The 98,265-nt window shown below is 45.9% G+C and carries 102 protein-coding genes (1 of these 102 cut by a window edge); 56 read left to right on the forward strand and 46 right to left on the reverse strand.

Going from position 1 to position 98,265, the window contains the following annotated elements:
• Positions 1-783, forward strand: partial view of an autotransporter outer membrane beta-barrel domain-containing protein gene (locus ICN42_RS08780; protein ID WP_216253474.1) — the 3' end only. Its footprint begins 2,253 nt before the window's first position; only the last 783 of its 3,036 coding nucleotides appear in the window; its start codon lies beyond the left edge, outside the window; it ends in the stop codon at positions 781-783.
• Between the two features lie 8 nt (positions 784-791).
• Here the strand turns inward: ICN42_RS08780 and ICN42_RS08785 are convergent, their stop codons facing one another.
• From ICN42_RS08785 to ICN42_RS08830, 10 genes are all read right to left on the reverse strand, one after another.
• Positions 792-1,349 (reverse strand): C40 family peptidase, encoded by a 558-nt coding sequence (locus ICN42_RS08785; protein WP_370626023.1) that lies wholly within the window; start codon positions 1,347-1,349, stop codon positions 792-794.
• A complete protein-coding gene (locus ICN42_RS08790) occupies positions 1,306-2,982 on the reverse strand; it encodes a PhoH family protein (RefSeq protein ID WP_216253475.1) in 1,677 nt (558 codons plus the stop codon). The genes ICN42_RS08785 and ICN42_RS08790 overlap by 44 nt, the downstream gene beginning before the upstream one ends.
• Positions 2,983-3,216: 234 nt before the next feature.
• The gene (locus tag ICN42_RS08795) at positions 3,217-3,684 is read right to left on the reverse strand and encodes a peroxiredoxin (protein WP_216253477.1); all 468 of its coding nucleotides are present in this window, start codon (positions 3,682-3,684) and stop codon (positions 3,217-3,219) included.
• Between the two features lie 48 nt (positions 3,685-3,732).
• Entirely contained in the window at positions 3,733-4,650 is a 918-nt protein-coding gene (locus ICN42_RS08800; protein ID WP_216253478.1) for a polysaccharide deacetylase family protein, read from the reverse strand.
• A 22-nt stretch (positions 4,651-4,672) separates the two neighbouring features.
• Positions 4,673-5,719, reverse strand: coding sequence for a bifunctional UDP-4-keto-pentose/UDP-xylose synthase (locus ICN42_RS08805; protein ID WP_216253480.1), 1,047 nt, complete (start codon positions 5,717-5,719; stop codon positions 4,673-4,675).
• Between the two features lie 61 nt (positions 5,720-5,780).
• A complete protein-coding gene (locus tag ICN42_RS08810) occupies positions 5,781-6,650 on the reverse strand; it encodes a formyltransferase (RefSeq protein WP_216253482.1) in 870 nt (289 codons plus the stop codon).
• Positions 6,651-7,622, reverse strand: coding sequence for a glycosyltransferase (locus ICN42_RS08815; protein WP_216253484.1), 972 nt, complete (start codon positions 7,620-7,622; stop codon positions 6,651-6,653).
• Between the two features lie 31 nt (positions 7,623-7,653).
• Positions 7,654-8,826, reverse strand: coding sequence for a DegT/DnrJ/EryC1/StrS aminotransferase family protein (locus ICN42_RS08820; protein ID WP_216253485.1), 1,173 nt, complete (start codon positions 8,824-8,826; stop codon positions 7,654-7,656).
• 15 nt (positions 8,827-8,841) lie between these two features.
• A complete protein-coding gene (locus tag ICN42_RS08825) occupies positions 8,842-10,536 on the reverse strand; it encodes a glycosyltransferase family 39 protein (protein ID WP_216253486.1) in 1,695 nt (564 codons plus the stop codon).
• Positions 10,536-10,913, reverse strand: coding sequence for an MTH938/NDUFAF3 family protein (locus tag ICN42_RS08830; protein WP_216253487.1), 378 nt, complete (start codon positions 10,911-10,913; stop codon positions 10,536-10,538). The genes ICN42_RS08825 and ICN42_RS08830 overlap by 1 nt, the downstream gene beginning before the upstream one ends.
• 79 nt (positions 10,914-10,992) lie before the next feature.
• Between ICN42_RS08830 and ICN42_RS08835 the strand changes: the two genes are divergently transcribed.
• Genes ICN42_RS08835 through ICN42_RS08865 form a run of 7 tightly spaced genes read left to right on the forward strand, consistent with a single transcriptional unit; the run spans position 10,993 to position 18,748 of the window.
• Positions 10,993-12,252, forward strand: coding sequence for an aminotransferase class I/II-fold pyridoxal phosphate-dependent enzyme (locus tag ICN42_RS08835; protein WP_216253488.1), 1,260 nt, complete (start codon positions 10,993-10,995; stop codon positions 12,250-12,252).
• Complete coding sequence (locus ICN42_RS08840; RefSeq protein WP_216253489.1) at positions 12,249-13,559, forward strand: homoserine dehydrogenase; 1,311 nt, start codon at positions 12,249-12,251, stop codon at positions 13,557-13,559. Before ICN42_RS08835 ends, ICN42_RS08840 begins: the two co-directional genes overlap by 4 nt.
• 9 nt (positions 13,560-13,568) lie before the next feature.
• Entirely contained in the window at positions 13,569-15,011 is a 1,443-nt protein-coding gene (gene thrC, locus ICN42_RS08845; protein ID WP_216253492.1) for a threonine synthase, read from the forward strand.
• A gap of 32 nt (positions 15,012-15,043) precedes the next feature.
• Positions 15,044-16,282, forward strand: a complete 1,239-nt coding sequence (gene glp / locus ICN42_RS08850) for a gephyrin-like molybdotransferase Glp (protein WP_216253722.1) — start codon at positions 15,044-15,046, stop codon at positions 16,280-16,282.
• Positions 16,283-16,316: 34 nt separating this feature from the next.
• Positions 16,317-16,574, forward strand: coding sequence for a molybdopterin converting factor subunit 1 (moaD, locus tag ICN42_RS08855; RefSeq protein WP_216253495.1), 258 nt, complete (start codon positions 16,317-16,319; stop codon positions 16,572-16,574).
• A gap of 1 nt (position 16,575) precedes the next feature.
• Entirely contained in the window at positions 16,576-17,040 is a 465-nt protein-coding gene (gene moaE / locus ICN42_RS08860) for a molybdopterin synthase catalytic subunit MoaE (RefSeq protein ID WP_216253498.1), read from the forward strand.
• 52 nt (positions 17,041-17,092) lie between these two features.
• Positions 17,093-18,748 (forward strand): carboxylesterase/lipase family protein, encoded by a 1,656-nt coding sequence (locus ICN42_RS08865; RefSeq protein ID WP_216253501.1) that lies wholly within the window; start codon positions 17,093-17,095, stop codon positions 18,746-18,748.
• A gap of 49 nt (positions 18,749-18,797) precedes the next feature.
• Here the strand turns inward: ICN42_RS08865 and ICN42_RS08870 are convergent, their stop codons facing one another.
• Together ICN42_RS08870 and ICN42_RS08875 are read right to left on the reverse strand one after the other, a co-directional pair.
• Entirely contained in the window at positions 18,798-19,787 is a 990-nt protein-coding gene (locus ICN42_RS08870) for an NAD(P)/FAD-dependent oxidoreductase (RefSeq protein ID WP_216253504.1), read from the reverse strand.
• Complete coding sequence (locus tag ICN42_RS08875) at positions 19,784-20,407, reverse strand: alpha-ketoglutarate-dependent dioxygenase AlkB (RefSeq protein ID WP_216253506.1); 624 nt, start codon at positions 20,405-20,407, stop codon at positions 19,784-19,786. The genes ICN42_RS08870 and ICN42_RS08875 overlap by 4 nt, the downstream gene beginning before the upstream one ends.
• 89 nt (positions 20,408-20,496) lie before the next feature.
• Here ICN42_RS08875 and ICN42_RS08880 point away from each other — a divergent pair, with 89 nt between their 5' ends.
• A complete protein-coding gene (locus ICN42_RS08880; RefSeq protein ID WP_216253509.1) occupies positions 20,497-20,676 on the forward strand; it encodes a hypothetical protein in 180 nt (59 codons plus the stop codon).
• Here the strand turns inward: ICN42_RS08880 and ICN42_RS08885 are convergent.
• Genes ICN42_RS08885 through ICN42_RS08900 form a run of 4 tightly spaced genes read right to left on the reverse strand, consistent with a single transcriptional unit; the run spans position 20,660 to position 22,898 of the window.
• Positions 20,660-20,980 (reverse strand): hypothetical protein, encoded by a 321-nt coding sequence (locus tag ICN42_RS08885; protein WP_216253511.1) that lies wholly within the window; start codon positions 20,978-20,980, stop codon positions 20,660-20,662. The two genes, ICN42_RS08880 and ICN42_RS08885, sit on opposite strands and share 17 nt — an antisense overlap.
• Before the next feature lie 8 nt (positions 20,981-20,988).
• Entirely contained in the window at positions 20,989-21,366 is a 378-nt protein-coding gene (locus tag ICN42_RS08890; RefSeq protein ID WP_216253514.1) for a DUF4149 domain-containing protein, read from the reverse strand.
• A gap of 10 nt (positions 21,367-21,376) precedes the next feature.
• Entirely contained in the window at positions 21,377-22,246 is an 870-nt protein-coding gene (locus ICN42_RS08895; RefSeq protein ID WP_216253517.1) for an oxygenase MpaB family protein, read from the reverse strand.
• 4 nt (positions 22,247-22,250) lie between these two features.
• Positions 22,251-22,898, reverse strand: a complete 648-nt coding sequence (locus ICN42_RS08900; RefSeq protein WP_216253519.1) for an LON peptidase substrate-binding domain-containing protein — start codon at positions 22,896-22,898, stop codon at positions 22,251-22,253.
• 112 nt (positions 22,899-23,010) lie between these two features.
• On the opposite strand from ICN42_RS08900, the gene ICN42_RS08905 reads away from it, so the two are divergent.
• The 5 genes from ICN42_RS08905 (at position 23,011) to ICN42_RS08925 (ending at position 26,197) form a co-directional block, all read left to right on the forward strand.
• Positions 23,011-23,163: a hypothetical protein gene (locus tag ICN42_RS08905; RefSeq protein WP_216253522.1), complete on the forward strand. Its 153-nt coding sequence runs from the start codon at positions 23,011-23,013 to the stop codon at positions 23,161-23,163.
• A 42-nt stretch (positions 23,164-23,205) separates the two neighbouring features.
• Positions 23,206-23,619, forward strand: a complete 414-nt coding sequence (locus ICN42_RS08910; RefSeq protein WP_255539328.1) for a DUF2244 domain-containing protein — start codon at positions 23,206-23,208, stop codon at positions 23,617-23,619.
• A gap of 99 nt (positions 23,620-23,718) precedes the next feature.
• The gene (locus ICN42_RS08915) at positions 23,719-24,285 is read left to right on the forward strand and encodes an Rrf2 family transcriptional regulator (RefSeq protein ID WP_216253528.1); all 567 of its coding nucleotides are present in this window, start codon (positions 23,719-23,721) and stop codon (positions 24,283-24,285) included.
• Positions 24,286-24,312: 27 nt separating this feature from the next.
• A complete protein-coding gene (locus ICN42_RS08920) occupies positions 24,313-24,774 on the forward strand; it encodes a tetratricopeptide repeat protein (protein ID WP_255539329.1) in 462 nt (153 codons plus the stop codon).
• Positions 24,775-24,787: 13 nt separating this feature from the next.
• On the forward strand, positions 24,788-26,197 hold the full coding sequence (locus tag ICN42_RS08925; RefSeq protein WP_216253531.1) for a 3'-5' exonuclease family protein: 1,410 nt from the start codon (positions 24,788-24,790) through the stop codon (positions 26,195-26,197).
• Positions 26,198-26,212: 15 nt separating this feature from the next.
• On the opposite strand, the gene ICN42_RS08930 is transcribed toward ICN42_RS08925, so the two are convergent.
• Complete coding sequence (locus ICN42_RS08930; protein ID WP_255539330.1) at positions 26,213-26,476, reverse strand: GIY-YIG nuclease family protein; 264 nt, start codon at positions 26,474-26,476, stop codon at positions 26,213-26,215.
• Between the two features lie 93 nt (positions 26,477-26,569).
• On the opposite strand from ICN42_RS08930, the gene clpB reads away from it, so the two are divergent.
• The 4 genes from clpB (at position 26,570) to ICN42_RS08950 (ending at position 32,607) form a co-directional block, all read left to right on the forward strand.
• Positions 26,570-29,164 (forward strand): ATP-dependent chaperone ClpB, encoded by a 2,595-nt coding sequence (clpB, locus tag ICN42_RS08935; RefSeq protein WP_216253534.1) that lies wholly within the window; start codon positions 26,570-26,572, stop codon positions 29,162-29,164.
• A 61-nt stretch (positions 29,165-29,225) separates the two neighbouring features.
• Positions 29,226-30,464: an MFS transporter gene (locus tag ICN42_RS08940; protein ID WP_216253537.1), complete on the forward strand. Its 1,239-nt coding sequence runs from the start codon at positions 29,226-29,228 to the stop codon at positions 30,462-30,464.
• A 289-nt stretch (positions 30,465-30,753) separates the two neighbouring features.
• The gene (gene aceA, locus ICN42_RS08945; protein WP_215354246.1) at positions 30,754-32,052 is read left to right on the forward strand and encodes an isocitrate lyase; all 1,299 of its coding nucleotides are present in this window, start codon (positions 30,754-30,756) and stop codon (positions 32,050-32,052) included.
• A 114-nt stretch (positions 32,053-32,166) separates the two neighbouring features.
• Positions 32,167-32,607 carry an HIT family protein gene (locus ICN42_RS08950; RefSeq protein WP_216253538.1) on the forward strand — a complete coding sequence of 147 codons (441 nt, stop codon included), beginning with the start codon at positions 32,167-32,169 and terminating at the stop codon, positions 32,605-32,607.
• A gap of 18 nt (positions 32,608-32,625) precedes the next feature.
• Here the strand turns inward: ICN42_RS08950 and ICN42_RS08955 are convergent, their stop codons facing one another.
• Together ICN42_RS08955 and ICN42_RS08960 are read right to left on the reverse strand one after the other, a co-directional pair.
• Complete coding sequence (locus ICN42_RS08955; protein ID WP_216253540.1) at positions 32,626-32,964, reverse strand: hypothetical protein; 339 nt, start codon at positions 32,962-32,964, stop codon at positions 32,626-32,628.
• A 1-nt stretch (position 32,965) separates the two neighbouring features.
• Positions 32,966-33,556: a TetR/AcrR family transcriptional regulator gene (locus ICN42_RS08960; protein WP_216253542.1), complete on the reverse strand. Its 591-nt coding sequence runs from the start codon at positions 33,554-33,556 to the stop codon at positions 32,966-32,968.
• 70 nt (positions 33,557-33,626) lie between these two features.
• Here ICN42_RS08960 and ICN42_RS08965 point away from each other — a divergent pair, with 70 nt between their 5' ends.
• From ICN42_RS08965 to ICN42_RS08975, 3 genes are read left to right on the forward strand one after another with little or no spacing between them, the layout of a single operon-like run.
• Positions 33,627-33,998 carry a hypothetical protein gene (locus ICN42_RS08965; RefSeq protein WP_216253543.1) on the forward strand — a complete coding sequence of 124 codons (372 nt, stop codon included), beginning with the start codon at positions 33,627-33,629 and terminating at the stop codon, positions 33,996-33,998.
• 49 nt (positions 33,999-34,047) lie between these two features.
• Positions 34,048-36,009 carry a YadA family autotransporter adhesin gene (locus ICN42_RS08970; RefSeq protein WP_216253545.1) on the forward strand — a complete coding sequence of 654 codons (1,962 nt, stop codon included), beginning with the start codon at positions 34,048-34,050 and terminating at the stop codon, positions 36,007-36,009.
• Positions 36,010-36,022: 13 nt separating this feature from the next.
• Positions 36,023-36,337 (forward strand): hypothetical protein, encoded by a 315-nt coding sequence (locus tag ICN42_RS08975; RefSeq protein WP_216253547.1) that lies wholly within the window; start codon positions 36,023-36,025, stop codon positions 36,335-36,337.
• A 57-nt stretch (positions 36,338-36,394) separates the two neighbouring features.
• Here ICN42_RS08975 and ICN42_RS08980 read toward each other — a convergent pair whose 3' ends face one another.
• From ICN42_RS08980 to ICN42_RS09000, 5 genes are read right to left on the reverse strand one after another with little or no spacing between them, the layout of a single operon-like run.
• A complete protein-coding gene (locus ICN42_RS08980) occupies positions 36,395-36,820 on the reverse strand; it encodes a DUF1841 family protein (RefSeq protein ID WP_216253730.1) in 426 nt (141 codons plus the stop codon).
• Positions 36,813-37,469 carry an endonuclease III gene (gene nth, locus ICN42_RS08985; protein WP_216253548.1) on the reverse strand — a complete coding sequence of 219 codons (657 nt, stop codon included), beginning with the start codon at positions 37,467-37,469 and terminating at the stop codon, positions 36,813-36,815. Before nth ends, ICN42_RS08980 begins: the two co-directional genes overlap by 8 nt.
• Positions 37,469-38,161, reverse strand: a complete 693-nt coding sequence (gene rsxB / locus ICN42_RS08990; protein WP_216253549.1) for an electron transport complex subunit RsxB — start codon at positions 38,159-38,161, stop codon at positions 37,469-37,471. The genes nth and rsxB overlap by 1 nt, the downstream gene beginning before the upstream one ends.
• Positions 38,162-38,215: 54 nt before the next feature.
• A complete protein-coding gene (locus ICN42_RS08995) occupies positions 38,216-39,514 on the reverse strand; it encodes a polyhydroxyalkanoate depolymerase (RefSeq protein ID WP_216253552.1) in 1,299 nt (432 codons plus the stop codon).
• 42 nt (positions 39,515-39,556) lie between these two features.
• The gene (locus tag ICN42_RS09000; protein ID WP_216253555.1) at positions 39,557-40,756 is read right to left on the reverse strand and encodes an amino acid aminotransferase; all 1,200 of its coding nucleotides are present in this window, start codon (positions 40,754-40,756) and stop codon (positions 39,557-39,559) included.
• Positions 40,757-40,938: 182 nt separating this feature from the next.
• Between ICN42_RS09000 and uvrB the strand changes: the two genes are divergently transcribed.
• From uvrB to fdx, 8 genes are all read left to right on the forward strand, one after another.
• Positions 40,939-43,092, forward strand: coding sequence for an excinuclease ABC subunit UvrB (gene uvrB, locus ICN42_RS09005; protein WP_255539341.1), 2,154 nt, complete (start codon positions 40,939-40,941; stop codon positions 43,090-43,092).
• 103 nt (positions 43,093-43,195) lie between these two features.
• Positions 43,196-43,765, forward strand: coding sequence for a Fe-S cluster assembly transcription factor (locus ICN42_RS09010; protein ID WP_216253558.1), 570 nt, complete (start codon positions 43,196-43,198; stop codon positions 43,763-43,765).
• A 43-nt stretch (positions 43,766-43,808) separates the two neighbouring features.
• Positions 43,809-45,068: an IscS subfamily cysteine desulfurase gene (locus ICN42_RS09015; RefSeq protein WP_370626024.1), complete on the forward strand. Its 1,260-nt coding sequence runs from the start codon at positions 43,809-43,811 to the stop codon at positions 45,066-45,068.
• Positions 45,069-45,125: 57 nt separating this feature from the next.
• Positions 45,126-45,512: a Fe-S cluster assembly scaffold IscU gene (iscU, locus tag ICN42_RS09020; RefSeq protein WP_215333536.1), complete on the forward strand. Its 387-nt coding sequence runs from the start codon at positions 45,126-45,128 to the stop codon at positions 45,510-45,512.
• Positions 45,513-45,531: 19 nt separating this feature from the next.
• Positions 45,532-45,855 (forward strand): iron-sulfur cluster assembly protein IscA, encoded by a 324-nt coding sequence (iscA, locus tag ICN42_RS09025; protein WP_046330505.1) that lies wholly within the window; start codon positions 45,532-45,534, stop codon positions 45,853-45,855.
• Positions 45,833-46,360 (forward strand): Fe-S protein assembly co-chaperone HscB, encoded by a 528-nt coding sequence (gene hscB / locus ICN42_RS09030; protein ID WP_370626025.1) that lies wholly within the window; start codon positions 45,833-45,835, stop codon positions 46,358-46,360. Before iscA ends, hscB begins: the two co-directional genes overlap by 23 nt.
• A 17-nt stretch (positions 46,361-46,377) precedes the next feature.
• Positions 46,378-48,243: a Fe-S protein assembly chaperone HscA gene (gene hscA / locus ICN42_RS09035; protein WP_216253563.1), complete on the forward strand. Its 1,866-nt coding sequence runs from the start codon at positions 46,378-46,380 to the stop codon at positions 48,241-48,243.
• An 18-nt stretch (positions 48,244-48,261) separates the two neighbouring features.
• Positions 48,262-48,600 carry an ISC system 2Fe-2S type ferredoxin gene (gene fdx, locus ICN42_RS09040; protein ID WP_216253566.1) on the forward strand — a complete coding sequence of 113 codons (339 nt, stop codon included), beginning with the start codon at positions 48,262-48,264 and terminating at the stop codon, positions 48,598-48,600.
• Between the two features lie 110 nt (positions 48,601-48,710).
• On the opposite strand, the gene ICN42_RS09045 is transcribed toward fdx, so the two are convergent.
• The 5 genes from ICN42_RS09045 to ICN42_RS09065 form a co-directional block, all read right to left on the reverse strand.
• A complete protein-coding gene (locus ICN42_RS09045; RefSeq protein ID WP_216253569.1) occupies positions 48,711-49,052 on the reverse strand; it encodes a Rap1a/Tai family immunity protein in 342 nt (113 codons plus the stop codon).
• A gap of 52 nt (positions 49,053-49,104) precedes the next feature.
• On the reverse strand, positions 49,105-50,328 hold the full coding sequence (locus ICN42_RS09050; RefSeq protein ID WP_216253572.1) for a DUF3300 domain-containing protein: 1,224 nt from the start codon (positions 50,326-50,328) through the stop codon (positions 49,105-49,107).
• Positions 50,329-50,585: 257 nt separating this feature from the next.
• Complete coding sequence (locus tag ICN42_RS09055) at positions 50,586-51,569, reverse strand: tripartite tricarboxylate transporter substrate binding protein (protein ID WP_216253575.1); 984 nt, start codon at positions 51,567-51,569, stop codon at positions 50,586-50,588.
• 41 nt (positions 51,570-51,610) lie between these two features.
• Positions 51,611-53,341, reverse strand: coding sequence for a hypothetical protein (locus ICN42_RS09060; protein ID WP_216253578.1), 1,731 nt, complete (start codon positions 53,339-53,341; stop codon positions 51,611-51,613).
• 17 nt (positions 53,342-53,358) lie between these two features.
• Entirely contained in the window at positions 53,359-54,324 is a 966-nt protein-coding gene (locus ICN42_RS09065; protein WP_216253581.1) for a MoxR family ATPase, read from the reverse strand.
• A gap of 142 nt (positions 54,325-54,466) precedes the next feature.
• Between ICN42_RS09065 and xsc the strand changes: the two genes are divergently transcribed.
• Positions 54,467-56,275: a sulfoacetaldehyde acetyltransferase gene (gene xsc / locus ICN42_RS09070; RefSeq protein ID WP_255539331.1), complete on the forward strand. Its 1,809-nt coding sequence runs from the start codon at positions 54,467-54,469 to the stop codon at positions 56,273-56,275.
• A gap of 36 nt (positions 56,276-56,311) precedes the next feature.
• On the opposite strand, the gene ICN42_RS09075 is transcribed toward xsc, so the two are convergent.
• A complete protein-coding gene (locus ICN42_RS09075; protein WP_216253584.1) occupies positions 56,312-57,244 on the reverse strand; it encodes a LysR substrate-binding domain-containing protein in 933 nt (310 codons plus the stop codon).
• Positions 57,245-57,401: 157 nt separating this feature from the next.
• On the opposite strand from ICN42_RS09075, the gene ICN42_RS09080 reads away from it, so the two are divergent.
• From ICN42_RS09080 to ICN42_RS09090, 3 genes are read left to right on the forward strand one after another with little or no spacing between them, the layout of a single operon-like run.
• The gene (locus ICN42_RS09080; protein ID WP_255539332.1) at positions 57,402-58,319 is read left to right on the forward strand and encodes a tripartite tricarboxylate transporter substrate binding protein; all 918 of its coding nucleotides are present in this window, start codon (positions 57,402-57,404) and stop codon (positions 58,317-58,319) included.
• Positions 58,320-58,339: 20 nt separating this feature from the next.
• Entirely contained in the window at positions 58,340-59,572 is a 1,233-nt protein-coding gene (locus tag ICN42_RS09085; protein WP_216253589.1) for an aconitase X catalytic domain-containing protein, read from the forward strand.
• Positions 59,569-59,976: an aconitase X swivel domain-containing protein gene (locus ICN42_RS09090; protein ID WP_216253592.1), complete on the forward strand. Its 408-nt coding sequence runs from the start codon at positions 59,569-59,571 to the stop codon at positions 59,974-59,976. Before ICN42_RS09085 ends, ICN42_RS09090 begins: the two co-directional genes overlap by 4 nt.
• An 11-nt stretch (positions 59,977-59,987) precedes the next feature.
• Here ICN42_RS09090 and ICN42_RS09095 read toward each other — a convergent pair whose 3' ends face one another.
• Genes ICN42_RS09095 through ICN42_RS09120 form a run of 6 tightly spaced genes read right to left on the reverse strand, consistent with a single transcriptional unit; the run spans position 59,988 to position 66,814 of the window.
• A complete protein-coding gene (locus ICN42_RS09095; RefSeq protein ID WP_216253595.1) occupies positions 59,988-60,557 on the reverse strand; it encodes a nitroreductase family protein in 570 nt (189 codons plus the stop codon).
• A gap of 17 nt (positions 60,558-60,574) precedes the next feature.
• Positions 60,575-61,510: a DmsC/YnfH family molybdoenzyme membrane anchor subunit gene (locus ICN42_RS09100; protein WP_216253596.1), complete on the reverse strand. Its 936-nt coding sequence runs from the start codon at positions 61,508-61,510 to the stop codon at positions 60,575-60,577.
• Positions 61,510-62,166 carry a 4Fe-4S dicluster domain-containing protein gene (locus ICN42_RS09105; RefSeq protein WP_216253598.1) on the reverse strand — a complete coding sequence of 219 codons (657 nt, stop codon included), beginning with the start codon at positions 62,164-62,166 and terminating at the stop codon, positions 61,510-61,512. The genes ICN42_RS09100 and ICN42_RS09105 overlap by 1 nt, the downstream gene beginning before the upstream one ends.
• The gene (locus ICN42_RS09110; RefSeq protein WP_216253600.1) at positions 62,163-65,051 is read right to left on the reverse strand and encodes a molybdopterin oxidoreductase family protein; all 2,889 of its coding nucleotides are present in this window, start codon (positions 65,049-65,051) and stop codon (positions 62,163-62,165) included. The genes ICN42_RS09105 and ICN42_RS09110 overlap by 4 nt, the downstream gene beginning before the upstream one ends.
• A gap of 12 nt (positions 65,052-65,063) precedes the next feature.
• Entirely contained in the window at positions 65,064-65,972 is a 909-nt protein-coding gene (locus ICN42_RS09115) for a bifunctional enoyl-CoA hydratase/phosphate acetyltransferase (protein WP_216253602.1), read from the reverse strand.
• A 41-nt stretch (positions 65,973-66,013) separates the two neighbouring features.
• Entirely contained in the window at positions 66,014-66,814 is an 801-nt protein-coding gene (locus tag ICN42_RS09120; RefSeq protein ID WP_255539333.1) for an IclR family transcriptional regulator, read from the reverse strand.
• Positions 66,815-67,007: 193 nt separating this feature from the next.
• Between ICN42_RS09120 and ICN42_RS09125 the strand changes: the two genes are divergently transcribed.
• The 3 genes from ICN42_RS09125 to ICN42_RS09135 are packed head-to-tail and all read left to right on the forward strand — an operon-like array spanning position 67,008 to position 71,017.
• On the forward strand, positions 67,008-67,994 hold the full coding sequence (locus tag ICN42_RS09125) for a tripartite tricarboxylate transporter substrate binding protein (protein ID WP_216253604.1): 987 nt from the start codon (positions 67,008-67,010) through the stop codon (positions 67,992-67,994).
• A gap of 43 nt (positions 67,995-68,037) precedes the next feature.
• The gene (locus tag ICN42_RS09130) at positions 68,038-69,441 is read left to right on the forward strand and encodes an aldehyde dehydrogenase family protein (RefSeq protein WP_216253606.1); all 1,404 of its coding nucleotides are present in this window, start codon (positions 68,038-68,040) and stop codon (positions 69,439-69,441) included.
• Positions 69,442-69,490: 49 nt separating this feature from the next.
• Positions 69,491-71,017: an AMP-binding protein gene (locus ICN42_RS09135; protein WP_216253608.1), complete on the forward strand. Its 1,527-nt coding sequence runs from the start codon at positions 69,491-69,493 to the stop codon at positions 71,015-71,017.
• 6 nt (positions 71,018-71,023) lie between these two features.
• Here the strand turns inward: ICN42_RS09135 and ICN42_RS09140 are convergent, their stop codons facing one another.
• From ICN42_RS09140 to ICN42_RS09155, 4 genes are read right to left on the reverse strand one after another with little or no spacing between them, the layout of a single operon-like run.
• Positions 71,024-71,827 carry a sulfite exporter TauE/SafE family protein gene (locus ICN42_RS09140; RefSeq protein WP_216253610.1) on the reverse strand — a complete coding sequence of 268 codons (804 nt, stop codon included), beginning with the start codon at positions 71,825-71,827 and terminating at the stop codon, positions 71,024-71,026.
• A 7-nt stretch (positions 71,828-71,834) separates the two neighbouring features.
• Positions 71,835-73,436: a GMC family oxidoreductase gene (locus ICN42_RS09145; RefSeq protein WP_216253613.1), complete on the reverse strand. Its 1,602-nt coding sequence runs from the start codon at positions 73,434-73,436 to the stop codon at positions 71,835-71,837.
• 6 nt (positions 73,437-73,442) lie between these two features.
• Complete coding sequence (locus ICN42_RS09150; RefSeq protein ID WP_216253616.1) at positions 73,443-74,273, reverse strand: 3-keto-5-aminohexanoate cleavage protein; 831 nt, start codon at positions 74,271-74,273, stop codon at positions 73,443-73,445.
• 19 nt (positions 74,274-74,292) lie between these two features.
• Entirely contained in the window at positions 74,293-75,105 is an 813-nt protein-coding gene (locus tag ICN42_RS09155; protein ID WP_216253618.1) for an IclR family transcriptional regulator, read from the reverse strand.
• Between the two features lie 113 nt (positions 75,106-75,218).
• Here ICN42_RS09155 and accB point away from each other — a divergent pair, with 113 nt between their 5' ends.
• From accB to ICN42_RS09190, 7 genes are all read left to right on the forward strand, one after another.
• Positions 75,219-75,869, forward strand: a complete 651-nt coding sequence (gene accB, locus ICN42_RS09160; RefSeq protein WP_216253621.1) for an acetyl-CoA carboxylase biotin carboxyl carrier protein — start codon at positions 75,219-75,221, stop codon at positions 75,867-75,869.
• Positions 75,869-77,326, forward strand: a complete 1,458-nt coding sequence (locus ICN42_RS09165) for a pyruvate carboxylase subunit B (RefSeq protein WP_216253624.1) — start codon at positions 75,869-75,871, stop codon at positions 77,324-77,326. The genes accB and ICN42_RS09165 overlap by 1 nt, the downstream gene beginning before the upstream one ends.
• A 61-nt stretch (positions 77,327-77,387) precedes the next feature.
• Positions 77,388-78,671, forward strand: a complete 1,284-nt coding sequence (locus tag ICN42_RS09170) for an ABC transporter substrate-binding protein (protein WP_216253626.1) — start codon at positions 77,388-77,390, stop codon at positions 78,669-78,671.
• A 6-nt stretch (positions 78,672-78,677) separates the two neighbouring features.
• Positions 78,678-79,451, forward strand: coding sequence for an ABC transporter permease (locus ICN42_RS09175; protein ID WP_216253629.1), 774 nt, complete (start codon positions 78,678-78,680; stop codon positions 79,449-79,451).
• 42 nt (positions 79,452-79,493) lie between these two features.
• On the forward strand, positions 79,494-80,270 hold the full coding sequence (locus tag ICN42_RS09180; RefSeq protein ID WP_216253632.1) for an ABC transporter ATP-binding protein: 777 nt from the start codon (positions 79,494-79,496) through the stop codon (positions 80,268-80,270).
• Complete coding sequence (locus tag ICN42_RS09185) at positions 80,267-81,025, forward strand: sulfite exporter TauE/SafE family protein (protein ID WP_216253636.1); 759 nt, start codon at positions 80,267-80,269, stop codon at positions 81,023-81,025. The genes ICN42_RS09180 and ICN42_RS09185 overlap by 4 nt, the downstream gene beginning before the upstream one ends.
• Before the next feature lie 99 nt (positions 81,026-81,124).
• Positions 81,125-81,280, forward strand: coding sequence for a hypothetical protein (locus tag ICN42_RS09190; protein ID WP_216253639.1), 156 nt, complete (start codon positions 81,125-81,127; stop codon positions 81,278-81,280).
• A gap of 111 nt (positions 81,281-81,391) precedes the next feature.
• On the opposite strand, the gene ICN42_RS09195 is transcribed toward ICN42_RS09190, so the two are convergent.
• A complete protein-coding gene (locus ICN42_RS09195) occupies positions 81,392-81,556 on the reverse strand; it encodes a hypothetical protein (protein ID WP_216253642.1) in 165 nt (54 codons plus the stop codon).
• Between the two features lie 109 nt (positions 81,557-81,665).
• The gene (locus ICN42_RS09200; RefSeq protein WP_216253645.1) at positions 81,666-82,442 is read right to left on the reverse strand and encodes a ferredoxin--NADP reductase; all 777 of its coding nucleotides are present in this window, start codon (positions 82,440-82,442) and stop codon (positions 81,666-81,668) included.
• Between the two features lie 162 nt (positions 82,443-82,604).
• Here ICN42_RS09200 and ICN42_RS09205 point away from each other — a divergent pair, with 162 nt between their 5' ends.
• The 4 genes from ICN42_RS09205 (at position 82,605) to ICN42_RS09220 (ending at position 85,316) form a co-directional block, all read left to right on the forward strand.
• On the forward strand, positions 82,605-83,087 hold the full coding sequence (locus tag ICN42_RS09205) for a disulfide bond formation protein B (RefSeq protein WP_216253648.1): 483 nt from the start codon (positions 82,605-82,607) through the stop codon (positions 83,085-83,087).
• Between the two features lie 63 nt (positions 83,088-83,150).
• A complete protein-coding gene (locus tag ICN42_RS09210; RefSeq protein ID WP_216253652.1) occupies positions 83,151-84,335 on the forward strand; it encodes an acetate/propionate family kinase in 1,185 nt (394 codons plus the stop codon).
• A 13-nt stretch (positions 84,336-84,348) separates the two neighbouring features.
• Complete coding sequence (locus tag ICN42_RS09215) at positions 84,349-84,834, forward strand: isoprenylcysteine carboxylmethyltransferase family protein (protein WP_216253655.1); 486 nt, start codon at positions 84,349-84,351, stop codon at positions 84,832-84,834.
• Between the two features lie 29 nt (positions 84,835-84,863).
• Positions 84,864-85,316 carry an OsmC family protein gene (locus ICN42_RS09220; RefSeq protein WP_216253657.1) on the forward strand — a complete coding sequence of 151 codons (453 nt, stop codon included), beginning with the start codon at positions 84,864-84,866 and terminating at the stop codon, positions 85,314-85,316.
• A 76-nt stretch (positions 85,317-85,392) separates the two neighbouring features.
• Here the strand turns inward: ICN42_RS09220 and lysS are convergent, their stop codons facing one another.
• The 4 genes from lysS to ICN42_RS09240 all read right to left on the reverse strand — a co-directional run bounded on the left by lysS (position 85,393) and on the right by ICN42_RS09240 (position 90,839).
• The gene (lysS, locus tag ICN42_RS09225; RefSeq protein ID WP_216253660.1) at positions 85,393-86,949 is read right to left on the reverse strand and encodes a lysine--tRNA ligase; all 1,557 of its coding nucleotides are present in this window, start codon (positions 86,947-86,949) and stop codon (positions 85,393-85,395) included.
• A 34-nt stretch (positions 86,950-86,983) separates the two neighbouring features.
• Positions 86,984-88,088 (reverse strand): peptide chain release factor 2 gene (gene prfB / locus ICN42_RS09230; protein ID WP_216253663.1). Its coding sequence is split into 2 segments (ribosomal slippage): positions 86,984-88,006 and positions 88,008-88,088, totalling 1,104 coding nucleotides; the frame shifts between segments, so codons are not numbered across the junction.
• Positions 88,089-88,116: 28 nt separating this feature from the next.
• Complete coding sequence (recJ, locus tag ICN42_RS09235; protein WP_216253666.1) at positions 88,117-89,862, reverse strand: single-stranded-DNA-specific exonuclease RecJ; 1,746 nt, start codon at positions 89,860-89,862, stop codon at positions 88,117-88,119.
• A complete protein-coding gene (locus tag ICN42_RS09240; protein ID WP_216253669.1) occupies positions 89,859-90,839 on the reverse strand; it encodes a hypothetical protein in 981 nt (326 codons plus the stop codon). The genes recJ and ICN42_RS09240 overlap by 4 nt, the downstream gene beginning before the upstream one ends.
• A gap of 49 nt (positions 90,840-90,888) precedes the next feature.
• Here ICN42_RS09240 and ICN42_RS09245 point away from each other — a divergent pair, with 49 nt between their 5' ends.
• The 9 genes from ICN42_RS09245 (at position 90,889) to arsH (ending at position 98,093) form a co-directional block, all read left to right on the forward strand.
• Positions 90,889-92,148, forward strand: coding sequence for a lipoprotein-releasing ABC transporter permease subunit (locus tag ICN42_RS09245; RefSeq protein WP_216253744.1), 1,260 nt, complete (start codon positions 90,889-90,891; stop codon positions 92,146-92,148).
• Positions 92,141-92,836, forward strand: a complete 696-nt coding sequence (locus tag ICN42_RS09250; RefSeq protein WP_216253672.1) for an ABC transporter ATP-binding protein — start codon at positions 92,141-92,143, stop codon at positions 92,834-92,836. The genes ICN42_RS09245 and ICN42_RS09250 overlap by 8 nt, the downstream gene beginning before the upstream one ends.
• Entirely contained in the window at positions 92,833-93,693 is an 861-nt protein-coding gene (locus ICN42_RS09255) for a TatD family hydrolase (protein WP_216253675.1), read from the forward strand. The genes ICN42_RS09250 and ICN42_RS09255 overlap by 4 nt, the downstream gene beginning before the upstream one ends.
• Before the next feature lie 4 nt (positions 93,694-93,697).
• Positions 93,698-94,501 carry a ComEC/Rec2 family competence protein gene (locus ICN42_RS09260; protein ID WP_255539334.1) on the forward strand — a complete coding sequence of 268 codons (804 nt, stop codon included), beginning with the start codon at positions 93,698-93,700 and terminating at the stop codon, positions 94,499-94,501.
• A 164-nt stretch (positions 94,502-94,665) separates the two neighbouring features.
• Positions 94,666-95,451: a hypothetical protein gene (locus ICN42_RS09265; RefSeq protein ID WP_216253678.1), complete on the forward strand. Its 786-nt coding sequence runs from the start codon at positions 94,666-94,668 to the stop codon at positions 95,449-95,451.
• A 67-nt stretch (positions 95,452-95,518) separates the two neighbouring features.
• Entirely contained in the window at positions 95,519-95,845 is a 327-nt protein-coding gene (locus ICN42_RS09270; protein WP_216253682.1) for a helix-turn-helix transcriptional regulator, read from the forward strand.
• The gene (locus ICN42_RS09275) at positions 95,845-96,324 is read left to right on the forward strand and encodes an arsenate reductase ArsC (protein WP_216253685.1); all 480 of its coding nucleotides are present in this window, start codon (positions 95,845-95,847) and stop codon (positions 96,322-96,324) included. The genes ICN42_RS09270 and ICN42_RS09275 overlap by 1 nt, the downstream gene beginning before the upstream one ends.
• The gene (arsB, locus tag ICN42_RS09280; RefSeq protein ID WP_216253688.1) at positions 96,321-97,373 is read left to right on the forward strand and encodes an ACR3 family arsenite efflux transporter; all 1,053 of its coding nucleotides are present in this window, start codon (positions 96,321-96,323) and stop codon (positions 97,371-97,373) included. The genes ICN42_RS09275 and arsB overlap by 4 nt, the downstream gene beginning before the upstream one ends.
• Before the next feature lie 30 nt (positions 97,374-97,403).
• A complete protein-coding gene (gene arsH, locus ICN42_RS09285; protein WP_216253750.1) occupies positions 97,404-98,093 on the forward strand; it encodes an arsenical resistance protein ArsH in 690 nt (229 codons plus the stop codon).
• Positions 98,094-98,265 lie beyond the last annotated feature (172 nt).

A 98,265-nucleotide genomic window follows, 5' to 3' on the forward strand; every position in this document is an offset into this window, starting at 1 on the left:
ATTAATGATGGGCCTAAATTGAACTTTAATGCATACGCCTTACAGTTCGGTGTTGATCTGTATAAGAATGAAGAGCTCGCTGGATCACGTTCATACATAGGTCCATATGTCACGATTGGTGGTGCTAACGGAAATACTTCCAACCAAGCAGGCACGACATCAACTGGTAATCTTAATGGCATGCAGGCGTATTCATTGGGCTTATATGGAACTCATTTTGCGGAAAATGGTTTATATGTTGATGCATTGGCACAGGGCTCCAGGTACCTGAACGCGAGCGCAAGCTCGGTTCAAGGTGCTGGATTAAAAACACAGGGTTCTGGTTTTACGGGATCACTTGAGACGGGCGGACGCTGGAATTTAACGGAGAAGTTTTTAATCTCTCCTCAAGCTCAAATTGTTTATGATGCTATCGGCATGAATAACGCCAGCGATGCATATGGCCAAATAAACTTTAACAAGAGTGAGATTAGTCGCGGACGCGTGGGAATATTAGGTGGTCATAAGGATACCGTTGGAAATACTCCTATCTTTGCTTATCTACGCGCAAACTACTGGTCTGTATTTAATGCTGGAACCAGTACCACCTTCCAATCACTTTATGGCGTCAATCCCCTCACCTTCCAATCTCAAACTGGATCTCGTTGGTTGGCTTTGGATGCTGAGGTAAATGCAAGGATTACTAAGTCAACGAATCTCTTCTTGAACCTTGGCTGGGAAAATTCTCTAGTGGGAACTTACCAGGCGATATCAGGCAGAGTGGGCTTACAAACACGTTTCTAATGTAGTGTTTACTGGGCTGCAAGTCTTCTAGCCTCAGTAAACCTAGCTGCCCAGTAGGGCGTAGTAATGAACTCCAAGCGCACAGTTCCACCCGCGCTTGGGGCATGCACAAATCTACCTTGCCCAACATAAATCCCTGCATGTGAATACTTTTCACCAGTAGTGTTGAAGAAAATCAGATCACCTGGAGCTGGTGGTTGATTCTCTACGCTTTGACCTTTGGTACTCATTTCTTGAATGGTGCGCGGCAGCTTAATATTGGCTGACTTGTTGTAGACATAGGCAATCAATCCACTACAGTCAAATCCACCCTTGGGATTATTACCACCATAGCGATAGGGCACCCCAACTAAGCCTACCGCAGCAATCGAAATATCTTCGGTGCCCACGCTAGTATCTTGTTTGAATTGGGCAACTTTGGCTGCATTATTTTTTGCGCTAAAGGTGCTGCACCCCGATAGTGTTAGCAGGGCGCAAATAAAAATGCCGCACCCCATTAGAGTGCGGCATGACAAGGTTTCCTTAGAGTGCGTCAGCAGCATGATCCGCAAGGCGTGAACGCTCACCGCGAGCTAGTGTCACGTGTCCGCCATGACGCCAGCCTTTAAAGCGATCCACCACATAAGTAAGGCCCGAAGAGCCTTCAGTTAAGTAAGGTGTGTCGATCTGGGCAATATTGCCTAAACAAACAATCTTGGTTCCTGGGCCTGCGCGAGTTACCAAAGTCTTCATTTGTTTAGGTGTTAAGTTTTGTGCCTCGTCAATTATCACAAACTTACTGACAAAGGTTCTGCCACGCATGAAGTTCATGCTCTTCACTTTGATGCGTGAGCGAATCAGTTCCTGGGTTGCAGCACGCCCCCATTCGCCGGCGCTTCCATCTTCATTGCGTTGTAGTACCTCAAGATTGTCATCAAATGCACCCATCCAAGGCTGCATCTTTTCTTCTTCTGTACCTGGCAGAAATCCAATATCTTCACCAACGGGAACAGTAGCTCGAGTAATAATGATTTCGTTATAGCGTTTGCTGTCTAAAACCTGCTCAAGCCCCGCTGCTAAGGCCAGCAAGGTTTTACCAGTACCTGCTTGACCCAATAAGGTGATGAAATCCACATCTGGGTTCATCAGCAGGTTCATGGCAAAGTTCTGCTCTCGATTGCGAGCGGTCACACTCCACACATTATTTTTCTGATGCGAGAAGTCCCTCAAGGTTTGGAGGAGAGCGGTCTTGCCGTTGATTTCTTTTACTTGAGCGTAGAACGGGGTAGAGCCATCTGGATTTTCTTGGTAGACGAATTCATTTACCAGCATGCTCGGAACTGAGGGGCCGGTTACACGATAAAACATCGTGCCGGATTTGCCATCAGCCCAACTTTCCATATCTTTGCCATGCTTTGGCCAAAAGTCCGCTGGTAAGGCCATCACTCCGGAATACATGAGGTCACGATCTTCTAAGACTTGATCGTTAAAATAATCTTCCGCAGGTAGACCTAATGCGCGAGCCTTGATACGCATGTTGATATCTTTAGATACCAAAACTACTTCCTGGCCTTTGCGCGTCTTTTGCAATTCACTCACAACAGCAAGGATCAGGTTGTCACCTTTGCCTTCAGGCAATCCCTCTGGTAATGCTTGAGTTGTTAGTTTGGTTTGGAAAAAGAGTCGACCAGATACATCTTGATTGCCAAGCTTATTCAGTGGGATTCCATCATCAAGTGTGCCGCTAGTACCAGCCACCAATTGATCTAAGGAGCGACTAACCGTACGAGCATTACGTGCAACCTCAGTCATCCCCTTTTTATGGTTATCTAATTCCTCTAGGGTGGTCATCGGCAGGAAAAGGTCATGTTCAGAGAAGCGGAACAAGGAACTTGGATCATGCATCAATACATTGGTGTCGAGTACAAATAAGCTGGGTGGGCCAGTGCGAATAATGCGTTTCGGTTTATCTGGAATGCTCGCTATCTTCTTATCGCTACGTTCATGAGGCACTGCTACTGGTCTACGATCCCCTTTGATTTTTTCCAGGGCTACTTCAGCCGCAGATAAATCCTCTTCTGCGTCTGTCGCCCAATCTGGCGCATGACTCTCCATCACAACAGTTTTTGCTGGGGCGGGGCGCTTTTTTAGATTGGGCGTGTCTTTACTGCTAATTTTTACTTGGCCAGCAATTTGAGTTGGGATTGGGGGCAATGGCATGCAGACTCTCCTAAAAGAAAAAACCGTCAAGCGGATTGCATTGACGGTTTATAACGAAACTGGGTGTAAAACGATCTGTAAAACGGCGGGGGTTGTTTACCGAGCCTGTTCTTAAATATTCAGGCTGATGAGTCAAACGGATTGTTAGACTTTCCCGTCGTTTACGGTGCATAGGAACAACTTTACCCCAAATTTTGGGCTTTGCAAGTACCCAAGATTAAATTAATTTAAAAATTAGTTGGCGGCTTGGGCGGCTTGTAATACCTCTGTCACATGTCCCGGAACCTTAAGGCCACGCCATTCTTTAACGAGTTTGCCTGAGGAGTCAAAGAGGAAGGTGCTGCGCTCAACGCCACGCACCTGTTTGCCATACATATTTTTTAACTTCATTACGCCAAAGAGTTGGCAAAGAGTTTCTTCGGTATCGGCAACAAGTTCAAATGGCAGCTCAAGTTTGCTGCGGAAATTGTCATGGGATTTGAGGCTATCTCGGGATACGCCAACGATCAGGGTATTGGCTTTGGTAAAAGCCTCAATGTTGTCCCGAAATTCACCAGACTCGGCTGTGCAACCAGGAGTCATATCTTTTGGATAAAAGTAAATGACCAGTTTTTTGCCTTTGGCTGAATCTGGCGTAAAGGTTAATCCCGAGGTTGCTGGGATGGCGCACTGGGGCATTGATTTACCAATTTCTACTGTCATGATGGTCTCTCTCGTTTAGCTTTATATGCTGAATATATGGGGCGCTACTTAGGTTGCTTGCAAAATCAATTCGCCGCTACGGTTGGGGATTTCACCCCAGGTAACTGGCTGTATAGCTATTTTATCGAGTTGTTTGGTGGCTTCCCAGGATTGGTGTAGTTGACCCATGGTGACTAGATCGTGGCCTTGGTTGAGCCAGCCTGCAAGCAGTTGCTCAAAGGCAGGGAGCAGCTTTTGGCCTTCTAGCTCAGCATGTAGTGTAAATACCTGATCATTGGGATTGCTCTGGGTAATCTCGAGTAACTTCTTTACGGCGCCAAATTCATCAGCACCATCTATACCGATCAACTCATCAAAAGTTGGTAATGTAGTTGGGTATTGCACATGCTTTGCTTTTCCAGAGTGCAGCTCAAAACGATAAGGCATGAGATTAGGTTCGGCCCTGCCATCGGAAGAGTATTTAATACCCCATTGATCGAGTTGCTCAAAAGCAGCTTCATTCATTTGCCAGCCAGCAGCACCATAGGTGGCTGGTGCGTGACCAAATATTTCCACAAAGCGATCCCAACTTTTCTGCATCTGCGCTTTAGTCCACTGCGCATCGCGATTGCGAACGGCATCTTGCCAGGCAACGTGATCCCAAGTATGAATACCAGTTTCATGGCCAGCCAAATCAATTGCACGCATTTCAGCGGCAGCTTGTTTACCAATATCAGGCCCAGGTAGGAGGACGCCGTAGAGTAGAGTTTTAATGCCGTAATGCTCAACAACGGAGGTGCGGCTCACCTTCTTCAGGAAGCCTGGCTTAAAAACCCGCTTGAGAGCCCAGCCAGTATGGTCAGGGCCTAAGCTAAATAAGAAGGTGGCTTTGAGGCCAAAGCGTTCAAGCGTTCGCGCTAAATTGGGAACGCCTTCTTTGGTGCCGCGTAAGGTATCAACGTCTACCTTGAGAGCAATCTTAGCCATGAACCCTTAAATTTACTTTCGCTTATTCTTTATCAACTAAATGACGTGCGTTATCTACATCAAGGCGATACGCTTCAAAAATATTCTTCAGCGCGTCGCTCATATTGGTAGTTGGCTTCCAGCCCAATTCACTCATCGTGTTGTCAATTGCGGGAACGCGGTTTTGAACGTCTTGATACCCTTCACCGTAGTAAGCACCTGAAGTAGTTTCTACAATCTTCACTTCATTGGCTGTCTTGGCGTACTCCGGAATGCTACGAGCAATCTCCAGCATCTGATTAGCGAGTTCGCGAATAGAGTGATTGTTCTTTGGATTGCCGATGTTGTAGATCTTGCCGTTAGCAATACCATCTTTGTTATCGATAATTCGCATTAAAGCATCGATGCCGTCATCCACATAAGTAAACGCACGTTTCTGCGCGCCGCCATCAACGACATTAATAGGTTCGCCACGAACAATGTGACCCAAGAACTGAGTTACTACGCGGGAAGAGCCTTCTTTTGGTGTATAGATGCTATCCAGGCCAGGACCAATCCAGTTAAATGGACGAAAGAGAGTAAAGCGCAAACCTTCCATGCCATAACCCCAGATTACGCGATCCATTAACTGCTTGGAACAAGCGTAGATCCAGCGTGGCTTGTTGATTGGGCCGTACACCATATTGGATTGAGCGGGATCAAATTCACCGTCTTCGCACATGCCATAGACTTCAGATGTGGATGGAAACACCAAATGCTTTTTGTACTTAACAGCAGAGCGCACGATAGGTAGGTTTGCTTCGAAGTCGAGTTCAAAAACCTTTAATGGCTGCTGAACATAAGTCGCTGGTGTGGCAATCGCTACTAAAGGCAGGATGACATCGCATTTGCGGATGTGATATTCAACCCATTCTTTATTAATGGTGATATCACCCTCAAAGAAGTGCATCCGGGGATGGTTCACCAAATCGCCTAGGCGATCACTTTGTATATCCATGCCATAGACATCCCAATCGGTTGTCTCAAGGATGCGCTTTGAAAGGTGGTGACCAATAAAACCGTTTACACCAAGAATGAGTACTTTTTTCATCTTTACTGCCTCGTTATTAATCGAATATATTTTGCTACGCTAATTTATTGCTTTTCGTTTGTTAGCTATTTGCTGGTAACCAGTCCAGTATCGCTACCGCTCTTTGGTCGCCACAAACGCCGAATACCTGATTATCAACCACTTGGATGCCTGGAGCTTGAAGATCCAGCTGCTCCGGAAATGGCCCCTCTAAGCTCGTGCGAGCCACGATCATGCGCTGACCTTGCCAGTCTGTAAAAGCCCCTGGATATGGGGGTGCAACGGCTCTGACGAGGTTATGAACCTGCTGGGCCGTCTGAAGCCAGTGAATTTGCCCATCGGCGGGCTTGCGGCCCCCAAAATAGCTTCCCTGAGCCAGATTATTGGGTTTTTGAGGAACGTGACCCTGAACAAGCTCGGGTAGCACCTTGTTCATTACGGCTGCAGCTGCTTGGCTAACCTTGCCAAAGACTTCTGTAGCGGTTTCATTGGGGCCAATAGAGACTGCGGATTGCCCCACGATATCGCCTGCATCTGGCTTGACTTCCATGATGTGCAACGTGGCGCCGGTTTCAGTTTCACCCTGGAGAATGGCCCAATTGACTGGCGCACGGCCACGGAATTTTGGTAGAAGTGATCCATGCATATTTAGTGCGGCAATCTTGGCGCAGGCCAAGAGCTCAGCTGGAATCATATGGCGGTAATAAAAAGAGAAGAGGTAATCAGGTGCCAGCTTTTGAATCTGTGGCACGAGATCCATCAACTGATTGGCATTTGGGGTGATGTAAGGAATGCGCCTCTCCTCACAGAGCTTAGCGACGCTTCCAAACCAAACATTCTCATTAGGATCATCTTGATGGGTTACTACTAAGTCAACCTGAATGCCTGCACTCAGCAATGCTTTGAGGCAGTTGACGCCAACATCGTGATAAGCAAAGACGACTGCGTGCAATTATTTTTTCTCTAAAACAGTTTGCACAACGTAGCGTGGACGCTCGCGGACCTGTTGGTAGATGCGACCAATATATTCACCGAGCAGGCCAAGGCCAAACAGCATCACGCCAATCAAGAAGAAGGTGAGGGCAAATAAAGTAAACACACCTTCAACTTCGGCACCCAACACAAAGCGGCGAACCAGAAGGTATATGAACAGGCTACCTGCAGCCATTGCCAGGAGCATTCCTAGGATCGAGAAAATCTGCAAGGGCATTACAGAGAAGCCAGTTACTAAATCAAAGTTCAGGCGAATGAGTTGATACAAACTGTACTTGGATTCACCCGCAAAACGCTCTTCGTGTTTGACGTTTATTTCAGTAGGGTTGGATGCGAAGGTATAAGCCAGTGCCGGAATAAAAGTATTGCTTTCATCGCACTGACGAACAAGATCGACGATACGACGACTATAGCCACGTAGCATGCAGCCTTGGTCTGTCATTGTGATGCGAGTAATTTTCTGGCGCAAATGATTCATAGCGCGTGAGGCAAATTTTCTAAAGAAGCTGTCGCGACGATTCGCGCGAATAGTGCCAACGTAGTCATGACCCTTGAGTAACTCATTAGTCAGGGCATCAATTTCTTCTGGAGGATTCTGCAAGTCAGCATCGAGGGTGATGATGTATTCACCGCGGGAGTATTCAAAACCGGCCATGATAGCCATGTGCTGACCAAAGTTACTATGAAATAACACGGCACGGGTGACATCAGGGCGTAACTCAACTTGCTTGGCCAAGATGCCGGCTGAGCGATCTTTGCTGCCATCATTCACAAACACCACTTCATAGCCAATATTGCGCTTACTAGCGATCGCATCCAGTGCTGGGTATAGGCGGTCAAAGAGAGCTTGGAGACCATCTTCCTCGTTGTAGACGGGGATGACAATGCTGAGCGTGGGATTGCAGGCTTGGGTAGCTAAATTTGCAGTCATGCTGCAATTTTGCCTGAATCTTCCTACGGGCCTACTTTTTGCTATGTTTCTTCAGAATTCCAACCAAAGCACTCGCTATACGGCCAATATCCTCGTCTGCCATTCCTGGGAAGAGGGGGAGGGTCAAAATGGAGCGGCCAATGCGTTGCGCAATTGGAGTGGCTTCAGTTTTGTAGCCTAGTTTTTGGTAGAGCGTAAATCCAGTAATGGTCGGGTAATGAACGCCCGTACCAATACCCAAATCTTTTAACTCAGTCATCACTTGCGCACGATCGACATTTAATTGCTCGAGAGGCAGAACGACTTGGAACATGTGCCAGTTGCTATCAGTAAAGTTCTCTACTGGTAACTCTAGGTTGAGGCTGTCTAAACCAGCAGACTTTATTTCATTCCGAATAGCATCAAAGTACTGTCTCGCTAAAGCGCTTCTACGTGCCTGAAATGCTGGTAATTGCTTCAGTTGATGCAGGCCAATGACTGCGTTCACATCAGTCAAATTATCTTTGCCGCCTAGAACATCAACGTCCATGCCATCGATGCCTTGGCGTGTGAGACCTTGGAGACGAAACTTCTCTGCAAGCTTAGCTTCATCTGCATTATTTAGAACAAGACAGCCACCTTCAACAGTCGATAAATTTTTATTTGCTTGAAAACTAAAGCTCACGAGATCACCAATGCTGCCAATCTTCTGACCCTGCCACTGTGAGCCAAAAGCCTGAGCTGCATCTTCAATCACGCGGAGTTTGTGCTGCTTTGCCAATTCATACAGTTGATCCATATTGACGGGCAGACCGGCCAAATAGACCGGCATGATGGCGCGCGTCTTTGGTGTAATGGCTGCATCCACTTTACTTAAATCGATGTTGCGAGTCGCAGGATCAATATCTACAAAAATGGGTGTTGCGCCTACACCTAGGATGACATTGGATGTTGCTACCCAAGAGATTGGTGTGGTGATAACCTCGTCACCCGGCCCAATACCTGCAACTTGTAGGGCGATTTTCATAGTAGCGGTGCCGTTAGCAAAACAACGGACAGGGCGGCCGCCAAAATATTCGCTCAAGCTAGCTTCAAATTCAGCTAACTTTGGTCCCGAAGTCACCCAGCCAGAACGCAATACCTCCGCCACCGCATCAATCGTTTCTTGATTGAAGTGTGGACGCGTAAAAGGAATAAACGGGAGCGTGTTTTCAGCTGTCGACATAGGGAGTTAGAGACCTTATTGTGGTGTAGTACTTGCAGGGTCTGGATGCTTAACAATCACGCGCCTAGAATCTCTGCCAACTTCTTGCATCGGGATATTGAGTTTCTGTAATTCAATATATTGCTCTGGAACCATCAATGCATAAGCTGCTTGATCATCTTTCCAACGTTCGATAAAGGCATCTAAGGTCGGAAGCCATAACTGGGGTTCTTGTTTTACGCCAAACTCAAGCTCATCCGGAAACTCCACCATTGTCATGGTTCTACCGAGATAGAAAGGCACCGTGTGATCAAGAATTCTGACAGAGTAAAAATTTATCTTTACAGGGATATCGGCTTTTACTTTTTCGACTAAGTCGATGCCAGAGACTGCGCGACCAAGAGTTTCATGGCCCGTGCCTGCGATGATCGCGCAAAGAAAAAATCCTCCAGCAAAGCTCGTGATGCTGCTCAAGCCGTTACGTTTGCTTTGTATCAATGCCAATAGGCTAAATGAAATTAATGCAATCAGTGCCGCAATAATCCAATACGTGTATTGCGCATAGGATTCAATTTCATCAGGCCTCGCTTGCTTACCAATCTCTCCCAGGAAGAAAAATCCAAAGCCACCAAGGATTGCAAAGCAGAGAGCTTGTAATTTCCAAGGTAATCCTAGGGAATTGCTAAAACCTAGATTGCGATCTAAGCGATGCCCGACAAGCATTGCTAATGCTGGAAAGACAGGGATGATGTAGCCAGGTAATTTAGATTGAGAGAGGCTGAAGAATCCCATAATTACGGCAAACCAACAGGTCAGCAGCCAGCCGCTTGAGAATTCGCGATTACGCTCTCGCCAAGACTGAATCAGTGCCGCAGGGGTTTGTGCGAGCCACGGCAAAAAGCCCAGTAGCAGTAGTGGGATGAAGTAATACATTGGCCCAGTTCTACTGTGGGCTGTTTGTGTGAATCGTTGTAAATGTTCATGAATAAAAAAGAACTCTAGAAATTCTGGATTGCGTTGCGCAACCAAGACAAACCAAGGCGCAGTAATTGCTAAAAATAAAATCGTGCCACTAATAATGTGTAGCCGCTTCCAAATCTTCCAGTCCCATGTGGTGATGGAGTAAATACTAAATACCATGCCAGGAATAGCTACCCCAATCACACCTTTGGATAGTGTTGCTAGAGCCATAAAGGCCCAACAGGCCCACATCCACACTTTGGTATTGCCAGGATTTCGAGAGTTTTGCGCCAACAAAAGACTGCATAGTGCAGCCACTAAAAATGCTGACAGCCCCATATCAAGGGAGTTGATATGCCCACCAATTACCCACATTGGACTTGATGCCAAAGCGATAGCGGCTAACCAGCCAGCGCGTGCGCTGTATATACGGGCACCAGTAAACCCAACAAATACAATTGTCAGAAATCCAGTCAATGCAGTCCATAGGCGCGCCTGCCAATCACCGATCCCAAAAATATTGAACGCAGTAGCAGTGGCCCAAATTTGTAATGGAGGCTTTTCAAAATACTTGTAACCGTTATATCGAGGAGTTACCCAATCTCCCGTAACCAACATCTCGCGGGCGATCTCGGCATAACGACCTTCATCAGATGGAATGAGGTGACGGTAGTTAAGGGTGCCAAACCACAGTAAGGCGTAGACCAGAACCAGAATCAAAATGGTCGCTGGGTTCAGGGCGCTTGACTGCCGAATTTGGCCAAACTGCATTAGATGGCTTCCACGATGAGGGCAAGTAAGACCTGGCGACCCTCGCCAACCAGAATGTTGTAGGTGCGACAAGCCGCCTGAGAATCCATGACTTCAAAGCCAATCTTGGCCTCAATGAGGGTTTTCAGTAACTCAGGCTTTGGAAAGCGCTGGCGCTTGCCGGTACCAACAATGATCAATTCAGGCTTAAGAGCCGCCATTTGACTGAAATCTGCTGGACTAAGCTCATCAAAGGACTTCACGGCCCATTCCAAGATTTCACCGTCAGAGCTCAATAAAACCGCGTGACTGTAGGGGATCTTATTGATCTCAATGTAGCCATCGCCGTAACCGGTGATCGTATTGGCTCCGGAATGGGGGTCAGATTGAAGCTTCACATGGACTCTCTGTCATAATTATGAGGATTATAGCCAGCTGTTTTTTCCTAGATTTCAAGAACTTACCCTTTAATTTATTGTGAAACCGATCCTAAAGTCCGAAAAACTCAATCACGTCTGTTACGACATTCGTGGACCCGTGCTGGAGCTCGCTCAGCGCATGGAGGAAGAGGGTCACAAAATCATCAAATTAAACATCGGTAATGTGGGTGTTTTTGGTTTTGATCCTCCAGAAGAGATTCAGTTGGATATGATTCGCAATTTGGGTAATGCCTCAGCGTACTCCGATTCCAAAGGAATCTTCGCGGCTCGTAAAGCAATCATGCAGTATTGCCAAGAAAAAGGCATCCAGGGCGTTACTTTGGATGACATCTATACCGGCAATGGTGTTTCGGAATTGATCGTATTGGCAATGAATGCATTGCTCAATAATGGCGATGAAGTCTTGGTACCAGCCCCAGATTATCCTTTGTGGACAGCTGCAGTGAGTTTGTCTGGTGGTACACCAGTTCATTACTTATGTGATGAGTCTAAAGAGTGGGCTCCCGATCTGGCGGATTTGCGTAAAAAGATTACGCCACGCACCAAAGCCATTGTGGTGATTAATCCTAATAATCCGACTGGCGCAATTTATTCCAAAGAAGTGCTAACAGAACTAACGTTAATCGCACGTGAGAATGATTTGATTCTGTTTGCCGATGAGATTTACGACAAGATGCTGTATGACCAAGAGAAGCATCTCTCTTTGGCGTCCTTATCTACCGATGTAGTCACGATTACCCTTAATGGTTTGTCCAAGAACTATCGCTCTTGTGGCTACCGTGCTGGCTGGATGGTGGTTTCCGGAGATAAAGAGATGATTCGGGATTACATCGAAGGCCTCAATATGCTGTCCTCCATGCGCTTGTGCGCTAACGTGCCAGGGCAGTACGCCATTCAAACGGCCTTGGGCGGTTATCAAAGTATTAATGATTTAGTCAATGAGGGTGGGCGCTTGGCTAAGCAGCGAGACCTTGCCTGGAAACTCATTACCGAAATCCCTGGCGTGACTTGCGTTAAACCAAAGTCTGCTTTGTACCTCTTTCCTAAGCTCGATCCAGTGATGTACCCGATCGAAGATGATCAGCAATTTGTAGCTGATCTTTTGAAGGAAGAAAAAGTGTTACTGGTGCAAGGCTCCGGTTTTAACTGGGGCAAGCCAGATCACTTCCGTGTAGTGTTCTTACCTCATGAAGATGTGCTCAAGGAGGCGATTGGTCGTCTTGCGCGCTTTCTAGAGCGTTATCGTCAAAAACATAGCCGTAAAGCGGCTAATTCAACAGCAACAAAGGCATCATGAAACCGATTCAAGTTGGTCTATTAGGTATTGGCACTGTAGGTGGCGGCGTATTTACTGTTCTCGAGCGTAATCAGGATGAGATTCAGCGTCGCGCTGGACGTGGTATTCGAATTAATACGGTTGCTGACCTCAATGTAGAGCGTGCCAAAGAGTTGGTAAAAGATCATGCCCAGGTAGTGAGTGATGCTCGTGCGGTGATTAACAATCCTGAGATTGATATTGTTGTTGAATTGATCGGTGGTTATGGCATTGCTAAAGACTTAGTGCTAGAGGCCATCGCTGCTGGTAAGCATGTGGTTACAGCCAATAAGGCTCTGATCGCTGTGCATGGTAATGAGATTTTTAAGGCCGCCCATGAAAAGGGTGTGATGGTTGCGTTTGAGGCTGCTGTTGCTGGTGGCATTCCCATCATTAAAGCGCTTCGCGAAGGCCTCACTGCAAACCGCATTGAGTGGATCGCCGGCATTATTAACGGTACAACTAACTTTATTCTTTCTGAGATGCGCGACAAGGGTTTGGACTTTGCGACTGTCTTGAAAGAAGCGCAGCGTTTAGGTTACGCAGAAGCGGATCCTACATTTGACATTGAAGGTGTAGATGCCGCTCATAAGGCAACCATCATGAGCGCTATTGCATTTGGTATTCCAATGCAATTTGAGAAGGCGCACGTTGAAGGCATTACGAAGCTTGATGCTATTGATATTAAATATGCCGAGCAGCTAGGCTATCGAATCAAGTTACTGGGTATTGCTAAGAAGACAACAACTGGTGTTGAATTACGTGTGCACCCAACCCTGATTCCTACTAAGCGTCTCATTGCAAACGTTGAAGGCGCTATGAACGCCGTCCAGGTGTTTGGTGACGCTGTTGGTACTACGCTTTACTACGGCAAAGGCGCAGGCTCTGAGCCAACCGCTTCTGCTGTGATTGCTGACTTAGTCGATATCACTCGTTTATTAGGTGCTAGTCCCGAGAACCGTGTCCCTTACTTAGCGTTCCAGCCTGAATCAGTACGCGACATCACTGTATTACCAATGGGTGAAATTACTACCAGCTATTACTTGCGTTTGCGCGTAGCGGATCAAGCTGGCGTGTTAGCAGACATCACTAAGATTTTGGCCGCTCATGGCATCTCGATTGATGCACTCTTACAAAAAGAGGCGGACGAAGGTGAAAGTCAAACTGATTTAGTAGCACTGACCCATGAGACCAAAGAAAAGCACATGCTGGCAGCGATTCAGGAAATTCAGAATCTGAAAACTGTCGCTGGCGAAGTGGTGAAGATCCGTTTAGAAAATCTTTCCTAAGATAAATACATGCGTTACCAATCTACTCGGGGCAATAGCCCACAGCAATCCTTCCTAGAAATTCTGCTCGGCGGGTTGGCGCCAGATGGCGGCTTATACCTGCCAACTGAGTATCCGCAAGTAACTAAGGAGCAGTTGGATTCCTGGCGCGGCCTGTCTTATGCTGATCTCGCCTATGAAGTCTTGAGTTTGTATTGCGACGATATCCCTGAGGCGGATTTACGCGCCTTGCTGCGTAAAACATATACAGAGCAGGTCTATTGCAACGGGCGTGCTGAAGATAACGCCAAGGACATTACGCCATTACATTGGTTAGGCGAAGAGCAGGGCACACGCATTGGTTTGCTCAGTCTGTCCAATGGACCCACATTGGCATTTAAAGATATGGCTATGCAGTTACTCGGCAATCTCTTCGAGTACGCACTAAAGAAAAAAGGTCAAAAGCTCAATATTTTGGGTGCAACATCGGGCGACACTGGTAGCGCTGCCGAATATGCCATGCGCGGCAAAGAGGGTGTGAAGGTATTCATGCTTTCGCCACGCGGAAAGATGAGCGCTTTCCAATCTGCTCAAATGTATTCTTTGCAAGATCCTAATATTTTTAACTTGGCGGTTGATGGTGTATTTGATGACTGTCAGGATATTGTGAAAGCGGTCAGTAACGACCACACCTTTAAAGCCAATCATCAAATTGGTACGGTGAACTCCATTAACTGGGGTCGCGTAGTTGCTCAGGTTGTCTACTACTTCCAAGGTTATTTGCTGGCGACAAAATCTAGCTCTGAGAAAGTATCTTTCACAGTACCCTCTGGCAACTTTGGCAATATCTGCGCTGGCCACATAGCCCGCATGATGGGCTTGCCAATCGAGCATTTGATTGCCGCTACTAATGAGAATGATGTTCTCGATGAGTTCTTCCGCACTGGTGTCTACCGTGCACGTAAGTCTGCTGAAACTTTACATACTTCCAGTCCTTCTATGGATATCTCAAAGGCAAGCAACTTTGAGCGTTTTGTATTTGACCTGATGGGTAAAGATGGCAAAGTCACTGCCAGCATGTTTAAGCAGGTGGATGAAGCGGGTGGCTTTGATATTTCTAAAGACGCCGTCTTTAAAGAAATGGCGCAGTATGGATTCCAGTCTGGTCGGAGCACACATGAGAACCGCCTCGAAACGATTCGTAATATTGATGCGCAGTATGGCGTGATGATTGATACTCATACGGCTGATGGGGTGAAGGTGGCTCGTGAGCACCTGCAAGCAGGCATCCCGATGATTGTTTTAGAGACTGCTTTACCAATTAAGTTTGAAGAAACGATTGAAGTGGCATTGGGTCGTCCTGCAGAGTGTCCAGCCGCCTTTAAAGACATCAAGTCAAAGCCGCAGAAAGTTGAAAACATTGATGCCGATGTCAATCAAGTTAAGAACTTCATTACTGCTCACATCAACTAACTCAGAAATAAAGCGCTATGACTAAGCCTCCGATGTTGACTGCTCAACAGGCTTTAGATCACCTGCTGTCGAATGCAAAATCCGTCAGTGAGAGTGAGACAGTCGCCATGCAGGCTGCCTTAGGGCGTGTACTTGCCGAGAGCGTGAATAGCTTAGTGGACGTACCGCCACTCGATAACACCTCCATGGATGGTTATGCGGTGCGTACTGCCGATACCCACACCCCAGGAAGTACTCTCAAGATTGCCCAACGTATTCCAGCTGGTTCTGTTGGAGCTCAGCTTGAGCCAGGCACTGCAGCCAGAATCTTTACTGGAGCCCCGGTACCACCTGGCGCCGATGCGGTAGTAATGCAAGAAGACTGCGCTATTCAAGAGGGATCTGCTGATCAGGTCCAGGTGAATATCGTACCAACTTCGGGTCAATGGATCCGGAGACGGGGAGAGGATTTGACGGCTGGCAAGACTGCATTAACTGCGGGCACTTTTCTACGCCCACAAGAATTGGGTGTTGCTGCCTCTGCAGGCCTCACGCATTTAAATGTAAAACGTAGAGTCAAGATTGCCGCTTTTTTCACTGGCGATGAGCTTTCTCTACCTGGTGAGCCACTTAAACCCGGCGGCATTTACAACTCCAATCGCGACACTTTGCTGGCGTGTATTAAATCTTTAGGTTGTGATGCTACTGACTTTGGAATTGTTCCTGATAGCCTGGATGCCACAAGAGAAACTTTGCGCAAAGCGAGTAAAGACCATGACTTGATCATTACCTCTGGCGGAGTGTCTGTTGGCGAAGAGGATCACATCAAGCCCGCAGTGACAGCTGAGGGTAGATTGGATCTCTGGCAGATTGCGATTAAGCCTGGTAAGCCTTTGGCTTTCGGTGCTGTACGCAAATCAGATGCCTCCAAGAATGCTGACGCTGAATCAGAAACTTGGTTTATCGGCTTACCTGGCAACCCAGTATCCAGCTTCGTTACATTTTTATTATTTGTGCGGCCATTTATTTTGAAGCTCCAAGGGCGAGAGGCGGGCATACCCCAGTCTTATCCTATGCGCGCTGACTTTGATTGGCTCAAAGGGGATCGTCGCAATGAGTTTCTGCGCGTCAAGATCAATGCGCAGGGTGGTTTAGATTTATTCCCCAACCAAAGCTCTGGAGTGCTTACAAGCGCTTCTTGGGGGGATGGTTTGGTGGATTGCCCTCCAGGGCAAACCTTCAAGGCGGGCGAGCTGGTGAAGTACATTCCTTTTAATGCCTTGCTCAGCTAAAGCAAGCCTGAAGAAATCAGATTACGATCTTTATATGAAACTCGAATTACGATTCTTTGCCTCCTTAAGGGAGGGTCTTGGACTCTCTGGTGAGAGCATTACTACGCCATTAGAAGTAAAGACAATTGCAGATTTAAGAAATTATCTTGTTCAACGAGGAAATCCTTGGGCTGAAGTATTGGCTGGCAGCAAAGTTATTCGTTGCGCCTTAAATCAAGAAATGATGAGCGACTCTACTGCACTAATAGAGGGTGCTGAAGTCGCATTCTTCCCTCCGGTTACTGGCGGCTAAGATGCAGAATGATTTCATTCGCATTCAAGAGGGCGACTTTGATCTTACGAGTGAGGTTAAATCACTTCGTCAGAATGATCCCCGCGTAGGGGCGATAGTGACTTTTGTTGGTACGGTTCGAGATATGAATGACGGTAGTCAAGTCAAAGGCATGACGCTGGAGCACTATCCTGGTATGACTGAAAAATCCCTAGAGGAAATCATTAGGCAAGCCAGAGGCCGTTGGGATCTTTACAAGACACTAGTCATTCATCGAGTAGGCCCGCTATTGCCTGAGGATCAAATTGTGTTAGTGGCAGTCACTAGCGCCCACAGAGGTGAAGCTTTCGCTGCCTGTGAGTTCATCATGGACTACCTAAAAACAGCAGCGCCATTTTGGAAAAAAGAAGAAACTCCAGAAGGTAGCAAGTGGGTGGATGCCCGCGTGACTGATGATGTTGCGATAGCGCGCTGGAATAAGAACTAACTTTCGTATTGCCAATTTTTTATTAAGCCAAACCTCCATTAGGAAGAGTTAGATGAAAAAGATATTTGCCGTCCTGCTGAGCGGTATCGCTTTGACCGTCTGTGCTGCCGAGCGCCCAATCATACAAGTTGAAAATGGGCGCGTTCAAGGCACGATTGAATACAAGATGCAGGCCTTTAAGAACATTCCGTATGCCGCTCCACCAGTAGGCGAGCTTAGATGGAGACCGCCGCAGCCAGCATTAGCTTGGAGTGGAGTGCGAGACGCTAGCAAATTTGGCGCCTCTTGTCCCCAGATTTTCATTAAGAATTTAAGTAAGGGCCTGGTGCTTCCTGGTAGTGAAGATTGCCTGAAGCTGAATGTCTACGCACCTGAAAAAACTAGCAAGAGCATGCCAGTGATGGTCTGGTTTCATGGGGGCGGTTTATTGGTTGATGGAGCAAGTGATCCGCAGTTCACCCCGATTAATTTGGTGAAGAATGGCGTGATTGTTGTGACGGTAGATTACCGCTTAGGTTCGCTTGGCTTTTTTGCTCCTCAAGAGTTAATTGAGGAAGCTAAAGCTAAAGGCGAGCCAGTTGGCAACTACGGCACCATGGATCAAATTGCTTCACTCAAATGGGTTAAAAATAATATCGCCGCGTTTGGTGGGGATCCAAATAATGTAACGATCTTTGGACAGTCTGCTGGAGGCCGTAGTGTGACTTGGCTCATGGTGTCTGATGCAGCTAAAGGATTGTTTCACAAGGCAATTGCGCAGAGTGCCCAACAAAGTCCGTTACGGAGCATGACTGAAAAACGACTGGGGTTGACACCTGAGACGGAAATTGATGCGAAATACATGGCTGGGCTTGGCGTTAAATCACTGGCAGAGCTAAGGAAATTGCCTCTAGATAAGGTAGTTCTCAATGGAGAGGCATATTACGCCGGAGAGTTTGGCGGCCCATTTATTGATGGTCACATCATTAAGGGGGATCCAATCCCTTTATTCGCCGCAGGGAAGCAGGCGAAGGTGCCATTCATGATCGGCACAAACTCGTTTGACTCTGACTTTATGTTGCCTGGCGAGCCTGCATTAGATGTGTTTCTAAAGAATGTTCACGAAGACCCAAAAATCATTGAGCGACTCTATTCCAATGTCAAAGACAAATGCATTTTGAATTCATTTGTCATTCAAGACTTGATGTATCGAGCTAGTACTAAATTATTAGCCGACAGCATGAATGGTGTAGCTCCAGGTTATGCCTATTACTATGACTATCTGACAAAAAATATTCGCCCTGTCTTCCCAGGGTCGCCACATACTTTTGAAATCACTTATGTATTTGGAAGTTTAGAATTAATGCCTCAGGCTCCAAAGCAAGTTGAATCAGGGAATCAATGCGCCAGAATTGAAAAGGATATTGCTGACTTCAAGAAAACCCATGCTTGGCCAAAAGATTGGTATCCAATCGTAGACAAGAATAGCTCTCAAGACCAAGCCATCACCAAGAGAATGTCCGATAGTTGGGCTGCATTCGCCAAAACCGGTAATCCCAATGTGGGCGGTCAAGCAAATTGGCCAATCTATAACCTGAACGCGGATGTGATGAGAAATTACTCTGACGGCCAAGAAACGATCACTGGTTTATTCAAAGACCGCGTGGCCTATCAAATGCTGCATTTGAGAGAAATCTATGCGCTAGAGCGACTCAAAAACGCTTTTTAATTTCTGCTAAGAATTCAATAAATCACCCCACGGGGTGGTTTATCTTTATCTATTCACCATGAATAACTGCAGCCAGTCGAAAGCCGCTTAACCAAGCGCCTTCAACCCTACCGCCATTAAGCCAGTCCCCACAGAGCCCTAAGCCGACATCGGATAGTGAAAGAAAGCCAGTTGCATTTTCTAGGCCTCCGCTTGCATAGCGCCAGCGGTGCATCGAGATCTCTGGGTTACGACAATCAAATCCAAGATGTGCAAGACATTCCATCATTTGATTTTGAGCATCCTCTTTGCTGAGCTCTACATTCTCCTGACTCCAATCTGGACTTCCATGAATGGTCCATCGACTACCTTGACGCATGGGCTTTGATTCATTTTGGCAAATCCAACTAATGATTTCCTGATTGATAAATGCGGCATCAAAGTCGGTGGTCGGCTGATTAGGAAAATGCGCCATCATTGTCCAGCAGGCTTTCATCTGGGCTGAGTCAGCGATATCAGAGGCTCGAGAGTCAAGATCCTTGACTAAGATACTTGCCTGAGGAGCGGGTATAGCCAACACCACATAATCATATAGCGCTGAGATTGCGCCACTTTCATTGCATTGAAGAGCCCATTGACCACCTCTGCGCTCTAGCCTGGAGATGGTTGTTTCATATTGAATCGTTAGATCTTCAGCTAAATATTTTCCTGGCGAATTCATACTTGGGATGCCAACGTAGCGAGTTTCTCTTGAGTTGCTCTTATGCCATACCCCATCTGTAAATACTTTCAGGGTAGGTGACCAGATGTCGGCGATACCCGCCTGCACCCATCTTTGTACTTCCTGGTGAAAGCGAGGATCTCGGGCGGTAAAGTACTGCGCTCCATGATCTGCCGCCCACTCTTGTGTGCGTCGTGTGCTCATGCGTCCGCTGGCTCCCCGACTTTTTTCAAAGACATCTACGGCTACGCCATGGGACTGCAATTCCTTTGCACAGGAAAGGCCCGCAATCCCTGCGCCAATAATTGCCACCTTCTGAATTGAGTTAGGAGGGCTCATATTCTGGGAACTATTTTCCGAAAGGTGAGGTTGATTCTGGGATTTGTGATGGACTTAGTTTTGAGAAGGCTGTGATGCCAGAAATCCTGAATAGGTGGATGCATGATAAGTAGGCTGCCATGCTCAAGAAATATCGGCACCGTGGTTTTGTCCTGCTTGTGTCGAAACGCAAACTTCCGTCGAGCGCCAAGACTAATTGAGGCAATAGGGGTTGCCCTATCTAATTCCTTTTCATTATCACTATGCCAGCCCATCCCTTCATCACCGTTGTGATACAGGTTGAGCAAACAGGAGTTGTAGGTGTGGCCAGTTACCTGTTCCAGCTTGCACTTGATTTGTAGCAACTCATGGGTCCAGACCTGAGGTATTTTTTGCATCCCAGAGTAGGTATACAGACACTCGGGATCACCGACCCAAGCAACTTTTCTTGAGGTAATTATCGACTTACCAAACATAGTGATCTGATCGGATGTCCAGGGAAGAGAGTTCAGCAGACCTTCAAACAGATGATCGGATTCATCCGCATCATAAAAATGATTGAAATATTCGGCACGACCATCTTTTTCCAATAGGAAAGTTGGGTCTGAGAAGTCTTTCTCACTGAATAACTGGTTTTGCATATTTGTTGAATGAGGCGGGGCGTACGCTATTTCAATAAAAACCCTAGAATAGGCCTCATTATGGATTGTTCAGGATTAATAGGTGAATCATGAAAGCACCCGATAAACGTTGCTGTGGCTCAGGCGTCTGCATTATCAATGAGGCTGGGGAGTGTTGGTGTGGACAAGTCTGGGATGGTGAGAAGATGAGTGCGCCACCGCTAATGCCGGCAAAAAACCATTCCACTGACCCGGATCTTGGATCTGACAACGCTAGATCTGAGTCTTAGGACCTTCTTTAAGGCAGACTTTGCTAGCAGATTGTTCGGCTGACTTTAGCCAAGCAGGGCTATCACCGCTGTGATTCAGCCCCTTCAGTTGGGCTGAGCTGAGATTAGTCATGAGTTGCTGCGAAGTGCAATCGCAATACTCACTAAATGCATCAGCTGACATGTCTTTTAATTTCGCATGCAGTTGAACTTGCTGTTTTGTACAAGACTCTTTGTAGCTCTGTGCGATCTTGCCTTTATTAATCTCTTGGGCTGTTAAAGATGAGACTGCTGTTGTTAAGATCCCAGCAAAAATCAGCCTCACGAATGTCTTCATAGTGTTTTGGTCAGTAGGTAGATAAAAATACACAGTTGAGTGATATTAATTACAACACTTAAGCCATGTAGTACATGGAACTTTTTGGTCTTACCCTCATCTTTTGCGGCATTGATTTTTCCTGTGAGAAAAAATAATGTGAAGGCAAACAAAATTGCGCAAGCGATGAGGTATAGCCTGTTACCAGAATCCTGTTCGGTAAATATGGACAGCAAAGTAACAATCCCTAGACTGGCATAGTATTTTGGAAAAAAGTTTCTAACATATTTACTGGACCACTCTACGGGGAGGACCTTAAATACGGTGGGGGCCACTACAACAGTAAAGAACAGCATGATTCCTACCATGCCTGAAATCAGATAATTTGTAATCATGATGGCCTTTTCATTTTGGTGATCCGTAAACCCTACGGAGGGAGTGAGCGGCTACGCCGTCTTTAAGTGCTTCCCTAACTGGAATGGCCATTAGCCGAATGGCTGAACTCAAAGCTAGTCGCTCTAGCTGACTTGGCTGCGGTCGATTAATGATGGGGTATACCCAATTGGGCAAGTTGAGAAAGCCTGCGCGACTAATCATTTTGACAAAGGGCTTAGAGCTGAGTTTGCTCGGGAAATGCTCCAGTAGGCTAATAATGGTCTTTGCCCGGTCACCGTAATGAAGTTGAGGCAGATATTGTTGGATAGCAAGCTCCGTACCTGCATAGCTATCTGGAAGGTGAGTGACGCCCAATTTCTCCCCAAGCATTTTCATTTCTGCGAAATACTGATCTTTCTGCTGTGTACCCAGAGATTCACTTCGGTATGACTCATAAGAGCGCATAAAGCTGCGGGTTTCTGTCAAATGAACCCAGGCGAGTAGATTGGGGTCGTCAGCCCTGTAGGGTTGCTTGAATTCATCAAGCCCAGTGACTTTCTGATGAATCTGATTAACGCGGTTAATGGCATTGTTTGCCATTTCATTCGAGCCATAGGTAGTTGCTGCTATGAAGAATGCAGTTCTACCTAGCCTACCCATAAGATCATCCCTGAAGCTAGAGTGATCCCAGACACCAGCAAGTGCTTTAGGGTGAAGGGCTTGCAGTACTAGTGAGCTAATGCCGCCGATCATCATTGAAATAAAATCGGCGTGTACTTTCCATGCTATGGACTCTGGGCCGAACAGGCCTCTATCGCCTGCTGGAGATAGAAAGGCGATGGGTGGACCTCCACCACCTACCATTTCTCGGATTGACCGACGAATGAGTTCATCAATCATATTTTTAATGAATCACAATATTGCGTAGACCATCGTCTTCAATGATCTCTGAAATTAAATCAAGTCGGATTCTGGGATTGCTTTGAGCAAGTAAATGATTTTTTTGAGCGAGTGGTAGCGGCAGAAGTTCAGCTAATCGATTGGCGACCCATCCACAATCATCTAGATTCGCTGGTATTTTGAATGCATCATCCCCCAACAGCTCTTCGCTTTTAATTACCGCAATAATTTCATTCAGGAGCGCGGCTACCTTTTCATGCTCTTTTGGCAATGGTATTTCAGGATCCCGATCAATTAGCTCAACCTGACCCATCCATAATCCATCGGATTCTTGCGTGATGGCAAGTAATCGAAAGCGTTGAGTTCCGTAAGACTTGGTCATATAGAGGGCGGGCTGAATCGGATCAAATTCTTCCAATTTCGCCAAGGTGCCAATGTTTGAAAAGTTAGCAATCGCACTGGCATCTGAGTCGATGGGTTTGTTATCCAGGATGCTGATAACTCCAAAAGGAGTGTTTTCACGGAGGCAACGCCTCATCATATCCAGGTAACGGGCTTCAAAGATTTTGAGAGTAATTACACCGCCTGGAAATAGGGTAGTTCCTAAAGGAAAAAGGGGGATCCAGTTGGCTGGAGAGGAGGATTCTGTCATCCGTTTAATTTAAAGGATTTGCATTTAGTTTGCTGAGCGGTTGAAATGACGCCATGTTCAGCAGCAATATCGGATTTCAGCTAAATTGCATGATGTTCATAGGAGAATTAACATGATGCAAAAATTACGGGTTAAGCTTGCGCGCTGGATTTTGGGCAAACACTGCCCTTGCTATCAAATGGGTTATCACACCATGGTTGATTTTCAGCAGCGCAGTGCCGATCAGCTTGAAAAGGCTAAAAAAGCCAAAGCTACCAATAGCTAAACCACGAACTCTGCTCCTCATCCCATAATGAAAACTTGGAAAATGAGGAGAAATTGCGCATTGACTCCCGGTCAATTACTCAAGTTCTACCTTGCTCTAGTTTGTCTTTCGGTAACTGTGGCGATTGGTTTTTTATTGGCTGGGGTTAAGATAATCCTCATCTTCACTGCAATAGAACTAACTGCTGTGACTGTCGGTTTTTTGATTTACTGTCGACATGCCTTGGATTTTGAAGAGATTGAAATCAGTGACACACGCTTGGTGGTAAGGAAATTCATTGCCTATAAAGAGACTGTGGTGGAATTCAATACTCGCTGGGCTAAGCTATCCAGACCACAAGAGCATGAAAAAGTATTTTCTATTACCCAGACAGGGCAGAGCGTTGAGCTTGGTCAATTTCTGAGGCGCGAGCAATTGAAGAATCTCATCGCCGAGTTGAGGCCTTACCTAGGTTGATTACAACCATAGCTTAAAAAGGGTTAAAGATCGAAGCTCTGCAGAAATGGATATTCAAGCTGATACTTGAATCCATTCAATATATTTGCCAAATTCATTATGAACGTTAGTACAGCAGTTAAAGCCGCCCTCAATACTTTGGTTGATATTGCCTCTAATTCAACTGGGGTGCACCCAGTAACTGGCTTGGAGCTGGCGCAGCGTCAAAAATTATCAATTAGCCGAATAGAGCTTTTGCTAAGTGCTTTGCGTGCCGCAGGTATTGTCAAAGGTACAAAGGGTCGTAATGGTGGTTATACGCTTTTACAAGACCCTCGAATGGTCACTATTAAAGATGTAGTTTTGGCAATGAACTACATCAAAAAGCGCAAAGTTGAAGCTTGCGATATTGCGAGCGAGCTATATCAGTCTCTAGAAACTTACATGCTCGGTTACATGGCCAACGTGAGCCTATCAGATGCAATTAAGGACTATGTCCCTCGATTTAGCGAGGCTAAAGCCGCCCCAGAGCGTCATACCTTTTCTTATGTGGCGCCAAAAGTAGATAAGCCCTCTAGGGGTGAAGTTCAGAGGGTAATCAAAACGCCCTTTAAAAAAGTAGAAGATATTCCGCTAGGGCCAAACTCTATCTTTAGTTTTGGCGACTATCTACATAAAGTAGGGTGAGATTTGGGGCAATATATGATGAAAGTTATGAAGACTAATCTGCTCAACAAAATACTAGTTTCTATTGTGATGGCAATGGCGCCCTGGGTAGTTTCCTTGGCTGCCGATAGTACGCCAGCCAAATCCGATCCTGCTTGGTTAACTGATGCGCGTATCAGCATCAAATCGAATAAGTACGATCAAGCATTGAGGCAATTGCAATCGGCAAATGAAATCAATTCCGCAGATTGGAATAATCTCATGGGATACAGTCTGCGCAAAAAACAGCCACCTGATCTAGTGGCCTCCGAAAAGTATTACCAGGCAGCATTGAAGATTGATCCAAGCCACAGGGCGGCTTTAGAGTATTACGGCGAGCTGCTGCTCATGAAGAAAGACTTGCCTGGAGCTGAGGCCATGTTAGCAAGACTGGATAAGGCTTGTTTATTTGGCTGTGAAGAGTACAGCGACCTCAAGGCTAGTATCGCGAAGTATCAAGGTAAAAAGTAATCCCTTACCTTTCATGCCATCAGCTGACCATGAATATCCTCCATTAGCATTTGTTGATATTGAAACGACAGGCTCTCATTTTGAGCGTGATCGCATTACTGAGCTTGGGATCAAATCGCTAATTCATGGTCAGGTGGAGACTTGGGAAAGTCTTATTAATCCCCAAACCTTTATTCCGCAAAATATACAAATCTTGACGGGCATTCGGCCGGAGATGGTTAGTCGGCAGCCTCCTTTTGAGGATTTGGCAACTGAGATTGCGCGAGAGCTGGAGGGTAAAATTTTCGTCGCTCATAACGCTCGATTTGATTACGGATTCTTGAAGGCATCTTTTAAGCGGGTGGGCATCGACTTTAAGCCCAAAGTGCTTTGTACCGTGAAGCTCTCCAGATTGTTATTTCCCGAACAGGCTAGACATAATCTAGACACTATTATTAGCGCTCATCGTCTTCAGATCAGCGCGCGGCATCGCGCGCTAGGCGATGCTGATTTGCTACTTCAGTTTTGGCGGGTATGCGAGGCTAAGCTGGGGCGTGAAGCGCTTCTGAAGGCGGTGAACCAGCTGATCGGTAATGCGAGTTTGCCACCCAATATAGATAAAGCGCTGGTGGATTCGATTCCAGATAAACCGGGCTGCTACATATTTTATGGGGAGAATAAAGTCCCTCTGTATATCGGCAAGAGTATTTCATTGCGCAGTAGGGTGATGGGGCACTTTCAGGGTGCCCTGACTTTGCGCAAGGAAATGAAACTCTCTTTGCAAGTAAGGGATATCGATTGGATTGAGACTAGTGGAGAATTGGGCGCGTTGATTTTAGAGTCGAGGCTAATTAAAGAGCGCATGCCCAGCATGAACATCAAGTTACGTCGCTCCAAAGATCTCTGCGCTTGGAAATTGGAATTGGATGAAGCTGGTGTACTGATGCCTAATTTAGTTGGCCATCGCGAATTAGATCCTGGAGCTCAAGAAAATTTGTATGGCTTGTTCTACAGCAAAAGAGAGGCGAACTCCTACCTCAAGGCTATTGCCAAAAAATATCGACTCTGTGAAGCGCTCCTGGGTTTAGAGAAGCGTGTTGAGGGCAAGGCTTGCTTTGGCTATCAAGTTAAGCAATGCGGGGGCGCTTGTATTGGAGACTCTTCCATTGAGTTGCACAATCTTCAACTCAAAACTGCCCTGGAATTATTTCAAGTTCAAGTCTGGCCTTATTCAGGACCTATCGCTATTAAGGAGGCTAGCCATATGCATGTGGTTGATCGCTGGCGTTACTTGGGTACTGCAGTAAACGAGGGAGAGCTTTATGAATTGGCTGACTCGGGAGAGGGTGAGTTTGATTTGGATATTTACAAAATCTTGAAAAAGGCCCTGGCTGGAAGCTTTAAGAGCCAGGTCATTCCTTTAATGGCCAAACCTACAGCGTAGGTCTTGATTAAAAGCCTAGATCTTAAAAAACCCCAGTTTTTCAGATCTCGGCAGTTTCTTCAATCTAGCCTCTGCCTTTGAGGCTTCTGATCGATCTGGGTGGTCTTGGGTTGCTAGGAGGATGACTGGTCTGCGGGCTCTTGTATAACGAGCGCCATCCCCTGAGTTATGGGCTGCCAAGCGATGCTCCAGGCGGTTAGTGATGCCAGCGTAATAACTGCCATCAGAGCACTCTAGGAGATAAACGAGCCAAGTCAAAATAGGGGTAAATTCAGTCAAAAAATGGTCAAAAACACTTGAAATTGCAAAGAATGCCCCTATATTCTATAGATAGAAATGCATAAAAATAGATAGAGTAGATAGGAATTCAAAATGAGAATAGATAAATTAACTACTAAATTTCAAGAAGCTTTGAGCGAGGCACAAAGTCTTGCGTTGGCTAAAGACAATCAATACATCGAGCCAGCCCATTTGTTGTTGGCCATGTTGCGTGATTCCGATGGCGGCGCAAAGAGTTTATTGACTCGCGCTGGCGTTAATGTTCCTGGCCTTGAGAAAGCGACTGAGAAACTGATTGGCAACCTCCCTGAAGTGCGGGGCACTAGTGGCGAAGTTCAGGTGGGCCGTGATTTAAGTAACTGGCTTAACTTATGTGAAAAAGAAGCGAATAAGCGAAATGATCAATTCATTGCTGGCGAGTTGTTCTTGTTAGTGGTGGCGGATGACAAGGGTGAGCTCGGCAAGATTGCTCGTGAGAATGGTTTAAATCGTAAATCGTTAGAGGCGGCTATTGATTTAGTGCGCGGAGGAGAATCAGTGAATAGTGCAGATGCCGAAGGTCAACGTGAGGCCTTAAAGAAATACACCGTCGATTTAACTGAGCGCGCTCGTATGGGTAAGCTTGATCCCGTTATTGGTCGCGATGATGAAATTCGTCGCACCATTCAGATCTTGCAGCGTCGCGGTAAAAATAATCCAGTGCTCATTGGTGAGCCAGGGGTTGGTAAAACTGCCATCGTGGAAGGTCTTGCTCAGCGCATCATCAATGGCGAAGTACCTGAAACCCTCAAGAACAAACGTGTCCTCGTATTGGATATGGCTTTGCTATTGGCTGGAGCCAAGTACCGTGGAGAGTTTGAAGAGCGTCTCAAAGCCGTATTGAGTGATGTCGCTAAGGACGAAGGTCAAACCATCATCTTTATTGATGAGATTCATACAATGGTTGGGGCTGGTAAGGGTGATGGTGCGATGGATGCTGGCAATATGCTCAAGCCTGCGTTGGCGCGCGGCGAATTGCATTGCATCGGCGCAACCACTTTAGACGAATATCGTAAGTACATTGAGAAAGATGCTGCATTAGAGCGTCGCTTCCAAAAGGTGATGGTAGAGGAGCCTAGCGTAGAGGCTACTATTGCGATCTTGCGTGGTTTGCAAGAGCGATATGAGCTGCACCACGGCATCGAGATCACTGACCCTGCCATCGTTGCAGCTGCAGAGTTATCTCATCGCTACATTACTGATCGTTTCTTGCCAGATAAGGCAATTGATCTTATTGACGAAGCTGGCTCACGGATTCGGATGGAGATTGATTCCAAGCCTGAAGTGATGGATAAGCTTGAGCGTCGCCTCATTCAATTGAAGATTGAACGTGAAGCTGTCAAAAAGGAAAAAGACGAAGCCTCACAAAAGCGTCTTGGTTTGATTGAAGATGAAATTAAACGCCTAGGCGCAGAGTACGCTGATCTAGAAGAAATCTGGAAAGCAGAGAAGGGTGCCGTATTGGGCGCCGCTCATCTGAAAGAAGAGATCGAAAAAGTACGCGCTGATATTGCTAAGTTGCAACGTGAGGGTAAGTTAGAGCAAGTTGCTGAACTGCAATACGGTAAGTTGCCTGAGCTCGAGGCTAAACTCAAATCCGCTGCTGCTGCCGAAGCAAAAGGCGATAAAGATGGCGTTGTGAAGAATAAGCTCTTACGCACCCAAGTTGGCGCAGAAGAAATTGCTGAGGTGGTTTCACGCGCGACTGGTATTCCGGTATCAAAGATGATGCAAGGCGAGCGCGATAAATTGCTCAAGATGGAAGAGTTGTTACATAAGCGTGTAGTTGGTCAAGAAGAGGCTATTCGTGCAGTGTCTGATGCTATCCGTCGCTCCCGCGCCGGCCTATCTGAAGAGAATCGTCCCTATGGCTCATTTTTATTCTTAGGGCCTACTGGGGTTGGTAAGACTGAGCTTTGCAAAGCCTTGGCTGGTTTCTTATTTGATAGTGAAGACCATTTAATCCGTATCGACATGAGTGAGTTCATGGAGAAGCATAGCGTTGCACGCTTAATCGGCGCACCTCCAGGCTATGTTGGTTACGAGGAGGGCGGCTACCTAACCGAGCAAGTCCGTCGTCATCCATACAGCGTGATCTTGTTTGATGAGATTGAAAAAGCACATCCGGATGTCTTCAATGTACTCCTGCAGGTATTGGATGATGGGCGCTTAACTGATGGTCAAGGCCGTACTGTTGACTTTAAAAACACGGTGATTGTGATGACCAGTAATATTGGTTCACATCTCATCCAGTCAATGACAGATAAGAAGCAATCCGAGATCAAAGACGCAGTATTTGAAGAGTTGAAGAATCACTTCCGACCTGAGTTCTTAAATCGAATTGATGAGATCGTGGTCTTCCATGGTTTGGATAAAGGCAATATTGCCAATATTGCGAAGATCTTGCTCAAGAACTTATCAGATCGCCTGGCAAAGGTCGATATGCAGATGGAGGTGAGTGATGCTGCCTTAAGCAAAATTGCAGAAGTCGGTTTTGATCCCGTATTTGGAGCAAGACCGCTGAAGCGTGCGATCCAGCAATATATTGAGAACCCAGTTTCCAAGATGATCTTGGAAGGCAAGTTTGGTCCGAAGGATACAGTTCCTGTAGGCGTCGATAAGAATGGTGATTTCAGCTTTACAAAATAGGACTTGTAGCAGTTTTACTCATTAATCAGCAGAAATTTTCCTGCGCCAGTAAACTCGGTACATGACTGATGCCCTGAAAATGAGGCGCGCCAGTGATGTCCGGGTTGTTGGTCTCATTAGCCTGGCTCATGGCAGTTCCCATTTCTTTCATTTAATTCTGCCACCCATGTTTCCATGGCTAAAGGCAGAGTTTGGCTTTAACTATGCTGAACTGGGTTTGCTGATGACCATCTTCTTTGTGGTCTCTTGCATTGTTCAAGCGGCATCTGGTTTCCTGGTGGATCGTATTGGGGCTCGGCCTGTCTTATTGGCAGGCGTGGGTTTGCTTGCATTGGCCGCGCTTACTTACTCGCAAAGTAATGGCTATGCCATGTTAGTAATAGGTGCGGTAATTGCAGGATGCGGCAATGGCATTTTTCATCCAGTTGATTACACGCTCATTAATCACAAAATATCACCACCTAATCTGCCTTATGCTTATTCTATTCATGGAGTAACAGGCTATCTCGGTTGGGCTGCAGCCCCAGCATTTATGGTGGCAGTAGCCACTATTGCCGATTGGCGAATTGCCTTTTTATCCGCCGCTGTTCTAGAGGCACTCATTTTGCTGACTCTCTGGATAAGTCGCGCTCGTTTAGTAGATAACGTGAAGGAGCGCCAAGCTGAATCTGAAGCTACGCATGCAGCAGCGAATCCAGGAGTGGGGCCAGTAAGCACCTTTGCTTTTCTAAAGTTGCCGGCAGTTTGGCTTTGCTGGATTTTCTTTTTCTTCAGCATGTCAGCCACGACAGGCATGCAGTCTTTTGCACCAAGTGCTCTACTGAAGATTTATGAGTTACCAGTCAGCGCTGGAAATTATTTTCTAACGGTCATGTCACTTGGTGGGGCTGGTGGCATGTTGTTGGGTGGCTATCTCGCAAAACGTTTTGCGCACCCTGAACGTATTATTACGATTTGCTTTTCAGTCAGCATTGCAATGGGACTATTGCTAGCGACTGGTTGGGTGCCTTATGACGCCATTGTTATTCCATTTATGGTGACAGGCGTTGGCCTAGGTATTGCAGCGCCATCGCGCGATTTAATGGTGCGCTCTGCAACGCCATCCGGCTCGTCGGGTAGGGTCTATGGGATTGTGTATTCGGGCATAGATCTGGGTGCTGCTTTAAGCCCTCTGGTCTTCGGAGTCTTCCTGGATATTGGCCTTCCCAAGCTTTTATTTATTGGCGTTGCTCTGCTGCAGCTTATGATTATCTTGACTGGATTTAGGGTCGCAACCATCGTTCCGCCTAAGAATAGCTAAACAAGCTCTTTTTTTTCACAATGTGAAAAGTCATTCCCATACGCAAAATGCGGTGCAACATTTCATCCAGCAAGTTTTTCCGCTTAATGAATTAACTTTCCGCATTGTAAAAAATAGTATTTAAGTTATTGAATATATTGAACTAATTATTTTCATTAACTATAGAAAAAGTTCTTGCATGCTTTTCCTAGACACTTAAACTCTTATATAAGACATAAGACTTGAACACCTCAACTTAGGGTCTCAATATTCGTAATTAGAAGTACTTGTTTAACTTAGGGAGAAAAACATGGCAGATCGCAAAGCAGAAATCGCAGCACTACAAAAAGACTGGGATACCAATCCACGCTGGAAGGGTATTACTCGTGGTTACACAGCTGAAGATGTTGTTCGTCTTCGTGGCTCATTGAAGATTGAGCACACATTAGCTAAGCATGGCGCAGAGCGTCTCTGGGAATTGGTTAATAACGAAGCTTACGTTAACTGTTTAGGTGCCTTGACGGGTGGTCAAGCAATGCAACAGGTTAAAGCTGGCGTTCAAGCTATCTACTTGTCAGGTTGGCAGGTTGCCGCTGACGGTAATTCATACGCAGCGATGTATCCAGACCAATCCTTGTATCCGGTTGACTCAGTTCCAAAGATGGTTGAGCGTATTAACAACTCATTCCAGCGTGCTGATGAAATCCAAACCGCTAAAGGTATTTACAAAGGTGATGCTGGTTATATCGAGTATTTCGCTCCAATCGTTGCTGATGCAGAAGCGGGTTTCGGTGGCGTATTGAATGCATTTGAATTAAGCAAGGCATTGATCAAGCAGGGCGCAGCTGGCGTTCACTTTGAAGATCAATTGTCTTCTGTTAAGAAGTGCGGTCACTTGGGTGGCAAAGTATTATTACCTACAGCTGAGTCAGTGCAGAAATTAATTTCTGCACGTTTGGCTGCCGATGTAATGGGTGTTTCAACTATCATTTTGGCTCGTACTGATGCTGAAGCTGCTGACTTGCTGACATCTGACTACGATGCAAATGACAAGCCATTCTTGACAGGCGAGCGTACTCCAGAAGGCTTTTACAAAACACGTAAGGGCTTGGATCAGGCTATCTCTCGTGGTTTGGCATACGCTGCTTATGCTGATATGGTTTGGTGTGAAACTGGTACGCCTGATTTGGAATTCGCTCGTCAGTTCGCTGAAGCAATTCGTGCGAAGTTCCCAGGCAAGATGTTGGCTTACAACTGCTCACCATCTTTCAACTGGAAGAAGAACTTGGACGACGCAACTATTGCAAAGTTCCAACGCGAATTAGGCGCCATGGGTTACAAGTACCAATTTATTACCCTCGCTGGTATTCACTCTATGTGGTACAACATGTTCGACTTGGCTCAAGACTACATGCAGCGCGGTATGACTGCCTACATCGAGAAAGTACAAGAGCCAGAGTTCGCTGCTCGTGATCGTGGTTACACCTTCGTATCGCATCAGCAAGAAGTTGGTACTGGTTATTTCGATGATGTAACTACCGTGATTCAAGGTGGTAAGTCTTCAGTAACAGCATTGACTGGCTCTACAGAAGAAGAGCAGTTCCATTAAGAAATCCCTAAGTAGTCTGTAGTAGCAGTACAGTAAAAATCTGCCCTTACTGTCTCGGCATCTAAATTACCTCACAAGGGTGACTTAGATGCCGTTTTCGTTTACATTGTTCCCATGACTAATTGCGTACTTTGTAAAGAAGAGCTCAAGCCTGAAGAGGGTCAATTAATTTGGCGTGGAGATGACTGCCGAGTCATTCTTGTGAATGATCCTGATCTACCTGGTTTTTGCCGTGTGATCTGGAATCACCATGTCGCTGAAATGACAGACCTGACTTCTGGTGAGCGTGAGCATCTGATGTCCTTGGTCTTCGCGGTCGAAGAGGTGGTGCGTCACGTGATGCATCCAGATAAAGTCAATATCGCTGCTCTAGGAAATATGGTTCCGCATATCCATTGGCATGTCATTCCAAGGTATGTGGATGATGTCTTCTTCCCAGGATCTGCCTGGTCTCAAAAGACGCAGAAAACTCCAATAGCAAACCTAGACACCAGAAAGCAATTGGCTCAAGAGCTGCCTGATGCCATCAAATCAGCGATAGCAGCACTCTCCTGATTGGCTTAAGCTATTACATCAATTGCATTTGGTGTATTTCTGCCTCCTAGCATCCTCTAGGTAAGAGTCATATACCAACAATGGGTCAAATTGTTTTTCACCAAGAATGGCAAACTTAAATCCTTTCGGCACCACTTGATTTGAGCCGAACCAAGAATGGGCTGTCATGAAGCGTGCAGTCTTGCCGTTCACAGTCAAATCCACATCGGAAGCAGTTCCGTCCTTCTCGGGATTGACTAAGCGGTACGCAACTACTGCCTTCCCGTGGCAATAAACATTACCTTCCGGCCTCTCAATAGCAAAGCCATGCCCTGAGCAAGAAGCTGCAATGAATAGTAGAGAAATCTGAAGTTTCATATTATTTCCTGAGTAGTAGGCTTAGGCTTGGTTTAATTGCTTCAAGGCAACTTTGCGCGTTACCGTTATTCATCACTGCATTTCTGTAACCAACATAATAAAGCGACCAGATTCCAAAGCACCTTGCCTGAATGCCATCAAATTTTTCATGTAGTAGGGCATCAGAAATTGGTTGAATAATTTGCATAAGTTGCTCAATGATTAATGTCTCATATTTCTCTGACCACTTCCAACCAAATGCAGCACCTTCTTTGCGTATGCTTTTAATAGTAATATCCTGCTTGTATAGGTCAAGGAGATAGGCTTCAATAAATTGAGTCGCGGTCTGTTTCTGAGTTTGAGAAAAGGCCTGAATATGTTTTATTTGCTGTGCGTTTACCCTAATGATTACTTCTGCCAGGAGATCCTGTTTATCTAGACCCAGTCGATAAAGTTGCATTGGGCTTTTATTTGCCGCAGCACTGATTTCACGCATCCCAACCTGCTCATACCCTTTTTTCTCAAATAGACGCTGCGCTACTTTAACAATAGCTTCAATTTGCCCTTCAGTTTTTCTAACCTTTTTTTCTTGCTTTTCAAGGTCTTTAGTCATTTCAAAAGGTATTTAGATGTAAGTAAATATGTAATAATTATATACATTATAGATAACATGTTAACAAATTATGATGAAGTCTTTATTTGCGAGCCTTCTTATAGCGTTGGGTTTAGTCTCTTGTACCACCTACCGTTATGAATATATTGCTCCAGCTACTGAAGCCGGTAGGACCTGCGCAACTCAATGCATGACCACCAAGCAGGTTTGCTATAACGCAATGGGTCAGCAAGCGCAAAATAATAGCAATATTTGCCACCAACAAAATAATTACAGCTATCAGGCTTGCGTCAATCGTGCGCAAAGTCATGATGATGTGAAAAGATGTAATCCCAATCCGCAGTATTGTCCTTCGAGTCCAAACTACTGGCAGTGCGATGAATCCTATAGACAGTGTTTCGCTACGTGTGGCGGTACAGTAAACGTATATAAAAACGAGTAGTTGATACTTATCTTGGCACCTAATTTAATCCTATCTACACCTAAAAATCATGAATACACAATTCAAGCTAAAACCCATATTCTTGGCGCTATCACTTTTCTCTACCATCTCAGTCTTGGCCCCTAGTGCGGCAAATGCTAGTAGCTGTACTGGAATTACCAATGAAGAACAGCCAGGCTTATTCAACGTAGCTTGCGGAGATGGAAACTTTGCTGGTGGAACCCTTGGAGGAACCACTCCAACCAATAACAATATTGCATTAGGTGAAGGAAACTTTGCAAGAAATGGTGAAGCAGTTGCCGTAGGAACTACTAACTACGCAGAAGCAGTTAGAGCTACCGCAGTCGGCAGTTCCAACAGGGTATACGGTAATGATGCATCTGCATTTGGAACGAATAACACTATAGGGACTATAGGGGGCGGAGGTATCAATGGTATTACTTCAACTGCAGTTGGTTCTGATAACCGCATCGATACAGGTACAGCAACCTTTGGCGGTGCAACTGCTGTAGGTAGGTTAAACGAGGTGTATGGCCAACAATCAACGGCAATAGGAACAAGAAATAGAGTTGGATTTCAGGGGATTGGGGCACCCATCTATTTTGAGAAGTCAACTTCCATTGGTTACAACAACTACACCTATGGCAACAATTCCATCGCAATGGGTTCCGGATCGGAGGTAGGTGGCGCAGATCCTGGAAGCCCCCTAGTTACGGCTGATAATGCTGTTGCTATTGGTAACAGCACTCGTGCAAGGGTGACTGGAACTGTGGCTATTGGTAACAATGCTCTAGCAGGCATGGACGCAATTGCTAGTTTGGGAGGAACAACTTTTCAATCAACAAATTCTATTGCGATTGGTACTAATGCCCGTGTCTTTGGTACCTCTATTACTACGGGCGCTGACAGCATTGCAATCGGCAATGGTGCCTATTCAACTGGCAATGCCTCAGTTTCATTCGGGCCTGGGGCTGTCACCACTGGCAACAATTCAGTATCAATCGGCTCTAATAGCTCGGATGGTAGTCAGTCGAATGTAGTCTCTGTTGGCAGCTCTACTAACCAACGAAAAATCATCAACGTAGCTGCAGGTAGTAATGCGACTGATGCGGTCAATGTAAGTCAATTAACTACTCTAGGGAATTCCACAGTTACTGCCCTTGGTACTGGGACATATAGTGCATCAACAAACTCTATTACTGGAGTTAACTATGCAGTAGGCTCCAGTAATTATTCAAGTGTTGCCGGAGCAATTGGCGCGCTTCAGGGTTACACACCTAGCGCGGGAGGATATTTTTCCTCAACTGGTGTTGGGTTGGCAAGTGCGGCTGGAACAGATTCAACTGCTGTAGGTGCCAATACATTGGCGCAAGGAGCGAATTCAATTGCCGCAGGTAGTGGTGCAACGGCAACTGGAGCAAACTCATCTGCACTTGGCTCAGGAACTACTGCTAGTGGAGCGGGCTCTACCGCTGTTGGTTATAACTCTACTGCTAGCGCTACAAATACTGTAGCACTCGGGAATGGAGCTACTGCAACTGGCAATAATTCCGTAGCGCTTGGTTCGGGAAGTAATGATGGTGGAAGAGTGGGCGTTGTTTCAGTTGGTAATGCTGTGGCTGGTGGCCAGAGACAAATTACAAACGTAGCAGCTGGTACACAGGGTACGGATGCCGTTAACGTAAATCAGTTAAATAGCTCAATTACTGGTGTTAATAATTCCATCTACGGAATGCAAAATCAAATTAACCAAAACAACCAAGTAGCAATGCGCGGTATTGCAGGTGTGTCAGCTGTGGCAGGCCTTCCAGCAATTGATACTGGTAAAAACTTTAACGTTGGTGTGGGTGTTGGTAGCTACTTAAATGCTAATGCTTTGGCAATTGGTGCTCAAATGCGTGTCGCTGATGGTGTTGTTGCTAAAGTTGCAGGCAGCGCTGCAAATGGGGCCTCTGGTTCGGGTTCAAATGGAAATTACACAGTCAGTGCTGGCGTAGGCTATAGCTTCTAGGGAGAAAATAAAAATGAACAAGCTTCTCATTGCGTTGCTCTTCCTGTTAGCTTCACTTCAAGCCTTTGCTCAGGATAAAAAGGTTACAGAAAAACCCAAGATGCAATTTATGGGGGCGTATGACGCTGGGCAAGCTGGCGCCAATATTTATAAAATGTTTGATCCCGCCGAGGATGTAGTTTGTTACATTCTCATGCCTGAAACTGCTGGCAGAAAAGCGGTTGAAGGTGGTAAGTGGATTTATGACGGCAATAACATTGGTTCTATTAGTTGCCTGAAAGTAAAGCTTCCAGTTGTTCCCTTGGTGCCATCTGCACCACAAAGATAGCCATTCACTACATCATCAGTGGGTTGAGCTTTCTTCGAAAGCTGTCTTGAGGAGATGCTAATTCAGTCTCTTCAGTGCCTCCAGATATTTCTCAGGGCTTGGTGGCTGACCTTCACGTTGCGCTTCCCACATTACTTGCCCTAGGCATTCCATCATAGCGTGTTGTGCTTCGTGCTCTGAACCCAGTTTCTTCGTTAGCTTTTCTGCAATCTCCTTAATGCCTGGCGGTTGATCAATCGAGATTTGCTCGCTGATCGATAGGTGCATTGAGAGATGTAAAAAGGGGTTAGTTTCTCCACGCTCTGGTGTGTAATCTTGTGCAACGGCACCTTCAGGATCTGCCAGAAGGGTATGGTATTCAGGGTGTTGAGCCATCCAGTCACTTGCGAGCATTTCCATAGGCGTCAGAATATGATTCTCGGTTTTCTTTTTCCAGGTGTCACAGAAAAAACGTCTTACTTCTTCGCGTGTGGGATTAAATATTGCCACGGACTTTTCCTTTGCCAGTTTTTTGTTTAAAGCCACAGAGTGGCTCAACAATACATTGCTCGCAATCGGGGTTGCGGGCCTTGCAGGTATATCTACCATGCAGAATAAGCCAATGGTGAGCATCCTGCAAAAACTCTTTCGGCACTCGCTTCAATAATTGCTCTTCGACCTTAACAACATCCTTGCCAGGCGCTAAGCCAGTTCGGTTGGAGACTCTAAAGATATGGGTATCGACAGCCATGGTGGGGTGGCCAAAAGCGGTATTCAAAATCACGTTTGCTGTTTTTCTACCAACGCCTGGCAGAGCTTCTAGCTCTTCTCGATTTTGTGGAACTTCACCATCATGCTTCTCTAGAAGAAGTCGGCAAGTTTCTTGGATGTGTCTACCTTTGGAATTAAATAAGCCAATGTGCCGAATGTAGGGCTTAACTCCTTCCTCACCGAGATCAAGAAGGGCTTGAGGGGTATTGGCAATCTTAAATAGTTTGCGAGTACCTTTATTTACTGACACATCAGTTGCTTGTGCCGAAAGCAATACGGCGATGAGTAATTCAAAGGGTGAGCTATATTCCAGCTCGGTTTCTGGATGGGGATTGTTTTCCCTAAGCAATTCAAAAAAGGCCTGGCGCTTTTCAAGATTCATCATTTTTTTTGCTGAGCTCTCGCAATGGCTGCGGCGATGATGGCCCGCTTTCTTTCTTGTTCTTTTATGGCTTCTTCTGAATCTGGACTCTCAGCATTGACTGCGACTAACTTGGCAGCAGCTTTTTTTGCCAGCCGCTCATCATTGTCGCGCTGCTCGCGATCTAATCTGACATCACGTGCTTCATATCGTGCGCGTGCTAACTGTGCCAGGGCTGGGGACCAGGCATCCCAACCAGTTTGCTCGTCTGTAACATCAATCATGGTGATGCAATCCACGGGGCAAGGTGGGATACAGAGATCGCACCCAGTACACCAATCACTTAAAACCACATGCATTTGCTTTGAAGCGCCCACAATCGCATCTACAGGGCAAGCCTGTATACAGAGAGTGCATCCAATACAGGTCTTTGGATCAATGAATGCAACTGGTCTAGGGCGCTCCTTACCGCAGTCAGGATCAATTGTAGGATGCAGTTCAAAGGCGTCCTGCGGAAAGATGGGTGTCAGAATGCCGCTGAGCCTTTTTATGCCCTCTATGCCGCCAGGAGGGCAGCGATTAGGCAACATCTCACCCGAAGCCAGGGCTTCTGCATAAGCTCGGCAGTCTGGGTAGCCACATTTAGTGCATTGGGTTTGAGGAAGAATATCCTCGAGACGATCGGCAAGTTCTTTCGTCTGCTTGATGTTCATTGCAATTGGTATGCCCTAAAACTAGAAGCGCGACCCGAAAGTCGCGCCGCTGGTTTATGCAGCCTTCTTAGTTCCCAGTTTTGGGGGTCTAGCCTTCGCCTTTTTTTGAACACCTTCGTGCGCACGAATAAACGATTTAATTTTTGGATAGACCTTCTCACGCCAACGACGGCCAGAGAAGATGCCGTAGTGACCAGCACCTACAACTTCGTAATGGTCTTTGTCTGTCTTTGGAATACCTGCGCACAACTCATGCGCTGAACGGGTTTGTCCGCTACCAGAGATATCGTCTAGCTCGCCTTCAACAGTAAGCAGGGCGGTTTTCTTAATATCCTGTGGCTTGACTAGTTCGCCTGCTACTGCCCATGTGCCATTCGGTAAGGAATAGTCTTGGAACACAGTCTTAATGGTGTCTAAGTAAAACTTGGCGTCCATATCAAGAACTGCGTTGTACTCATCATAGAAACGAATATGAGATTCAGCATCTTGTTCATCGCCACGAACTAAGTTCTGGAAGTAATCCCAATGTGACTGCAAGTGATTCTGGGGATTCATGGCAATAAAGCCAGTGTGCTGCAAGAAGCCCGGATATACCTTACGGCCAGCACCTGGGTAGCTTGGCGGTACCTTGTAAATCACATGGCTTTCAAACCAGTCGTAAGACTTTTGATCAGCCAAGTTGTTCACAGCCGTTGGTGACTTACGTGCATCAATTGGGCCGCCCATCATGATCATGGAGGCTGGTGTTTTTTCTCCAGCAGAGGCCATCAAAGAGATGGCGCCCAATGTAGGAACTGTTGGTTGGCAGACAGAGATCACATGTAAGTTCTCTGCGCCAATAGCGCGGATGAAATCTTGCACATAGTGAACGTAGTCATCTAGACCAAAATCGCCAGCATCTGCAGGAACAATTCGTGCATCAATCCAGTCGGTGATGTAAACCTTATGGTCTTGCAGGAGGGTGCGTACAGTATCACGCAACAATGTCGAATGATGGCCTGATAGCGGCGCAACAACTAACACTGTGGGATCATCTTTTAGTTTTTTGATGACATCAAGATCATCAGAGAAGCGCTTGAAACGAATTAAGTTACAAAACGGTTTAGCAACAATCGTTCTTTCATGAATCGCCACTTCGCGACCATGCGCTTGCACAGCGCGAATACCAAATTCTGGCTTCTTATAATTTTTGCCCAAGCGATAGAGGAGTTCATAGCTGGCTGCTAAACGCTCAGACCCTGGAACTTTAGAAGCTGGATTTGAGGCATTGATAAATGCTTCAGAAGCTGCGCGAGCCCAAGAGCTAACGGGTTGAAGAAGAGCTTTTTGAAATTCATGTAACTGATATAGCATGGTGCCTCCTGATAATGCTGTTTAACCGCTTATTACGCGTTGTTACGCCAATACGCGGGCGATTGCTTTGGCTACTTTATCAATATTTTTAGTATTGAGAGCAGCCACACAAATACGGCCTGTGGAGAGGGCATAAATACCATCTTCCTTTTGTAAACGCTCAACTTGCTCGGCGCTTAAGCCTGAGTAAGAGAACATGCCACGCTGAGCTTCAATAAAAGCAAAGTCTTGCTTTACGCCAGCAGCAGCGAGTTTTTCTACTAGTCCATGGCGCATTGCTTTAATACGGTCACGCATCTCGGCTAATTCATCTTCCCAAAGCTTTCTGAGTTCTGGAGAATTCAAAACCGCAGCTGCAATCGCCGCGCCATGCGTTGGTGGATTGGAATAGTTTGTACGAATCACGCGCTTCAATTGTGAGAGCACGCGAGTAGATTCATCTTTGCTTTGAGTCACGATGGACAAGGCGCCAACTCGCTCGCCATATAGCGAGAACGATTTAGAGAAGGAGCTAGATACAAAGAAAGACATTCCGGATTCAGCAAATAAGCGCACTGCGATGCCGTCTTGTTCAATTCCAGCAGCAAAGCCTTGGTAAGCCATGTCCAAAAATGGAATGAGTTGCTTTGCTTTACAGATATCAATCACCTGACGCCATTGCGCTTCAGTAATGTCGGCACCGGTTGGGTTATGACAGCAGGCATGCAACAGAACAGTAGTGAACTTTGGGAAAGACTCTAATGATTTCACCATGCCGTCAAAATCAACACCACGAGTTTTGCCATCAAAGTAGGTGTACTCAACTACTTCAAATCCAGCAGATTCAAAAATGCCGCGGTGATTTTCCCAGGTTGGGTTGCTAATTGCGCAAGGCGCATTCAAATTGAGGCGCTTAATAAAGTCAGCGCCAACACGCAATGCGCCAGTTCCGCCAAGACATTCAGCGGTAACAACGCGACCATCTTTAATAAGTGAGGAATCCGCACCGAACAATAAGTTCTGAACTGCGCTGTTGTAAGGGTTTGGACCTTCAATAGGAATGTAGCTGCGAGGAGAGTGCTTTGCAACAATGGCTTCTTCAGCCTTGATCACTGCCTTCAAGAGGGGTACCTTGCCTTCGTCCGTGTAATAAACACCAACACCTAAGTTGACCTTGTCTGCGCGTTCATCGGCGACATAGGCTTCTGTGAGGCCAAAAATAGGGTCTTTAGGGGCTAGTTGGACTGAAGAGAAAAGGTTCATTTGAGGGTCAAAAATGGGTAATAAGGGTAGTTAAAAGGGGTATTTGAAGGTTAATTGATGTTAATTTCAGTTAAATTTACCTTAAATAGCTGTTTTTGAGGCTAGATTCAACTATTTCCAAATAAAAACGGCAAAATCTATGTTTGTACAAAATTCGCTGTGAACTAAAAGTCACAGGTGAAATGATAGCTGAGATGCCCCCTAAGTTGCCTAAAACTTCCTCAAATTCCCAAGTTTCTGAAAGCAAGAAAAGCCCTGTGGCCGATCCTTTGGGTGAGGTGGGTCATGACCTTGATCCAGCCAAGTTCGTTTCTTTCCCAGATTCGCCATTTCACCTCTATCAGCCATTTCCTCCTGCAGGTGACCAGCCTGCCGCAATTGATGCTCTGGTAGCTGGAATTGAGGATGGATTGACCTTTCAGACCCTTTTGGGGGTCACTGGCTCAGGTAAAACCTTCACCATGGCCAATGTAATTGCCAGAACAGGCCGTCCTGCCATCATTTTTGCTCCAAATAAGACCCTGGCTGCTCAGCTCTATAGTGAGTTTCGGGAGTTTTTCCCAAAAAACGCAGTGGAGTACTTCGTAAGTTATTACGATTACTACCAGCCCGAGGCCTACGTCCCGACACGTGATTTGTTTATTGAAAAAGATTCATCGATCAATGAGCATATTGAGCAGATGCGACTCTCTGCTACTAAGAGTTTGCTGGAGCGACGTGATGTCATCATCGTAGCTACTGTCTCAGCAATTTACGGTATTGGTAATCCAGGCGACTATCACAGCATGGTGATGACTTTGCGTCCTGGTGACAAGATGAGTCAGCGTGATATTTTGATGCGCTTAATTGCGATGCAATACGATCGCAATGAAACTGATTTCAAACGTGGCGTTTTTCGTGTGCGGGGCGATACTATTGATATCTTCCCGGCTGAGCATAATGAATTAGCAGTGCGAGTTGAGCTCTTTGATGATGTCATTGAGAGCTTGCAATTCTTTGACCCGCTTACTGGAAAAATTCGTCAGAAAATTCCGCGCTTTACTGTCTATCCAAGTTCGCACTACGTTACACCGCGCGATACAGTACTTAAAGCCATTGAAACGATTAAGGCGGAGTTACGTATTCGCTTAGATGAGTTCGTTAAGGATGGCAAGCTAGTGGAAGCGCAGCGCTTAGAGCAGCGCACCCGCTTTGATTTGGAGATGCTGAATGAGTTGGGCTTCTGTAAGGGGATCGAGAACTATTCACGCCACCTCTCCGGCGCTATGCCTGGTGAGGCGCCGCCTACTCTGGTGGACTATCTGCCAAACGATGCCTTGATGTTCTTGGATGAGAGCCATGTCTTAATTGGGCAGCTCAATGCCATGTACAACGGCGATAAATCTCGCAAACATACCTTGGTGGAGTTCGGCTTCCGCCTGCCTTCAGCAATGGATAACCGGCCACTCAAGTTCACTGAATTTGAAACGAAGATGCGTCAAACTGTTTTTGTTTCAGCAACACCTGCTGATTATGAAAATACGCATACCGGGCAAGTCGTAGAGCAAGTGGCTAGACCAACAGGATTAGTCGATCCGGAAATTGAAGTATTGCCAGCAAGCTCACAGGTAGATGACTTACTCGGGCAGATTCATGAACGAGTCAAAGTGCATGAGCGAGTCTTGGTGACGGTGCTGACCAAGCGGATGGCCGAGCAACTCACTGATTACTTATCGGATCATAGCGTGAAAGTGCGTTATGTGCATTCCGACATTGATACGGTAGAGCGCGTAGAAATTCTGCGTGACTTACGCTTAGGTGTCTTTGATGTATTGGTAGGTATCAACTTATTGCGTGAGGGTCTAGATATTCCAGAGGTCTCACTAGTTGCCATCTTGGACGCAGACAAGGAAGGTTTCTTGCGTTCCGAGCGTAGCTTGATTCAGACTATTGGTAGGGCGGCTCGAAATGTTCGAGGCAAGGCGATTTTGTATGCTGACCGCATTACCGATTCCATGAAGCGGGCGATGGGGGAGACCGAGCGTCGCCGAACCAAGCAAATCGCCTTTAATAAGGCGAATGGGATTGAACCAAGAGGCGTCAAGAAGCGTATTAAAGACATTATTGATGGGGTCTACGACGTCAAAGAGAAGCGTTCTGAGATGCAAGTGGAGCAGGAGCGGGCTCGCTATGAAGATATGAGCGAAAAGGACCTGGCTGGCGAGATTAAGCGTTTGGAGAAGCAAATGAACTCTGAGGCCAAGAATCTGGAGTTCGAAAAGGCTGCCTCGACTCGTGATCGCCTGACTAAAGTGAAGGAAATGGCCTTTGGGGCTCGTTCCAGGGATGCTGTTTAAACTTGAGCAGATTAGTTGGGTATATGGTAAAGTTGAGTGGAATGGTCGGGTATTACCCGCCCGACTGTTAGCTGTCCATAACAATCCATTACCAAGGTGACATATGAGACTTACAACCAAAGGTCGTTTTGCAGTAACCGCAATGATTGATTTAGCCCTGCGTGAGACGCACGGGCCTGTAACTTTGGCCGGAATTAGCCAAAGACAGAAGATTTCCCTTTCCTACTTAGAGCAATTGTTCGGCAAATTGCGCCGTTTCAATATCGTTGAGAGCACTCGTGGCCCTGGCGGTGGTTACACCCTAGCTCGTAATTCAGAAGAAATTAGCGTGGCCGACATTATTGTGGCTGTCGACGAACCCATAGATGCAACCCAATGTGGTGGCAAAGGCAATTGTCATAGTGATGAGGAAAGCCATGGCCGCTGTATGACCCATGATTTGTGGTCAAACCTCAATGCCAAGATGGTGGAGTACCTCAGTTCCGTGTCATTGCGTGACTTAGTTCAACAGCAAGCTGGACGCGGAATCGTATTGCATGATTTGCGTACTAAGAAAATCAAGACTGATGGTGTCAAAACTGAAAAGCCGGCAGCAGCAGTTCCAGCAGCAAAAGAAGTTGCTCCCAAGCGACCTCTCGTGAATTCTGTTTTTAACCTGGCTCAGCAAGGTTAATCCAAGAGATTTCCTTCTTAGCCTATTAATCGATAAGTAAAAAATGAACGCACCACAAGACCTACCTCAGCAGCCAATACCGATGTTTAGTCCTAAGCATTTTCCGGTATACATGGACTACTCAGCTACAACGCCGATTGATCCGCGTGTAGTGGACAAGATGTTGCCTTACCTGCGTGAGCAGTTTGGTAACGCCGCTTCTCGTAGCCATGCCTACGGCTGGGCTGCAGAAGAAGCGGTTGAGTGGGCGCGTTCAGAAGTAGCTCAGCTAGTTCATGCTGATCCAAGAGAGATCGTATTTACTAGTGGTGCAACTGAGAGTATTAACTTGGCACTGAAAGGTGCTGCGCACTTTTATAAAGAGCGCGGGAATCACATTATTACCGTGAAGACTGAGCACAAGGCTACCCTAGACACTTGCCGCGAGCTTGAGCGTGAAGGTTTTGAGGTTACCTACTTAGATGTGTTGCCTGACGGCTTAATTGATTTCGCTCAGCTTGAAGCGGCGATGAAGCCGGGCACTATTTTGGCTTCAGTAATGTATGTCAATAATGAAATTGGTGTTGTGCAGGATATCCCACGTATTGGTGAGTTATGCCGCTCCCGTGGCGTGATTTTGCATGTAGACGCAGCGCAAGCTACCGGAAAAATCGAAATCGACCTCGAGAAAACTAAAGTAGATTTAATGAGCTTTTCTGCTCACAAGACTTATGGTCCAAAAGGTATTGGCGCATTGTTTGTCCGTCGTAAGCCCCGTATCCGAATTGAAGCGCAGATTCATGGTGGCGGTCATGAGCGCGGTATGCGTTCAGGCACTTTAGCGGTTCATCAAATCGTGGGTATGGGTGAAGCTTTCCGCATTGCCCGTATTGAAATGATTGAAGAGAACGCCCGCATTCGTGCTCTGCGCGATCGTCTGCTAGCGGGCTTGCAGGATATTGAAGAAGTTTATGTCAACGGCGATATGGATCATCGTGTTCCGCACAACCTCAACATTAGTTTTAACTATGTTGAAGGTGAGTCGATGTTGATGGCATTGAAAGATTTGGCGATCTCTTCTGGCTCCGCATGTACTTCAGCATCATTAGAGCCTTCTTATGTGTTGCGCGCTCTTGGTCGTAATGATGAATTGGCCCATAGCTCAATTCGCTTTACTCTAGGCCGCTTTACTACTGAAGAAGAAGTGGATTTCACGATTAAGTTAGTGAAAGAGAAGATTGCTAAGTTGCGCGAGCTCTCACCACTTTGGGAAATGTTTAAAGATGGTATTGATCTCAGCACCATCCAGTGGGCAGCTCATTAAGAAGTATTAAAGATAATTTAGTAAGATAAAAGACAAAAGAAATAACGAGGAAATACCATGGCATATAGCGACAAAGTAATCGATCATTATGAAAACCCCCGCAACGTGGGCTCTTTTGAAAAGGGTGATGACCAGGTAGGCACTGGCATGGTTGGCGCCCCTGCTTGCGGCGACGTGATGAAGCTGCAAATCCGTGTAAACGATCAAGGCGTGATCGAAGATGCGAAATTCAAGACCTACGGATGTGGCTCTGCGATTGCTTCTTCATCTTTGGTAACCGAGTGGGTTAAAGGTAAAACTTTGGATCAAGCCTTAGAGATTAAAAATTCTTTAATTGCCGAAGAATTAGCTTTGCCACCTGTAAAAATTCACTGCTCTATTTTGGCTGAAGATGCCATTAAGGCGGCAGTGGCTGATTACAAAGAAAAGCATCCGGCCAAGTAAAGATAAAGAGGCTTTCATCATGGCAATTACCTTAACCGACAAAGCAGCGAAACATGTTCAGCGCAATTTAGATAAGCGCGGAAAAGGATGTGGCTTGCGTTTGGGTGTTCGCACTACGGGTTGCTCTGGCTTGGCTTATCAACTTGAGTATGTGGACGAGGCTGCTCCAGAAGACGCGAAGTTTGAATCTAATGGCATCACTATCTTCATAGATCCTAAAAGCTTGGCCTATTTAGATGGCACTGAATTGGATTTTGTGCGCGAAGGTTTAAACGAAGGCTTTAAGTTCCAGAATCCGAATGTAAAAGATGAGTGTGGTTGTGGCGAATCCTTCCGCGTCTGACGATTACTTCCGTTTCTTTGGTGTAGAGCAGAAATTTAATTTAGATTTGCCTGTGCTGGATCAGGCTTATCTTGCGATCCAAAAAGAAGTTCATCCCGATCGCCATGCCCGCGGTAGTGATACGGAGCAACGACTGGCTATGCAGATGGCAACTTTTGCAAATACTGCCTTCCAGACTTTGAAGAATCCTGTTCAGCGGGGGCTTTATCTTTGCCAGCTTCATGGTGTCGACGCGCGTCTAGAGACTAATACCGCCATGCCAGCTGCATTCCTGATGAAGCAAATGGAGTGGCGAGAAAATCTTGAGGATCAAGATGATGACCTCGGTGCTCTAGAGGCTTTGGCGGAAGAGGTTGATCAATCCAAACGAGATACTCTGGTCGAAATTACACAGGCTATCGATGTTGCCAAGAATTATGAGCGTGCCGCTGAATTACTAAGAGGCCTACTTTTTATTGATAAGTTTGCGCTTGAGCTCGATGATGCTATCTCAGCTCTGGTATAGCTTTAAACTCTAGTCCCATGGCCTTATTACAAATCTCCGAACCCGGTAAATCACTCGCCCCGCATCAGCGTCGGATTGCGGTGGGAATTGATCTAGGCACCACCAACTCTCTGGTGGCGATCGTGCGCGACGCTTTGCCAAAGGTTCTTCCAGATTCAGAGGGGAGAGAATTACTTCCTTCCGTAGTGCGCTACTTGCCCAATGGCAGAACACAAGCTGGCTTTGAGGCTATTGAAAGTATTGTTTCTGATCCCAAAAACACAATTGTTTCTGTAAAACGATTTATGGGGCGCGGTATTGTCGATGTGGAGCATCTTGAGAACATGCCATACGACTTTGTTGATGAGCCTGGCATGTTGAAGCTCAGAACAGTAGCTGGTGACAAGAGCCCAATTGAGGTCTCCGCAGAAATTCTGGCGCGTTTACGTCAGTTGGCTGAAGATTCTGTAAATGACGATATCGTGGGCGCAGTGATTACTGTACCAGCGTATTTTGATGATGCTCAACGTCAAGCAACGAAAGATGCTGCGAAGTTAGCTGGTATCGAAGTGCTGCGCTTACTCAATGAACCAACAGCAGCTGCAATTGCCTATGGTTTAGATAATGCCTCCGAAGGTATCTACGCTGTCTATGATTTGGGTGGTGGTACCTTTGATATCTCCATCTTGCGTATGAGCAGGGGAGTATTTGAAGTCCTGTCCACTGGTGGAGATTCTGCTTTAGGTGGCGATGATTTTGATCATCGACTCTATTGCTGGGTTATTGAGCAAGCCAAACTTCCGCCGCTCTCGATTCAAGATCATCGTAAATTATTGCTCTCTTGCAAACATGCTAAAGAGCAATTGAGTCACAATCCATTAGCCCGTGTTCATGAAACTCTCATGGATGGAACGGTTGTTAATGTTGGTGTTAGCCAAGCCCAGTTCTTTGAGATTACTCAGAACTTAATTAGCAAGACCTTAGTTGCGGTGAAGAAGGCTTTGCGCGATGCTGGTCTCAAGGCCGATGAAGTGAAGGGTGTCGTGATGGTGGGCGGTGCAACTCGTATGCCACATGTCCAGCGTGCGGTTGGCGAACTCTTTGGTACAAAACCCTTAAATAATCTCAACCCAGATCAGGTAGTCGCTTTAGGCGCTGCGATGCAAGCGGATTTACTTGCCGGCAACCAAAGTAAAGATGATGAGTGGCTCTTATTGGATGTCATTCCGCTATCTCTTGGTATTGAAACGATGGGCGGCTTGGTGGAAAAAATTATTCCACGTAATACGCCGATTCCAGTAGCGCGTGCACAGGATTTCACGACCTTTAAAGATGGCCAAACTGCCTTAGCAATTCAGGTGGTGCAGGGTGAGCGTGAGTTAGCGCAAGACTGCCGGTCTCTAGGAAAGTTTGAGTTGCGCGGTATTCCTGCAATGGCTGCTGGTGCAGCCCGTATTCGGGTGACGTTCCAGGTAGATGCGGACGGCTTGCTTTCGGTTAGCGCGATGGAGCAGGGTTCGGGTGTACAAGCCTCGATCGATATCAAGCCATCCTACGGTTTGACTGACGCCGAGATTGCTCGCATGCTGCAAGATGGTTTTGCATCCGCCAAAATCGATCTCCTGGCAAGATCCTTGCGTGAAGAACAGGTCAATGCGCAACGATTGTTAGATGCGGTACAAACCGCATTAAATGCTGACCGTGGATTATTGAATGCTGAAGAGCAGGTTGCCGTTGATCAAGAGATGGCCACTTTGCAGAAGATTCTTATAGAAGAAACAGATAGCGCCATCCTCAGAAAGGCGGTAGATCATGCCGCTAAGGCTACTGATGACTTTGCCCAAATGCGCATGAACGCGAGTATCCAGAAGGCATTGGCCGGTAAGAATGTTGCAGAAATTTAAGAAAAGAAAATTACCAAGATGACCCAGATTGTTGTTTTACCTCATAGTGAATATTGCCCAGAGGGCGCAGTAGTTGAAGTAACTCCAGGCACCTCTATTTGCGAGGCGCTACTAGAAAATAATATTCCGATTGAACATGCTTGCGATATGGTGTGCGCTTGCACTACCTGTCACGTGATTGTGAAAGAGGGTTACCAGAGCCTCAATGCCCCTGATGAGAATGAAGAAGATCTGCTGGATCGCGCATGGGGTCTTAATCCACAATCTCGCTTATCTTGCCAGGCGATTGTGGCTCGCGAGAATTTAGTGATCGAGATACCGAAATACTCTATTAATCACGCAAAAGAAAATCACTAATTATTGCTAATAGATTTACAGATCTTCAGGATACTGAGGAAGAAAAAGCCACCTCTTGAGGTGGCTTTTTGATTGCGAGATCACAAGATCCAGTCATTAAATTCAATGCATCACTTTCCGCAAGGGAATACACCCTCTAAAAATTTCAACATGGTTTCTGCTGCAGGCTTTGAGCCATTGGCGGGGTTTGCATTGGCCCAAGCAATGTATTCATCCACTACCTGGATACGTGTTGGCGCAGGTTGTTTAACGCAAATTTTGCTTGGTGCAGTTTTTGGATTACGCGTTGCTAAATAGGTGTCATAAACTGCTTGACCGTAAATCTGACAAGTCACATTTGTGCTTCCATCACCTTTGCAGTATTGCAATAATTCATCGGTAGTAGTCGCATTGGCTACTTGCATGCTGGCTGCCATTCCGAATAAGGTAGCGGCAATTAAAAATTTCTTCATATTCATTCCTTTAATCAATTTAATATATATCAATGCAGATGAGGGTGGGTGATTAGCGACGGCCTCGGCCACCACCACCAAAGCCACCGCCGCCACCTCCGCGGTTACCGCCACCAAAGTGATCGCCACCGCCATCAAAGCGCGCACCGCGGGTATCACCAAAGCCACCGCCACCACCGAATTTATCGCCACCACCGGATCGATCGCCGAGATTGCGATCGCCACTACTTCGATTGGCTGCTCGGTCTGTACTTGCACCGCTTCGATTGCCGGCTCGATCGCCATTACCAGCATTGCCAGCACGATCACCAGTACGATTACTGCTCAGGTCGCCACGTTGCAGATTTTGGCGAAGTTGATCGCGTTCTGCGTTGCGATTTCCACTAGCTGCGCCACCGCCAAGATTGGCATTACGGCGCTGTTGATCTGGCTTCCAAGTGTCACTACCACTGCGATTGCCTGACCAATTGTTATTGGTATTTTTATTGAAGTTATTAAAGTTGTTGTTATTGACAGTAAGTGAGTTTCCGCCACCACCCCAGCCACCGCCCCAATGGCAGCCGCCCCAGAGCGCTGCGCCAACTGCCATGCCCACACCAAAAGACAGTAGGGCTGTGCCAGCAACATATCCAGGGGGATAGTATGCGTATGGGGGGTATGCTGGATATGCCCAAGCCCCATAAACCACGGTCGGGTTATAGGTCGGAACATAAATTACTTGAGGGTTGGCGGGTTCAATAATGATTGTCTGACTACTGCCGCTTCCTTGAGTCTTGACTGTTTGTTGTGAGTTCGACTCCAATGAGCCTGCCTGTTTTGCTTTGGCGCGCAGTGCTTGAATCGCACTCATCGTTTCTGACTGCTGCGCCAAGACGGCATTACCAAGTTGCTGTGTCCAACTTAGCTGCGCCCCCATCATCTCCAATACTGGCGGAAATGACGCTAAAGATTTGACGCTGGCATCCCAACTTTGTTGCTGCAATGCTTGATTAAGGGCGTCGCCTTTGAGATTGCTATTGGATTTGACCCAATTGGATGCCTCACCAACCTCAAGGGGGTAAGTTGATGCCATCAATACTTGGGAGACCAGTGGGTCTGGATAGAGCGCGATTGGTGCGACCAATGCCTCTAATTGAGCCTGAGAAAGCTTTGCTGCTTGCTGTTGGCTACTATTTTGAGCATATGCCACTGGTGCCGCAGCTGGGAGGGCTAAGGCGGCCGTGATAAGACTTGCGATTAAGCGGGATGGTATCCCCGCTTTCTGTGATGCCAACATTGGCACTCCTTCATCAAGGGTTAAGAATTAACAATCATTCTACTAAATAGACCTATTTGACCCATATGCACCAAATTGAATCACATGGCACCGATAGAAAGCAAGAGATTCTGGAGGAGGCTAGCCGAAGGGCTAATATGATTTTGTTGTTCATTCTTTAGTAGTGCCTCCATAGATTGTTACTTTAAAGCCACCCCTCGGGGTGGCTTTTTTTAAGGCATCACAAAAAATAATGTGTTGAATATAGAGACATCAACTTACTGGGTCGGAATATTTCTGGTTTTAATGACCTTATCCCAATTAGCTGACTCAAGCCTAATCTTATTTTCAACATCCTTTGATTTCATCATAACTGGAGTTAAGCCATTAGCATCCATATTGGCAAGCAATGCTGATGAGGTGAATGACTTTTCGGTGGCCATATAAATTTTGTCAATGATTGACTGCGGTGTACCGTGGGGAACCGCCAAGGCATACCAGCCAGTATTCTCGAATCCAGGAATTGCAGCCTCTGAAACTGTAGGAATATTAGGAAGTTGCTTAAGCCGTTTTTGGCTGGTGACTGCCAATGCCTTTACTTGACCAGCCTTAGCGAACCCTCCTGTGGCAGGGTAGTTGCCTGCCATGAAGTCAATTTGCCCGGCAATTAAATCGTTTAAGGCGGGATTCTCACCTTTATATGGCACATGAGTTGCTTGAATTCCAGCGGAATATAAGAAGTTCTCATTCGCCATATGAATTTGACTGCCAATGCCGGCCGACCCAAAGTTGAGCTCTTTAGTTTTCGCTAGGGTAATTAACTCAGCAAGGGTGTTGACTGGTAACTTCGGACTAACAGCAATCACCATGGGTACAGTAGCAATAGTGGTGATGTAAGTTAAGTCTTTCAAATAATTAATTGAAGCCTTTTTATATAAGAAGGGGTTGACGGTCATCATGCTTCCTGAGGCTAGGAGAATGGTGTATCCATCAGCTGGAGCTTTAGCAACAAGCTCTGCGCCAATATTTCCTCCGGCACCGCCGCGATTTTCAATCACGACATTTTGACCAAGATTTTTGCCTAAATCTTGAGCCAATATTCTCCCCAAAATGTCTGCACTTCCACCGGCAGCAAAGGGAACAATTAATTTGATTGGTTTATCTGGCCATTCTTGGGCATATGCCTGTTGTCCGCCAAGGGTTCCTGCAATAAGGCCTAGCAATACGCCAATGCAAAGAATTCCTTTTTTCAATAGCTTCATGTCTGTCATCTCCTGTTATTTTGCATTTATAAATACAATTATTATTCTTTGCTTCTATTGATTTCTGCAGCCCAATTCATGAGTATTTCGGCCGATTGATTACCTTCAATTTCCCAGCTTAATCTTCGTTTGAATGCAGATCGCATTTCATGCCCAATTCCGCATCCCCATAACTCTATATCAGGCTCTTGTTCGCACCATGCGATTGAGTGGAGAAGATGCTCTTTAAGATAGTCTTCTCCATTGGCCTGTATTGTTGCCCGATCCATTGGGCAGCCATCAGAAAATAAAATCAGTTTTTTATTAATAGCCTGTCCTCGATCGATTTTTTTTAATCGTTCTGCGGCCCAAAGTAGAGCTTCACCATCGATGCTTTCAGCATAGATTTCAGACCTCAGAATTGCTGAAATTCCGGCTCTAGCTTTACGCCAAGGCGTATGAAAATCCTTAAATATCCAATGTGCCCGCTCATTCAGTCTCCCGGGGTTTGGATTGTTTCCGGAGCGGCGCCAAGCTTTATAGGGCCTCCCTCCTTGCCACGTGCTAGTGCTATATCCGAGCACTTCAGTTTGAACCTTTGCTTGCTCTAATATTCTGACTAACGAGTCTATCCACACTGCAATCTCAAGCCTTTGTTCCTTCATCGACCCAGAGCAATCAATTAACAGACTTATTTTTGCGTTCGTTTCAGGGGTGTGAATGCGATGCCTAAAGAGTGGCTCGCTAAGTGGTGAGGTGGCAGCCCTGATGAGATATCGTCGATCAATCAGACCTTCACTTTCTGTTGTTTGCCAGCCATTTTGGGCGGGGCTAGAAAAAAGGTTCTTATAGAGACGCGTTAATTTAGCCCATGGAATGTTACGGCGTTTAATTTCATCACTCAACTCTGTTTGATACGCAGCTAGCTGAGCGGGCCTAATCTTTTTTTTCGCTTCAATTTCAATATCGTATTGACGATCAAACACAATATATTGAGAAAGATTTTTTTGAAGTTGTAGTCTTTTATCGTGAGGAGATACTGGTGATGACGCCGCGCGTCCAGCAGCTTCAGTTTTGCTGTGAGGCACCCATTCAATCTGCAGTAGAGAATCAATCAGTCTTTTTTTCTTTACGCGAATGCTAGGTACATTGCGATACTCCTCTTCAATTAATCCAGAAACCATTTTGGCTAAGGCGAGAGAAGCTATGGAATACTCTTCTTGGCAAAACCGATTGGCTTTGAGCTGTTTCAAAAGTGCGCCTGTGTCTTCGGCCAGCCCCGCACGTGTGGCTTCAACCATGTCTTGTAATAACTGTGGCATTTCCTTCGCATTGAGGCGCATCCATGCTGTCATGAATAGAGCTATCAACAACATTCCAATGCTGCTCTCTGCGCCACCAGTAGTCATGTAATGCTGAGCCCAAGCAATAAATTGGCCCTCGATATTCTGCTTTGCTCCCTTTAACTCCTGGGGACAAATACTTTCAGTTCGTATCTGCTCTAGCACTTCAAATACAAAAGACTCGATCATGCCCGTTGGGCATAAGGAGTGGTGAAGTGCCTCATCAGAATAGCGCAATCTGAGCGCGATACCATCAAGAAGTCCGCGTTTGCTAGCCCAACCCTGATTCAGGTTCTCAAGGCTGACATGGGGAGGGAGGGCGCCGTAGGGTACTGCTTTATAAAATAGTTGCCAGTCCCTTATTTCTGCGCTTGACTCACCTGACAGTGAGCGGAGGATTGCTCCGCACTGCTTTTGCTCTTCGAAGTCTAGATGTGATTCGGTTTGCAATGTAAGCTGACTTTGAGTTAGGTTAATTCACTAGCAAAGCAGCGCTGAAAGTATTCAGCAACCAATTTCTTTTCTTCTGCTTCACATTTGTTTAAGAAGGCTAAATCAAAAGCCAGTCTGAGATCCTTAAAAATTTTCCAATTCTCACCCCAGGTAATCAGTGTTCTGGTAGACATAAGAGTGGATAGATCTCCTGACTCAAAACCTTTTCTCGTAAGATTGGCTAAAGCAACCATTGAGCCAACAAGATCTTGTGATAACTCCGGAATTTTCGCGAGCACGATGCCCGCTTCTTCATGCGGCTCCAAGTAGTCCAAGGCTGCAACAATATCCCAGCGATCCATTTGGCCGTGGTTCAGTAGTTGAGTGCCTTGATATAAACCATTCCAGTTGCCTAATCCCACAGTATTGCTGGTTGCGAATATTCTAAAAGCGGGATTAGGCTCGATCACCCTATTTTGATCGAGAAGAGTAAGGCGCCCCTCGCGCTCAAGCATGCGCTGGATGACAAACATCACGTCTGGCTGGCCTGCATCGTACTCATCTAATATAAGAGCAATGGGCCTTTGAAGACTCCACGGAATTAAGCCTTCTTGAAATTTGGTAATTTGCTTACCGTCCTCTATTGATATGGTGTCTTTACCAATCAGATCCATGCGGGCAATCTGCCCATCGAGATTGATTCGCATGCATGGCCAATTTAAACGTGCCGCTATTTGCTCTATATGGGTGGATTTGCCAGTCCCGTGCATCCCCTGTAATAGAACTCTTCTATTGAATGCAAATCCAGCAAGGATTGCTAAGGTTGCCTTCGGATTTAATTGATAAGCATCGTCCACTACCGGAACTAGCTCGGTTTTCTCGGCAAATGCAGCTATTTCGAAGTTAGCAAATTCGCTGCATTCAGGAAAGGCTGAGTGCAAAGTTACCGTCTTATTGGGCTGAAATTGCAATAAATCGATTGAGGCGTGGCTTTCAGCCATTTTGCATCCTTTAAAGATCTTAATTTATTGTCAAATATATTCCATATTCGGGTTTTTATGCTTGACTTGAGGAAAAAAACACGATTATTATTCATATTGTAGAACAATTTGTTCCGTTTATTAGAATATCTAGGAGAGCTTTATGTCTAAGTCTGGTACTAATTTGCCTGTTGGCCCACAAAAAATGACTCCTTCGGAGGCCTTTGTTGAGACGATGGCCGCGAATAAGGTGACGGATATATTTGGAATCATGGGCTCTGCCTTCATGGATGCCATGGATATTTTTGCTCCAGCTGGAATTCGTTTGATTCCAGTAGTGCATGAGCAGGGTGCCGCACACATGGCTGATGGTTATGCCCGCGTAAGTGGCCGACATGGAGTGGTGATTGGTCAGAATGGACCTGGTATTAGTAATTGCGTAACTGCAATCGCAGCGGCTTATTGGGCACATACACCTGTGGTGATGATTACTCCAGAGACGGGCACTATGGGTATGGGCTTAGGTGGCTTCCAAGAGGCTAATCAATTGCCAATGTTTGAGGAATTTACAAAATATCAAGGGCATGTCAATAATCCAAAACGAATGGCCGAATTTACTGGTCGCTGTTTTGATCGCGCCATGTCTGAAATGGGGCCTACTCAACTAAATATTCCACGTGATTATTTCTATGGTGAAATCGAAGTAGAAATTCCACAGCCAAATAGACTGGATCGTGGACCTGGTGGTGAAAAAAGTTTAGATGAGGCAGCAGAGCTTTTGGCTAATGCTAAATTCCCTGTCATCATCTCTGGCGGCGGCGTAGTAATGGGTGATGCAGTAGAAGAGTGCAAAGCATTTGCAGAGCGTCTAGGGGCTCCAGTAGTCAATAGTTATCTACATAATGACTCTTTCCCGGCAAGCCACCCACTGTGGTGCGGTCCTTTGGGATATCAGGGGTCTAAGGCTGCAATGAAGTTAATGGCGCAGGCTGACGTGGTCGTGGCCTTAGGATCACGCTTGGGGCCTTTTGGTACATTGCCGCAGCATGGCATGGATTATTGGCCAAAGAACGCAAAGATTATTCAAATTGATGCGGATAATAAGATGTTAGGTTTGGTTAAGAAAATTTCCGTTGGTATTTGCGGAGATGCAAAAGCTGCAGCAGTGGCGTTGACCAAACGATTAGCGGCGAAAAAACTCGCATGTGATGATACAAAAGCAGAACGAGCGAAAATTATTGCCGCAGAAAAAGCCGCATGGGAAAAAGAGTTGAATGAGTGGACTCATGAGAGAGACGCATTTAGCTTGGATATGATTGAAGAGCAAAAGAAAGAAAAGACTCCAACTGGCGGAAATTACCTTCATCCGCGCGAAGTTTTGCGTGAACTGGAAAAGGCGATGCCTGCTGATGTCATGGTGTCAACTGATATTGGAAATATCAACTCGGTTGCAAATAGTTATCTTCGTTTTGAAAAACCAAGAAGTTTCTTCGCGCCAATGAGTTTTGGTAATTGTGGCTATGCTTTGCCAACCATTATTGGAGCTAAGACTGCAGCTCCAGAGCGTCCAGCGATTGCATATGCTGGCGATGGCGCATGGGCCATGAGTATGGTGGAGATTTTGACTGCCGTTCGTCACGACATTCCAGTTACCGCGGTAGTCTTCCATAATCGTCAATGGGGCGCCGAGAAGAAGAATCAGGTAGATTTTTATAACCGTCGCTTTGTAGCTGGTGAATTAGAAAGCCCGAGCTTTGCTGCTATTGCTCAATCCATGGGTGCTGAGGGCATCGTAGTTGATCATATTGATCAAGTTGGTCCTGCTTTGAAGAAGGCGATCGACATGCAGATGAATGAAGGTAAAACCTGCGTCATCGAGATTATGTGTACCCGTGAATTGGGTGACCCATTCCGACGCGATGCCTTGTCTAAGCCAGTGCGCTTCTTGGATAAGTACAAAGATTACGTCTAATCTATATTAGCGGTTCGCAAGAAAAGAAAAGCCCGGCTATGCTGGGCTTTTCTTTTGCCTACGGGATTCTAAGTTTAGGTCCGCGCTAATCGAGCTAGCCGCCTCCTGAAAAGCGCTCATTGCACTAGTAATAAATTTACCCTCTCTCCAGCAGAGGGCTGCAGTTCTGGTTAGGAATTCACCCTTTATTTCTTTTGATTTCAATTTTTTATCATGAAGTATCGAGATCGGACTCCCGATTGCGAGTAAAGATCCTGACTTAGCAATTTCTAGAAGATCACCCATCGTACTAACTTCCATGCGAATATTTAGGTAAGTACCTTCCTTTCTTGCTTGCATCTCAATTTTTTGCCTCATTAAGAATTGCCTGGTAAGGGTAGCTAGCTCTAAGTTTGCAAGGGATTGAATATTTAACTTCGTTGGTAGCTGATTGATTAATTGAGGGGTGCCAATAATCGAGAATTGTTCCGATATGAGTTTTTGCCATTGCAAATCTGGAAACTGGTAGTCCTGCGGAATGATGGCAATATCAATTTCGTTTTGCATGAGATCTGAAAGGACTTTTTGAGCCGGTAAATCTCGTAAGGTTATTTTAAGATTGGGGTTGTTCTCAATGAGTCGCATGCTTGCTGGCAGGGCAATAGTTTGTGAGTATGTATTGGTTGCGCCGACCCTGAGAGTGCCGACAATATTATTATTCTCATGAATACTTTTCAGTAGCCCCTCCTCAACTTGTCCAAGAAGAGGCTCCATTCTTTCTAGTAATCCACTACCTAGTCGACTAAGAATCAGCTTTCTTCCTTTTTTTTCAAACAAGGGAGATGGGAAGTGACTCCCCAGCTCTTTCATTTGTTGGGAAAGAGCTGATTGGGTAATACTCAATGATTCAGATGCTCTTACAAAATTTTCAGCCCTAGCTACTGCAATAAAACTGCGCAATAAGCGTAAGTCTATAGGGCGGATATTCATAAGCATTTCTTATATTCTTATTAAGAACATATAAATATACATTATATTTATATGCGTTTACAGTGAATCAAATTGATGAGGAATAATCCCGAAAATGAATTTCAAGATACTGAGATTTTTTAAGTTCGCAATTAGCTTATGCGTGCTCATCGCCCCTATGTCGGCCTTTCCTCAAGCCTATCCAATAAAACCAATTAAGTTAGTCGTTCCTTTTCCACCAGGCGGGCCAACAGATATTGTGGCTAGGCCACTGGCTATTCTTTTGGGTGATCGCCTAAAAGAGCAAATCATTATTGAAAATAAGGGTGGGGCTGGAGGCTCTATTGGGGCTGACTTGGTGGCGAAATCACCCCCTGATGGCTATACGCTGTTTATGGGTACCGTTGGCACCAATGCGATTAACGGGAGCTTATATAAACAACTTCCTTATGACATGACAAAAGACTTTACGCCGATAGCATTAGTCGCTACTGCACCTGTAGTCATTGCTGTAAATGCAAATGACAAAATTAAGACGCTGGGGGAGCTTGTATCCGATGCTAAGGCTAGGCCTGACACTTTTGCCTATGGAACTGCTGGGAATGGAACCCCCGGACATTTGACAGCGGCTTTATTCGAGTCAACTGCGCAAATTAAGTTAAAGCACATTCCGTATAAAGGAAGTGCCCCAGCCGTGACGGATCTGATCGGCGGTCAAATACCGCTGGTATTTGATCCAATTCAATCGGTCCTTCCCCATATCCTCTCTGGCAAATTACGCGCTTTGGCGGTGACTAGTAAAACTCGTTCCCCACTGTTGCCTGGCGTCCCAACAGTAGCTGAACTTGGGTACCCACAGTTTGAGTCAACTGCCTGGTGGGCACTTTTTGGGCCCGCAAAGTTACCCGAAAGCATTCTTAAAAAGTTACGAGTAGATACCGAAAGGGTTGCTCAGTCAGCCGCATTTAGAGAGCGCTTGGGAAACCTAGGGGTGCAGCCCAATCTTGATTTCAAGGAGAGTTTGGCAAACTTTCAGACTAGTGAAATTGCTAAATGGGCTCGAGTGGTTAGGGATTCTGGCGCCACCATAGATTGATTTTTTTAGAAGAGAGAGAAATGAAGTTAAACGCAGAAGAAAAAGCAATGCTTGCTGGTGAGTTTGGTCCAGTAAGAAAGATCGCAATCGAACATCAAATTAAGGTCGGTGAATTTTTTGGTGCGCGAGATTTAGTGGCGGTATCGCAGGCACATATTATGGCTGATACAGAGAGCCTAGGTGAGGCTGGCGTTGAATGGTTAGAGGGTTTGGCGGAGAACAAATTAGAGGATCGAGTGGTTCGTATTCCAACCATTACAGATCCTCGTGGAACTGACTTTACAAAAGCAAAGCAATTAGGCCAGACCGAGCGCATGGTCGAGTTAGAGCGGCGTGCGATCAACGCATTCGTAAAGATGGGCGTTTCGATGACCGATACCTGTATTAATTATCAGACTATCATGGCGCCAGTTTTTGGCGAGCATTTAGCGTTTGGAGATACTGGTGTCGTAATTTATTCAAATAGCATTTGCGGTGCACGATCAAATTTTGAGGGGGGGCCTTCAGCGCTGGCGGCTGGTCTGACGGGAAGAACCCCGCGTTATGGTTATCACCTTGATGAGCATCGCAAACCTACCCATCGATTTAAGACGCTCTGGACCCCAACTACTCTCAACGAGTGGGGTGCCTTAGGTGGGGTGATTGGAAAAAAATCCGGTAACTATTGGTCTGTTCCAATTCTGGAAGGGGTGGAGGGTCGCCCAGGTTCTGATGCGATGAAGCACTTTGGCGCAGCTATGGCGAGCTTTGGATCATCCGCACTCTTTCATATATTGGGGGTGACGCCTGAAGCCCTTCATTCAAGGGATTTGGAATATCAGCACCTTCCCGAGGTCGTTATTACAAAGGAAGATGTGATGGCCCTTCAGGGTTCATATCGTGTTGCTGAAGAAATTGATGTTGTTGTGTTTTCAGCGCCTCAATTGAGCCTGATGGAGATGAAGAGTATCGCGGAATTATGTAATGGAAAAAAATTTAGAAAACCATTATTAGCTATGACCAGCCCTCAAGTGAAGCCTGATTCTGATCGAATGGGGTATACGGCCATGATTGAGGATGCAGGGGGAACTGTATTTTCAGGGATGTGCTTTTATCAATCCTATGCAAGGGAAATTGCGGAAGCAAATGGTTGGAAAGTTTTGGCAACCAATAGTGCAAAGATAGTCAATATTCTGGGTGGATACGGGTACACGCCGATGTTGGCTTCTATGGAAGATTGTGTGAATGCTGCTGTAACTGGGAGATTAAATTGAGCGGAAAGATTTATAAAGCGAAGCATGCGCAAGGTGAAAGTATTGAGGGGGTATGCTTAAGCGCATCTGATGGGTTCTCGGCAAGGTACGATCTAGATCGACTGAAAGGCGTTTTCTCGCGTCCATCACATCAGTTGTTCGGCCAGTCTTATAAAGATAAGATTCTGGTATTGGATGCGGCTAAGGGCGGAGTTGCAAGTGCTTGGATGTTGTACGAGATGAAATCTCGTGATCTTTGCCCTTTGGCAATTATTTTTAATGCGGTAAATCCAATATTAGCTCAGGGAGCTGCTCATGCTGGCATTCCCATGCTGAGTGGTTTTGATATTGACATAACAAAAGAAATTTCTAGTGGAGCTAGGTTGCGCATTAATCCAGCCGCCTCTACAGTAGAGGTAATTTAGCTGATAGATATCTAAAAGATGGAATGATATTCTGATGGACTGGGTCTTACGCGATCGGGCTTATGTTTTATTACCGTCCCTATCGTAATAAAACAAATAGGCTCTTCTTTGACTGATAGTTGGAAAAGGTTGCGTATTCTCTGGCTCTGCAATGCTCTTCCGCTCGAGAGTCCAGAGCCAAAGCCCATGGAGTATGCAATCAAAAGAATATTTTGGATTGCGCATCCTAAGGAAATTAACTTTTCCTCTTTGCTTATTTCATCGTTGGTATTTTCGAAATTAGCCACTGCCAAGAGAAGTAGGGGGCCCCTAAAGGCTTTTTCATACGCCTCCTGAAGTTGCAATGTGTTTGCTTCGGGATCGCGATCCATGAGGCAAAGCGAGAATACTGCCCCCAGCTTCTCTCGACTTCCTTTCTGAATCTCTATAAACCGCCAAGGCATTAAGCGCCCATGGTCTGGCGCCGAGCTTGCGGAGAGAATAATTTTTTGTAGTTGAGCCGGCGTTGGACCTGGCAAGCCAATCCGTTTCGGAGAGACGTGCGTTCTTCCGTGTATCAGTTTCTCAGCAAATTGATCCATCGTGCGCAATGGTTAACTCAAGAGACTCTTTGATAGTAGAGATTTTGCGGGTGATTGGCCTCTGCAAAAAACATCCATCTTTCGGCAAGTAAGCCAACATAATGAATTACAAGTGCCAATATGAGTAATGCACCAGATGGGCTTGAGAAGCTAAAAGCCATGCATACCATTGGCAGTATATATCCCAGCAATAGAATAGCTTTGCGAAGATTTTTAATCATCCGGTCTGTTTGATGATGAAAAAATTCTCTAGTATTAAAGCTTCCACCCATAAGACCCATCGACGTTTGTCTAATATTCTCACCTTTAATTCCGGTTGCGGATTCTAGATTGGATTTCGGTCTTAAGTTCCGATTGCGTCGCCATATCCATAATTTAAGAAGCAAGGCTAGAAACAAGAGAGTAAAGGAGGTTCCTGACATCGCGCTGATGATGGCGGGGTTATCTCCCTTTTCCCAGGCGGAAAGTAGGATGCTGAGGAGCATCCATCCAGATGTCAATCCTAGCAAAATGAAATTCAGTAGAGTTGACGGGTGAGACCACTCTTGGATGAAGCGGATGCATTGATAGATTTTTGCAGTGCATACCCAGAGCGCTATAGTCGCAATCATTAACCCAAGCCATAGCCAAAGACTAATTTCAGTGGATCGAGATTGGAGATAAGCTAACAGCGTGAGTGCTATCAATATTGGAAGTGCAATAACTTCGCGGGAAAGCCAAGAGGTTCTCCACATCATGGCCGCTCTCCAGGCTCTCTCTGGGTGACCCAAGTGAAAGAATGAGGCAAGCAGACCCAAAGCAAGTAAAAAGAGGGCAACTGGTAAGGCGAGGGTAGACAAGAACGCAGGTGAAAACATCTGGGTTGGCATATCTAGAAACGCCAAGGAAAAAAGTAACCCTTGTGCCATACCCGCCAATGTGGTGAAAAAGATAATAGAAAATTGTGGTCGCATTAGCTGTCGTTCCTTGCCGCTTCAATTGTTTCCATAATCGAGCGTGGTAGATAGTGATTAGCTGGTTGAGTTTCCCACTCAGGCATTAGGGTATATCCAGCACGCTCTTGAATAGCTTTACTTGCCTCAGATTCTGGGTCGTGAACGTCACCAAAAATACGGGCGCTAGTAGGGCATGCAAGAACGCACGCGGGCTTTCTCTCTGCCTCGGGGAGAGTGTCGCTATAAATTCGATCGACACAAAGAGTGCACTTTGTCATTACTTGACGCTCTTGATCCAACTCCCTTGCGCCATATGGACATGCCCAAGAGCAATAGCTACAACCTATGCATTTATCGTAATCAACCAACACAATGCCATCTTCTTTACGCTTATAGCTTGCTCCCGTAGGGCAGACAGGAACACAAGGGGGATCTTCGCAGTGTAAGCAGGATTTTGGAAAGTGTACGGTTTGAGTATTCGGAAACGTGCCGGCCTCGAATGTTTGCACTCGATTAAAGAAGGTCCCGCTTGGGTTTGCTCCATACGCATTTAAATCAGTGAGTGGCCCAGCTGAACCAGAAGTATTCCACTCTTTACATGATGTTACGCAAGCATGGCATCCAACACAGACATTAAGATCAATTACAAGGGCAAGTTGTTTAGATGTACTCATTTAACTTCCCCTTTTCTTTTGAGCGGCATTCCAGGTACGCTAAAAGCTTTCACTTGTGGCCATGTTTCTTGTGGTTCATCTTCGCCTGCTGGCGCTAATCTGACACGGACATCGTACCAACCCGCTTGCCCGGTAATGGGATCAGAGTTACTGACAGTGAAGCCGCCCAAAGGTAGCTCCTCTGAAATCAAATGATTTAACAAAAACCCTTTTTTGGATTCATCGGCATCACTTGATAAGCTCCATGCAGATTCTGCTTTACCGATTGCGTTCCATGTCCAGACTGTTCCGGGATCAACCGCCTCCGAGTGACGTGCCATGCATTTCACTTTTCCCCATTGAGATTCAATCCACATCCATGCGCCGTCAGCAATACCATTTTTCAAGGCAGTCGCTGTATTGACGTAAAGATAGTTATGACTATGGATTTGCCTTAACCAGGCATTCTGAGAGTCCCAGGAATGGTACATGGCCATTGGACGTTGAGTAATGGCATTCAGAGTGAATTTACTTAGATCGGTAGCTTCATCTTCAAGCGGGGGATACCAAAACGGCAATGGATCAAAGTATTTGTAGATGCGCGCTTTTAAGTGTTCAGGGGGCTGAGCTCCTGGACGCTTTCCAGTCGATGCCAATCGAAATCTTTGCAAAATATCTGAATAAATTGCAATCATGATTGGGTCACTTTTTTGCCTCAGGGCATTCGCTTTAGAGAAGTCTAGATAGCCTTGATTCCAATTTCTCATGTACTGATGCTCTTTGGGCATATGGTATTGATGCACACAGTTATTTTCAGCGTATTTCTGCCACTGATTTGGATTGGGCTCTCCCTTTAATGACTTATCCCCATCTTTTCCTCGCCAGCCACTTAAAAATCCGATACCAGAGTCGGGCGTAGTTTGAAAGCGGGTAATAAAGTCGGGGTAGTCTTTAAACTTCCTCTCACCCTCTGGGGTGGTAAAGGCGGGAAATTTTAAGCGTGAAGCTAGCTCAATCAGCACTTCTTGGAATGGCTTGCACTCACCAAGGGGCGGCAAGACTGGAATACGTACGGAGTCAACTGGGCCATCAAACTCAGAAATCGGGCGGTCAAGCATACTCATGACGTCATGCCGCTCTAAATAGGTAGTGTCTGGTAGAACTAGGTCTGCAAAATCCACCATTTCCGATTGGAAGGCATCGCATACAACTAGGAACGGTATCTTAAACTCCCCATCCTCATTTTTTGCATTGAGGTGCTCCCTCACTTCCATGGTATTCATGGTGGAATTCCAGGACATGTTTGCCATGAAAATCATTAGGGTATCAATGGAATAGGGGTCGCCTTTAACTGCATTTGTGATGACGTTATGCATTAATCCATGCGCTGCTAATGGGTGCTCCCAAGAGTAGGCCTTATCAATGCGCAATGGCTTCCCGTTTGAATCTAAGGCTAAATCTTCTGGTTGAGTAGGCCAGCCTAAAGGCGGTTTTGCTAAAGGCGTATTTGGCTTAATGTCATTTTCTGATGATGGAGGTTTCGCATTCGGAGGGACCTGTCTAGGATAAGGGGCCTTATGTCTAAAACCGCCTGGTCGATCAATCGTTCCTAATAGAGACATCAATACCGCTAAACCACGAGTAGTTTGAAAACCATTAGAGTGTGCCGATAGACCGCGCATCGCATGAAAAGCTACAGGTCTGCCTATTACGGAGTCGTGTTTCTCCCCCCATGAATCTGTCCATTCGATTGGTAGTTTGAATTCCTGTCCAAATGCAGTATCAGCCATCTCGAGAGCCAGCTTGCGAATTCTTTCGGCGGAAATACTAGTGATTGCAGCAGCCCACTCAGGAGTTGTCTCACTCACTTGTCGTTTCAGTAGCTCAAAAGATGGGGCTACTTTTTTACCTTGATGTGGACCCGGACCCATAATATATTCGCCTAATAAAGCAGGGGAATTGCCTTGGGCAAAGCAGGGCTTGGCGCTTTGGGTAGTTTCATCCCAAATATATTTATTGTGCGGTAGGTCTAAATTAATAGGATCCGATTCGGGATCGTAAAGAAAGAGACCTTCTTCTGGCCCAGAGTCTAAGCAAACAAGTTGGCTTGAGTTGCTAAAGCGCTTTAAGAATGGCGCATCATATTTTTCTAGTCGGATTAATTCATGCATTAGCGCCATAAAGAGAGCGCCATCAGTGCCTGGTTTAATCGGAATCCATTCATCAGCAATCGCAGAGTAGCCAGTCCTGACTGGGTTTATGGAGATAAAGCGACCGCCTGCTCTTTTAAATTTAGACAAAGCAATTTTCATTGGATTGCTATGGTGATCTTCAGCAGTGCCAATCATGACAAATAGTTTTGCGTGATCAAGGTCTGGGCCACCAAACTCCCAAAAGCTTCCGCCAATGGTGTAAATCATTCCTGCTGCCATGTTTACCGAGCAAAAACCACCATGCGCAGCGTAGTTAGGAGTTCCAAATTGTCTTGCGAATAAACCAGTGAGAGCCTGCATTTGATCTCGTCCAGTAAACAGTGCAAATTTCTTAGGATCCGTTTCGCGGATTTTAGATAGACGCTTGGTTAAAATGTCGAATGCTCTTTCCCAGGTGATGGGTTCAAATTCACCATTACCTCTATCGCTACCAGGCTTTCTTAAAAGGGGTTGCGTTATTCGTGCTGGAGATTTTTGTTTCATGATTCCAGCAGATCCTTTAGCGCAAATGACGCCTTGATTTAAAGGATGCTCTGGATTGCCATCGATATAGACAATTTCGCCATCTCGAAGGTGTGCTCGGATACCACATCGACAGGCACACATATAACAAGTTGTTTTTTTAATTTCCGTTGCTGGCGCCTGAGTCTTTACAGGGTCATGAACTGGATCGGTGGAAAATATTTTGAACATAGATTTACTCGGTTAGAGAGATTTGCTAGCGAGGCGAATAGCCATTGCTGTTGAGGCTATTCTTGAAAATACGGAGTCTGAGCGGGATGTAAGTGTGATGGGGACTTGCGCGCCTAAAACGGTGCCAGCACATTCTCCGCCCGCTACATAGACGAAAGATTTGTAGAGGATATTACCCACCTGTAAATCGGGCATCAATAACAGATCAGGGTCTCCAGATACTTTTGAGGAAATCCCTTTTGTTTTGGCTGACTCCGCGGAAATCGCATTGTCAAATCCAAACGGGCCTTCGATGATGGTGTTTGGGGAGATTGGATCGGCAAGATGAGCATCCACAATTTCCTTTGCCTCAACGGTGGATATCATTGCTGGGTTGACAACTTCTGTTGCTGCAATGATGGCCACTTTTACACTGTCAATTCCAAGCTTGTGAAATGCCTCTAAGCTATTTCTAAGAATCTCTCTCTTTTGAATAGCATTTGGTGAGATATTGACAACGCCATCGGTGACTCCGAGTAGCTTATGGTAGTGGGGGAGTTCAAATAGAAAAAGATGGCTAATTCTTTTTTTGGTGCGCAGACCGTCCCGGCTAACAATCGGGCCCATTAAGTCTTCCGTGTGCAGGGAGCCTTTCATGAGCACGGCCAACTTTCCGTCTTTCACCATTTCCACTGCTTTTTTGGTGGCCTCAATGGGGTCATCTGGCGTGTCGACAATCTCTAGGCCCGCCAGGGATAGCCCCTCCTTCATTGCCAACTCTTGAATGCGCACTTTAGGGCCAATCAGAATGGGTACGCACAACTCTTTTTTAATGAGCTCGAATACAGTTTCCAATGCTGGCGAACTTAAGGGGTAGACAACACCTAGTGGTAAGGTGCTTTTAGATTCCTCTATGAGTTTTTCTAAGAGTGGGTATTTCACGTTTAAGAATGTCCTTAAGATTTACTCTTTCGATACTCACATCAGGAGAGTGTGTGGGAAATACGTGTTGCTGCTTCTTTGAGTTTTGGAATGTGCTCCATGGCTTGATTTAGCGGCAGTCTGGCTGTGGCGGCATGAACCGCTATGGCGGCAACCACTTCGCCGGATGCGTCTCGAACTGGAACGGCTACACAGGAAACCCCCAACACATATTCTTCGTTATCCACTGCGTAGTCAGTAGTGACAATTCTCTCCAGCTCTGATTCCAGCAAATGGTGATCAGTGATGGTTCTATGCGTAAATTTTTCTAAGGGTAGGTTTTCTAAAAGTCTCGCACGCTCCTCGGGTGGCTTAAAGGCGAGCAATAGTTTTCCACTAGCACTGCAATGGGGTGGCAAGACGGTACCCGGTGGCAGGTGTAGTCGAAGGGCCCAGTTGGCCTCAACCCTATCTAAGTAAAACAATTCACCACGTCTGAGAATAGCTAAGTTACAAGTTTCCCCAAGATCAGCAACTAATTTTCGCAAGATGCTATGTCGAACGGCTGAAACGGTGTCATGAGTCAAGGTGGCCATGGCCAACTTAGATAAGCGTTCACCAGGAGCGTAAGTCCGACCGCCAGGCTCCCTAGCTACCAATCCAGCCTCTTCAAAAATGGCTAAAGTTCGGTGTAAAGAGGCTTTTGGCATGCCAGTAATCTGCATTAGTTGCGCCAAGGTAACAGGCTGCTGCAAGGCAGCCAGCGCTTCTAAGATGATTACCCCTTTAAGCATGGATGAGTTTTCACCTGCACCATCCCGCTTTCCCAGGTCAATCTGATCGTTTATCTCTAATTCAGCCATAGGTTTTAAATCTCATGAATTGTGTCATTTTGTTCATTCTAATAGAACATACTTGTATTTCCTAGGGAAAATGTTAGTATTTTTACTTATACGAAACAACTTGTTCCGTTCAGTAAGATTAGTTATCCTAACCAGAGTGATCCATAAAGGCTAATATAGGCCTATCTGGTTGGGTCAAAACAGGAGATGAAACATGCGTAGAAGCAATCTTGCAGTCACTGTTCTTTCAGCCTTAGTTCTCGGTATTGGAGCCACCAGTTTTAGCGCTGGCGTTCTTGCCCAATCTTGGCCTACAAAGCCTATTAAATTTATCGTGCCTTATCCGCCTGGCGGGGGGACTGACGTTATTGCCCGCATCATGCAAGAGCCCTTGAGTCAGGCGCTTGGTCAACAGATCATTATTGATAACCGTGGCGGTGCTGGTGGGTCTATTGGAACCGACATTGCTGCCAAATCTGCAGCTGATGGTTACACAGTGCTTTTCACACTTTCATCTCACACCATTAATCCAGCGATCTTTCCAAAACTCGCTTTTGATACCGAAAAAGATTTTTCACCTGTCTCTTTGGTAGCCTCATTGCCGCAGATCTTGGTCGCAAATCCTGACTTCCCTGCCAAGAATGTCAAGGATGTAATTGATATGGCAAGAGCTAAGCCAGATGCCGTTTCTTATGCCTCAGTGGGTAATGGCTCTCCAGGCCATTTGGCTGGAGCAATGATGGCTAGTTCTGCAGGTGTATCGATGATGCACATCCCTTATCGCGGAGGTGGTCCTGCAATTACCGATGTGATGGCGGGTCAAGTTCCTTTGTTGTGGGTATCGATACCCGCAGCCGCTACATACGTGAAAGCAGGAAAGCTTAAGGCGCTTGCAGTTTCTACCGTGAAGCGCTCCGCTATATTCCCAGATGTTCCTACGATGGTGGAATTAGGATTTAAAGACTATGAGGTGGACTCATGGTATGCGATGTTTGTCCCAGCTAAAACCCCGCAAACTATTATTGATACGCTTTATAAAGCAACCATCAAGGTGCTCGCTGAGCCAGCCGTTAAAGAAAAGTTAATGGGTCAGGGGGCGGAAGCTGTGGGAAGTACGCCAGCTCAATTAGGCGCTGTTGTTAAGGCCGAATTAGTTAAGTGGAAAAAAGTAACCAAGGAAGCAGCTATCAAAGCCGAGTGATTTGATTTCAAGCTTTTTATAAAAATTTTATATAAGTAAATTTATGACACCAGTTGAAGCCATTATTGAGCGTGCAAGAGTAGCTCAAAAGATTTTTGAGAAATCAACCCAAGAAGAAGTGAATTTAGTTGTTGAGGCTGTTGCTTGGGCAATCTTGGAGCCTCAGCGCAACCAAGAGTTAGCTGAGTTAGCGGTGAGAGATACTGGGCTTGGTGATGTAGGGGATAAGTTTAAGAAGAATTTCAGAAAAACTCTAGGCTTAGTGAGAGATCTCAATGCCGCTAAAACAGTAGGCATTATTTCTGAGAATTTGAAAACTGGTCTGACTGAATATGGTCGGCCTGTTGGCGTTGTCGCGGCAATTACACCATCTACCAATCCTGGTGCTACGCCGATTAATAAAATTCTCAATGCCTTAAAGTGCCGCAATGCAGTTGTAGTGGCCCCTTCGCCTAAAGGGCAGTCAACCTGCGCTCGTCTACTTGAGTTTGTACATCATCAGTTGGATCTAGTGCATGCACCGCGAGATTTAGTGCAGATGTTGCCTTCACCCATTACAAAAGACTCAACAAATGAACTAATGAGATTGGCTGACTTGGTGGTAGCTACTGGTTCACAGTCAAATATTCGGGCGGCCTATACCTGCGGTACCCCTGCGTTTGGTGTTGGCGCTGGCAATGTGCTTGTCATTATTGATGAGCTTGCGGATTTTGATTCTGCTGCTGCAAAAATTGCGCAATCAAAAACATTTGATAACGCGACGAGCTGTTCAAGTGAGAACGGAGTTGTAATTTGTGCGGATGTGTATGCGCAGGCAATTAAGTCGTTGGAGGCTGCTGGTGGAGTTATGTTGGACGCCGCCGATACAAAAAGACTCGAAGATGTCATGTTCCAAAATGGAAAACTGACATCAACGCTAACTGCCCAGGACCCTGAGGTTATAGCTGAGCGCGCTCAATTGCAAAATCCTAAAGCTAAATCAGCCCAGTTTTTTATGGTCGAGCAAACTGGTTATGGGCCTGATTTTCCTTTTTCTGGGGAAAAGTTAAGCCCGGTTCTGACGGTCTGGAAAGTCGCTGATTTTGAGGCAGCTAAAAACCTGATTGCGAATGTTTATGCGTACCAGGGTGCTGGCCACTCTGTAGGTCTTCATACTGCTGGATCTGGAAAGGTAATGGAGGGTCGTGCCGCAGAACTTGCTCAGGAACTTCCTGTTGCTCGAATTATTGTTAACCAGGCACATGCCATTGCAACCGGTGGAAGTTTTGAGAATGGCTTACCATTTTCTTTATCAATGGGTTGCGGGACATGGGGAAAGAATAACTTTTCAGAGAATATGAATTATCGCCACTATCTAAATATCACAAGAGTGGTTCGCCCCATCCCAGAGAGCGTGCCAAGGGTAGAGGACTTGCTAAAGACTTATTTCACTCGCTTTCCACAGTAATACATTCTGATTGCCAGTTGATGAAAATGATATTAAGAAAGTTTTTCTTATGACCGCATCTTGCCAAAACATTGGTGAAGTCATGTCGCATTGGTCAAGAGAGCAGGCAAGCAAGCCATTTTTATTTGCCCCTGAAAATGATGTCGTTTTGACTTATGGGCAACTAGCGCAAGAAGCGCATCATTTTGCTGGATGGTTAGAGACCCAAGGAGTAAGTGGTGGCGGTCATATTGGCTTGTATATGCAAAATGGTCGCCAAACAACCACAATATTTTTGGCGGCAATGGCCTCGGGTCGAGTCATCACCCCTTTGAATTTGTTAGCTCCACGCGATCAATTGGCATGGGTTTTAGATCATAGCGATATTGAGATATTGTTTTATTCGCCAGATAAGAAGCAGAGTCTTTTGGATGCCCTAGAAAAGACGGATAGAAAGTTTCCCATTTTTGAATTGGATCCAGATGCTCACGAAGGCCCTTTCATTGGTGGCAAGTCAATTGAATTTCCAAGTGTAGCGACTGGTAGCCCAGCTCTTTTGATGTATACCTCAGGTACGACAGGAACTCCAAAGGGTGTATTACTGACACATGCAAATTTATTGCATGCTGCTCGTTCGATGGCCGCCTGGCATTCTTTAACGCAGCAAGATATTGTTTTGAGTTCCTTGCCCATTTACCATATCAATGGTCAAGTAATCTCGACCATCACACCATTTGTTTCTGGTGGATCTGTGGTGGCGCCCCATGCTTTTTCCGTTTCAAGCTGGTGGGATTTGGCAGTTAAGTATCGGTGCACCTGGATCAATATGGTCCCAACCATCATTGCTTACCTCATCAACGCAGCTAAGAGTGGCGGATCCTTACCCTCCCGAGAGGAATTGCAATCGATCCGCTTTGGTCGATCTGCATCAGCTCCTCTGCCGCCTGAACACCATCGTGAATTTGAAAAGTTATTTGGAATTACGGTTATTGAAGGCATGGGTATGACTGAATCAGCCTCCATGGTCTTTTGTAATCCACATGATGAGAGAAGGCGTTATGGCAGTCCTGGCCTACCTTGCGGTGTTGAGGCTAAAGTTGTAGACCCAGAGGGCAATCTTCTTCCGGAAAATGTAGTCGGGGAGATCTGCTTACGAGGCGGTAATGTTTTAAGTGCTTACTATAAAGCTGAGGCTGAAACGGCAAAAGCATTTGATAAAGACGGCTGGTTAAAAACCGGCGACCTTGGCATGCGTGATGGAGACGGATTCTATTTTATTACTGGCCGCCTAAAAGAGTTGATTATTAAGGGCGGGGAAAATATCGCTCCAAGAGAGATTGATGAGGCGCTACTGAAACATCCTGCAGTCTTGGATGCTGCTGCCGTAGGAATTCCTGATAGTAATTATGGGCAAGAAATTATGGCCTGTATCATTCTTAAGCCTGATACCCAATGCTCCGAGGAAGAGATGCGGGCATTCTGTGTCAAAGAGCTGGGCAAATTTAGAACGCCTAAAATTATCCGCTTTATGGAAGATTTACCGCGAGGCCCTTCTGGAAAAGTGCAACGCTTAAAGTTATTGGAGCTCGTCGCTTAACAGACTCTAAATAAGCGCTGAAATAGTAACCCATACCCCTAGGCCGATGAGATAGCAACCCAGTAATTTCTGTCTTAGACTATCTTTCAAGCTGACAAGTCTTCCTGCGGCAAAAGTTTGCGTGATGGCTGCGCTAACCCCGAGTATCAGTATTAAGGTAATAGTAGAGTTGTTGATGCTATCCATTCCATGGACGCCAACCCAGGCGGATGCCAATGAGCCTAGACTCACCATAGAGGTAATGGAAACAAAGAGAATTGAAATATCTACGCAGGTAGCAATGGGTAACCCTACCCACATCGTTAGGAGCGGCATTAACAGCGTTGCACCACCAAGCCCAAATAGTGCAGAAGAAATTCCGGAGATGGCTCCAACGGCGACTAACTTCGCCTTACTTGGCTTGATCAATCGATCGTCTGTGAGATTTGCGGGATTCTTGCCAAAAAAGGTCCACAAACCAATGAGCGTAATGGTGACAGCAAATCCAATTCGTAAGGTTGAATCAGTTAATTTAGTGGATGCCAGGCTGGCTAGGAGAATAAAGGGGAGTGAGCTTAATATGAGGATGGTTGCAACGCTTCGATCACCGCGACTTTGACTTAGTACCCGTATTGCTCTAGGGAGTGATCCAATGACAATGGTACTTAGACTCCCGATGACGATGAGTTGAAACGGTGGATGAATGGAGTTCGGCACTGAAAAAAACGCAGCATCCAAGGCGGGCACAATAAAAGCCCCTCCACCTATGCCAAATAGGGCCATTAGCAATCCAGTAATGACGCCAATTAAAGAGAAGATAAAAAAATGCATGGGGTTGTTATATTCTTCCTAAGATCAGGTCAGAGGCTCTTTCAGCCAACATCACTGCAGGCCAATTGGTATTGCCAGAAGGTAGTGTTGGCATGGCTGAGCAATCAACAACCCTAAGTCCTTGGACGCCCCTCACCCTGAGCGAGGAGTCGAGTACCGCTAGTGGATTAGTATCCGCACCCATTTGACAAGTGCCAGTAGGGTGAAAAATAGTGGCGCCATTTTCACGGCAGAAGTCTAAGATGGCTTCATCCGTTTGTGGGTTATTAGGTTTAACCTCTCGCGTGATCAATGAGCGCAAAGGTTCAGTTTGTGAAAGTTTGCGAGCATATTTCACAGCAGCTATGCTGATATCACGGTCATACTGACTGGCTAGGTAGTTTGCAAACATTTTCGGCGGAACCAATGGATCTGCGGATTGAATCCGAACATGACCTCGAGATTCGGGGCGAAGTTGGCAGACAGACATCGTGAAGCCGGAGAATGGGTGAACCTTTCCGCCAGCCATTTCAGCGGATAGGGTGGCTAGGTGAAATTGGATGTCTGGCGATTTCGAGTCTGGCATAACGCGGGTAAAGAGTCCGCCTTGATTGATGCCGATCGACAGTGGCCCGCCTCTAAATAAAAGCCAATCTAGACCCATCTTGAGCTGACCAAACCAAGAGGAGAGTTGGTCGTTTGTGGAGATCGGTTGATTGAGCTCATAGATAAGTCTGTGTTGGAGGTGATCTTGAAGATTTTCTCCAACACCTGGCAAATCTTGAATGATGGGAATATTAAATTCTTGTAGAAGCTTTGCTGGGCCAATACCAGAGAGCTGGAGGATTTGGGGGCTTTGAATCGCGCCAGCGCTTAATATGACCTCTTTGTTCGCTCGAATAATGCGCTTGACACCACTTTGAATAATTTCAATACCTACTGCGCGCTTACCTTCAAAAATTACCTTACAAGCCTGGCTATTGGTCAGTATCTCTAGATTCTGACGTTTTTTGGCGGGACGTAAATAGGCCACGGCTGTGCTGCAACGAAAGCCTTTGTGAGTTGTCAGTTGATAGTAGCCGACTCCCTCTTGTGTCAGATTATTGAAATCATCAGTATTAGGAACACTTAATTGATTGGCAGTTTTTTTAAATGCCTCCACAAGAGGATGTTTTTTAGGAATAGAGGATGCCTTTAACGGACCAGTCTGCGAGTGCAGGGGTTCGCCCAATCGATCGTTACCCTCAGCTTTTTTGAAGTAGGGCAGTACATCGTCCCAACCCCATCCGATATTGCCTAGATCGCGCCAGTGGTTGTAATCTTCCTTTTGCCCACGAATAAAGATCAAGCCATTGATAGAGCTAGAGCCGCCCAAAGTCTTGCCTCTGGGCCAGTAAATCTGTCTGCCCTTCATGCCTGGATCTGGTTCTGTTTGAAACTTCCAGTTCAGGTTTGGATCCCACATCGTTTTTGCATAACCAATGGGTAGATGAATCCAGGGGGATCGATCTTTTGGACCCGCCTCAATCAGGCAAACAGAATTTTTTGGATCCTCAGAGAGCCTGTTGGCAAGCACGCAGCCCGATGAGCCTCCGCCGACTACGATGTAATCAAAAGAGAGATTATTCATGCTTTATTAATGCTTTCTTAGTCCAAGAATTTCACGTGCTTGCGCTGGCGTAGCGACTGTACGGTTATAGATCTTCGCCATTTCAGCGACGCGTGCCACAAGCTCGGCATTATCTTTGGCCGCCCGAGTTTTATCAAAGCGGGTATTGTCTTCCAGGCCTGTGCGAACGTGACCGCCAAGCTCAAGGGTCCATTCATTGACAGGTAGCTGATAGCGCGCTACTCCTGCAGCAGTCCAAGTTGCATCTGGCATCACTTCCTTTAATTCTCGGATCAGAAACTCTAAGATCGATCGTTTTGCCGGCATTGCATTTGGAATACCCATCACAAACTGTACATGCGCCGGGGCTTTGAGCAAGCCTCTTTCGATAAGATTCGCAGCGTTGTAGAGCATAGCCAAATCAAATATTTCAATTTCAGCTTTAATATCGTACTTCAGCATTTCACTTGCAAGACCATCAACAAACTCTGGCGGATTCTCGTAAATTCCATTGGGAAAATTTACTGAACCTGTTGCGAGCGACGCCATGTCGGGACGATGAAATAACATTCCTCCTCGAGCTGACTGGTCGCGTCCACGACCTCCTGTGGAAAATTGGATGATCATGCCTGGACAGTGTTTACGAATTCCTTCTTGCACAATTGCATATAAATCTGGATCGGAGCTCGGACTTTCATCTGGATTGCGCACATGGATATGCGCTAAAGCTGCTCCCGCCTCATATGCCTTATGGGTTTCTTCAATCTGTTCTGCCGTAGTGACGGGGAGGCCGGGGCAATCTTTTTTACGGGGGATTGCGCCTGTCATGGCGACGGTAATAATTACGGGGTTAGTCATATTGATTCCAGTGAAAAAATTAATTACTCGATTCTGAAAGGGTATTTTGTATGTCTCTCGCAGCTCGTTCTAAGGGTTCTATATAGAACCGAATTGAATTGACTTGCATGCGAGGGGTTGGCCCATGAGCCGTGATGGTGGCAAAAGTTTTATTTTTTGAATTCACTACAGGTACGGCGATTCCAATAAAGCCATCGAGATATGCCGAGTCATCTATTGCATAACCATCAATCCGAATTTTTTCTAATTCCGGGAGAAGGGTTTCATAGTCAATGATGGTTCTGTCGGTATATCGCTCAAATGGTTCTGCGCCCAAGGATCGCCTTACTTGTAGTTCAGTCATGCGAGACAGAAATAGTTTTCCGCTCGCAGTGCAGTGCAAGGGCACTCGCATGCCTAGGTCGATATGTAGACGTATCGGGGCACTAGTTTCAACTCGATCGAGATACATTACTTTATTTCCATCGAGAATATTAAAGTTACAGGTTTCTCCAATCTCCTCTACCAAGCGCTTCATCACGGCAACACGTTGAGAGCGAATGGAATCAACTGAGAGAATATTAATTCCCATAATGCGCAGTTTTGAACTGGGCTGAAATCGGCGGCCATTTGGATCGCGCTCAATGAAACCCTGTGTCACCAGTGTATTTAAAAGTCTAAAAGCGGTTGGTTTAGCTAGCCCGGTGCTCGTAGAAATCGTTTCTAAGGTAAGAGGGGAGTCTGATTGGGCAATCTTTTCTAGGATCAGCAAGACCTTTTCCGCCATGCTGGATTTGGCCGATTCTTCCAATATTGCGGGCGGAGGGGTTATGCGGGACAGCTTTTCTGGCATTTAGAGAGCAATTTTTGGTTTTTTTTGCATTTTTAAGTGTTTACCCTTAAAGCATTTCATCTGATGATACTTTAAATTTCATTAGAGAAAATATTAACTAAAAAAACGAGACTGTGCAAACAAAAAAGAAACTTGTATCTAAGGCTAAGGTCAAACCATCCACCAAGCAGATGAAGTTGGCCCATTCATCGCCCAAGAAAACGGCGGCGACGAAAGCAGGCCCAAAGAAAGCTCCCCTCAAGAAAAGTGCGGCAGTAAGTAAAGCTCCGTCTAAGGTAAAGCTACCACCTGAATTCACAATGAAGCAGGTGAAGGAAGTGGTGGCCTTAATCAAGGATGCTGGAGTCTTTACTACCTTCTCTTACAAAACAGAAGAGTTTGAAATTGAACTATCTGTCGGTGGTGCACCGGAAGTGGCCAATCCAATTTATGCGGCAGCTCCAATCCCTATGTCAGCCCCTAGTAATTCTGGTCTTGCATCTCCCGAGATCGCGCCCTCTCAGGCTCTGAAATTAGCGGCTAATGAGCGATTGATAGTTAGTCCAATGGTGGGCACTTTTTACAGAAGGCCGAGTCCAAATTCTGCACCCTTTGTAGAGGTGGGAGATGTGGTGTCTTCTACTGCTGATATTTGTATCGTCGAGGTGATGAAGTTATTAAGTACGATCCCGGCTGGTTGCGATGGTCGTATCAGTAAAATTTTAGTAGAAGATGGCGCCTCTATAGATGTTGGCCAAGCTCTGATGATCATCGAGGTCGCCTGATGGTGCATAAAAAGCCATTTGAATTGATTGATGTGACCTTGCGTGATGCCCACCAATGTCTATGGTCGACTCGAATGACAACCTCTCAAATGTATCCTGCTCTCGCTGATATTGATAAGGCTGGATATGGCTACATCAATATATTGGGTGGCGCAGTATTTGATGTCATGGTTCGCTTTTTAAGGGAGAATCCCTGGAAGCGCATGGAGTTTTTAAGTAAGGAATTATATACTCCGACCGATGCTTTAACGCGTGGCCAAAGTATTTATACATTTGAGTTATTTCCAGATGATGTTGTAGCGTTAAACGTTGAGTTACTGGCACAATCTGGCGTCAAAGTCCTTACGGTCTATGACGCGCTCAATGACAATAGAAATATTGACTCCTCTATCAAGGCGGCAAAAAAACATGGCATGTTAGTTAACGCTATGGTGACTTATGCCTTAAGTCCAGTTCATGATGACGCCTATTTTGTAGCTAGGGCGCGTGAGCTTGTGAATAGGTCAGTCGATTTCATCTCAGTAAAAGATCCAACTGGCTTACTAACCCCTGAGAGAGCTGCCACGCTTTTTCCAGCGATCGTTTCTGCAGCATCCGGAATCCCGGTTAAATTGCATTCGCATTGTCAGTCTGGTTTAGCCCCATTGGTTTACGAAGAGGCCATTAAAGCGGGTTTTTCATATGGCTATGTCGCAACAGATTGCCTAGCTAATGGCGCTTCTTTGCCTTCAGTAATCGATGTGTGGGAGAGTGCCAGTCGACTGGGAAGGGCGCCGAAAATGAATCGGCCTGCCCTGCAAAATATTGATGAGTATTTTGACTGGTTATGCACGCGCGATGGTTTGCCTCGTGGAGTCAAGGCTAATTACGACCCTGCTCTGTATGAGCATCAAATTCCAGGGGGGATGATTTCAAATTTACGTGCCCAGCTTGCTGTGATGGGCATCTCTCATAGAGAGGCTGAGATTTTGGAGGAGACGGCAAGGGTGCGAGCTGATTTGGGTTATCCAATTCTAGTAAGTCCTTTTGCGCAATATATCGTGACACAGGCTGTTTTAAATGTCATGCAGGGCGAGCGTTATAAAACGATTCCTGATGAAGTGAAGCTGTATCTGAAGGGGCATTATGGCAAGCTTGCCGGCACCCCGAGTGAAGAAGTAATGACGAGGGCAGGTGTGAGCTATGACGCTTCTCGTCGTCCTGGAGATTTGATTGAATCAGCCTTACCAGGACTTAGAAAAAAATGGGGTCGTGCAATCACTCAGGAGCAATTAAGTTTGCATGCCTTTTATCCTGAAAACTTGGCAGTCGGTCTGAAAGATGGAGCTCAGGAGGCTTTGAGTCGGGGTTCTGATTTACAACCCTTTTCTGAGCTTTTGAAGTATTTGGTTATGAAAAAAGAATATAAAAAAATTAGAACGAGGTTAGGTGGTATCGAGTTAAGCTTCACGAGTTAGTTTTTTTGGTGGTCTCATGGTTCGCATTATGCAAAGTAAACCAATAATTAAGGAGATGGGAATGAAACAATTTAACGCGTCACGTCGGGTATTTTCAATATTGGCAGTAGCGATGCTATCGGGAGCGCCAATGTTATCGATGGCTCAAAATGCTACTAAATTTAATGATTACGGCTGGCCTGAGGGTGCCGATGAAAAAGTTTCGGCTAAATCTATCGCCTGGTTAAAGGAAAAAGGTTGGTGGCCTTTGCAAATTGCTTTTCAGCCACCATGGTCTGGCCAAAATACAATTAACTTAGTGATGGACAAGAAAGGACTCTTGTCTAAACGAGGCATTGAATCAAAGTTGCAAGCATTTCCATCTGGACCCGCCATTAATGAAGTGATTATTTCTGGACGTTTTCAGTTTGGTAACGGAGGTAACTTCCCCTTTAGCTCTCTCGTTGATAAAAATATCCCAGTCAAAACAATTGCAGTGATCAATGTTAATTTGATGCACGCTGTTTTGGTTCCGCTAGACTCCAAAATCAAATCCTTTAAAGACTTTAAAGGATCTAATCCTCCTGCCACTATTGGAATTGTCACAGGGTCGTCCGCTGAGTTTTATATTCAGGCCGCAGCTAAGGCAAATGGTATTGAGATTGGTAAAGATATTATCTTGAAGAATATGCCCCCAGGCGAGCAAATGGCGATGCCTAAAGGGATAGATGCTGTAGTCCCTTGGGATCCGACTCCAACCATCATGGTGAAAGAGCGTAAAAACGCCAGAATCATTAGCGATAGCTTCCCTTACAACATCTACGCTGGTACGTACTATGTGCGTCAAGAGGTTATTGATAATGCGCCAGATGTTGTGCAGGCATTTACCGATGCTATTGCCGAGGCGACTCTTTGGATTAGAAAAAACCCAGACGCTGCGGTAGATGTGATGCAAGAGGATCCTAATCTGAAGAATTACTCCAAAGAAATTCTTCGTCAGCAAATTTCTGCATACAACTTGCTCTATAAGCCAAATTATATTTATCCAATTCCTGTGTTCTGGGGTCGTGCCAATGAGCCGATTTATTCATGGCTCTATGAAAATAAGCGGATTCAGAATAAGTTGACTGGTATTGATTTCGCCCGTGCCGTTGACACTAGATTCATGGATAAGACATTCGATAAGCTGGGCTGGGCAACGACTACACGCCCACCATTTTTGCCAGCCTCTTGGTCGGCACCTATGGATAAGACTCCATACCCGACTTATATGAATCCATTAAATACTACTAAACCACAAGCTTTTCCAGAAAAAGGCGATCTCACCAGAGATTGGTCTTTTGATGGCAAGGTTTATAAGAAATAACGGGCCATGCAAATAATAAATTTTTTCAAGCAATTTCGTCGTTTAGCTTTTTTGGTGATTTTGCTTGCCGCCTGGGAGTATGCCAGTCGGTTTATTTTGGATAAAACTGAAGCCACCTTGTTGCCACCACCTTCGGGTGTGGCGCTGGGTGGTTTTGAATTAATGAAGTCTGGTGAAATCTGGAAACATTTATTCGATAGCTTATCCAGGGAATTCTTTGCATTTTGTTACGCATCCGTGGCCATCCCCTTAGGGATAGTTATGGGTTGTTTTAAGTGGGTCAATGAGCAGGTAGACCCTCTAGTAGAAATTTTGCGCCCGATACCGCCGATTGCTTGGATTCCATTAAGCATTCTTTGGTTTGGAGTGGGTAATACCCAGAATCAATTTATTATTTTTCTCGGAATTTTCTTTCCAATCCTGATTAATACAATTGATGCGGTAAAAAATGTTGAGCCCAACTTGATTCGTGCTGCACGTTGTTTGGGTGCTGGCTCATGGGGTGTGATCACTCGGGTTGTCTTGCGGGCAGCCTTGCCTCAGATTGTGACTGGCGTACGAATCGGTTTAGGGGTCGGTTGGATGGCCTTGGTAGCCGCTGAATTAGTGGGCGCCAATTCTGGCTTGGGATTCCTCATTAATGACGCACGCACGGTTTTGCGTACGGATTACATTTTGGTTGGCATGCTTGCAATTGGTCTGATTGGCCTGTGTTTAGATAGGTTGATTCGATACACTGCCCAAAAATTAATGCCATGGTCGCGCGCCCTGAATGCATAACACCATCACACTTATTGATAAATCATTCGAAAAAAATAAAAAATGCTTGCACTTAAAGTAGAAAATATAAAAAAGATTTATCCCTCCATGCATTCCAAGGGGCAGGAAGTCCTTGCAATCAAGGATATTTCTTTAGAGGTTCGCAAGAATGAGTTTTGTTCAATCTTAGGACACAGCGGCTGTGGAAAAACCACTTTGCTTAACCTGATCGCCGGCTTTGAAGTGCCCACCTCTGGAAGGATTGAATGTGCTGGAAAATTAGTAAAAGGGCCTGGTGCTGATCGTTCTATGGTTTTTCAGGACTACGCATTGTTTCCATGGCTAACTGTTTTTGACAATATTGCTTTTGGTTTAAAAATAAAAGGTATCGGCGCTTCAGAGATTAATAAGACAGTGACGCGTTATGCGGCTCTAGTTGGCCTGAGTCAGTTCACAAGTCACTACCCACACCAGCTCTCGGGCGGTATGCGTCAACGCGTCTCCATTGCTCGGGCTTTAGTTGTTGATCCGACTGTTCTGTTGATGGATGAGCCTTTTGCTGCATTGGACGCTCAGAATCGGGCAATGATGCAGGCGGAGATGATCCGCATCCTGAACGAAGAAAGCAAGACAGTAGTACTTGTTACGCACAGTATTGAGGAAGCGATTAATTTATCCGATGTGATTGTGGTGATGACTCGTCGACCAGGGCAGGTAAAAGAAATTATTCGCGTGCCTGAGCCCAGGAGAATGGTGGAGGATACGCCTGCCTATTTAGCGATTCGTCGGCAAATTCGTGATCTCATCGCGGGAGAGCATGAAGTAAGCGAGGTTGTTTGATTCTTGATGCTTGGATAACTATCCCCGTACTTATTTTTTCCGCAATAGTAGGTGGATTAGTTAGGCGGCTGAGCGGATTTGGCGGCGCTTTAATTATGTCGCCATTGTTGATGTGGGTATTTCCCATTCCCTCGCTCATTCCGATCGTCATGTCATCAGAAATTTTTGGCGGCATACTGCTTTCTCGCCAGTGGAAGCTACACGCGGATGATCGTTTGAGACTGTGGAAAATGCTGGCTTGTTCAGCCATTTTTCTGCCAGCAGGAATTCTCATCGGGAACTATGCATCTGTATCTTTAATTAAGATGTTCACCAGCATGGTGGTGCTGCTTTTTGCACTCTATCTACTCTCTAAGCCTCATTTAAAGATAGCCATCAATAGCCTCTTTGATGGTTTGGCGGGAGCCTTGTCAGGGCTCTTACTGGGCTCTTGCGGTATTGGTGGGCCGCCTGCCGCTTTATATCTCAATGCGACTCATCAAGAATTTATGAGAACGCGAGCCTTGCTATCTCAATTTGTCTCTGGAATTTCATTATTTGCTATTGTGGGAGCAAGTTTGATGGGCGCTGGTTTGGATTGGGTGTATTACCTACCCCTAGCCATACCCGCCTATTCTCTGGGTATATATATTGGCGGTCGCTTACTTTTCCATAATCCAGTGCCAGATAGCAGCATCAAGCGTCTATGCTTGATGCTTTTGGCTTGTAATGCCATTTTTAACCTCTGTTTATTACTTATATCAAAATTGCTATAAGTAAATGATATATATGTACTTTTCAGATATAAAAATTTCCCCTATTCTGTACTCATCAAGAGTTAGTTGCTCTTCACAAGGTCAGAAAAGGGGAATGAAATGGCATTTGCTACAGAGGTTGAACAATTACATGCTCAGAAAGCATCTGTAAGCGCTGAGAATCAACGTGTTGCCCAAGGCAATCAAGACGCTTTGCCGCAAGAAGAAGTGTCCAAGCAATTAAACCAAGAGGTGTACTTCCAGATTGAAGACTAAAGACTAAGCTTTTTAGTCACCACAGCGATCCTGCAAAATGATCTTGTTGTGATAAATAAAAAACCGCTAACTGATAGCGGTTTTTTATTTGCCTATAGTTATTCTGACTGCTTAGCTATAAGACTCTTCAAACTCTTGCGCTTTAATGGCATGCATTAGAAAGAGTATTCTTCTCTGAAAACTCTTACGCTCACTGATCTTGTCGTGCGGTAGACGATCATGCTCGCGAAGCAAATTGATAATCTCAGGGTTGTAATGCTCTCGCACTGGTGACATCTCAATTCCTTGGTAAATAACTCATTAAGTACAATTTACCAAGGTATCTTTATATCTACAAGGAATAAATAGCGATAACTTAATTATTTTTAGTTATATAAATACAGGTTTATTTCTCAACAAAAGCGCGTTCAAAGACATAGTCTCCTAATTGGCCTAAGCTTGGTGAGACCTTGAATCCCTTAGCATCCAGCATTTCAGCAGTCTCTTTGAGCATTGAAGGGCTGCCGCAAATCATCGCTCTATCAACAGCAGGATCCAGTGGTGGTAAGCCAATATCTTTAAATAGTTGCCCCGACTCAATCGCAGTAGTCAGGCGCCCAGTATGCTTAAAAGCCTCCCGAGTAACGGTTGGATAGTAAATCAGTTTTTCACGAATAATCTCACCTAAGAACTCATCTTGGCTCAACTCATTTTTAATATAATCACCATAAGCTAATTCGCTCACAAGACGCACGCCATGAATAAGTACCACCTTTTCAAACTTATCATAGGTTTCCGGGTCGCGAATAATGCTCATGAAAGGCGCTAGACCTGTACCGGTACTAAATAGATAAAGATGCTTACCGGGATTGAGGTCATCAATCACTAAGGTGCCAACAGATTTTTCGCTTACCAAAATGGGGTCTCCTACCTGGATCTTCTGGAGGCGCGAGGTAAGGGGGCCGTCTTGTACTTTGATGCTTAAAAACTCTAAATGCTCTTCGTAGTTCGGGCTAGCTACGCTGTATGCCCTTACTAAAGGCTTCCCTTCGACCTCAAGTCCGATCATTAAAAAATGACCGCTACGAAAGCGTAAACCTTTATTTCTAGTAGTGGTAAAGCTAAACAGGGTGTCATTCCAGTGGTGAACGGTTAGGACGGTTTCGGTGTTGTAGGCGGCCATGAAAGATGCTCAGTAAGATCTAAAGCCCTGATTATCCTCATTCTTGAGCATTAATTAGAGTAATGCGGTTGAAAAATAGGATTAACTATTCATATTTAATTAACTTTTAGTAATAAGGCCAGTATTTAGAGCTTCTTAACGGGATCTCGCTATCATCAAGCTATGAGTCGAAGTCAATATCTATGCATTTCTCTTTTATGCCTAAGCCTAGTCATTTTTGCTGTGATTCTTCAGCAAACAGGGTTTCAGGGTGTGATGTATTTACCGTGCCCATTGTGTATTTTGCAAAGGGTCGGGTACTTGGCAATTGCTATAGCTTGTTTTTGTGCGGCAGGGTTTCGGCTAAGCAGAAAAATTTTCCATGGAATCGCTATTTTGTTTTCTGCATATGGAATATCGGTAGCGACCCGCCAAGTTTGGTTACTCTCGCACCCAGAGTCTTCTTGTGGCATCGATCCACTAGAGACATGGATTAATCAATTTCAGTTGGTGCAGAGTCTTCCTTGGTTGTTTAAGGCGGACGGTCTTTGCTCTGCAAAATTACCCGCTATTTTGGGTCTGCAGGTACCTGAGTGGTCCCTGCTTTGGTTTGTGGTTCTCTTCCTGGTTTTACTGTTTACTTTTTTTAGGGTTCGTCGAACTTAAGTTCAACTTTTTAAGCTTGACTTCTCTTTTCGCAATTTAATCACAATTTAGTTTTAAAACATTATGGCTATTCTGACAGTAAACGCTGGATCCTCTTCCTTAAAGTTTTCAATTTATCCCACTCTTCATGGGTCAGTTTTGCCATCACTGTTATCGGGTACTTTTGAGGGCCTAGAGCCAGGTGGCAAACCTGAATTGCGCTATAGCCATCTGGGTAAAGAGTTGATAGTGAACTACTCGGATCATGGTGAAGATCCTTTTATTTCAGCATTGATGCATTTAAAGGTTCTATTGCTCGACATTCCGGATCTCCCGCCAATTCGCGCTGTATCCCACCGAATAGTTCATGGTGGCTCAGAATTTATTCAGGCCGTCATTGCAACGGATGCAATCTTAGATAAGTTGTCCAAAATGAGTATGCTGGCTCCGTTGCATCAGCCCCATAGCCTTGACGGTGTTAGAGCTTTTTCTTTGGCATTTCCAGGCATCCCTCAGGTGCTTTGTTTTGATACTGCCTTCCATAGAACGATGAGTAACCTAGAGACATCCCTTGCCTTGCCGAAGGAGATTACGGATCAAGGTGTTCGTCGATATGGTTTTCATGGAATTTCATATCAGTACATTATTGGTGAGTTGATCGAGAGTAGTGGCATGGCTAAAGAGAAGGTGCTTATGGCCCATCTTGGAAATGGCGCTAGTTTATGCGCCGCCATTGATGGCAAAAGTATCGCCACCACTATGGGTTTTTCTGCGCTAGATGGTTTGATGATGGGTACGAGAAGCGGCTCTCTAGATGCGGGTGTACTAATGTATCTTGTTGAGCGTGGCTATACGCATGATCAGCTACAGGATCTTTTATATCGAAAGAGTGGTCTTCTCGGTGTCTCAACTATCTCGGCCGATATGCGTAAGTTACGGGCAAGCACAAGCCCGCTAGCTAAAGAGGCCATTGAGCTTTTCACTTATCGACTGATTCGCGAGAGTGGGGCTATGATCGCCTGCCTTAGGGGCTTGGATATTCTTTCATTCAGCGGCGGAATTGGTGAACATGATGTATTGCTCAGATCCGAAGTTTGCAAACAGTTAGCCTGGTTAGGTATTGAGTTAGATGAGGCTTTAAATCGACAGGCGATTGGGAGCCTCACTCTGAAGATTAGTAGCAAAAGCAGTCGAGTTGAGGTATGGGTAGTACCCACCGATGAAGGGGTAATGACGGCCCAAGAAGCAATTAACTTACTCCGTTCATAGTGAGAGCTCATTAATGAAGATGCCGCCACGTCAATCAATTATTAAGCGAGGGGCTTGGTATGTGGTGATTCAGGCGATCCTCATTGGCCTTATATTATTTGGTCCGTATGGAGCTCCCTTGCTAACAACTCAGGCCTTTCGAACTCCATTGCAAGTCTTTGGCATAGCATTAGGAGTGCTTGCATTCCTCATCATGCTCATTTCTGCAATCCATCTTGGTAAAAATCTCACGCCTTTGCCTTTCCCTAGGGACGATGCCAAATTAGTGCAATCTGGTTTGTATGGCATTGTCCGGCACCCACTCTATTTTGGGGTGATCTTGGCTTCGCTGGCGTGGCTGCTGATATTCCCCTATGTGGGTATTTTGATGTATGCGATAGCGCTATTTATTTTGTTTGATCTAAAGGCAGGTCGAGAGGAAGTTTGGCTATTGCAGCGCTTTCCTGCTTATGCAGCATACCAATCTCAGGTTAAAAAACTGATCCCTGGTATTTATTAACATGCCCATTTTATTTATTGGAGTTTGATATGAGTAAGGAACCAACCGTTAGGCTAGTGCAGCAAAGTGATTATCAATTTGCCATTTATTACAGCGAAGAGAAAGATCCTATATATGGAGATGAGCCGCCACCACTTGGAAGATCGCAAGGCGCAACTCCTTCACAATTTTTGCTGGCAGGAGTAGCTAACTGTTTATCCGATTCTTTATTGTTTGCATTAAGAAAGTTTAAGCAAAACCCAGAGCCAATTGAAACTACAGCGAGTTGCGAGATTGGTAGAAATGCAGAAAACCGATTGCGCATTCTCGCGATTCAGGTAGAGATCCGCGTTGGTGTTCCAGGGGGAAGCCTTGAAAATCTTGATCGCGTACTGGCTCAATTTCAGGATTTTTGTACCGTGTCTTCTAGCGTCAGTCTAGGCATTCCGGTGAACGTGACGGTCATCGATAGCGATAATCATCAGCTTTATCCCGCTAGTTAAATATTAGTGATTTGATTAAAAAAGCCGCAGATCATTTGAATCTGCGGCTTTTTGTATTTCTAAAGCATTGAAGTTTTTATTCTTCTTCGCGACGTAGGTGTGGGAACAAAATGACATCACGAATGTTTGGCGCATCCGTTAATAACATCACGAGGCGATCAATGCCGATACCGCAACCGCCAGTTGGAGGCATGCCGTACTCTAGAGCACGAATGAAGTCGTGGTCGAAGTACATTGCCTCTTCGTCACCAGCCTCTTTTTGTTCCACTTGCTTACGGAAGCGATTAGCTTGATCTTCTGCATCATTTAACTCAGAGAAGCCGTTAGCAATTTCTCGACCAGTAATGAATAGCTCAAAACGTTCAGTAATACCGGGACGTGTATCAGATTCCCGTGCGAGGGGACTTACTTCGATTGGGTAATCAATGATGTAGGTCGGCTCCCATAGGTGTGACTCGGCAACCAATTCAAATAAAGCCAGTTGGAGTGCGCCGATACCCGCGTTCTTGAGGGCAGGGCTATCTGGGTTTTCGCCACCTTTTTTCAATTCAGTACGAATAAATGCAGCGTCTTCTAATTGAGCGGGTTCATAACTCTTATTGGACTGACCACAGTATTTAAGGATGGCTTCTGTAATCGTTAAACGTTGGAAAGGTTTGCTCAAATCAAGCTCGCGACCTTGGTGCGTCAGGACGGCTGTGCCTTGGGCATCCATTGCTGCCGCACGAATCAAACTCTCCGTGAAATCCATCAACCAACGGTAATCCGTATAGGCCGCATAGAATTCCATCATGGTAAATTCTGGATTGTGACGCGGGCTAACACCCTCGTTGCGGAAGTTGCGGTTAATCTCAAACACACGCTCAAAGCCGCCGACTACCAAGCGCTTTAAATACAACTCTGGCGCAATGCGTAAGAACATTTGCATATCCAAAGCATTGTGGTGCGTAATAAACGGCTTAGCTGTAGCACCGCCAGGAATGGGATGGAGCATCGGTGTTTCCACTTCCATGAAGTCGGCATCCAGCATGTGGCGACGCAGGGAAGCAATCGTATTGCTACGCGCTCTGAAGGTGTTTCGGCTCTCTGGATTCACAATTAAATCAACATAGCGTTGACGATATTTAGTCTCTAAATCAGAGAGGCCATGGAATTTATCTGGAAGAGGGCGCAAGGACTTACTCAGGAGGCGAAGATTACTACATTCGACTGAGAGCTCACCCTTATTGGTCTTGAATAAATTACCTTCAGCAGAGATAAAGTCACCCATATCCCAGTGCTTGAAAGCACCATGAGTATCGGCGCCGCTAATTTCATCATTAATGTAGAACTGAATCTGACCACTGCGATCTTGAATGGTGGCAAAACTGGCTTTACCCATCACACGCTTGAGCACCATACGGCCAGCAACTTTCACGTGGACTTTTTTAGCGGCCAACTCTTCTTTAGTAAGGCTATCGTAGTGGGTGTGCAGATCGGCAGCTAAGTGAGTCGGCACAAAGTCGTTGGGAAACGCTACTCCGCCTTCGCGCAACTTGGCTAATTTCTCACGACGCTCAGCAATGATGTGATTTTCATCAACAGCCTCAGGAGCGGGGGTTAGGTTTGGATTGGAATTCACTTGATCGTTCATGGGAAGTAGTAATAACTGAAATAGAGGTAATGAATCAAACGCCTTGCTTTAGGCTGGCTTCAATAAAGGCATCAAGATCACCATCTAATACTTTTTGTGTATTAGAGATCTCAACGTTGGTACGTAAGTCTTTAATTCGACTTTGATCCAGTACGTAGGAGCGGATCTGATGACCCCAGCCCACATCGGTTTTACTAGCCTCAAGCTTGTCTTGCTCGGCGCGACGCTTTTGCATCTCATGCTCATATAGACGTGACTTCAACATCGTCATCGCTTCAGCTCTATTGCGATGCTGGCTTCGATCGTTCTGACACTGCACCACAATTCCTGTTGGCAGGTGGGTTAAACGAACAGCGGAGTCGGTCTTATTAATATGCTGACCACCCGCACCAGAGGCGCGATAGGTATCGGTACGAATATCCGCTGGATTGACGTCAATCTCAATTGAGTCATCAACCTCTGGATATACGTAAATACTGGCAAAGGAAGTATGGCGACCATTAGAAGAGTCAAAGGGGGACTTACGCACTAAGCGATGTACACCAGTCTCTGAGCGAAGGTGGCCATAGGCGTACTCACCATCCACCTTGATAGTCGCGCTTTTGATGCCAGCCACGTCGCCATCAGATTCTTCCAGAATTTCTGTCTTGTAGCCTTTGCGCTCGCAATATTTGAGATATTGACGAAAGAGCATGCTGGCCCAGTCGCAGGCTTCTGTTCCGCCAGCACCCGCTTGAATATCAATAAAGCAATTACAGGAGTCCATCTCATTGTGAAACATGCGGCGGAACTCAAGATCGTGAATGATCTTGCCGTAGCTCTCAACATCTTGCTCGATAGCAGCAATAGTCTCAAAATCACTTTCTTCTTTAGCCATATCGAATAACTCGATGGCGCCAGTGATATTGCTATTTAAATCGGTGAGGGTACCAACCACACCATCGAGCAATTTCTTTTCTTTGCCGAGGGCTTGTGCTTTCTTTTGATCATCCCAGATGGTGGGATCTTCAAGAATAGAGTTAACTTCAGTAAGGCGTCGTGACTTTACTTCGAAGTCAAAGATACCCCCGAAGTGCTTGCTCACGGGTGAGCAGATCGGAGAGGGTATTTGAAATAGTATTGAGTTGTTCGGCTTCCATCCCCTGATTATAAGGGGGTTATTGCAGCTCAGCCCTCGTCGTGGCCTTCAACCATGAGTTGCACACGAGCCTGACCCTGAAAGCGGTCTGTGACTAGGCGATAGGCTAGCTTGGCCTTGGCTGGCAACGGTTGGGTGCGATTGAACCAGACCCCCGTAAATGGTTTACTAGCCAGTTGACCATCTCCAATTGGGCGAAGCTGTAAGCGCAGATGTTTCTCCTTCATGAGACTCTGCTGGCCAACCTCGAATTCTCCATAAAAAATGGGTTGAGGAAAGCCTTGCCCCCAGATTTCTTCGGCCAGGAGATCACCAGTTTCTGGTGTGAATTCAGAAAGATCGAGCGAGCCATCATGTATGTGGCGACGCTCTAGCAATTCATCATTGAGTAATTCATTGGCAACCTGCTGGAACAGGACGTCAAACTTTTCAAAATCGGCTTTTCTGATGCTTAGCCCCGCCGCCATCGCATGGCCACCAAATTTGAGAATCAGGCCTGGTTCGCGTTTGGAAACAATGTCCAAGGCATCACGCAGATGAAAGTCTGTGAGTGATCTACCGGAGCCACGCAATTCTTCTCCGCTAGGGCCATCAGCGGGAGCAAACACAATTGCAGGGCGATTAAAGCGTTCTTTTAGACGGGAGGCTACGATGCCGACCACGCCCTGATGCCACTCTGCGTTCCAAAGGCAGATGCTCGAACGCTCTGCCATGGTGCCTGCCAATTGATCTTCAGCGAGGTGCGCAAGAGCCGCTTCTTGCATGCCACCTTCAATCACGCGTCGTTCGCGATTAATGCGATCGAGCTCATAAGCCAGTTCAATCGCTTCATCAGGTTTATCGCTGAGTAATAGGCGAATGCCTAAAGTCATATCCGCTAAGCGTCCCGCTGCATTCAGGCGAGGGCCGATAGCAAAACCTAAGTCAAAGGTATTAGCTTTGCGAGGATCCCTTACTGCCGCCTGAAAGAGTGCTTGAATACCCGCTTGCGAAACCCCGGCGCGAATGCGCTTCAAGCCATTGGAAACCAAGATGCGGTTATTGCGATCGAGTTGCGCAACATCCGCTACGGTACCTAAGGCTACGAGATCTAATAAGTTCTCAATTTTGGGTTGAGTCTCAGCGGTGAATTTCCCGCGCTTACGCAGTTCAGCGCGAAGGGCAACTAATAAGTAGAACATCACCCCGACACCAGCAAGCGCTTTGCTGGGAAAGGTGCAGCCTGGCTGATTGGGATTGACGATCGCAGTAGCTTTGGGTAGTCGATCGCCCGGCAGGTGATGGTCAGTCACAATGACTTCCATACCTAACTCGCGAGCGCGATCCACCCCAGCTTCGCTGGCAATACCGTTATCAACGGTGATGAGGTATTGAGGTTTGGGAATTTGCTGGGCAGCTAAATCGACTACTTCTGGAGTTAACCCATAGCCCATCGTAAAACGATTTGGCACTAGGAACTGAATCGCGGTATCCGACCCACCCAACATCTTTAAGCCACGCAAGGCAACTGCGCAAGCTGTAGCGCCATCGCAGTCATAGTCTGCCACTACTAACATCGACTCTTTGCGCTCGAGAATATCTGCGAGCAGGCTAGCTGTGCTGATGCAGTTCTTGAGCTCTACTGGCGAAAGTAGTTGTTTGAGATCTAAAGAGAGTTCATCGGGCTTATCAATACCGCGGGCTGCATACAGCCTTGCTAGTAGTGGATGCAAGCCGCTTTGCTGCAACCAGCTGGCTGTGCGATCCGAGAAAGGGCGTTGAGAAAATACGCTCATGCCGAAATAATTTCTTTCCAAGTGAAGGGTTCAGTTTTTTTCCAGAAGGCCCACGACTTTTTATTTAAGTCTTTGACTGTCAATATTCTGTGACGTACTTGACCTTTTGGAAAGTCGATGATTTCAATTTCATGTAATTCTTGAGTGAGAAGGGCTTTGCTTAAGTCTCTCCAAATGCTCTCGGGGCGATCAAGCCATGCAAAGGCATTTGATAGTTTTGAGAAATCAATTTCACTTTGCTGGGGAATGCCAAGATGATTGGCCAATCCAGCCAAGAGGAGGTGAGTTCCATAGATCTGAGTGGCACCCTTTAATAATTCAGGAATCTGAACATCGGCTAATTTGCCGATACCGCTAATCCATAGGGAGTTAATGCTGAGGAGTCCACGTTGGGCGCGTTCTTCATTGACGGGGTCAATGTGCCAGAGCATCTGAATTTCATTCTGGAGTTTGCGCCAGAGTTTGGCAATTCCAACTTCATTTGTATCGCGCGGCATCCACCAGTCAATATTGCGACCATGTGCCTGATCAATGGAGTGCGTTGCTAGGCTAGCAAATGGCCCTGCCGGAATAAACCAATCGCGCTGTCCTTGGAATAACACTTTGCTTCCAAAATCCTCTTCGATAAAAGGGAGGGCAACTTGAAGTAAGCGGGCAGATTCATCTTCCGTCAGATCAATCTGACTTTGCGCCATCAAAATCAAATGATCTCGAGTGGCGTGGAAGTGGACGGGTTGAAGGCAGGCAATGATTTCATTGGGATTCACTACTAAATCACTTTGGCCCAATAGCAAGACGGGGGCAATCGGTAGCCGATCTCCCAATAGGTAGCGCTCCTGCGGAAGCCCGCTGGGCGGGATATTTTGATCCAATCCTGAGTCAATAGCATCTTCCCCTGACACCATCAGGGTAAAGCGTCGCAAAGAGCTTGATTGGGAGGTCAAATTAGCAGTCATTCCCCTGATTTTAGGTGGCATTTACAGAATCCATAGGTTTGTCTATCCAATTGTCTAAACTGTGGCTATGTTGAGACTTCCTATTGAGCTAGAAATTGGCCTGCGCTATACCCGATCTAAGCGTCGCAAGACGGTAGGGAAGCGTGACGGCTTCCTCTCTTTTATCTCCGGAATCTCCACCGCAGGTATCGCTTTAGGCGTTGCTGCCTTGATTGTGGTGCTCTCAGTGATGAATGGCTTCCAGAAAGAGGTGCGCGATCGCATGCTGTCCGTGCTCTCTCATATTGAAATTACTGCCCCTGATGGTCTGGCTAATTGGGAGCCGCTTGCCCTGAAGGTGGCTGCTCAGCCCCATGTAATCGGTGTAGCTCCCATGGTGAGTTCGCAAGGTTTATTGAGTCGCGAGAATGTGATGCGTGGCGTAGCCATTCGTGGAGTACTCCCGAGTGAAGAGGGTAAGGTTTCTGATTTACCTAAACAGTTTGTTGCTGGCAGTATTGAAGATCTCAAGCCGGGTGCTTTTGGTGTCGCTTTAGGCGCACAGCTTGCCAATATTGTTGGTGCACGCGTCGGTGATCGTATTAATTTGATCGTGCCTGAGAGCGACCTCACTCCAGCAGGTGCTATGCCTAGAATGCGTACGCTGCAAGTCGTAGGCATTGTAGATAGCGGTCATTATGAATACGACAGCTCCTTGGCCATCCTACATTGGAAGGATGCTGCCGCTTTATTGCGCCTACAAGACCCTTCCGGTTTACGCGTGAAGGTAGACGATATGCAACGTGCTCCAGAGATAGCTTCTGAGTTAGCTCAAGTTGTCCCGCAAGCGCTCTGGGTTAGCGACTGGTCACGCTCCAACCGTAATTGGTTTGCTGCTGTTCAAACTGAAAGAAAGATGATGTTCATCATCCTGACATTGATTATTGCAGTTGCTGCCTTCAATCTTGTGTCTACTTTGGTGATGACTGTTAATGAGAAGCAGGCAGATATTGCCATTTTGAGAACGATGGGTGCTAGCCCGGGATTAATTCAACGGATCTTCTTGGTGCAAGGCTTGGCGATTGGCTTGCTGGGTTCGCTAGCTGGTGTTGGCTTAGGGCTCTTGATTGCCTTGAATATCGATGTGATTGTTCCAGCAATTGAAGCCATCTTTCGAGTGCGTTTCTTGCCGCGCGATGTCTACTTTATTAGCGAGTTGCCTTCGGATGTTCGTCTATCCGATGTGATGACAGTTGGATTGATGGCTTTTGGACTTTCTGTATTAGCCACCTTGTATCCAAGTCGTCGCGCTGCTCAAGTTCAGCCTGCGGAGGCATTACGCTATGAGTAATCTAGAACAAATTATTCTGAGTGCTTCTGGTCTGGCAAAGACTTATGGCAAAGGGCCAACAGCCGTTGACGTACTCAGGGAGATTGATTTACAGGTGGCCGCATCTGAGAAAGTGGCCATCGTTGGTTCTTCGGGTTCAGGTAAAAGTACTTTGCTGCACTTGTTGGGCGGTTTAGATACTCCCAGTGCGGGGACAGTCATTCTTACCGGGGAAAATCTCCACAAGTTACCGGTTGGTAGATTGGATCAATTACGCAATCAGAGTCTAGGATTTATTTACCAGTTCCATCACCTCTTAGATGAATTCAGTGCCGTTGAGAATGTCGCCTTACCTTTACGGATTCGTGGACTCAGCAATGAAGAGTCTATGGAGCGGGCAAACACCATGTTGCATGCGGTTGGTTTGGCAAAGCGTGTACAGCACACCCCAGGCGAGCTCTCTGGCGGCGAGCGTCAACGTGTTGCAGTTGCCCGTGCATTGGTTGGCAATCCTTCATGCGTCCTAGCTGATGAACCTACAGGCAATTTGGATACTGAAACTGCTGATGGCGTATTTGACTTAATGTTGGATATTGCTCGTGAGCAGGGCACTGCCTTTGTGATTGTGACCCACGATCCTATACGCGCCAAACGTTGTGACCGGATTTTGCATTTAGAGCGCGGAGTATTGAAGACGTTCGCGCAATGAGCGAAGCTAGCCAAGAACTCGCATGGATTGATACCCATTGCCATGTGGATGCGCCCGAGTTTTCGGACATGCTTCCAGAAATTATTTCAGGGGCTGCAGTTAAAGGCGTTAAGGCAATTTTGATACCTACGGTTCAAGCTGCTGATTGGGAGCAAGTTAAAAAATTAGTAAACCAGTACGGCAAAACGATTCCTGGATTGGTTTACACGCTCGGCATTCATCCTCTGTACATCAACCAAGCTAAAGAGAGTGATATCAAGACCTTTAAAAATCAAATTGAGCATTCATTAAATGACCCTCGGTTTGTAGGGGTTGGTGAGATTGGATTGGATTATTTTGTCGAGGGACTTGATCCACAGCGCCAAGAGCATTTTTTTCATGTGCAACTCGATTTGGCGCAAGAATTTAATTTACCGGTCATTTTGCATGTGCGCCGTTCACAAGATGCCATTCTTAAAGCGCTACGCAAGAGAAAAGTTCCCAGTGGTATAGCCCATGCCTTTAATGGCAGCCATCAGCAAGCTGAGCAATTTATTGAATTAGGCTTCAAGCTGGGGTTTGGTGGCGCGGCTACATATGATCGTGCCCTGCAGATTAGAAGGCTCTTGCAAGAGCTGCCACTCAAAAGTATTGTCACTGAAACCGACGCACCCGATATCCCACCGGCATGGCTTAAGGAGGAGGGTGGCCGATTCAATGAGCCTGCTTTACTTCCCAGAATTGCTAAGCAACTGGCGACCATTCGTGGTGTCGATGATGGGCTATTTTCAAGGGCTGTTTGGCAAAATGCGATGCACGCTTTACCCCGTTGGTCAGCTCTGATGACCAGCAACTCAACCCCGCAATCCGCTTCTTAAAAACTTGCGAATTAACATTGCGGCGTTTATCGCCGGGGGATCGCTTCTTCTATTTTTGCCTGTTGTGCCAGAGTATTGGCGCTGGTTATGCGCGGCAAGCATCATCATTTCTCTCTTGTGTGTTTACCTGAATTGCTCGTTTACGAAATATCGGTATGCAAGTAGCGTCTTGTTGGCAGCGTGCTGTTTTGCTCTAGGTTTTGCCTGGAACGCCGATTACGCAGAAAGTCGTTTAAACAATATTCTTTCAATAGAGTATGAGGGTAAAGAGCTTGTACTTGAGGGCAGGGTAAATGCTTTACCTCAGAGCTCTCCTAGTGGGGCGAAGTTTTCTTTTGATGTGGATCAGGCATTTCTAGGACGTGACAGAATTGAATCATTTCCTCCACGGGTGTACTTGAGCTGGCAGCCAGCATGGCGCAATCCTCAAGATGTACCAGAAGTTATACCGGGCCAGAGATGGGAATTTAAAGTCAAAATCAAAAGGCCCTATGGATCCCTCAATCCCCATACCTTTGATTTTGAGCGTTGGTCGTTTCATCAAGACTTCGGCGCCAGTGGATCGGTCAGGTCGGGAAAACTATTGCTTGAGAAAGAGATAGGGTTGACTGAATTTGCTTTAGCAATGGAATATCTGCGCTGGAAGTTAAGGCAAAAGATTCAGCGCCTCCTGCCCAAAGAAGCACGCTATGGTGGAGTCGTAGCCGCGCTGGTGATGGGTGATCAGAATGCGATTAACCAAGAAGATTGGCGTGTATTTAACGCGACGGGTATTGGGCATCTGATATCAATTGCAAAGCTGCTGTAATGCTAATGAAATCAGTTAGTTAAGTACTGCTAATTTGGTATGAATTTGAGCTCATTAAGTGACTCATTGCATATAGACGTCAATGTCAGGTAACGGCCAACAAGAGACAGAGAGCCGATTGTTAAGTGTGTCTTAATCTAGTTTTCATAGGGCAAAATAAACCCATGACAACAGTAATCGTTCAGGGAAGCGGGGATGTCGGATCAGCCATCGCCCAACAGCTATTTCTTCATGGAGCAAAAGTCATCATTTCCGATGAAATTGCACCCGCACATCTTCGCAGGGGGATGAGCTTTGTCGACGCCTACTACCAAGGTTTTGCACAATTGGAGGGGGTTGCTGCTCAATACGTAATTCATTTGCCGTCCGAGCGTCTCGAGGAGATATTGGTTTGTAGCTTAGATGTTGAAGCATTGCTTGCGCAAACGAAGGCTGAGGTTGTTATTGATGCCCGTATGAAGAAGAGATCCACCCCACAATTACCGGCTTGGAAAACCCAGTACAAAACCTTATTGATAGGTCTAGGCCCAGGTTTCGAAACTAACACTAATTGTGATATCGCAATTGAAACCGCATGGGGCGAATCATTGGGTGGTGAAGTGGCTGGACCCACCAAACCCTTGGAAGGTGAGCCACGACCAATTGAAGGATTTGCAAGAGAGCGCATTGTTTACGCTCCCAAAGCAGGTACGTGGAAAACTGCGCTAGACATTAATGAAGTAGTTCGGGCTGGGGACATCTTGGGGCATATTAATGAGGATGCAATCAAGGCACCAATTTCAGGCACCCTCAAGGGAATTAGTCATCACGGCGCCCACGTAAAAGTACAACAAAAAATTATTGAAGTTGACCCCTCCTCTGAGTCTCAAATTTATGGCTTGGGTGAGAGACCTAGGAAAATATCAAAAGGTATATTGAGGGTTCTTCACGAGAGAAAAATCATAGATTGATGGCAAAACTTCCTGCCGATTTGATATATGTCACAGAAATGCAACATTATTCGATTATTATCGAATTATGAAAAATAACGAAGCAATTCTGGCCTTTATTGCTCTTGGCCAGGAGTCCCGTCTCAATGTATATCGCCTTATTGTGCAAAAGGGTGATGTTGGGCTGATGCCGTCACAGATCCACGAAATGCTGGGCATTCCAAATGCCACATTAAGTTTTCATCTCAAAGAGCTCTACCAGGCAAATTTAATTACCGTAGAGCGTCAAAGTCGCAATCTCATTTATAGACCAAATCCTGGCATGGTTGAAGAGCTTAGCGAGTTTTTATTGGCTAACTGCTGCGGTGGTCAATCATGTAAATCAACTAAAACTGTGAAGAAGGTAAAAGCCTAATGAAGCAATACAACATCCTCTTTCTTTGTACACATAACTCGGCTCGTTCTGTCTTGGGTGAGGCATTGGCCTCCACCCATTCCAGCGGCAAGTTTGTTGGCTATTCCGCGGGCTCAACACCAGGCACTCAAGTTAATCCATTTGCAAGAGAAATTGCCCTAGAGCTTGGATACGATGAAAGTAAATTGCGCTCCAAGAGTTGGGATGAATATGGTTTGCCTGATGCTCCTAAGATGGACTTCATTGTGACGGTTTGCGATAACGCGGCGGGTGAAGTGTGCCCATTCTGGCCGGGTAAGCCATCTACGGCTCATTGGGGCTTTCCTGACCCATCGCAAGTGCAAGGTACAGATTTAGAAAAGAAAGCCGCCTTTAATGAAGTAAAAAATGGACTTAAAAGACGTTTAGACATACTGGCTGCTATGCCATTAGAAAAGCTTGACTCAATGAGTCTTAAAGAGATTCATACAAAAGCATGAGTTCGCTTACTAAAAAACTATCGTTCCTTGATCGCTACCTAACGGTATGGATCTTCGTTGCTATGGCGGTGGGTATTGGCTTGGGCTACTTTGTTCCAAGTGTTGAAGGATTTATTAACTCCTTTCAGGTTGGCACAACTAATATTCCAATTGCCATTGGTTTGATATTGATGATGTACCCGCCTTTTGCTAAGGTGCGGTATGAGGATTTGCCTGATGTCTTTAAGGACAAGCGCATCTTTGGCATCTCTATTTTGATGAACTGGTTTGTAGCGCCAGCATTGATGTTCTTTTTGGCGATTACCTTTGTACCAGATCAGCCCGAATATATGGCCGGCTTGATTCTGATTGGGATAGCGCCTTGTATTGCTATGGTGATTGTTTGGAATGACTTGGCTAAAGGCTCTACTGAGTATGCTGCTGGGTTGGTAGCCTTTAATGCCATCTTCCAAGTACTGTTCTTTAGCGTGTACGCCTATTTCTTCTTAACTGTATTGCCACCGTATTTTGGTTTGGCTGGCGCTAATGTCAGTGTCAGCATGGGTCAGATCGCAGAAAGTGTCTTTATCTATTTGGGTGTTCCTTGTATTGCCGGAATACTTACCCGAGTAGTCATGCTCAAGTTTGTTTCTAAAGAGTGGTACCACGAGCACTTTGTACCTCGCATTGGCAAGATCACTTTGATTTCTTTGTTATTCACAATTGTGGTGATGTTTAGCCTCAAAGGCAGTTTGATCCTTACTTTGCCAATGGATGTCGTAACCATTGCCGTCCCGTTACTAGTGTTTTTTGTGGTGATGTTCCTCTTAACATTCCTTGTTACCGGGAAGATGGGGATTGATTACAAGCGTTGCTGTACTTTATCGTTCACAGCGTCTAGTAATAACTTTGAATTAGCTATTGCCGTAGCAATCGCTGTATTTGGGATTAATTCAGGGGCGGCATTTGCGGCAGTTATTGGTCCTTTGGTTGAAGTGCCCATCATGATTGGTTTAGTGACGGTAGCTTTATGGTTTAAGGAAAGCTTCTTTTCTAAGGAAAAAAATTAAGTGTTTGAAAGTCCCATTGAATTCCCGGCGTTGGTCGAAGAGCTTTTTCAAATTCCAGAAATTGAGAAACTTAATTCTCAAGTTAACTCACATCCTCCAAGATTCTTGATGCTTTATGGATCTTTGCGTGAGAGATCATATAGTCGCTTATTAACCTACGAAGCAGCTAGATTGCTTACTGCAATGGGTGGCCAGGTAAAGATCTACGATCCAACTGGGCTGCCTTTGGTTGACAGTGTTCCTGATACTCATCCAAAGGTAAAAGAGTTGCGTGAATTGGCATTATGGGCGGAAGGTATGGTGTGGACTTCGCCTGAGCGACATGGCGCAATGACGGGGTTATTAAAGACGCAGATTGACTGGATTCCATTGTCTGATGGTGCAGTAAGGCCAACCCAAGGCAAGACTTTAGCGGTGATGCAAGTCTGTGGCGGCTCTCAATCATTTAATGCGGTCAATCAAATGCGAATTTTGGGTAGATGGATGAGAATGCTCACCATCCCTAATCAGTCCTCCGTAGCTAAGGCGTTTACTGAATTTGAAGAAGACGGCCGTATGAAGCCATCAGCCTTTTATGACCGGGTTGTAGATGTGATGGAAGAGCTCTATAAGTTCACTTTGCTAACTCGAAATATTAGCGCTTACTTGACTGACCGCTATAGCGAGAGAAAAGAATCGGCTGAAGAGCTATCCAAGCGGGTAAATCAAAGGTCAATCTAGATTTTGGTATTACTAGGGCTGCGCTTGTGACAGTCTGTTATGGGTCTTGATTTCAACCCGTCGATGCAACACACTACAAACTGCGTAAGCGCAAGGAGTGTTGCTCATGAAACAACGACCTCGAATCTATTACACAGCCACCCAGAAGGATTTAATGTGGGAGCGCTGGAAA

Origin of the sequence: Polynucleobacter sp. 71A-WALBACH (assembly GCF_018882365.1) — a bacterium.
Taxonomy (GTDB): Bacteria; Pseudomonadota; Gammaproteobacteria; order Burkholderiales; family Burkholderiaceae; genus Polynucleobacter.

Excerpts from the sequence above, each read along its gene's own strand:
- ICN42_RS09000 (WP_216253555.1), bottom strand. The coding sequence starts at position 40,756 with ATGAACCTTTTCTCTTCAGTCCAACTAGCCCCTAAAGACCCTATTTTT.
- ICN42_RS08965 (WP_216253543.1), top strand. The coding sequence starts at position 33,627 with ATGATGAAGTCTTTATTTGCGAGCCTTCTTATAGCGTTGGGTTTAGTC.
- ICN42_RS09085 (WP_216253589.1), top strand. The coding sequence starts at position 58,340 with ATGAAGTTAAACGCAGAAGAAAAAGCAATGCTTGCTGGTGAGTTTGGT.
- ICN42_RS08950 (WP_216253538.1), top strand. The coding sequence starts at position 32,167 with ATGACTAATTGCGTACTTTGTAAAGAAGAGCTCAAGCCTGAAGAGGGT.
- thrC (WP_216253492.1), top strand. The coding sequence starts at position 13,569 with ATGCGTTACCAATCTACTCGGGGCAATAGCCCACAGCAATCCTTCCTA.
- ICN42_RS09200 (WP_216253645.1), bottom strand. The coding sequence starts at position 82,442 with ATGGCCGCCTACAACACCGAAACCGTCCTAACCGTTCACCACTGGAAT.
- ICN42_RS09195 (WP_216253642.1), bottom strand. The coding sequence starts at position 81,556 with ATGTCACCAGTGCGAGAGCATTACAACCCTGAGATTATCAATTTGCTT.
- rsxB (WP_216253549.1), bottom strand. The coding sequence starts at position 38,161 with ATGAACATCAAGCAGACGAAAGAACTTGCCGATCGTCTCGAGGATATT.
- ICN42_RS09175 (WP_216253629.1), top strand. The coding sequence starts at position 78,678 with ATGCAAATAATAAATTTTTTCAAGCAATTTCGTCGTTTAGCTTTTTTG.
- lysS (WP_216253660.1), bottom strand. The coding sequence starts at position 86,949 with ATGAACGATCAAGTGAATTCCAATCCAAACCTAACCCCCGCTCCTGAG.
- recJ (WP_216253666.1), bottom strand. The coding sequence starts at position 89,862 with ATGAGCGTATTTTCTCAACGCCCTTTCTCGGATCGCACAGCCAGCTGG.
- ICN42_RS09050 (WP_216253572.1), bottom strand. The coding sequence starts at position 50,328 with ATGTTGGCATCACAGAAAGCGGGGATACCATCCCGCTTAATCGCAAGT.
- ICN42_RS08800 (WP_216253478.1), bottom strand. The coding sequence starts at position 4,650 with ATGGCTAAGATTGCTCTCAAGGTAGACGTTGATACCTTACGCGGCACC.
- ICN42_RS09130 (WP_216253606.1), top strand. The coding sequence starts at position 68,038 with ATGACACCAGTTGAAGCCATTATTGAGCGTGCAAGAGTAGCTCAAAAG.
- ICN42_RS09240 (WP_216253669.1), bottom strand. The coding sequence starts at position 90,839 with ATGCCACCTAAAATCAGGGGAATGACTGCTAATTTGACCTCCCAATCA.
- nth (WP_216253548.1), bottom strand. The coding sequence starts at position 37,469 with ATGAATCTTGAAAAGCGCCAGGCCTTTTTTGAATTGCTTAGGGAAAAC.
- ICN42_RS09270 (WP_216253682.1), top strand. The coding sequence starts at position 95,519 with ATGAAAAATAACGAAGCAATTCTGGCCTTTATTGCTCTTGGCCAGGAG.
- ICN42_RS09080 (WP_255539332.1), top strand. The coding sequence starts at position 57,402 with ATGTCGGCCTTTCCTCAAGCCTATCCAATAAAACCAATTAAGTTAGTC.
- ICN42_RS08905 (WP_216253522.1), top strand. The coding sequence starts at position 23,011 with ATGATGCAAAAATTACGGGTTAAGCTTGCGCGCTGGATTTTGGGCAAA.
- ICN42_RS08975 (WP_216253547.1), top strand. The coding sequence starts at position 36,023 with ATGAACAAGCTTCTCATTGCGTTGCTCTTCCTGTTAGCTTCACTTCAA.
- ICN42_RS08890 (WP_216253514.1), bottom strand. The coding sequence starts at position 21,366 with ATGATTACAAATTATCTGATTTCAGGCATGGTAGGAATCATGCTGTTC.
- iscA (WP_046330505.1), top strand. The coding sequence starts at position 45,532 with ATGGCAATTACCTTAACCGACAAAGCAGCGAAACATGTTCAGCGCAAT.
- aceA (WP_215354246.1), top strand. The coding sequence starts at position 30,754 with ATGGCAGATCGCAAAGCAGAAATCGCAGCACTACAAAAAGACTGGGAT.
- ICN42_RS08875 (WP_216253506.1), bottom strand. The coding sequence starts at position 20,407 with ATGCAAAACCAGTTATTCAGTGAGAAAGACTTCTCAGACCCAACTTTC.
- clpB (WP_216253534.1), top strand. The coding sequence starts at position 26,570 with ATGAGAATAGATAAATTAACTACTAAATTTCAAGAAGCTTTGAGCGAG.
- ICN42_RS09215 (WP_216253655.1), top strand. The coding sequence starts at position 84,349 with ATGAAGATGCCGCCACGTCAATCAATTATTAAGCGAGGGGCTTGGTAT.
- uvrB (WP_255539341.1), top strand. The coding sequence starts at position 40,939 with ATGATAGCTGAGATGCCCCCTAAGTTGCCTAAAACTTCCTCAAATTCC.
- ICN42_RS09265 (WP_216253678.1), top strand. The coding sequence starts at position 94,666 with ATGACAACAGTAATCGTTCAGGGAAGCGGGGATGTCGGATCAGCCATC.
- ICN42_RS08880 (WP_216253509.1), top strand. The coding sequence starts at position 20,497 with ATGAAAGCACCCGATAAACGTTGCTGTGGCTCAGGCGTCTGCATTATC.
- ICN42_RS08940 (WP_216253537.1), top strand. The coding sequence starts at position 29,226 with ATGACTGATGCCCTGAAAATGAGGCGCGCCAGTGATGTCCGGGTTGTT.
- hscA (WP_216253563.1), top strand. The coding sequence starts at position 46,378 with ATGGCCTTATTACAAATCTCCGAACCCGGTAAATCACTCGCCCCGCAT.
- ICN42_RS09125 (WP_216253604.1), top strand. The coding sequence starts at position 67,008 with ATGCGTAGAAGCAATCTTGCAGTCACTGTTCTTTCAGCCTTAGTTCTC.
- ICN42_RS08865 (WP_216253501.1), top strand. The coding sequence starts at position 17,093 with ATGAAAAAGATATTTGCCGTCCTGCTGAGCGGTATCGCTTTGACCGTC.
- ICN42_RS09145 (WP_216253613.1), bottom strand. The coding sequence starts at position 73,436 with ATGAATAATCTCTCTTTTGATTACATCGTAGTCGGCGGAGGCTCATCG.
- glp (WP_216253722.1), top strand. The coding sequence starts at position 15,044 with ATGTTGACTGCTCAACAGGCTTTAGATCACCTGCTGTCGAATGCAAAA.
- ICN42_RS08915 (WP_216253528.1), top strand. The coding sequence starts at position 23,719 with ATGAACGTTAGTACAGCAGTTAAAGCCGCCCTCAATACTTTGGTTGAT.
- ICN42_RS08925 (WP_216253531.1), top strand. The coding sequence starts at position 24,788 with ATGCCATCAGCTGACCATGAATATCCTCCATTAGCATTTGTTGATATT.
- ICN42_RS08825 (WP_216253486.1), bottom strand. The coding sequence starts at position 10,536 with ATGCAGTTTGGCCAAATTCGGCAGTCAAGCGCCCTGAACCCAGCGACC.
- ICN42_RS09075 (WP_216253584.1), bottom strand. The coding sequence starts at position 57,244 with ATGAATATCCGCCCTATAGACTTACGCTTATTGCGCAGTTTTATTGCA.
- ICN42_RS09220 (WP_216253657.1), top strand. The coding sequence starts at position 84,864 with ATGAGTAAGGAACCAACCGTTAGGCTAGTGCAGCAAAGTGATTATCAA.
- ICN42_RS09180 (WP_216253632.1), top strand. The coding sequence starts at position 79,494 with ATGCTTGCACTTAAAGTAGAAAATATAAAAAAGATTTATCCCTCCATG.
- iscU (WP_215333536.1), top strand. The coding sequence starts at position 45,126 with ATGGCATATAGCGACAAAGTAATCGATCATTATGAAAACCCCCGCAAC.
- ICN42_RS09190 (WP_216253639.1), top strand. The coding sequence starts at position 81,125 with ATGGCATTTGCTACAGAGGTTGAACAATTACATGCTCAGAAAGCATCT.
- ICN42_RS08805 (WP_216253480.1), bottom strand. The coding sequence starts at position 5,719 with ATGAAAAAAGTACTCATTCTTGGTGTAAACGGTTTTATTGGTCACCAC.
- ICN42_RS09155 (WP_216253618.1), bottom strand. The coding sequence starts at position 75,105 with ATGCCAGAAAAGCTGTCCCGCATAACCCCTCCGCCCGCAATATTGGAA.
- ICN42_RS08900 (WP_216253519.1), bottom strand. The coding sequence starts at position 22,898 with ATGACAGAATCCTCCTCTCCAGCCAACTGGATCCCCCTTTTTCCTTTA.
- ICN42_RS09250 (WP_216253672.1), top strand. The coding sequence starts at position 92,141 with ATGAGTAATCTAGAACAAATTATTCTGAGTGCTTCTGGTCTGGCAAAG.
- ICN42_RS08995 (WP_216253552.1), bottom strand. The coding sequence starts at position 39,514 with ATGCTATATCAGTTACATGAATTTCAAAAAGCTCTTCTTCAACCCGTT.
- ICN42_RS08820 (WP_216253485.1), bottom strand. The coding sequence starts at position 8,826 with ATGTCGACAGCTGAAAACACGCTCCCGTTTATTCCTTTTACGCGTCCA.
- ICN42_RS09100 (WP_216253596.1), bottom strand. The coding sequence starts at position 61,510 with ATGCGACCACAATTTTCTATTATCTTTTTCACCACATTGGCGGGTATG.
- ICN42_RS08895 (WP_216253517.1), bottom strand. The coding sequence starts at position 22,246 with ATGATTGATGAACTCATTCGTCGGTCAATCCGAGAAATGGTAGGTGGT.
- ICN42_RS08840 (WP_216253489.1), top strand. The coding sequence starts at position 12,249 with ATGAAACCGATTCAAGTTGGTCTATTAGGTATTGGCACTGTAGGTGGC.
- fdx (WP_216253566.1), top strand. The coding sequence starts at position 48,262 with ATGACCCAGATTGTTGTTTTACCTCATAGTGAATATTGCCCAGAGGGC.
- ICN42_RS09015 (WP_370626024.1), top strand. The coding sequence starts at position 43,809 with ATGAACGCACCACAAGACCTACCTCAGCAGCCAATACCGATGTTTAGT.
- ICN42_RS09205 (WP_216253648.1), top strand. The coding sequence starts at position 82,605 with ATGAGTCGAAGTCAATATCTATGCATTTCTCTTTTATGCCTAAGCCTA.
- ICN42_RS09210 (WP_216253652.1), top strand. The coding sequence starts at position 83,151 with ATGGCTATTCTGACAGTAAACGCTGGATCCTCTTCCTTAAAGTTTTCA.
- moaD (WP_216253495.1), top strand. The coding sequence starts at position 16,317 with ATGAAACTCGAATTACGATTCTTTGCCTCCTTAAGGGAGGGTCTTGGA.
- ICN42_RS09055 (WP_216253575.1), bottom strand. The coding sequence starts at position 51,569 with ATGAAGCTATTGAAAAAAGGAATTCTTTGCATTGGCGTATTGCTAGGC.
- ICN42_RS09105 (WP_216253598.1), bottom strand. The coding sequence starts at position 62,166 with ATGAGTACATCTAAACAACTTGCCCTTGTAATTGATCTTAATGTCTGT.
- moaE (WP_216253498.1), top strand. The coding sequence starts at position 16,576 with ATGCAGAATGATTTCATTCGCATTCAAGAGGGCGACTTTGATCTTACG.
- ICN42_RS09095 (WP_216253595.1), bottom strand. The coding sequence starts at position 60,557 with ATGGATCAATTTGCTGAGAAACTGATACACGGAAGAACGCACGTCTCT.
- ICN42_RS08795 (WP_216253477.1), bottom strand. The coding sequence starts at position 3,684 with ATGACAGTAGAAATTGGTAAATCAATGCCCCAGTGCGCCATCCCAGCA.
- ICN42_RS08815 (WP_216253484.1), bottom strand. The coding sequence starts at position 7,622 with ATGACTGCAAATTTAGCTACCCAAGCCTGCAATCCCACGCTCAGCATT.
- ICN42_RS09110 (WP_216253600.1), bottom strand. The coding sequence starts at position 65,051 with ATGTTCAAAATATTTTCCACCGATCCAGTTCATGACCCTGTAAAGACT.
- ICN42_RS09065 (WP_216253581.1), bottom strand. The coding sequence starts at position 54,324 with ATGGCTGAAAGCCACGCCTCAATCGATTTATTGCAATTTCAGCCCAAT.
- ICN42_RS09150 (WP_216253616.1), bottom strand. The coding sequence starts at position 74,273 with ATGACTAACCCCGTAATTATTACCGTCGCCATGACAGGCGCAATCCCC.
- ICN42_RS09140 (WP_216253610.1), bottom strand. The coding sequence starts at position 71,827 with ATGCATTTTTTTATCTTCTCTTTAATTGGCGTCATTACTGGATTGCTA.
- ICN42_RS09255 (WP_216253675.1), top strand. The coding sequence starts at position 92,833 with ATGAGCGAAGCTAGCCAAGAACTCGCATGGATTGATACCCATTGCCAT.
- ICN42_RS08960 (WP_216253542.1), bottom strand. The coding sequence starts at position 33,556 with ATGACTAAAGACCTTGAAAAGCAAGAAAAAAAGGTTAGAAAAACTGAA.
- ICN42_RS08790 (WP_216253475.1), bottom strand. The coding sequence starts at position 2,982 with ATGCCATTGCCCCCAATCCCAACTCAAATTGCTGGCCAAGTAAAAATT.
- ICN42_RS09120 (WP_255539333.1), bottom strand. The coding sequence starts at position 66,814 with ATGGCTGAATTAGAGATAAACGATCAGATTGACCTGGGAAAGCGGGAT.
- ICN42_RS08920 (WP_255539329.1), top strand. The coding sequence starts at position 24,313 with ATGAAGACTAATCTGCTCAACAAAATACTAGTTTCTATTGTGATGGCA.
- ICN42_RS09135 (WP_216253608.1), top strand. The coding sequence starts at position 69,491 with ATGACCGCATCTTGCCAAAACATTGGTGAAGTCATGTCGCATTGGTCA.
- ICN42_RS08910 (WP_255539328.1), top strand. The coding sequence starts at position 23,206 with ATGAGGAGAAATTGCGCATTGACTCCCGGTCAATTACTCAAGTTCTAC.
- ICN42_RS08870 (WP_216253504.1), bottom strand. The coding sequence starts at position 19,787 with ATGAGCCCTCCTAACTCAATTCAGAAGGTGGCAATTATTGGCGCAGGG.
- ICN42_RS09170 (WP_216253626.1), top strand. The coding sequence starts at position 77,388 with ATGAAACAATTTAACGCGTCACGTCGGGTATTTTCAATATTGGCAGTA.
- ICN42_RS08955 (WP_216253540.1), bottom strand. The coding sequence starts at position 32,964 with ATGAAACTTCAGATTTCTCTACTATTCATTGCAGCTTCTTGCTCAGGG.
- ICN42_RS09045 (WP_216253569.1), bottom strand. The coding sequence starts at position 49,052 with ATGAAGAAATTTTTAATTGCCGCTACCTTATTCGGAATGGCAGCCAGC.
- ICN42_RS09275 (WP_216253685.1), top strand. The coding sequence starts at position 95,845 with ATGAAGCAATACAACATCCTCTTTCTTTGTACACATAACTCGGCTCGT.
- arsB (WP_216253688.1), top strand. The coding sequence starts at position 96,321 with ATGAGTTCGCTTACTAAAAAACTATCGTTCCTTGATCGCTACCTAACG.
- ICN42_RS09165 (WP_216253624.1), top strand. The coding sequence starts at position 75,869 with ATGGTGCATAAAAAGCCATTTGAATTGATTGATGTGACCTTGCGTGAT.
- ICN42_RS08970 (WP_216253545.1), top strand. The coding sequence starts at position 34,048 with ATGAATACACAATTCAAGCTAAAACCCATATTCTTGGCGCTATCACTT.
- xsc (WP_255539331.1), top strand. The coding sequence starts at position 54,467 with ATGTCTAAGTCTGGTACTAATTTGCCTGTTGGCCCACAAAAAATGACT.
- ICN42_RS09010 (WP_216253558.1), top strand. The coding sequence starts at position 43,196 with ATGAGACTTACAACCAAAGGTCGTTTTGCAGTAACCGCAATGATTGAT.